Origin of the sequence: Pseudomonas violetae (assembly GCF_023072615.1) — a bacterium.
Taxonomy (GTDB): Bacteria; Pseudomonadota; Gammaproteobacteria; order Pseudomonadales; family Pseudomonadaceae; genus Aquipseudomonas; species Aquipseudomonas violetae.
The window spans coordinates 1-114,703 of sequence record NZ_JAKNRW010000001.1 but is presented as its reverse complement, the minus strand read 5'-3'; the positions used below and the strand labels follow the sequence as shown (position 1 = coordinate 114,703).

115 protein-coding genes (1 of these 115 cut by a window edge) are annotated in these 114,703 nt (G+C 54.4%); 22 read left to right on the top strand and 93 right to left on the bottom strand.

Annotated elements, in window-relative coordinates; translation table 11 throughout:
• From L9059_RS00570 to L9059_RS00540, 7 genes are all read right to left on the bottom strand, one after another.
• A protein-coding gene (locus tag L9059_RS00570) for a prepilin-type N-terminal cleavage/methylation domain-containing protein (protein ID WP_247285701.1) crosses the window boundary here: on the bottom strand, positions 1-258 show its 5' portion. It extends 210 nt beyond the left edge of the window; only the first 258 of its 468 coding nucleotides appear in the window; the start codon lies at positions 256-258; its stop codon lies off the left edge, out of view.
• A gap of 20 nt (positions 259-278) precedes the next feature.
• Entirely contained in the window at positions 279-2,060 is a 1,782-nt protein-coding gene (locus tag L9059_RS00565) for a GspE/PulE family protein (protein WP_247285699.1), read from the bottom strand.
• Positions 2,061-2,080: 20 nt separating this feature from the next.
• A complete protein-coding gene (locus L9059_RS00560; RefSeq protein WP_247285697.1) occupies positions 2,081-2,749 on the bottom strand; it encodes a hypothetical protein in 669 nt (222 codons plus the stop codon).
• Between the two features lies 1 nt (position 2,750).
• The gene (locus L9059_RS00555; RefSeq protein ID WP_247285695.1) at positions 2,751-3,173 is read right to left on the bottom strand and encodes a hypothetical protein; all 423 of its coding nucleotides are present in this window, start codon (positions 3,171-3,173) and stop codon (positions 2,751-2,753) included.
• Between the two features lie 73 nt (positions 3,174-3,246).
• Positions 3,247-4,176, bottom strand: a complete 930-nt coding sequence (locus tag L9059_RS00550; protein ID WP_247285693.1) for a hypothetical protein — start codon at positions 4,174-4,176, stop codon at positions 3,247-3,249.
• Positions 4,176-5,798 carry a type II secretion system protein GspD gene (locus L9059_RS00545; RefSeq protein WP_247285691.1) on the bottom strand — a complete coding sequence of 541 codons (1,623 nt, stop codon included), beginning with the start codon at positions 5,796-5,798 and terminating at the stop codon, positions 4,176-4,178. Before L9059_RS00545 ends, L9059_RS00550 begins: the two co-directional genes overlap by 1 nt.
• Positions 5,799-5,812: 14 nt before the next feature.
• A complete protein-coding gene (locus L9059_RS00540; protein ID WP_247285689.1) occupies positions 5,813-6,694 on the bottom strand; it encodes a hypothetical protein in 882 nt (293 codons plus the stop codon).
• Between the two features lie 17 nt (positions 6,695-6,711).
• Between L9059_RS00540 and L9059_RS00535 the strand changes: the two genes are divergently transcribed.
• On the top strand, positions 6,712-8,346 hold the full coding sequence (locus L9059_RS00535; protein WP_247286808.1) for an HD domain-containing protein: 1,635 nt from the start codon (positions 6,712-6,714) through the stop codon (positions 8,344-8,346).
• 53 nt (positions 8,347-8,399) lie between these two features.
• Here the strand turns inward: L9059_RS00535 and L9059_RS00530 are convergent, their stop codons facing one another.
• The 25 genes from L9059_RS00530 to L9059_RS00410 all read right to left on the bottom strand — a co-directional run bounded on the left by L9059_RS00530 (position 8,400) and on the right by L9059_RS00410 (position 33,991).
• On the bottom strand, positions 8,400-8,861 hold the full coding sequence (locus tag L9059_RS00530; RefSeq protein ID WP_247285687.1) for a hypothetical protein: 462 nt from the start codon (positions 8,859-8,861) through the stop codon (positions 8,400-8,402).
• A gap of 5 nt (positions 8,862-8,866) precedes the next feature.
• On the bottom strand, positions 8,867-10,270 hold the full coding sequence (locus tag L9059_RS00525) for a type IV secretion system DNA-binding domain-containing protein (protein ID WP_247285686.1): 1,404 nt from the start codon (positions 10,268-10,270) through the stop codon (positions 8,867-8,869).
• Complete coding sequence (locus L9059_RS00520) at positions 10,234-10,929, bottom strand: M48 family metallopeptidase (protein WP_247285684.1); 696 nt, start codon at positions 10,927-10,929, stop codon at positions 10,234-10,236. The genes L9059_RS00525 and L9059_RS00520 overlap by 37 nt, the downstream gene beginning before the upstream one ends.
• A 40-nt stretch (positions 10,930-10,969) precedes the next feature.
• Positions 10,970-11,881, bottom strand: a complete 912-nt coding sequence (locus tag L9059_RS00515; RefSeq protein ID WP_247285682.1) for a hypothetical protein — start codon at positions 11,879-11,881, stop codon at positions 10,970-10,972.
• 629 nt (positions 11,882-12,510) lie between these two features.
• Positions 12,511-12,891: a hypothetical protein gene (locus L9059_RS00510; protein ID WP_247285680.1), complete on the bottom strand. Its 381-nt coding sequence runs from the start codon at positions 12,889-12,891 to the stop codon at positions 12,511-12,513.
• A 114-nt stretch (positions 12,892-13,005) separates the two neighbouring features.
• Positions 13,006-13,617: a hypothetical protein gene (locus L9059_RS00505; RefSeq protein WP_247285678.1), complete on the bottom strand. Its 612-nt coding sequence runs from the start codon at positions 13,615-13,617 to the stop codon at positions 13,006-13,008.
• Positions 13,618-13,713: 96 nt separating this feature from the next.
• The gene (locus tag L9059_RS00500; protein ID WP_247285676.1) at positions 13,714-14,628 is read right to left on the bottom strand and encodes a hypothetical protein; all 915 of its coding nucleotides are present in this window, start codon (positions 14,626-14,628) and stop codon (positions 13,714-13,716) included.
• A 72-nt stretch (positions 14,629-14,700) separates the two neighbouring features.
• Entirely contained in the window at positions 14,701-15,945 is a 1,245-nt protein-coding gene (locus L9059_RS00495; RefSeq protein ID WP_247285666.1) for a DUF3150 domain-containing protein, read from the bottom strand.
• Between the two features lie 935 nt (positions 15,946-16,880).
• A complete protein-coding gene (locus L9059_RS00490; protein WP_247285649.1) occupies positions 16,881-19,001 on the bottom strand; it encodes a VWA domain-containing protein in 2,121 nt (706 codons plus the stop codon).
• Positions 19,002-19,003: 2 nt separating this feature from the next.
• Entirely contained in the window at positions 19,004-19,219 is a 216-nt protein-coding gene (locus L9059_RS00485; protein ID WP_247285647.1) for a hypothetical protein, read from the bottom strand.
• Between the two features lie 204 nt (positions 19,220-19,423).
• Positions 19,424-19,972, bottom strand: a complete 549-nt coding sequence (locus L9059_RS00480) for a hypothetical protein (protein WP_247285645.1) — start codon at positions 19,970-19,972, stop codon at positions 19,424-19,426.
• A gap of 164 nt (positions 19,973-20,136) precedes the next feature.
• Positions 20,137-20,358, bottom strand: a complete 222-nt coding sequence (locus tag L9059_RS00475) for a hypothetical protein (protein WP_247285643.1) — start codon at positions 20,356-20,358, stop codon at positions 20,137-20,139.
• Positions 20,359-20,516: 158 nt separating this feature from the next.
• Positions 20,517-21,335, bottom strand: coding sequence for a hypothetical protein (locus L9059_RS00470; RefSeq protein WP_247285641.1), 819 nt, complete (start codon positions 21,333-21,335; stop codon positions 20,517-20,519).
• A gap of 16 nt (positions 21,336-21,351) precedes the next feature.
• Positions 21,352-22,527, bottom strand: a complete 1,176-nt coding sequence (locus L9059_RS00465) for an AAA family ATPase (RefSeq protein WP_247285639.1) — start codon at positions 22,525-22,527, stop codon at positions 21,352-21,354.
• A gap of 176 nt (positions 22,528-22,703) precedes the next feature.
• Positions 22,704-23,141 (bottom strand): hypothetical protein, encoded by a 438-nt coding sequence (locus tag L9059_RS00460; protein WP_247285629.1) that lies wholly within the window; start codon positions 23,139-23,141, stop codon positions 22,704-22,706.
• Positions 23,142-23,267: 126 nt separating this feature from the next.
• Positions 23,268-23,639, bottom strand: coding sequence for a hypothetical protein (locus L9059_RS00455; protein WP_247285627.1), 372 nt, complete (start codon positions 23,637-23,639; stop codon positions 23,268-23,270).
• A gap of 261 nt (positions 23,640-23,900) precedes the next feature.
• A complete protein-coding gene (locus L9059_RS00450) occupies positions 23,901-24,359 on the bottom strand; it encodes a hypothetical protein (protein ID WP_247285624.1) in 459 nt (152 codons plus the stop codon).
• A 61-nt stretch (positions 24,360-24,420) separates the two neighbouring features.
• A complete protein-coding gene (locus L9059_RS00445; protein WP_247285622.1) occupies positions 24,421-25,365 on the bottom strand; it encodes a PD-(D/E)XK nuclease family protein in 945 nt (314 codons plus the stop codon).
• 71 nt (positions 25,366-25,436) lie between these two features.
• Positions 25,437-25,601, bottom strand: coding sequence for a hypothetical protein (locus tag L9059_RS00440; protein ID WP_247285620.1), 165 nt, complete (start codon positions 25,599-25,601; stop codon positions 25,437-25,439).
• Between the two features lie 440 nt (positions 25,602-26,041).
• Positions 26,042-27,301 (bottom strand): DUF7146 domain-containing protein, encoded by a 1,260-nt coding sequence (locus L9059_RS00435; RefSeq protein ID WP_247285618.1) that lies wholly within the window; start codon positions 27,299-27,301, stop codon positions 26,042-26,044.
• A 1,070-nt stretch (positions 27,302-28,371) separates the two neighbouring features.
• The gene (locus L9059_RS00430) at positions 28,372-29,595 is read right to left on the bottom strand and encodes a ParB/RepB/Spo0J family partition protein (protein ID WP_247285617.1); all 1,224 of its coding nucleotides are present in this window, start codon (positions 29,593-29,595) and stop codon (positions 28,372-28,374) included.
• Complete coding sequence (locus L9059_RS00425) at positions 29,592-30,458, bottom strand: ParA family protein (protein ID WP_247285615.1); 867 nt, start codon at positions 30,456-30,458, stop codon at positions 29,592-29,594. Before L9059_RS00425 ends, L9059_RS00430 begins: the two co-directional genes overlap by 4 nt.
• Before the next feature lie 149 nt (positions 30,459-30,607).
• Entirely contained in the window at positions 30,608-32,218 is a 1,611-nt protein-coding gene (locus tag L9059_RS00420) for a hypothetical protein (RefSeq protein ID WP_247285606.1), read from the bottom strand.
• A 164-nt stretch (positions 32,219-32,382) separates the two neighbouring features.
• The gene (locus L9059_RS00415) at positions 32,383-33,240 is read right to left on the bottom strand and encodes a ParB/RepB/Spo0J family partition protein (protein ID WP_247285596.1); all 858 of its coding nucleotides are present in this window, start codon (positions 33,238-33,240) and stop codon (positions 32,383-32,385) included.
• A gap of 52 nt (positions 33,241-33,292) precedes the next feature.
• Positions 33,293-33,991, bottom strand: coding sequence for a hypothetical protein (locus L9059_RS00410; protein ID WP_247285594.1), 699 nt, complete (start codon positions 33,989-33,991; stop codon positions 33,293-33,295).
• Positions 33,992-34,110: 119 nt separating this feature from the next.
• On the opposite strand from L9059_RS00410, the gene L9059_RS00405 reads away from it, so the two are divergent.
• Genes L9059_RS00405 through L9059_RS00380 form a run of 6 tightly spaced genes read left to right on the top strand, consistent with a single transcriptional unit; the run spans position 34,111 to position 44,516 of the window.
• Positions 34,111-34,491 (top strand): response regulator, encoded by a 381-nt coding sequence (locus L9059_RS00405; protein WP_247285592.1) that lies wholly within the window; start codon positions 34,111-34,113, stop codon positions 34,489-34,491.
• Positions 34,484-34,969: a chemotaxis protein CheW gene (locus tag L9059_RS00400; RefSeq protein ID WP_247285590.1), complete on the top strand. Its 486-nt coding sequence runs from the start codon at positions 34,484-34,486 to the stop codon at positions 34,967-34,969. Before L9059_RS00405 ends, L9059_RS00400 begins: the two co-directional genes overlap by 8 nt.
• 20 nt (positions 34,970-34,989) lie before the next feature.
• On the top strand, positions 34,990-36,981 hold the full coding sequence (locus L9059_RS00395) for a methyl-accepting chemotaxis protein (protein ID WP_247285588.1): 1,992 nt from the start codon (positions 34,990-34,992) through the stop codon (positions 36,979-36,981).
• 2 nt (positions 36,982-36,983) lie between these two features.
• Positions 36,984-37,775 (top strand): CheR family methyltransferase, encoded by a 792-nt coding sequence (locus L9059_RS00390; protein WP_247285586.1) that lies wholly within the window; start codon positions 36,984-36,986, stop codon positions 37,773-37,775.
• Positions 37,768-43,584: a hybrid sensor histidine kinase/response regulator gene (locus tag L9059_RS00385; protein WP_247285584.1), complete on the top strand. Its 5,817-nt coding sequence runs from the start codon at positions 37,768-37,770 to the stop codon at positions 43,582-43,584. The genes L9059_RS00390 and L9059_RS00385 overlap by 8 nt, the downstream gene beginning before the upstream one ends.
• Positions 43,581-44,516: a chemotaxis protein CheB gene (locus L9059_RS00380; RefSeq protein ID WP_247285582.1), complete on the top strand. Its 936-nt coding sequence runs from the start codon at positions 43,581-43,583 to the stop codon at positions 44,514-44,516. Before L9059_RS00385 ends, L9059_RS00380 begins: the two co-directional genes overlap by 4 nt.
• A 40-nt stretch (positions 44,517-44,556) precedes the next feature.
• Here L9059_RS00380 and recA read toward each other — a convergent pair whose 3' ends face one another.
• The 4 genes from recA to L9059_RS00360 form a co-directional block, all read right to left on the bottom strand.
• Complete coding sequence (gene recA / locus L9059_RS00375) at positions 44,557-45,609, bottom strand: recombinase RecA (RefSeq protein ID WP_247286806.1); 1,053 nt, start codon at positions 45,607-45,609, stop codon at positions 44,557-44,559.
• Positions 45,610-45,670: 61 nt separating this feature from the next.
• Entirely contained in the window at positions 45,671-45,964 is a 294-nt protein-coding gene (locus tag L9059_RS00370) for a hypothetical protein (protein ID WP_247285580.1), read from the bottom strand.
• A gap of 62 nt (positions 45,965-46,026) precedes the next feature.
• A complete protein-coding gene (locus L9059_RS00365; protein ID WP_247285569.1) occupies positions 46,027-47,025 on the bottom strand; it encodes a hypothetical protein in 999 nt (332 codons plus the stop codon).
• A 56-nt stretch (positions 47,026-47,081) separates the two neighbouring features.
• On the bottom strand, positions 47,082-47,630 hold the full coding sequence (locus tag L9059_RS00360; RefSeq protein ID WP_247285560.1) for a hypothetical protein: 549 nt from the start codon (positions 47,628-47,630) through the stop codon (positions 47,082-47,084).
• 120 nt (positions 47,631-47,750) lie between these two features.
• Here L9059_RS00360 and L9059_RS00355 point away from each other — a divergent pair, with 120 nt between their 5' ends.
• Positions 47,751-48,218: a hypothetical protein gene (locus tag L9059_RS00355; protein WP_247285558.1), complete on the top strand. Its 468-nt coding sequence runs from the start codon at positions 47,751-47,753 to the stop codon at positions 48,216-48,218.
• A 313-nt stretch (positions 48,219-48,531) separates the two neighbouring features.
• On the opposite strand, the gene L9059_RS00350 is transcribed toward L9059_RS00355, so the two are convergent.
• From L9059_RS00350 to L9059_RS00330, 5 genes are all read right to left on the bottom strand, one after another.
• Positions 48,532-50,130 carry a sigma-70 family RNA polymerase sigma factor gene (locus L9059_RS00350; RefSeq protein ID WP_247285556.1) on the bottom strand — a complete coding sequence of 533 codons (1,599 nt, stop codon included), beginning with the start codon at positions 50,128-50,130 and terminating at the stop codon, positions 48,532-48,534.
• A gap of 21 nt (positions 50,131-50,151) precedes the next feature.
• The gene (gene dnaN, locus L9059_RS00345) at positions 50,152-51,261 is read right to left on the bottom strand and encodes a DNA polymerase III subunit beta (protein ID WP_247285554.1); all 1,110 of its coding nucleotides are present in this window, start codon (positions 51,259-51,261) and stop codon (positions 50,152-50,154) included.
• Positions 51,262-51,417: 156 nt separating this feature from the next.
• Positions 51,418-52,398 carry a hypothetical protein gene (locus tag L9059_RS00340; protein ID WP_247285552.1) on the bottom strand — a complete coding sequence of 327 codons (981 nt, stop codon included), beginning with the start codon at positions 52,396-52,398 and terminating at the stop codon, positions 51,418-51,420.
• Complete coding sequence (locus tag L9059_RS00335) at positions 52,399-53,157, bottom strand: NADAR family protein (RefSeq protein ID WP_247285550.1); 759 nt, start codon at positions 53,155-53,157, stop codon at positions 52,399-52,401.
• A gap of 3 nt (positions 53,158-53,160) precedes the next feature.
• Positions 53,161-54,558, bottom strand: coding sequence for a hypothetical protein (locus L9059_RS00330; protein WP_247285548.1), 1,398 nt, complete (start codon positions 54,556-54,558; stop codon positions 53,161-53,163).
• A gap of 153 nt (positions 54,559-54,711) precedes the next feature.
• Here L9059_RS00330 and L9059_RS00325 point away from each other — a divergent pair, with 153 nt between their 5' ends.
• Entirely contained in the window at positions 54,712-55,062 is a 351-nt protein-coding gene (locus L9059_RS00325) for a hypothetical protein (protein WP_247285538.1), read from the top strand.
• Here the strand turns inward: L9059_RS00325 and L9059_RS00320 are convergent.
• From L9059_RS00320 to L9059_RS00270, 11 genes are all read right to left on the bottom strand, one after another.
• Positions 55,044-55,820, bottom strand: a complete 777-nt coding sequence (locus L9059_RS00320; RefSeq protein ID WP_247285536.1) for a PRTRC system ThiF family protein — start codon at positions 55,818-55,820, stop codon at positions 55,044-55,046. The genes L9059_RS00325 and L9059_RS00320 overlap by 19 nt on opposite strands.
• Positions 55,817-56,518, bottom strand: a complete 702-nt coding sequence (locus tag L9059_RS00315) for a PRTRC system protein B (protein WP_247285528.1) — start codon at positions 56,516-56,518, stop codon at positions 55,817-55,819. The genes L9059_RS00320 and L9059_RS00315 overlap by 4 nt, the downstream gene beginning before the upstream one ends.
• A 1-nt stretch (position 56,519) precedes the next feature.
• Positions 56,520-57,854: a hypothetical protein gene (locus L9059_RS00310; RefSeq protein WP_247285526.1), complete on the bottom strand. Its 1,335-nt coding sequence runs from the start codon at positions 57,852-57,854 to the stop codon at positions 56,520-56,522.
• Between the two features lie 219 nt (positions 57,855-58,073).
• Positions 58,074-58,286, bottom strand: a complete 213-nt coding sequence (locus tag L9059_RS00305) for a PRTRC system protein C (RefSeq protein ID WP_247285524.1) — start codon at positions 58,284-58,286, stop codon at positions 58,074-58,076.
• Between the two features lie 9 nt (positions 58,287-58,295).
• Positions 58,296-58,748, bottom strand: coding sequence for a PRTRC system protein E (locus tag L9059_RS00300; protein WP_247285522.1), 453 nt, complete (start codon positions 58,746-58,748; stop codon positions 58,296-58,298).
• A 42-nt stretch (positions 58,749-58,790) separates the two neighbouring features.
• Positions 58,791-60,602, bottom strand: a complete 1,812-nt coding sequence (locus tag L9059_RS00295; protein ID WP_247285512.1) for a PRTRC system ParB family protein — start codon at positions 60,600-60,602, stop codon at positions 58,791-58,793.
• Positions 60,603-60,717: 115 nt separating this feature from the next.
• Positions 60,718-61,503: a hypothetical protein gene (locus tag L9059_RS00290; protein WP_247285510.1), complete on the bottom strand. Its 786-nt coding sequence runs from the start codon at positions 61,501-61,503 to the stop codon at positions 60,718-60,720.
• A gap of 33 nt (positions 61,504-61,536) precedes the next feature.
• On the bottom strand, positions 61,537-62,010 hold the full coding sequence (locus L9059_RS00285; RefSeq protein WP_247285499.1) for a hypothetical protein: 474 nt from the start codon (positions 62,008-62,010) through the stop codon (positions 61,537-61,539).
• A 10-nt stretch (positions 62,011-62,020) separates the two neighbouring features.
• Complete coding sequence (locus tag L9059_RS00280) at positions 62,021-62,368, bottom strand: hypothetical protein (protein ID WP_247285482.1); 348 nt, start codon at positions 62,366-62,368, stop codon at positions 62,021-62,023.
• A complete protein-coding gene (locus L9059_RS00275) occupies positions 62,365-62,997 on the bottom strand; it encodes a hypothetical protein (protein WP_247285481.1) in 633 nt (210 codons plus the stop codon). The genes L9059_RS00280 and L9059_RS00275 overlap by 4 nt, the downstream gene beginning before the upstream one ends.
• Before the next feature lie 8 nt (positions 62,998-63,005).
• Positions 63,006-63,404, bottom strand: a complete 399-nt coding sequence (locus L9059_RS00270; protein WP_247285480.1) for a hypothetical protein — start codon at positions 63,402-63,404, stop codon at positions 63,006-63,008.
• Between the two features lie 157 nt (positions 63,405-63,561).
• Here L9059_RS00270 and L9059_RS00265 point away from each other — a divergent pair, with 157 nt between their 5' ends.
• Entirely contained in the window at positions 63,562-63,840 is a 279-nt protein-coding gene (locus tag L9059_RS00265) for a hypothetical protein (protein ID WP_247285470.1), read from the top strand.
• Here L9059_RS00265 and L9059_RS00260 read toward each other — a convergent pair.
• The 6 genes from L9059_RS00260 to L9059_RS00235 all read right to left on the bottom strand — a co-directional run bounded on the left by L9059_RS00260 (position 63,837) and on the right by L9059_RS00235 (position 69,250).
• The gene (locus L9059_RS00260) at positions 63,837-64,175 is read right to left on the bottom strand and encodes a hypothetical protein (protein ID WP_247285468.1); all 339 of its coding nucleotides are present in this window, start codon (positions 64,173-64,175) and stop codon (positions 63,837-63,839) included. The two genes, L9059_RS00265 and L9059_RS00260, sit on opposite strands and share 4 nt — an antisense overlap.
• Complete coding sequence (locus tag L9059_RS00255) at positions 64,175-64,585, bottom strand: hypothetical protein (protein ID WP_247285465.1); 411 nt, start codon at positions 64,583-64,585, stop codon at positions 64,175-64,177. The genes L9059_RS00260 and L9059_RS00255 overlap by 1 nt, the downstream gene beginning before the upstream one ends.
• Positions 64,582-65,028, bottom strand: a complete 447-nt coding sequence (locus L9059_RS00250; protein ID WP_247285456.1) for a hypothetical protein — start codon at positions 65,026-65,028, stop codon at positions 64,582-64,584. Before L9059_RS00250 ends, L9059_RS00255 begins: the two co-directional genes overlap by 4 nt.
• Positions 65,029-65,718: 690 nt before the next feature.
• Positions 65,719-66,672, bottom strand: a complete 954-nt coding sequence (locus L9059_RS00245) for a hypothetical protein (RefSeq protein WP_247285453.1) — start codon at positions 66,670-66,672, stop codon at positions 65,719-65,721.
• Positions 66,673-67,467: 795 nt separating this feature from the next.
• The gene (locus tag L9059_RS00240) at positions 67,468-68,646 is read right to left on the bottom strand and encodes a replication protein (RefSeq protein WP_247285452.1); all 1,179 of its coding nucleotides are present in this window, start codon (positions 68,644-68,646) and stop codon (positions 67,468-67,470) included.
• Positions 68,647-68,818: 172 nt separating this feature from the next.
• Positions 68,819-69,250, bottom strand: coding sequence for a hypothetical protein (locus L9059_RS00235; RefSeq protein ID WP_247285450.1), 432 nt, complete (start codon positions 69,248-69,250; stop codon positions 68,819-68,821).
• A gap of 175 nt (positions 69,251-69,425) precedes the next feature.
• Between L9059_RS00235 and csrA the strand changes: the two genes are divergently transcribed.
• Positions 69,426-69,617, top strand: coding sequence for a carbon storage regulator CsrA (csrA, locus tag L9059_RS00230; protein ID WP_247285449.1), 192 nt, complete (start codon positions 69,426-69,428; stop codon positions 69,615-69,617).
• Between the two features lie 624 nt (positions 69,618-70,241).
• Here csrA and L9059_RS00225 read toward each other — a convergent pair.
• From L9059_RS00225 to L9059_RS00180, 10 genes are all read right to left on the bottom strand, one after another.
• A complete protein-coding gene (locus tag L9059_RS00225; RefSeq protein WP_247285446.1) occupies positions 70,242-70,937 on the bottom strand; it encodes a hypothetical protein in 696 nt (231 codons plus the stop codon).
• Positions 70,927-71,172, bottom strand: a complete 246-nt coding sequence (locus L9059_RS00220) for a hypothetical protein (protein ID WP_247285444.1) — start codon at positions 71,170-71,172, stop codon at positions 70,927-70,929. The genes L9059_RS00225 and L9059_RS00220 overlap by 11 nt, the downstream gene beginning before the upstream one ends.
• Before the next feature lie 46 nt (positions 71,173-71,218).
• Positions 71,219-72,139: a recombination-associated protein RdgC gene (gene rdgC / locus L9059_RS00215; protein ID WP_247285442.1), complete on the bottom strand. Its 921-nt coding sequence runs from the start codon at positions 72,137-72,139 to the stop codon at positions 71,219-71,221.
• Between the two features lie 104 nt (positions 72,140-72,243).
• Positions 72,244-72,627 carry a helix-turn-helix domain-containing protein gene (locus L9059_RS00210; protein ID WP_247285424.1) on the bottom strand — a complete coding sequence of 128 codons (384 nt, stop codon included), beginning with the start codon at positions 72,625-72,627 and terminating at the stop codon, positions 72,244-72,246.
• A 35-nt stretch (positions 72,628-72,662) separates the two neighbouring features.
• Positions 72,663-73,115, bottom strand: a complete 453-nt coding sequence (locus L9059_RS00205; protein ID WP_247285422.1) for a hypothetical protein — start codon at positions 73,113-73,115, stop codon at positions 72,663-72,665.
• Positions 73,112-73,804, bottom strand: a complete 693-nt coding sequence (locus L9059_RS00200) for a hypothetical protein (RefSeq protein WP_247285420.1) — start codon at positions 73,802-73,804, stop codon at positions 73,112-73,114. Before L9059_RS00200 ends, L9059_RS00205 begins: the two co-directional genes overlap by 4 nt.
• Before the next feature lie 96 nt (positions 73,805-73,900).
• Positions 73,901-74,329 (bottom strand): hypothetical protein, encoded by a 429-nt coding sequence (locus L9059_RS00195; RefSeq protein WP_247285410.1) that lies wholly within the window; start codon positions 74,327-74,329, stop codon positions 73,901-73,903.
• A gap of 89 nt (positions 74,330-74,418) precedes the next feature.
• Positions 74,419-74,952: a hypothetical protein gene (locus L9059_RS00190; protein WP_247285408.1), complete on the bottom strand. Its 534-nt coding sequence runs from the start codon at positions 74,950-74,952 to the stop codon at positions 74,419-74,421.
• A gap of 95 nt (positions 74,953-75,047) precedes the next feature.
• Complete coding sequence (locus tag L9059_RS00185) at positions 75,048-75,494, bottom strand: hypothetical protein (protein WP_247285406.1); 447 nt, start codon at positions 75,492-75,494, stop codon at positions 75,048-75,050.
• Between the two features lie 230 nt (positions 75,495-75,724).
• Positions 75,725-76,114, bottom strand: coding sequence for a response regulator (locus L9059_RS00180; RefSeq protein ID WP_247285404.1), 390 nt, complete (start codon positions 76,112-76,114; stop codon positions 75,725-75,727).
• A 201-nt stretch (positions 76,115-76,315) separates the two neighbouring features.
• Here L9059_RS00180 and L9059_RS00175 point away from each other — a divergent pair, with 201 nt between their 5' ends.
• Entirely contained in the window at positions 76,316-76,621 is a 306-nt protein-coding gene (locus tag L9059_RS00175; RefSeq protein WP_247285402.1) for a hypothetical protein, read from the top strand.
• Here the strand turns inward: L9059_RS00175 and L9059_RS00170 are convergent.
• The 9 genes from L9059_RS00170 to L9059_RS00135 form a co-directional block, all read right to left on the bottom strand.
• Positions 76,618-77,784 carry a tetratricopeptide repeat protein gene (locus tag L9059_RS00170; protein ID WP_247285392.1) on the bottom strand — a complete coding sequence of 389 codons (1,167 nt, stop codon included), beginning with the start codon at positions 77,782-77,784 and terminating at the stop codon, positions 76,618-76,620. The genes L9059_RS00175 and L9059_RS00170 overlap by 4 nt on opposite strands.
• Before the next feature lie 100 nt (positions 77,785-77,884).
• Positions 77,885-78,163, bottom strand: coding sequence for a hypothetical protein (locus tag L9059_RS00165; RefSeq protein WP_247285390.1), 279 nt, complete (start codon positions 78,161-78,163; stop codon positions 77,885-77,887).
• A 1,171-nt stretch (positions 78,164-79,334) separates the two neighbouring features.
• Positions 79,335-79,580, bottom strand: a complete 246-nt coding sequence (locus tag L9059_RS00160) for a YheU family protein (RefSeq protein WP_247285388.1) — start codon at positions 79,578-79,580, stop codon at positions 79,335-79,337.
• A 287-nt stretch (positions 79,581-79,867) separates the two neighbouring features.
• Positions 79,868-80,902 carry a COG3904 family protein gene (locus tag L9059_RS00155; protein ID WP_247285379.1) on the bottom strand — a complete coding sequence of 345 codons (1,035 nt, stop codon included), beginning with the start codon at positions 80,900-80,902 and terminating at the stop codon, positions 79,868-79,870.
• A gap of 100 nt (positions 80,903-81,002) precedes the next feature.
• Positions 81,003-81,317 carry a hypothetical protein gene (locus L9059_RS00150; RefSeq protein ID WP_247285377.1) on the bottom strand — a complete coding sequence of 105 codons (315 nt, stop codon included), beginning with the start codon at positions 81,315-81,317 and terminating at the stop codon, positions 81,003-81,005.
• Between the two features lie 1,158 nt (positions 81,318-82,475).
• Complete coding sequence (locus tag L9059_RS30580; RefSeq protein WP_282615277.1) at positions 82,476-82,604, bottom strand: hypothetical protein; 129 nt, start codon at positions 82,602-82,604, stop codon at positions 82,476-82,478.
• Between the two features lie 350 nt (positions 82,605-82,954).
• On the bottom strand, positions 82,955-83,482 hold the full coding sequence (locus L9059_RS00145) for an HD domain-containing protein (RefSeq protein ID WP_247285375.1): 528 nt from the start codon (positions 83,480-83,482) through the stop codon (positions 82,955-82,957).
• Between the two features lie 11 nt (positions 83,483-83,493).
• The gene (locus L9059_RS00140) at positions 83,494-83,775 is read right to left on the bottom strand and encodes a hypothetical protein (RefSeq protein WP_247285364.1); all 282 of its coding nucleotides are present in this window, start codon (positions 83,773-83,775) and stop codon (positions 83,494-83,496) included.
• Positions 83,776-84,651: 876 nt separating this feature from the next.
• Complete coding sequence (locus tag L9059_RS00135; protein WP_247285362.1) at positions 84,652-85,185, bottom strand: hypothetical protein; 534 nt, start codon at positions 85,183-85,185, stop codon at positions 84,652-84,654.
• 1,360 nt (positions 85,186-86,545) lie between these two features.
• Here L9059_RS00135 and L9059_RS00130 point away from each other — a divergent pair.
• Positions 86,546-87,238: a YcbK family protein gene (locus L9059_RS00130; RefSeq protein ID WP_247285360.1), complete on the top strand. Its 693-nt coding sequence runs from the start codon at positions 86,546-86,548 to the stop codon at positions 87,236-87,238.
• Positions 87,239-88,431: 1,193 nt separating this feature from the next.
• Here the strand turns inward: L9059_RS00130 and L9059_RS00125 are convergent.
• A complete protein-coding gene (locus tag L9059_RS00125) occupies positions 88,432-88,815 on the bottom strand; it encodes a hypothetical protein (protein WP_247285359.1) in 384 nt (127 codons plus the stop codon).
• Positions 88,816-89,378: 563 nt separating this feature from the next.
• On the opposite strand from L9059_RS00125, the gene L9059_RS00120 reads away from it, so the two are divergent.
• Positions 89,379-89,597: a hypothetical protein gene (locus tag L9059_RS00120; protein ID WP_247285357.1), complete on the top strand. Its 219-nt coding sequence runs from the start codon at positions 89,379-89,381 to the stop codon at positions 89,595-89,597.
• Between the two features lie 833 nt (positions 89,598-90,430).
• Here L9059_RS00120 and L9059_RS00115 read toward each other — a convergent pair.
• The 10 genes from L9059_RS00115 to L9059_RS00070 form a co-directional block, all read right to left on the bottom strand.
• Positions 90,431-91,348: an Abi family protein gene (locus tag L9059_RS00115; RefSeq protein WP_247285355.1), complete on the bottom strand. Its 918-nt coding sequence runs from the start codon at positions 91,346-91,348 to the stop codon at positions 90,431-90,433.
• 626 nt (positions 91,349-91,974) lie between these two features.
• On the bottom strand, positions 91,975-92,271 hold the full coding sequence (locus L9059_RS00110; protein ID WP_247285353.1) for a hypothetical protein: 297 nt from the start codon (positions 92,269-92,271) through the stop codon (positions 91,975-91,977).
• Between the two features lie 823 nt (positions 92,272-93,094).
• The gene (locus L9059_RS00105) at positions 93,095-93,391 is read right to left on the bottom strand and encodes a hypothetical protein (RefSeq protein ID WP_247285348.1); all 297 of its coding nucleotides are present in this window, start codon (positions 93,389-93,391) and stop codon (positions 93,095-93,097) included.
• A 296-nt stretch (positions 93,392-93,687) separates the two neighbouring features.
• Entirely contained in the window at positions 93,688-94,512 is an 825-nt protein-coding gene (locus L9059_RS00100; protein ID WP_247285347.1) for a hypothetical protein, read from the bottom strand.
• A gap of 9 nt (positions 94,513-94,521) precedes the next feature.
• Positions 94,522-95,133 (bottom strand): hypothetical protein, encoded by a 612-nt coding sequence (locus L9059_RS00095; RefSeq protein WP_247285346.1) that lies wholly within the window; start codon positions 95,131-95,133, stop codon positions 94,522-94,524.
• 78 nt (positions 95,134-95,211) lie between these two features.
• Positions 95,212-95,544 carry a hypothetical protein gene (locus tag L9059_RS00090; RefSeq protein WP_247285345.1) on the bottom strand — a complete coding sequence of 111 codons (333 nt, stop codon included), beginning with the start codon at positions 95,542-95,544 and terminating at the stop codon, positions 95,212-95,214.
• Positions 95,545-96,651: 1,107 nt separating this feature from the next.
• Positions 96,652-97,740: a COG3904 family protein gene (locus tag L9059_RS00085; RefSeq protein ID WP_247285344.1), complete on the bottom strand. Its 1,089-nt coding sequence runs from the start codon at positions 97,738-97,740 to the stop codon at positions 96,652-96,654.
• The gene (locus L9059_RS00080) at positions 97,737-98,051 is read right to left on the bottom strand and encodes a hypothetical protein (protein WP_247285343.1); all 315 of its coding nucleotides are present in this window, start codon (positions 98,049-98,051) and stop codon (positions 97,737-97,739) included. The genes L9059_RS00085 and L9059_RS00080 overlap by 4 nt, the downstream gene beginning before the upstream one ends.
• A 257-nt stretch (positions 98,052-98,308) precedes the next feature.
• Positions 98,309-98,680: a hypothetical protein gene (locus tag L9059_RS00075; RefSeq protein WP_247285342.1), complete on the bottom strand. Its 372-nt coding sequence runs from the start codon at positions 98,678-98,680 to the stop codon at positions 98,309-98,311.
• A gap of 190 nt (positions 98,681-98,870) precedes the next feature.
• Complete coding sequence (locus tag L9059_RS00070; RefSeq protein ID WP_247285341.1) at positions 98,871-100,112, bottom strand: multifunctional CCA addition/repair protein; 1,242 nt, start codon at positions 100,110-100,112, stop codon at positions 98,871-98,873.
• 524 nt (positions 100,113-100,636) lie between these two features.
• On the opposite strand from L9059_RS00070, the gene L9059_RS00065 reads away from it, so the two are divergent.
• On the top strand, positions 100,637-101,794 hold the full coding sequence (locus tag L9059_RS00065) for a replication protein (protein WP_247285340.1): 1,158 nt from the start codon (positions 100,637-100,639) through the stop codon (positions 101,792-101,794).
• 1,392 nt (positions 101,795-103,186) lie between these two features.
• On the opposite strand, the gene L9059_RS00060 is transcribed toward L9059_RS00065, so the two are convergent.
• Positions 103,187-103,579 carry a hypothetical protein gene (locus tag L9059_RS00060; protein ID WP_247285339.1) on the bottom strand — a complete coding sequence of 131 codons (393 nt, stop codon included), beginning with the start codon at positions 103,577-103,579 and terminating at the stop codon, positions 103,187-103,189.
• A gap of 103 nt (positions 103,580-103,682) precedes the next feature.
• Positions 103,683-103,892 carry a hypothetical protein gene (locus L9059_RS00055; RefSeq protein WP_247285338.1) on the bottom strand — a complete coding sequence of 70 codons (210 nt, stop codon included), beginning with the start codon at positions 103,890-103,892 and terminating at the stop codon, positions 103,683-103,685.
• Between the two features lie 209 nt (positions 103,893-104,101).
• Between L9059_RS00055 and L9059_RS00050 the strand changes: the two genes are divergently transcribed.
• Positions 104,102-104,362, top strand: coding sequence for a sulfurtransferase TusA family protein (locus tag L9059_RS00050; RefSeq protein WP_247285336.1), 261 nt, complete (start codon positions 104,102-104,104; stop codon positions 104,360-104,362).
• A 44-nt stretch (positions 104,363-104,406) separates the two neighbouring features.
• Here L9059_RS00050 and L9059_RS00045 read toward each other — a convergent pair whose 3' ends face one another.
• The 3 genes from L9059_RS00045 to L9059_RS00035 all read right to left on the bottom strand — a co-directional run bounded on the left by L9059_RS00045 (position 104,407) and on the right by L9059_RS00035 (position 106,629).
• The gene (locus L9059_RS00045; protein WP_247285329.1) at positions 104,407-104,670 is read right to left on the bottom strand and encodes a YebG family protein; all 264 of its coding nucleotides are present in this window, start codon (positions 104,668-104,670) and stop codon (positions 104,407-104,409) included.
• A 74-nt stretch (positions 104,671-104,744) separates the two neighbouring features.
• Entirely contained in the window at positions 104,745-105,458 is a 714-nt protein-coding gene (locus L9059_RS00040; protein WP_247285327.1) for an N-6 DNA methylase, read from the bottom strand.
• A 20-nt stretch (positions 105,459-105,478) separates the two neighbouring features.
• Positions 105,479-106,629 (bottom strand): IS3 family transposase gene (locus tag L9059_RS00035; protein WP_247285323.1). Its coding sequence is split into 2 segments (ribosomal slippage): positions 105,479-106,395 and positions 106,395-106,629, totalling 1,152 coding nucleotides; the frame shifts between segments, so codons are not numbered across the junction.
• Positions 106,630-106,765: 136 nt separating this feature from the next.
• Between L9059_RS00035 and L9059_RS00030 the strand changes: the two genes are divergently transcribed.
• The 6 genes from L9059_RS00030 to L9059_RS00005 all read left to right on the top strand — a co-directional run bounded on the left by L9059_RS00030 (position 106,766) and on the right by L9059_RS00005 (position 114,499).
• Positions 106,766-107,665 (top strand): DMT family transporter, encoded by a 900-nt coding sequence (locus L9059_RS00030; RefSeq protein WP_247285322.1) that lies wholly within the window; start codon positions 106,766-106,768, stop codon positions 107,663-107,665.
• A 369-nt stretch (positions 107,666-108,034) separates the two neighbouring features.
• A complete protein-coding gene (locus tag L9059_RS00025; protein ID WP_247285321.1) occupies positions 108,035-108,784 on the top strand; it encodes an aspartate/glutamate racemase family protein in 750 nt (249 codons plus the stop codon).
• Between the two features lie 25 nt (positions 108,785-108,809).
• Positions 108,810-109,199, top strand: a complete 390-nt coding sequence (locus L9059_RS00020; RefSeq protein ID WP_247285320.1) for a nuclear transport factor 2 family protein — start codon at positions 108,810-108,812, stop codon at positions 109,197-109,199.
• A gap of 159 nt (positions 109,200-109,358) precedes the next feature.
• A complete protein-coding gene (locus L9059_RS00015; protein WP_247285318.1) occupies positions 109,359-111,464 on the top strand; it encodes an FAD-dependent oxidoreductase in 2,106 nt (701 codons plus the stop codon).
• A 90-nt stretch (positions 111,465-111,554) separates the two neighbouring features.
• Positions 111,555-112,292: an EamA family transporter gene (locus L9059_RS00010; protein ID WP_247285312.1), complete on the top strand. Its 738-nt coding sequence runs from the start codon at positions 111,555-111,557 to the stop codon at positions 112,290-112,292.
• Between the two features lie 128 nt (positions 112,293-112,420).
• Complete coding sequence (locus L9059_RS00005; RefSeq protein WP_247285311.1) at positions 112,421-114,499, top strand: oxidoreductase; 2,079 nt, start codon at positions 112,421-112,423, stop codon at positions 114,497-114,499.
• Positions 114,500-114,703: the final 204 nt, after the last annotated feature.

The following is a 114,703-nucleotide window of genomic DNA, read 5'->3' as shown; positions in this document are numbered from 1 at the left end:
TTCGAGCAGGCTCTTCGTCACGACTGCGGTGCTGCATTGGTTGGTACGAGACACCTGGCGGGTAATGGCGGACGGGAAGTCCTTTTGAAGCTGAGTCAAAGCCGCACTGAACTTGGCGTCTTCTTTGTTCTGCAGCAGACCAGGGAGAATGAAAGCGGCCAACATTGCAACGATCGCAATTGCAATCACGATCTCAAGGAGCGTAAACCCCTTTTGTTTGTTGCGTGGAGCGGCTGTCACTTGATCTTGATGGGTCATGATTATTTCTGCCTTGATGTTTACAACTGGGGTTGGGTTTTCAATGAAGCTGCGTTCTGGGCTGCGGGGAGCTGTGGTCTATTGCCTTGCATTTGCGCCCCGGGCGATCCGCGCCCGCCAATGCGATCAGTCATGTATGGCCGTAGAGTGAGTTCCAACTCCGCCAAACTCGTCATCCCTGATTTCACTAGTCGCAATCCGTCATCCCATAGATCTAGGAATGAACCGTTTGCAATTGAGGATCGTCTCAGAAGACTCGGACTCACGCCATCCAAAATGGCCTCTTGAATTTCAGGCGTGAACTCAAGGATCTCTAGAACACCACAGCGACCCTTCATGCCACCTGAATCCACACCGCAAAAGCTGCATCCAGCCGGATTCCCGCGATAGACCAGGGCGTCCGGGTCTTCGCTGAACACTGGGTTTGAGCCGTAACGCACGTGCTCCTCAGGCACGCTCCTGAGTCGGTACTGGATTTTGCACTTCCCGCACAGACTGCGGACCAAACGCTGAGCAGCGAACGCGGCTGTGTTGGTTGCGATGATGTCCGACTGAACGTTCATCCGCTCCAAACGGCCGATCGATTCGTGGGCGTTGTTCGTGTGCAAGGTTGTCAGCACGAGGTGACCGGTCATTGCAGCCTTGTACCCAAGGTCTGCGGTTTCGTTGTCACGCATTTCGCCAACGCCAATCACGTCGGGATCCTGACGCAGGAGCGAACGGAGCGCGTCAGCGAACGAAAGGTGCGGGCCGCACTCGGTATGAGTCATCCCCTCATGGTGGATCTCAACCGGTTCCTCAATCGTGTGGTAATTCTTGTCGGGGTTGTTTCGGAAAGCGTCGAGAAGAATTGCTGCCAGCGTCGTCGTTTTTCCGGAGCCTGTAGGTCCCGTCAGCGCAATCAGTCCATTCGGTTGATTGCCTAAACGCTTTAGGATGGCGATGTTGCGAGGCGATAGACCTAACCTGTCCAAGTTCGCAAGCTGTGTATTGTTACCAAGTAACCGCAATACGATTTTGAGCGTCTTATCAGTCCCGCGCTGGACTGGAATAGAGCTCATCCGCAGGTTGATCTTTTTGTTGCCGGTGATCTCAAAGTCGAACTTACCGTCCTGCGGCGTCATAGTCTCTAACGTCAAGCTGCACAGGTTTTCGATCAAAACCCGGCACAAAGAATCGTGATGGGTATGTGGGTAAGTTCTGATTGTGCGTAGCTTTCCGTCGATCCTGTAACGAACCAGGATTTTGTCACCTTGTGTAGGCTGCAGGTGGATGTCAGTAGCATCACGGGAAGCTGCCTCACGGATGAGGTCATCAATCCGCTTCTGGGCGCGCTGCTTCGCCTGCTCAGTGTCTACAACACTGACATCTTCGTCATCAATATCGAGATTACGCAGACCATCGAGCTTCGAGGGACCGATAACGCCGATTTTTAAGTCCCCATCGTACTTTAGCTGGCCGTCATGCTTCTTCTGCCGGGCCCAAGCAAGCGCGGAATTAATTGAACGTTGGTCTAGCGGATTGGTTAGAAAGACCGTCCCATCGTAAACACAAAAATTCTGGGTCCCGTCCGGCATAAGAGCCTTTCGGCCAGCCTCAACTTCGATGAACGCTTGTTTATTTAGGGCAGCCGATACGGCAGCAACCAATGCCTCCTCGTTGCTGGCCATGCGGCTGAGATCGGGGATGATTGATTCCACGCTTTCAGAGACAGCGTGAGCGTGCGCTTGAGAGGGCGTGATTTTTTTCTCAGCGACCAGGAACCCTAAGATCTTCTTCTGCTGTCGCTCTATAGGATTCATTCTCGGCTCCAAGCTCATGTTCAATCTTCCGCGTAGCGCTTAGGGTTGGTCCAGTCGATGGCCACTACTTGGGTGCCTTTGGGACCTTTCAGCCAGGCGCGATCCACGTCGAAACGGGTCAGAGTCAGGTCGTATACTTTCTCGCCGACACGCAATACTCGGTCACCCTCGTTCGTCCGAAACGTCACCGAGTCACCACGTATCTGTTTAAGGGACAGAACCTTCTTAATCTCCTCAACTGGGGCCAGGTCCTTCTGCGCAGTTCCCGTCGCAGCCCCAGGCATTGGTGGCCTCTGTTGTTGGGAAAATGGTGACCCCGGTGAAGGGGGCATTGAGCCAGCAGTAGGCGGTTGATCTAGCATGAATGGCATCGCATTGGGCGCAAGGGGAGTGCCAGCCTGGAACGGGTTACCGTCCCCTGGGCGTCCTTGTTTTCGGACTTGGATACCTAACTCCTGAATGTTTTCGATACCCAGAGGATTTCCGTCGGTATCAACAATAAAGTTCGAATCCGACATCTCTTTCCAGAACTTCGCCATTTCAGCCTGAAACTTCAGCTGGTCGCGTTTGAACTCCATCGCGTTAAGTGTTTTTTGGCGATCCAAGACCTGATCGGCTTCGTCGGCGATGGCGGCAGAAGCTGTGCAGATCGCGAGAGCGCAAAGTGCAATATTGGAAAAAGACTTCATCTCAGGTCCCTACGACGGTGATGGTTAACTTCATGATTCCGCCTGTGATCGAGTAGTCGTACAGGAACGCCGGAACCTCGGATTGGATGTTTCTCGCTATCCGCATAACTACTCGGGGATCGCCGGTTAGCGTGGCTGCCCAATTGCGCAATGGGCCCGTGTAACCGGTTGTCTGCTCACCTTTAGATTCATCATCAAGTGGCTTGAACTGGACCCCGCTAACAAGGGAGATCGCGTTGGCGGTTCGCCAGGACGCTTCAAGTTTGGGCAGGACCGGCAGTTTGTTGATCGAGTCAATATCGCCCTGCAGATCATTTAGAACCTTGTCGATCTGCGAGTAATCCGTAGGGAGAACGCGTCCCTCACTCAAGTACATTGTCACTTTCAGGCTGACGACCAACACCGCGAGGATTGCGATGTACATCGCACCAGTAAAAATCGGCTCGGACCGCGCATACTTGTGCTTCTGTCTAAATCCGCGGCTTAAGAAGGAGAGCTTAATTTGACACCCCCGGAGCATCTGCTGAAACGGTAAGCAGGTAACGCATCTGCGGAGTCAACTCGACTTGCACGCCGGGAATCTTTCCTGACAGATTTGCGGGGAAGTTTGGGCGCGTCAGGAAAACGTGCGTTGCAGGAAAGGCATTGACATGGCCGCCGACTGTGGGAGTTGAAATCCTCGAGTCATACGCCAGGACAGAATCAATACGATCCATCACTTCCGAGTTGTCCGGCCTTACCGGCAGTCGCTCCTTCAGTAGAGCTTCGGAACGAGCCTCCAAGGCCTGGCTTTGTTGCTTCTTCGAGGTGTATTCAGCCATGTTCATCCGGTACACCGTGAACATGCTGTAGTTGTAAACAGCGGCAGAGGCGACCAAGACTACGCAAACCGAAATTGCCAGGTACCAACGTTTAGTGCGCTCACCCTGCTTCTTCGCAAATAACTCGACACGGGTAAATGCAGGGTTCGCGGGTAGCTTAAGGGCAGATACGTCCACGCGAATCCGCGTGGCCTCCGGCAGGTCAAAGTCATGCAGGTCTGCAGCGTAATTATCAATGTACTCCGCAGACATCCGGATATTGGCAGGGTTGTCATAATCCGACTCCTGCTTCATCTGCAGGTATAGACCACCACTTTCACTGGTTGGAAAGATTACAACCTGCTTACCAAGTGGCACCTGGTCATTCGCGAACAACAGTTGCCAGAGACCGTATACGTTGGTCCCTGGGAAGTTTTCCCGCAGAGTCCGTAACTCGTTCTCATCGATATAGATAGCAGGACGACCGTCCGCAGCCATCGTTTCGACAACCGTAAGCACCTCAGCATCGCGCCCGGACGCGAGGACATCAGAACCTATCGCATCACGGAAGATGATGACCTCTTGGCCTTCAATCGTGATCGGTATCCCAAGCTGAAGATCGGTCATTACAACGCCCCTTCAACCAGCGTTGGGGTTACTACCAGGACCAGTTCACGGCGCTCAAGGGAATTATTAATACCCTGAGTCAACGGGTTCAGGATTGCCTTGGCCACTAGATTTTGCCAAGGCAACTGGCGCAGGGCCTCATTCATGCGCTTGGTAATCAGACCGCCCAAGTGCACAGACTGACCCGAAGACGTGATGAGTTGCGTGCTAAATTCCTTCAAGTTCACTCGTGGAGTCTCGAAGGAATAGTCACCGATCGTGATTGTGTCCGGATCATTGAGGTTCGAGATGACTGGCCACACATCAACCAGGAGGCGATCATTCTCAAGTACTCGAACCGTAACACTGAGGGTCACGCCGATCTTCAAACGGCCTAGTTTAGGGGTCACAGTGACGTTGCCACTTTCATCCTGGGACTGCTCGACGTCCACGATATAAGTCAGCTCTTCACCTGCGTAGATTTGGGCAGGGACACCATTACGGACAGTGATGTTCGGCTGGTCCTTCAACTCAACGCGGCCGTACTGCTCGAGGAATTTGACCAGCGCCGACGCGTTGACCTTTGAAGACTCGTAGGTGCCCTGGACGTTCCAAAACGGGTCGTCACTAGCGGGGGAGGTGTTGAAGAAGTTCAGGCCCAATGGGTTGCCATTGACCGTTGAGTTGATCAACACGTTCCAGTCGATTCCCTTCTGCTTACCATCAGTCAGCAATACATCGTAGGCTTCAACTTGAACGTTCACGACCTTCGTCGACTCGGCGATCGCCCGCTGAAAGTAGCGATCCAAAACCTTCATTTTCGAAGGCCGCCCGCCCGCCGTCACTATGCCTACTGAACGAATGCCTTCTATATACGCAGGTGCTTGTTCAGAATCGCCCGAACCACCTACGAGAAGCATCGGTTCTTGTACATCAAAGTCGAGCCCGGAATTGGAGCGCCCTCCTCCAACGGAGGCACTCGCCGCGCCGGCGGAGGCTCTTGGCCCCCCGGCCTCAGCTTTATCGCCAGACGCGCCAATAATCTTCCTGGCGCCTTCCATGATTTTCGTCCACTCATCTTCCGAGAGACTAAAGCCGATTACGTTCCCGGTTGAGTTCCCAGTCTGTTTGTCGTCCTCAGTATCGCCGGCTTTCGCACCGCGGGTCTGGGTCGAAGCGATGACGTTGTTCACGTTGCGGGTTGAAGCAAAAGCGGCAAGGTTCCACTCTCGCGTTTCGAAGTTGCTGATCAGGACTCGGTTACCCTCGATCTTGATGTCCAGATCGCGTGTACCTTCGATGTACTCAATGAAGTCCTGAAGCTGCATGCCGTTGGCTGCAACATCGATGGGTGAATTGAGGTCGACCTTCCCACGAGGAATGATCGAATAACCGGGGAGCGTCTCCTGCAAAACGCTTCGCAGACTGATGCCCTTCTGTGTAAAGAAAATTGGCTTACGCTTTGCCGCGTCCTCTGTCCGGATTTCGCGGACATAGGTATTTCCACGCAATGCCTGCATCTTTTCCTGAGCTTCAGGCCGTAGCGCGCCGTGCTGCGACTCTTGGGAAAAATCAAAGCTGCTCTGGCAACCCAGTAGCCCTGTAGCCAGTGATAGTGCAAGTACGATCTGCTTGAGCTTCATATGCTGGCCTTAGGTTACTGGCGATCAGTGATCAGGATCATCGGGGATGGGTTGCCTTGCGGATCCTTCAGATCCCAGAAGTACTGGTAGCGGACTTTCGTGTCGCGGATGGACGATGTCAGGTGGCGCAGCGCCAAATCACGAGCATCGGTGGAAACAAACTGGAATTGACGCAGCTCGAGTTCAGGTTTTCGGTTGAAATCGGTCTGTACGCGCCAACCATTCGGCATGATGCCGCCGACAATTTGTTTAATCGTGGCGCCTTGATATTCGGCGGTTACTGGTTCGTTCATCACGACGGTAGGGTCGATGCGCTCGAGGATCACGCGTTTGTGCGCCGCAGACTCGATCACTTCCGCGTTGTTCTCTGCCAGCATCAGCAGTTGGTCGCTGTGAGCTTTAATGCTCGCGATGTCAGCGACTTGCTCAACCTTTACTCGCTCCGCCTGCAGTTGGGCCTGGCGGTTCAAATCAAGAGCGCGCTGGATTTCGGTCTGCTGCGCCAGTAGATCCGAGCGTCGCTTCGCAGCTGCAGACTCGGCAGTCACCTTGGCCTGCTCAAGTTGACGCTCGGTCTCCTTGCGGGCCGACATCAAAGACTTTTGATTTGCTTCTAGGTCTGCCAGCGTCTGGCGGTACTGCCGCTCCGTCTCAGTTTCTTGAACTGAGATGACGGGGTCATCTACCGATAGATCCAGTTGTAAGCCGAGTGCCGGCTTGGTCTGCTGGTAGTCGACTGGTTGGTTGATATTTTGCGCGCGACCGGCCTCGTAGGACCGATCGAACGGCGACAGAGCTTGATTGCGGGCGAGGGCACTGTCGCTGAAAGCGCCGTTCGCCGCATAAGCTGCTTGGCAGCCGATCATCAGTGCCAGAATGGACAGGGCATGCTTCACAACGAATTCCTTTGGAGGTGACTGTTACTTGTAATAGTGGAAAGCCACTGCTCCAAAAACACGGTTTTGGTTGGAGTTTTCTGAAAAAAACCGGCACCCTTTTTAAGTCCTCCCTTTTTGGTACCACCAAAATGAGCTCCTCCAGTTCCGCAAGCACCAAATCGGCGATGTTTCCACTGCTCGTCATGCTCTCGCTGGTCATAGGAGGGTACGTCGCGTATCTGATCGAGTTAGGGGAAGAGCTTAACTACCAAGCGGCTGCCCTCGCTCCTGCGTGGTACATGTTCAAACCCCGATTCCTCACCCAAATCATTTCCGACGGTGGGTTCTGGGGAACGCTTGTTGCCGTTGCCCTAAACATTATCCATACGGTGTTTTTTGTAGCGATCGCCTACTCGGTAGCCACGATTGGATTCGCCCGCTTATTCAGGGCCCGCAACACCCAGAGCAAATCCGAACCCCGGCCCGTAAACGCTCCCGCTGATTCAGGTCGTTTCGCCTGCGCTATTCCTGGTTCGACAATGACTGTGCTCATTCCCGACAGCAAAGACCCAGCAACGGGCGCGACTATCCCCGGCGTGTACGACACCGACCCATTCGACCAACATTTCATGCGATGCGACCGTAAGCCAGTCGCTACAGCAAGGCCACCGGAAACGGCCATTGAAAAGCTTCAAGTGGCAGTGCTCGAAATGTTGAATTCACACGCTAACGTGCCTGCAAGCGTCGGGCACCACCATGCCGACGCGGCCCTGATGAGCCACTCTGTGGCTATCTCCCAGGCGGTGGTGGAATACATGCACATCAAGGGAATTAGCGATCCACTAGCGCGGGTAGCTGGTTTGGCACACGATCTAGACAAGCTTCTGGCCTATCAGGAGAAGGCTCCTGGCGAGTGGGTCAAACGCAAGGACGCAACTCATCACAACACCTACAGTGCTTACCTAGTACGGCAGCAGCCCGAGTTCGCCGCGCTTGAGCCTGAAGATCAGTTCGCTCTGACCATGGCGCTGCGGTACTACCACCATCCGACACTGCTACCGACAAATGCTGGCGATCGTGTAGAACGATTGATCACTGCAATCCGCCACGCTGACGGCAAGGTGATCCAGTACGAGAAAGCCGCCGGCGTGGCTGACGCGCAAGCCGGCTCCAAGACCCTTGAGATGGTCTCTGCCGCCCTTGAGAAGTTTCTTGATGCAGCTGACATCAATGGTCACCGTGGCGGCCATAACGCCACAGGCTGGACAAAGGATGCGTTCGAGTATGTGATTATCCCAATGTCCACGCTGATCGAATCACTCGGGGAGCACTTGCCCAACGAACTCGCACGCCAGTTACAACTGAACGTAGAGACGCGAAACTTCAATCACCCGTCCATCCCGGTTATCTGTAACGCCCTTAAGCACCTTGGCCTGCTCATGGAAGCAGTGAAGGACAAGCAGACGTCCACGGGGATGTTTGACTGTAAGGTTGGAGTAAAGCTTTGGAGGGCATGCGTGCTCCTTGATAAGGACCGAATTTCTGAACTGATGCCTACGATCGTGCCTAAATGGGGGGCGACTAAACATGGGCAGATCCGGGTTATCAAAGGGTCCACATCGAAGAATGACACCGACGAGGAAGCACCGGCTGCGTCAGCGGCCAGCTAAAAGATTCTGCATGCGAAAACTTTTCCCCGGCGCAATGCCGGGGAATTTGGCACTTAAGGCGATCCCAAAATCTGAAGAGCAGCTTCGGTCGCTATTACCCTCTCCGCGCGTGTCGCTTCTCCCATATCGTTCCAGCAATGGTAGGCCTCCTCAAACCGGGCCTGCCGCTCGGATATTCGGCACATCGTGGTTTGGTACTCGCGCCCGGTAAGATATTCGCCCGCAAACTGCTGCAAGGACTCGTCGCGGCCAGTCTCCCAAAGAAGCTGTACGACGGTATCGATCGCGTGTTTACGGTTGTCAGCACTGATGCCAACCGACCTCACCTTCAACCTTCCAGACCGGTCCCTGTAAACGTACTGGCCAAGCAGCTTCTCCGCGTTTTGGTAATTGGCCATCAGGACAGCATTGTTCGCCCCCGAAAGCTGACTCTGGTCCTGCAGATCCTTAACAGAGGGTGCGCACCCGCATAACAAGAGTGTTGCGAGCAGTGCCGGGCGATAGAGTTTGCGCATGTCTGTCACCCGAAGTGGTTCAGGAGCGTGTAGCCACTGCCAGTCCCAAAGAGAATATTCTCCCTTGGCTTGAGTGCCTTGAGTTGGGTAGGTTTGGTGCCGAACAGCTTGCTGACTTCCAGGTAGGACGCGTCTGGCGTCTTGAGCAAGAAGTAGGTCGCAAAGTTTTTTAGCAGATCCTTTGTCACCTGATCTGCTTGCTGAACACCACACCATACCCCTACCCCATAACCACGGCCCTCTGTGCCGATACGGTTGAACGGACTGATGGCAGAAGCAGAGATCTCCTTGATGTGCTTACCTTCATCCGCGATCAGTACGTGCGCTGGGTACTTGGGGTTGAACGAGTTATTTCTTTTCGTCTCCATGATTCCCATCGCGAACACCTGGCTCGCGATGATCCGCATGATTACTTGCTGGTGATTTGCACTTAAGGCGCTGAGGTCATAGCGGTTGATCTTGCCCGGGCGGGGTTTTGAAGGGTTGCCGGTAAACAGGCAGCTGTCCACCATTCCGATGATGATTGACTTCAAAGTAAACAACGTTTCTTTGGACCAATGCTCCCAGTCGGACCGCGTTGATGAACGATTGTTTATGGCCTCAAAGTTAAGAAGCTTCGTGGCATGACCCAGCAAGGTCGCTTCGAGCTTTGCTCGGATCTCTAGAAGATGTTGCTCGATAGCCGATGCTGGCTCCTCTTCCATCTTCATGCGGCGAATGTCTTTCTCCGCCTGGTTCTTGGCCTGTCCGTAGGCCCTAAAGATATCGGCTGCCGTAACCGTGTCCATTCCCCCGGTCAGGGCGTTGAAAACTAAATCGATCTCGGCCAATACATCGTTAAAAGTCGGCGACGGCAGTGACCACGTGTTCATGTCGTCGTGGTCAATACCAGCTTTCGCGTAGACGGTTTTAAGAATATCCACCAAGTAATTAAGCTGCTTCTGGCCAGCTTGCGGGTTGAAAATCTTCACGAGTTCTTTGACGTACTCGATCGTTCGTACCACCCCTCCTCCCTCCTCTGTCCTGGGAACCTGCAAAGGATTTAGGGAACAGCCGTCGGTGTAGTAGTTGAACTTGATGTCGTTAAAGTCCCCAGGATTGAGCATCGCCCCCAACCCGGTCTCCTCGAAGTTCGAGTGCGAAAAGTCGCCTTTGATGTCGATGACATGAAGCGTCGTCCCACGCACAAACACGTTCGCGGCCATGTGGTGGATCGTGTGGGTTTTACCCGCGCCCGAGCCGCCCAGGAAAATGATGTTGAAGTTGGAAACAGTCGGATAGGACCAAATTTTCTCTTCGCCTGTCTTCGCGTCCACTCCTATATTGATAGGGTCAAAGTGCGATAGCCCAGAGCCTGTCGCGACGCTACGCGCTAGCGTTGAAGGTGCGTGTGCTGAAGCTTGATGCATTTGATTTTCTCTAGAAAAGTTTGGTCATCTGCGATGCGTTTCGGGAGCGAGTCGCGGGAAACACGGACGTAGGGGAATTTGCACGTGGAGCACTTGAGCTCTTCGTTTGAGAGCTTGGCCGAGTTGCCGGTAGTATCTGCAACCACCTCGTATGACTCTGCGTCGCCGCACTCGCATTGCACGAGAATGGCACTGCGACTCAGACGAATGGCACGATCGTCGAAGTCGCCCCTCACCTTCGCGCTGGCTTCAATATCATGGTCGTTTCCAGTCAGCTGGTCGAAGAAACCAACCCAGGTTTCATCATGCGGCTTCTGGATTTCGACACCGCTTACCTTCGCCCCGACGCCATGCAACACATGCGCTAACTCGTGGGGAATGACCTGCGTGATCATCACCTCGAAGTCCTGCATGAGGAAAAGCCCCTGCAGACTGATTTTCACGATTCCGTGGGGAGCGCCCCGAATCAGCATCACGTCGATACTGGAGGTGGAGTGGTCAGACAGCGCATAGTCAAAGCGCAGGTCGATCCAGACGTCGTCCCCAGGGAAGTTCGCCTTCTGTAGCAGCCGGCTGATTTCCTTGGCGGCGTGGATCTCCCTCGGATACTCGGCGTTGTGCTGGGTTATCAATGGGAATTTCAGATTTTCAGTGTTCATACCACCAATAGTGGTGAACCACTGCACCAAAATCGAAGAATCAGCAGGCGTCGGGGTGCAGAAAATTGTAAATCCGTTCCCATTCGGTGAAGTCCCCTGCGTTGCCGGCCTTTACAAATCGATCCATAGCCTCAACAGACCCGCCCTGAATGTATTCGATGGTTTCGATGTCCTTACGCGGCCACTTACTCTTACCCACGCCGTACACAGCCCTCTTGCACTGATCGATTGTCAGGCCAGGCTTCGCAACAGCCTGAGACTTTCGTTCGGCGACCGTGGCCTGTGTTGTTAGCGCTGGAGAGGGTTCGACGTAGATCCCGGCATCGGTTCGCTCAGAGGGGATGGAGTTCTCCTGGGCCCTCACACGCGGCTTCATGTGAGCAATGAGGGCTGCGTCCGAAATGCATGGATAGAGCAGCTTCGCGAGCGCCAGACAGTGCAGCTGGATGTGGAAAATATCCGAGTCGGATAAACCAACACTGATCATCCTGCTGCCCCCGTTAAGGTCCGACTCGCTAGCTCGTAATGTAAGAGGGAATGTCTGATCGGTTTCGAAACCTGTCATCAGCTTCTTTGGCGCGCCCGGCCGGGCTATTTCATACTCGAAGCGCGAGTTATCTCCAGCAAGCCAAGCGTAGAGTGCACGCACACCACCAACATCCAGCGTCATCGTAATGCGCTGGTCATCATTGAATAGCAAATAGCTTTGTTCTTGCTTGCGGCTGAATACGAGCTTTAACCCGACGTGGACTTTGATGGCGACATTCGCGTCGTCGACGCTGTTTCTAAGGTAGACGGCCACGCCAAGGCCGGCGTTGCTAAACACCTGAAAAGTGCTCAGGTTCATCCCTACCTTCGGATTTGCGGCATTCACTGGTGAAAAGGCCCACGTGCCCGCGGCCATTGAGCCTTTGAGGTATGTGGCGTGTACAGACTCAAAGTCGATCAGCAACAGCCTTGCTCCTAGCGAATCGGTGCGCGGTGAACCAAGTGAGGCTCAGCGGGCCGAGAATTCAGAAAGTCTGCGCATCCGCAAACAGAACGTATTGCGCTCTTAGGATAACGGTTAGAACGTCGACACCCTACCCTAACGCTCTTGGATCAATCCCGTGATCAGATACCGGGTATCTGCCGCCTCTGTAGTGAATTCCGCCTAGAGCTCTTCAGCGCTACCTTTCTGGTGGGTGGAATCGAAATCTAGAAATGCCGAGAGGAAATCTGGACGAACTGATGCCCACCGAGTCCGCTTTTGGCAGCCAGTGTTGGGGATATCGTTAGATGAATGGATAACTCAGAGAAACGAGAAAACGTAAGGTTGAGTAAGGTGAATATGGTTTAGGTGGCGCGCGATGGGCTCCGTTTCGGATCACATCGTCTTGAACAATCCGCGACTGGATCTTGGATATTGGCTAGCCGACCAGCTGTAGTCCAGGCACTGCGGTGCCGAACCCGGGCGAGGGTCTAGTCAATTTGGGAAGGGAAAGTGGATGGTTGGCAAAAGGGCCGAGTGTTCGGCCCCTCAGTGCGTGTCCAGGTACACGCGCGCCGGTTGAGGACGCAGCAGACGTAGTGTTCAAGGAATTAGCCTCTCGCACCGAAGTACTGCTTCATCGAACCGCCAATCTTCGGCGGTAGTGTCTCACTCGCGACGCTGCCTAAAAATGAGTTGCAGAAGCTATCGTCCGCAAAGAGCACCAACACGTGCCCAGAGCTTGGGTTGGCCATCTCGTACTCCTGATCGAATGCGTAGTATCCCGTGCCTGGATAGAACCCCTTCAGCTCCACATTCCACGCCTCTATGGTATCGCGAACGAATTCAAGCGGCATGGAGTCGGGAAAGTGTGCTTTAGGAGCCTCAGGGCGAGCGAGTATGCACTCAGCACCGTTTCGGAAATGGCCTTCGAAAGAAAAGCCTTGGTCTGCAACATAGTGGGGCAACTGACTGCTAAAGAGACCGATCATTTTGACACCTTCTCATCTGATATCGGGGGCGGGCGCCACCTCCAAACATCCTTGCGAAGATGCTTGGAGGTAACGCCCGCCCCCTCCATAAGGAGGGGCGCCGTTACCGGTTACTTAGAACAGATGAAGGGAAGCCTCTATAAAACTCATAGAAACCTGTAATAACCCATACACTGTACCGCCAATTGCTAGATACCAACCAAGTGCGCGAGCAGTACGGCTACTTGCATCAGGGTCGATATAACAATGATAGAACTCCTCATCATTTATATTGGCTTTGCCGATAAACAATTGAAGCCCATCCTCTTGATTTTTAACGATTCCAAGAGCTTTCTTCGCGTCGTAATTCAACGCAATTCCGTCCCGAGGAATCTGTTTTTCACCGGCTCTGGTTTGACAACCTTGGGCGCGGATCATCAGGAACTTTCCGTTCTCAGCGTTATAGATTTTGATCAGCCCTTTACGACTAACTAAACCCGAACGCCCCCGCCCAGTGCTACTGCCAATATGGCAGTTCGCCAAGCGAGCGATGTTTTGTTCCGCATCTTCAGCACGAAGTGAAAAACACTTGGTGATCTCAACGTTAACAACTGGTTTACGTGCTGCGTAGTGGGCTTGGATGGGCCGAGGGTCAAAAACCTTCATCACCTTCCAGAGTAACTTCGCGGCATTTATTACAGTGACATCAACGTATTCAACCATCTTGGTTTTGATATAGGTTTTCATTTTTTTATCTCCTACTGAGGGCCGGACCTCAGCTCGCACACCTTTGGTGGCTATAGAAATTTGGAGAGGGCGCCGGCTGCGCCTCTCGAACATCAGTTAGTAAGATTCGTCGTCAAAGTCATCCGATTCAAAGGCCTCAATGAGATCCCTTGAAATCGGTCTTTCCTTGCTGCCTGCCTTAACTACGAACTCCTCATCTTCATCAAGCTCAACGAGAGGTTCAGGACAATCACTTTCTGGCGCGAGGATTTCCTCAGCAAGATCGTCAATATCCAAGTTTTCAGCTGCAGCGATCGAGACTGCTTTCCCTGCGGCTGGAGCCTTGTTGCCAAGGCTTTCAACTTTGCTGGGTTTTACCGCTACCTCGAGGGGTGGAAGTCCTTTGGCTGCCCGAGCAGCTGCACGCCTATCCCGACTCTGATCCCGCCTTGTGAGCGACCGAATGGTCTCTCCCGTACGCGAGTTGTCGATGAAGTCATGCTGTGCCAGGACGCCTAGAAATGCTTTGAGACACGATTGGTGGTCCTCGTCGGCCGCCATCATCCTCAGTCGAACGTCTAAGACGATGATTGAGTTGATAACTAACCAGGAACATGGATCGGTGAACAGCGGCTCGATCGCGTCCCTCGCAGAGGTCAACGTGAGTTGCTTGTTCAAATCCCGGAGAAGACTTCCCTTCTCCCCGAATCGTTTTGCACCTGTGAAGGGTTTGCCCTTACGCCGGTAGTGATACCCCAACGCGTCGCTTACCCACTGCCCATTTTTCGTGAGTGGTTCAAGCCCAAGGGCCTGCTCCAATCGCTCAAGGGTGGCGTTATCTGAACGGGTATCTGAGGTCGACGTGGCTTCCGCCAAGTTTTCCTTTTCAACCTGAACAGCACCAGGCAGGTATCCAGAGGTGGACCACAGCGCTTTGCGATCAAAAACCAGCTTAGTGCTGGTGACCTTACGCTGAGCCTGAGTTCTAACGGATGGTGTGGCGATTGCTTCGCCGAAAAGATCAGTTTGCATAGTGCGCTCCAAAAAGGCGCACCACTCCCCTGACGGGGCGTGGTGGCCCGTCAGGGTTGGGAGAGGAGTAACTTAGAAGTAGAAGCTCATGGACTGGCCAGTGGCGAGTTGTGAGGCAGGTACGCTTGATTCAACGGCCGGGACCGCTTCCTCTTGCTTCACATCAATAGCGTCCGCGACAACAACCGGAGTCGATGCCTCTAAAGCGGTTTCAGCCACCGAGGTGACTTCTGCCGAGGTCGAAACAACCGCGGGGGCGGTTGTTGCGTTTTGCTGTTGAGCTACGTTGCCCTGGACAGGCGTGGTAACAGCTGCGTTCTGCGGCGCAGAAGCGCTGAGCAGAGACTGCTGTGGCGAAGCCACGATCGTGATGAGCGGTGTCCCTTTTTGCAGATGATCGATGACTTTCGTCTGATCACGCAGCGCAAGGAGGCACTGTTCAAAGTTCGAGAACTCTCCAGCAGTCATGTGACCCGAATCAGGCAGCTTCGCCATTTCAGCCTCAAGGGCGTCATGGAGCGGCTTGATCAGCTTGTGAATGAAAGCCAGCGGAGCCAGCTTTGCAGTCATTGCTCGTGCACGTTTAATCGTGCGCGGGTTCAGCTTAATCAGACCACTATCAGTGACCCGATCTTTGCTTGTTACCAGCTTGTATATTGCCAACGCTTCACCACAAACGTGCTGAACGCAGGCACCCATTACACCCTCACGCAGGGCTACAACGCTGTCGCGCTGCGCCACCCATAGGTCAGCATTAAAGTCCTTACCATCCAAGTTGATGATATGGACGCTGTACGCGAAGCTGAGGCTCTTCTTCACCTCGTCCCAAGACGGCTGACGCTTAACCAGGTGACTCGTCAATTTCGTAACGAGCAACTGATCAGCACCACCCGCTATTGCCTTACCCGCCAACATCAGCAAGTGCTCTTGGCACATTACGGTGTAGCGGACTTCGTCTTTTACCAACAACTGATTCCAAGCTGCTTTGAGTACTTCCAGCTCCTTGGTCTTCTCCACTGCCGAGGCAATAGTGTTGATGCCACCGAGATCGGTTTTGATGGAGCCTTCTTTATCAAGCACCTCTTCCGCTTGCTCACGGATGCGGTGATACGGACGCAGGAAGTCTTTAGGAAAGATCTTCTCGCAGAGCAGCTTCCGAGCTTCCTTCGGCAACTCCCCAACAACCACATCAATGTCTTTCATGTCGATCTGACGATCTTCGGAAATGCATTTGATTTGATGATTGAGTACCGCAACTTCAGTTTCAGCTGTTTGGGCGACGATTTGAACAGAGTTGTTTACGTTAGTGTCAGTCATGGTATAGCTCTCGCACCCGCCGGACCACGGGGCAAATTTATTAAACACCCGGGGCCGGAGCCGGGTGCGATTCGAGTAATAAACTCGAGCAAACACCCGGCGTGAGCCGGATGTTTGATCCAGCTCACTAGGAGGAGACGGGGTTCTATACGGAACCCCTGAGACTTATCGACCGAAGCCGAAACCGTCTGATGTATCAACATGACACGTGTGAACACGCGCTTTTAGCCCGATCGAAAACCACTCCCGAAGGAGAGGAAAGTCGTCGAATTGCGCTGGTATTGACGCGCCCGGAGGCGCGTTGAAGCCAGCATTGCACGCGGCATCGATAGCCTGCCTTTCAGCAGGGGAACCTGATGCTGGAACACTGTTCGAGAGTGCGCTTGTAGCTCGATCAACTAGGTCCATGGTCTAACTCGCTCCCGCCGTGTCGGGGCATTGAAATAACAACACCTGGTCACGGGGCCAGGTGAAATCGAGCACTACGTCTCGAAAAACACCCAGCAAGGTTTACCCTTTGGGGCTCACCTGGATGAGAAGGTAGGGCTACAAGTAACCCATCAGCAAATAACACCTTGGGTTTCCCCTCGGCCTTTCCGCTGCCAAAACTTTCTGATCGCGCTTAAGCGCTGCCTGCCACCCCTGGTTCCAACCTTTCAGCAGGGCAGGAGTGGCTTTGATCACAGCTGGGGCAGCCCATGGATAACCATAAAAGCCAGCCGAAAACGCATGCCCCTCGACTGTTTCCAGTGAGATGGCATCCGGTTCTATGCAGTGATCGTTTAACGCCGAAATGGCTACTTCGACGTAGTCATAGTTTATAAGGCCTGACATAACAACCTCGCACCCGAGCAGGGGCATTAATGAAAACGCCCAGTGCTACCTGGGCGTTCAGAGGTCGAGACCTCTGAGAACCCAGGTGGGTAGTTGGTTTGTTACAACAGAAGCTTTTTGGCTTCAGCAAGCAATGTAGGAGCTACTTCGTCACTCGTTAATGCAACCGCAAATGGGAACCCGGCCTTGGTAAGCCAGTCCGTTCGGACCTTGTCACCAATCACCAAATACACCACCCGTATACCGCTGCTTTCGCAGAAGCGTGTCATCTCAGTTGCCTTCGCTACATCGCCAGGAGCGCCATCGGTCAGTACAAACATCACTTTCCGATTTGCCTCGTGGGTCAATAGACGACGCCCCGCATGGAATACAGCTTCGCCAATTGGAGTGTGACCACCACCGGCTACATGCCGAAGGCCGCCAATGCGCTTGAGAGCGGTTTGATTACTGTCGCCGAATGAACGAACCATAGTCATCAGTTCGCCACCCTTAGGGGCAAATCCAAGAACCTCACGTGGGCAACCGATCTTGTTAAAGACGTCCTCGAGAAGCACCACAGATTCAAGGATCGACCTCAGTGTGCTCGGAGCCACAGCGGCTTCGAACTGAGGTTTTTCCCCCTTAGCAAACAGTTTGTCGTTCTTATCCTGCGTTGAGCTGGAAAGATCGACAACGATTGACACCGCCGTAGTAGGACGCTCGGTCTCCTCACTTTGTGTGAAAAGACGCACATCGCCCAAGCTAAGACGGTAGAGGTGGTTCTGCCCCAGTTGTCCGCGGTGAGTCGAATACGACTCCGCTTCTTCCTGTTGCATAAGCAAGCCTTGCAGCTTGCTTGCAAGCACCTGAGCCTTGCGGCCTAGGCGTCGCTCCATCGCACGCACCTCGTCGGCGTCTTGGGGACATACAGACATCCCGTCGACAACTTCCTTATTGCCCGCGCCTCCTCCAAAGCCTTTACCAGCCTTGCCAGGCGCCGCATCCAATTTGCCGTCGATGACGCATTTTGGAGCAAGCGTTTGACCCTTGTAGTTGGGGTTAGTACCAGCTTGGACAGACTTGGAGACAGTGGTAACGGCCTCACGGTCGTCAAACACCTCTTTATCACCAAGCCCCTTGGCATTAAGAATCTCGTCAACAATTTCCTTCAGAGACCGACCATTGGCCGATCCTGAACCGTCGTTGTGATCTTGGGTGCCATCTTTGCCGCACTCCCCCGCCCCGCTCTGACCATCGTCAGCACCGGACTCGTTTCCACTATCAGGCTTCGACTCACCTTTGCCCTTTCCGTCGCCAGGCTGGTCGCCGCCCTGAGGCTGAGCGTCACCCTGACCACCGTCGTTGCTAGACTCGTTTCCGCTCTGAGGCTTCGACTCGCCCTCGGCGCCGCCTTTGCCATCTTTTTGCGCGTTGCCTGGCTGTTGCTCGTCAGTACTACCCGACTGAGCTTTGTCACCTTGGCCGCTTTGACCTTGGTCGTCTGATGAGCCGCTATTGGACGATGGTTGCCCACCCTCCTGCGAGTCTTGACCCTGGTCCTCCTCCTCCTTCTTCTTCTCCTCATCGTCACTCAGAGCTTTCAGCATCGAGATGATTCGCAGCGAGAGGCTGCCAGCATCTTGAGTCGAATCAACACTGGGGAACTCGTTGATCAGAATGTCATTGAGGTTGCCACGTACGTTTTCAGCGTGAACACCGAAGTGCTTGTTGAAGTTAGCCTCAATCACCGCAAGCGGGTCACGGTACTCACTCCAACGATCAGCACGTAGATAGCAAAGCGCGTAACAGGCCACGGCCTCAGCAACAGAGTTGCTGCCGTCGCGGAACTGTTTGCGTTCGAACAAAATGCCCGCTTTACGCCGAAAATAAATCTCAGCTTCGCGGGTTGCGCGGGTTTGTTTGTATTCCATGTAGACGTCGTCAAGGGCGTTGAGCAGGAAGCGGGCAAAATCGCCGTGCTTCGCGGCAAAGGCCTGGAAGAACACCACATCGGAAAATTGGCAGTGACCAACCTCGTGAAAGCCAAAGGCTTTCGTGAGTGTCAGGTCGTCTTCGGTTAGGTTCACCGGCAAGGCTGGCAGATATACGGTTTTTCCGTCTGTACGCGCTTGCTCGTTTTCACCAAACACAAATTTAATGCCGGTGTTTGAGGCCAGAGTGCGAAAAAACGCAATCCATCCTTGAGTAATAGCATTTCTGCTGAAGTTCATCAGTGCAGTCATTGTCATTCTCCGATTCGAAGCGCTTTAGCTTTCTGATCGTGCTGTTTCGCGATCCCGCGCAGCTTCGCAAGCGAAGCGTTTGGGACAACGTTGAGCGTGTGAATAACAAGGTCTGCGTGATGCACAGCCGCTTTCCGATACCACGAAGCCATACGGCGGTGGTACCGAACCATCACGATTTGTTGTACTGCTTTTACAGCCTGTTTTAAGGATTTCATGGGATTTTTCTCGCACCCGCCGGACCACGGGGCAAATTAGATTTAAACCCGGGGCCGGAGCCGGGCGGAGTAGAGTTCAACGAACTCGACAAACACCCAGCGAGAGCTGGGTATTTATTCCAGTTCTCGGAGCGAGAGGCCGCCGTTTGGGGCAACCAATTCCTGCAGACATCGAAGCTGTGCATATACCCATACGGCGCCGTTCTATAGTTCTGGACCGAACATCCCACCCATAGCTACACAGGCAAGAAACGTTCTGGCCAATCCCACAGTCGGCTCCTCTCCAAGCGAGCCTAAAACACCGTACGGGTTATCAACCCAAACGACTCTGTCGTCTTCGTCGTAGCTCAGATAGTGCCCTTCGATACTCACGTCGGTACCCGACTGAAGGTCACTCGCTAGCTCTTCCGGAGTTGGTAACAAAATCTCATGCCATGCGTTTGCTTTTATGCAAGCGATCGCCTTCTGCTGACGTGCCAGCTTAAGCCTTTCAGACTCGACCTTTCGCGCGGTGCTTTGAAAGACCCGTGAATAAAGTGCAGCCAATTCAGGGATCTCGGCAAAGAGGGGCGGTACAGTCGCGCCGTAGCGACCAAAGTGGTTTGCCTCATATTCAGCCAAGTCGCTAACAACACAACTGGCTGCTTCTTCGGACTCCTGTGCCAGCGCATCAAAGCCAGTGATGCCTTTAAAAGACACAACCGACATCCAATGGAGGCGGGCGTCCAGAGCAGCTTCAAACGAAGGGTTCATGGTGTTTCCTCGCACCCACCGGACCACGGGGCAAACTAGGTTTAAAACCCGGGGCCGGAGCCGGGCGTAGCAGAGGTCAGAGCCCCCACAAACACCCAGCGAGAGCTGGATGGTTGATCCAGGTCTCAATGCGAAGGGTTGTCCACAAGGGACAACCGCAATCCTTACAACTTGCCTTGCAGCAGATCAGCTTCCAGACGGTGACGGCGAGCCTGGTGGCTCACGTAGTCAATGCGAGGGTGCTTCACAGCCACTTGGACCAAGCGCGCGGTCATGCGACTAAAGCGCTTAGCTTGTGCCTCGTGATAGCGACGCAGCACTACCCCTTTCCAGAACAAGTCGAGAGCAGAGTCAATGCGTGCGAATACGGTTTTCAGCGTTTTCATAGATATAGCCTCTTACCTGCCGTGCTCAGGAAATAACGAAGATCAAACCCGGGCACGGTGCCGGGTTTGTGAGCTCAGTGAACTCGAACAAAAACCCGGCGTGAGCTGGATTTTTGGTCCAACTCACTAAAGAGGGGCGGCCCTTTCGGACCGCGTTATTAGCAATAGAAATCCAGGGCATTCGCGGCTTGCGCCGTAGATACCGGAATCATCTGGTCTAGCTTGAGAGCCCGGCCATGAAGCGCCGGGGTATCTTGGTACCACTGAAGATCTCTAACATCAGCGGTTAAGAAGGGATTGCCAGCGACGAATTTCCACGAGTGATCGGACGTTAGCTCAATCACAGCCCCGGCCTTTACGGATCCGTCCAGAAAGGCACGAACGTATAGGTCCAAGATCGTTTCACGGTGCAACAGGTGCAACATCCCTCGCCCATCAGGCAGTAGGAAGTTGTCACCCATCATCCCGCGCTCTTCGCACAACTCTTTGCCCTTAGTGGCCATGGTTCCCCATAACCCGTCAGGGACAAATCCAAAGCGGATGTGAGCTCCGCGTACGCTTAGCTCAACCGACTTGCCTTCCGTCCCAATTTTCACATCAACACCGGCGTCAGAAACTGCGTCATGAACAGCCAACAGCCGGGCTAGCCCGGCAGCAAACTGGTCGTAGGAGCAACTCTTTACCCGCGCATACACGCCCCGCAACGCCAGAGGAAACTCATCCTGGTGAAGATCGGGTGGTACTTGCAAGTGACTGGTGTCTACGTGCTTATCGAGATAGCCATCGGCTCGCGCCTCCATGACTGTCTCACATAAAAACTCCCAAGCGTCGTCAGTGCTGCGAGCAGCCTTCTCCAGACGCTTCGTGATCTTGGGAATGCCCTGGATCACTTGACCTTCGAACATGAGAACCGTCCTCTCTCCCGCCGGCACGTAGCCAACCAGAAAGCTTCCCTTGGTGTTCACGAGATAGAACATTTGTGAACTCCTTAGGTTAGGCGGCTTTATTCGTGGCGATGTTAGCTTTGATGAATTTGTCGGCTACATCACCGACCGAAAAAGCGTGCTCTTCCGGCAGGATCAACTTGCGCGCAAATACCGATTCAAAGTGCTCCAGCGCCAGAACCCGATCCGTCTCTTCCAAGTTGTTGTAGACAGCGTCCACAAACGACTCATCCAGATCGCCATACATCATCCACTTGTGGGCCCAACGCTGAATCTCGCGGAACGAGATGTTGTCGCAGGCCTCTTCCATCGAGAACGACTTCCGAAAACGGAATGCGAACTCAACGAGTTGACGGGTATGCATCGTGTCCATTGCGGTCAGTTTTTTTGCGTTGGCGTATGCATTTGCAGACCCTTGCAGAGCCGCCATTTCCTGCTCCGGAGCCATAAATGGCACCGTGAAGCTGGTCATGCGACTGCGCACAGCAGAGTTTTGAGCATTAGTCCCGGAGAACCGAGCGTCGCGCTGCTGTTTGCCACCCGTGTTGTCAGTTGCGAACAGCCGGAACATCGGGTGCTTAACGATTGTCATCCCGCCGTTCACATCGAGCAGTGCCCGAGGATCGAGGGAAGGATCAATACCGTGGTGTTTCAGGTTGATGACCCCGTCACCCTGAAGGATGTCGTTGATACCAACCAAAACCCCAGGCCGCAAGGTACATAGTTCGTCGATTAAGCAGGTCAAGCCCTTGCGATACGCATAGCTCAATACGCCATCGACTTCCTTGACGTCGCCGCCTTTGATGGTTTTGCAACCAAGCAGGTGGGTGTCGTCAATGCCATTACTACCTGTGATGCCGATCATCGGCTTCGTCAGGCGCGCGTGCATCTGTGTAACCAGGGAGGATTTACCCGTGCCCTTGTCACCTACAAGCAAGATGCTGCTATCGCCACCCTTCATGCTCAAGAGAATCCGGCGAACCAGACTCTCACTGAATACGTGGTCGTTATTGATTTTAGGTACCAATGGATGCGAGTCGGTGAATACAGGCAATAGGCCCACACCCTTCAACTCCGTGGAGAAACCGAACAGTTCATGCGCAGCAACCATCTCGACCGGTTGGGACGAGATGGCTTCCATGTTCATGGCCTGGATATCAGCAACAGTAAGGAAAGCAGCAGTTTTAGCTTCAGTGTTGGTTACAGCGTTGTTTGCGTTAGTCATGATGTAGCCTCTCTCCCGCCGGACCACGGGGAATTTTAAGTAATCACCCGGGGCCGGAGCCGGGTGCGATTCGAGCAGTGAACTCGAGCAAACACCCAGCGTGAGCCGGATGCTTGATCCAACTCACTAGGAGGGAGGACGCTCGACATGAGCGTCCGAACTACAGACGTTTAAATTTATCCCGCTTCGCGAACCCCTACAGGGATCGCGTCCGCATCGTAGAAACGATGCAGGATCATTGCCTCATTCAACTGGTCCAGTCGCACTCCTAAGCGAGCAGCGAGCTGCTCATTCGAAAGGCTGTGGCAGAGTTGAAGACGGTTTGCTTCTGCCCAGAACGAGCGTTCCGGAAAGCTTTGGACTTGAATGTTCGAAGCCGGTGCTACCACCAAAGCGTCGACATTCGTTCCTACGCGAGAAACGACCGCGTCGCGCAACCCATTCGCAAAGCCACGCGACCACTCTTCATGGTCATACGTGCTCGGCAGATATGGATTGTCACTGAAGCTACCCTGCGAGATTGCAGCCTGACGGCCGGCCTCCCACGAAGTAATAAGATCATTTGCAAGGGCAAGGAACAAAACCAAGTTCCCGCGGTAGTTTAGATTTTTCATTGCAAAGCGCTCCTACCCGCTGCAGACGGGAGATTAAAAAAAACGCCCGTCTGCAGACCGGGCGTGGAATATCCGACGCCCGGCAACAGCAATGCTGTGCCGGTCGTTTTATACGACCAGACAGCGTTAGCTGCTTAGGTAACCGTAATGCTTCATTTCCATCTCAGCCGCAGCGACAGCAATCGCGAGAGTTTCCCCTGCGAATACGCTTAGCACCTTGATCCACAAAGGGAGGTGAATGCCGTGGCAAAAAAGGATGTAAAGCGTAAATCCCGTAATAACCCACCTGAAGATTCGGGCCAGGTGTATCGCCATAAATGACGGTATTACCAAGCACTTCAACATTGGTCGCTCGGTACTGATGGTACGTGCAAAAAACACGAACACCAGAACAAGGCGGATGTGGATGTAACGGTCTTTGATCTGCAGCGTCAGGCGTTTGCCATTTGCGTAAACAGACTTCACGGTTTGGAACAGATTGCTAGTTTCGTACATCATTATGATTCACCATATTATTATTAGATTTTATTTTTATAGAGTGCTGCGCCCTCCTAAAACCTAACTACCCTTGCGGGGCATGTTAAGGCCCCAGGGGGTGAATCCTTGCAGCTCCCCTCTAACGAGGGGGTGTATCTGATCGGGATCAACAAATCCCAATCGTTTACCAGTGATCGCAACGTAACTAGACCAAAACGTCAAGTTCAAAGACCGCAATGATCACTGTGATTTGAGCTAGTCCATCACTTGATGGAACTATAATTAGCTGGCTTTCGCTTCAGGGAAGCTTAGAGTTAGCTGATTTTTTTGGTGCAGACGCTGAGCAACCCGCTGCTCCAATCGGTCATTTAAGAAGCCGCGGAGAGCATTATGATCATTAGGGTGTACCCTGCGCATCCAAGTACTCAGATAATGCCTCCCCTCAAATTCCTTCCTCATTTCAACAGAAAGTAACCGGTGGGTAATCACTTGCGAGTTGGGGCACCAAACCACGTTCATGCCTTCAGCACCGTCTGAGCTTACGAGAAGCTCGGTGTGTTGGGCTATATAGATTTGCCGCTCCATCGGGCTCATCTTCTTAAGCGCATCGCACAGGTGTTCACCTTGCGCCAAATATTGGATCATCAAAAACTCACCAATTCTTCGGTTTGGATCTTCAGCTTTGCGACGGACCTCAATGGCTCGTTGAGCGTAGCGCTCCATTCGAACAGACTCACGCATTTGTCATCTCCGAAGGGCAGCGCTCCCAAGGGGGCGTGTGTGCCCCACTAGGTAGGTATTGTCAGACCAGGTCAGCAAGTGTGAACCCGGATGGTATTTTGTAGCCCCGCTTTGAACCCTCCAAACACAGCCCGGCGTAGTCGCAACGAGTTTGACTATCACAAGGCGAGTTGTAGGCAGCACCAGAGGTACGGTGAAACTCACCACGCCTGATGCGACTTGCCACCACTCTTGCGTAGTCGAAAGCCTCTTCAACATCGCTAGCGGTGCGCTTGGTCCATTGCACTGGCATCCAGATGGCTTTCGAAAGCGAGTCGGATTCAGCTTTTGAAACGTTCGGCTTTAACCCGGAGGCAAAACCACACGCTGCTGGTTCCTTAATACCCAACTGCTGACACGCCAACCTTACTGCTTCCCAGTAGAACGTAAGTTGCAGAGCAATGCCTGCAAACAAAGCGCCCTCCTTAGCAGCAGCCGTTTTCCAATCAAGGATCACGGTGTCACCCTTGGCTGCGATAACGACACCATTGAAAACGATGTCCCTTTCAGCAATACCGACAAAGTCGATTACCAAGTTGATATAGGTGTTAGGCGCGATCCTCAGTTTAAACGCCCCTTCGATGATCACAGGCCGGAGGCCAAGATTATCGAAAAACTCTGGGAACTGTTTAGCTAAACGCTTACCAATGACCTCGTTAATATCCCGCGTCTTAGACTTCGCCATGCTTATTAAGCCTGACATTGAGAGTCTGAAGAACTCATTTGAAAACTGTTTCTCCATTTGATCGCGATCAATAAATCCCTTGATATACCCCTCGACTACCCAATGTAAGGCAGAGCCAAACACAAGATTTAAAGGAGTCGCCAATGGTTTTACGCGGGCACGGTAATAGCCAAGTGAACGCTGGCAGACTTGAGACTTCAATATCTGCGTGGGGGACAACTCAACAACGACTTCGTCAGACAAAGAGTTGAAGATAGATGTCGGATTATAGAATACTGTCATGCTCTCACCTGTTACGGGGCGCACGACTAACCCGAAGGCAGTGTGAGTGCCCTCGAGGGAATATTTTTTAATTAAAATGGAGCTTCGTTAGAATCATCCATTTCTGCCTTCAAATCTACCGCGTTTAGATCCTCGACTTCGTGGGTCAGAAAATTAGCTTTCGCTTTTTCGTGCTGATCCCCTAAAGGTTGCGTCCAAGTAGGCGGGCAACATACAAGTTCAATTTGATAAGACATGAAGATCCTCCTATATCCCTGACTGCACCAGGAATAAGCTCAGTTGAGATTACCCGTGCAGGGGATTGGCTAAAAGCCGGAGATGCTTTTGTCAGAAACTGCGAGCAGTACTGATACAGCGGAGATACGCGATCCTGGAACGATTCTACTGAAGCGCAAGCGCGACAGGAAAAGCCTGGTATCTCAGATAGGGAAACGCCAAAAAGACGTATCCGAAATGGTTCCAACAATGTCTGTGCTCAACAAACCAGAATTAGCTGGATTTGCATCACACCCTGAAAAACTCCGAAGAATTAGCAACGACGTAGTTCAGGTTAGCGCTCAGAGAGGGCTAGTAGGACAAGGCAATGCTGCCCCAACACCTACACGCCGTCAAGCCAAAACGGGGTCATAAAAAAACCCCCTGCCAGCAATCGCTGGCGAGGGGGTCTTGGTAGCTTTCACGCCGCCTGAGACTGTACCTCGACGCCCCCTGTTGGGAGCTTCTTGGCATGGCCTGTAGGTGTAAACACACCGCCCGAGAGGGAACGGGTACGCAGGTAATCGAAACGTTCCGCCTGTGGCATTTCCAACACCTTCTCATTGACCACGATGTCCTCCCAGTCCGGACCTTTCGCTTCCGTAGTGGGATTTGTGTCGGGGACCATCAAGCAGACTCGGAAACCGGCACGCATAAGCTCAACAAAGAGCTTAAACATGTAGGTTTGCCCGTCGCCGTGCTTCTCACGCACTACGTTGTAGGGGTCATGATCGGCCCACAAAACAACGTCGTCGTAATCAGCGCGATCGACAAACTGGCCAGGGAGCGATGTGCAGCTGTTAGCAGCCTTCACCGTCTCATTCATTGCAAGGTGAATAGCCCATCCTTTCTCGACACCTTCACAGATATGCAGAGTCCTGCATCCAGCTACGGTGGCGACAGGGATCGACGCCTTCGACCAATTGTCCAGTCCAGAACATACCTTTTTGGGTTTGGTCACTTCAGGGTGATCGAGCTTGCGTCCGTCCTGGGAAAGGAAAATGCGATGAAGATTCATCACCCTACCCTGCCCATTACGAAAAGCAGAAACGATCGCCGGGAACAGCCCCAAAAGCTCCTTGACCTTCACCCCCTTAACGGTACGAGTAACGTAGTAGGGAAGTGCCGGGTGGAACTTAACATCGCCAATGGCTTTGTTGAGGGGGATGCCGCGACGACGAAAGTACAACCGTCCGATGCGCGCGTCTGGATGTCCGAGCGGCAACAGATCCTTGACTATCTGTTTTTGCGCGGCAACTTTTCGTGCGTTGTCATCCGCTGTTGAGCGGGGACGTTGGCGTTGGGGAGCCGGAGCAACTTTGGCCTGGTACTCGCCGTTCTTATCAAAAGCCCGCTTAATTTCTTTGCAAACGTCGACGTAGCTTGATCCGACGCCAGCTTCGATAAGCAGATCAATTGGTGCCCATCCGTCCTGGTTACAGGAACAGATGGCCCTACCTTCATGTGACGCTTGTTTAGTCGACGCTGAGAATCTGAAATCATCCTGACCGCCGCCATTTCGGTGCCGTTCGGGAAAAGGACAGTCCACGCTGTGACCGAGGTTGCGAATTGCAGGACCAAGCATCGGGCAGACACGTTCAATAACGTTCAACCATCCACCTGCTTCCTTAACAATACGCTCTACCTCATCCTTCAAAGGAGGAAGTTTTTTTGCTGCCATGACTGTTTCTCCTAGAAAAAGAGGCAGCCATGTCCCTAGGGGCATTTGGCGTGCCCTAAGGGGTGTGTGTTACGTGAATGCGGATTTTTAAAGAGCCCGAGCGCAGAATTAGCTACGCAAGGAATCTTCGACAGAATCCGATGCGAAATAGCGCATGCGGAAGACTGGCAAATAGATCGCCTATGACGCTACTGATCGCTGCACCCAGATTCAAGGACATGATGTACCAGAAATAAAAAAGGCCCGGACGATGAACGCCGGGCCTCTGGTAGTGCTGAGCCTGGATACCGCTCCTGTAGCCTCTTACGAAGCTACACGAGGGGTATCCAGACATAAGTCATGTGGTGGTGAAGACGACTCTCATAACCTGCAGCGATATGTGCGTGCAAGAAGAAGCAACCTAGCGGCGAACTGCGCATCAAGAACTGGAATCCAGTAAAGAGCAGCGGCGAACACAGAAAGGGGCAGCGAAAGTGGTCAACATCGAGCCTAATCAAAGGGACGATATACACCTCTCAAATGGCTTTTGTTAAGCCACGTGAGATCTCAGGGTCTCAATCGAGATGGCAAGCTGCGACGGGTAGTGACGAATGATGAGTGCGAAAGGACTCACACAAACGCCAAAAACCACGCAGAACAGCCATATGCAACCAGAAGCAGTAGCAAAGATGGACAATTGCGCGAGGTGGCGAATGATGTGAAAACATCAAACGGCAAGTCGCAGGGAGCAATCCAGATGGAAGACAACCTAAGACGATGACTTGTTAAAGAGCGGTTAAACAGACACCAAAAACACTAGGTGCAGTTTTAAAGCGAAAGCGAGAGGTCAAAACCAGTGGAGAATTAGCAACGCTGGATAGACCACCTAAGCAAGCCAGGCGAATTAGCGCAGGCCGGAAAAGGCTGTGATCAGTGCCAGAGAATTATCTCAAGGACACGGGAAGATCACTAAAAACGTCTTCAGGCTACGATTCCGGTCTCTGGGAATCAAGAACACGGTGTACCAGAAAAAACAAAAAAGGGGCCCTTTCGAGGCCCCTTCCTATATTTCGCATGCGGAATCTTTTCCACTAATCGTCCTGGGCAAGCTGTGTAAGCGTGATTATCTCGATAAGCTCAAGATCAAACACCGCCTCATGCTGCTTGCCACCGTCAAGGTAGGTCACGAAGCCTTTGCTCGGTTTGCCACGTACGGCCTGGTCAAGCCTTAGCTCACCGGTGATTACCTTCTTCTCGGTATTGATGCGAACCTGCATAACCGCGTGCGAAGCGTCAATCTGGATGATTTCGTATTTTCCTACCTTGCGCGAAGTAGAGTTTTCCGCTCGCGAAGCAGGAATCTTCGAATCTGCGAGGCCAGGGGTCGCGCCAGAAGATTTCGCATGCGAAATGTTTTCTTCCGATGATGGTGGATTAGCGCCCTGCCCTACCTGATGCTCAGTTGGGATGACACGGACGGTAGCAGCAGAATCGTTCGCCGGTAATCTTTTCGCATCGCCGCCTGCGGGTTGCTGAGGAGTCGCGGTTCCCGGAGAGGCATGGCCACCTTTGGTGGTTGGCTGCACTCCTAAGCCGTCTTGGTCTGCAGGCGTAGGCGAACCACCGCGTAGACGTTTTAGATGGGCACGCGCTTCCTGGCGGCTAACCCCCTCCTCTGTTCTAGCTTGAACCATGAGTTCTAGATACAGATCAGGGCTCAATTCTGAGATTCTAAGTAGCGACTGGATCAATTCCGCATCCAGCATTTGTTTATCAGCAACGAGCTGCGCTAACTCGTCCGGAAGTTCCGCTAAAGCCAGGTGCTTGGATATCCAGGACTCTTTCTTTTTCATACGGTGCGCGAGTTCTTTGCCCGTACCTTTCAATCCCTCTTCCTTCATAAGGGTTCGTAATGCCACGAGCCCCTTGGCTATCTCGATCGGTTTGAAATCGTCACGGTGTACGTTTTCCATCATCTGCGATACGACCGCCTCTGCATCCGTGCGTACAGTGGAATCTACAATAGCTTTAATCTTAAAACCGCCACCTATGAGAATCGCAGCCCTTAAGCGGCGCTCCCCTTTCTGAAGGAGGTACGTGTTCGTATTTTTATCCAGTGGGGATACGATGATTGGATTTTGCTGCTCAATCCTCATTGCGTCAGCAAGCTCCTCAATTCCTTCGAAGACTGTACGCACTTGCGCTTCCACGCGCACTTGGCTCGGGTCGAGATGGAGAATAGTCCCCTCTTGGGCATTCGCCGACATGTCAGTCAAGGCGGCCATTTGCCCGAATCTTGCAAAGTCTTGTTTCATGCCGTAGTAACTCCTTGCTGCTTAACCTTCTTCACTGGTTTGCCGGGCTTGGATTTAGCCTTAGCGCCAATTAAGGAGCCAATCTCTTTCATGAGAGTCAGCATAATCTTGGCGCTTTCTCGCTGCGCACCAGATGTTTTCTTCTTCCAAACTGGAATGCCATCACGCAGTGCAGTATCAATCGCAGTATTGGCATAGAGCTTCGATTTTAAGACATGAAGGTTCCCGGCTGCCGCCTGCATTTCAGCCAGCGCAGTTCGGTGAGCTTCAATGTTACGAATTCGATTGCAGATAAGCCCGGTGATCTTCACAGGCCGTCCGACTAGATGCCCGATCTCGGCGAGGGTCTCCATGACGCTCTCAACACCCGTCACAGCGAATGCGGCCAGCTCGACAGGGACGAACATATGAGTGCTCGCCAAGCTTGCAGCGGTCATTTTGTTTCCGTGTGCAGGTGGCGTGTCGATCACAAGGTAATCGTAATCATCCATCAGTGGCTCGAGATTAGTACCGAAACTCATCATCGCGGCGCCGAGGTCAATACGCTCGACATTTCCCAACTCCACGTCACGGTCCAGCGCGTAGACAATATCCACTTCCACGGATGTAGAAAGCGGCGCGAAAACTGGGCGATCAGCCATGAACATATGAACCGAGCGATAACCGTTTATGCGCTCAGCCCGGCTTAAAAACCGGCTCGACAAGTTACCCTGCGGATCGAGATCGATCGCTAGTACCCGGTAACCCAACTCAGCTAAAAAGCATGCTACATGGTAGGCAATAGTGGTTTTACCTACGCCGCCTTTCTGGTTTTCGATTACAACAACCTTCGCCTGCTCTTTGGTGCGCTTCTGCAGTGACATGACTGGCTCCTTTTCAGATGCAGTTCAATGTAACCGCATGGCGCGCATTTTCAAGTATAAAACCACGCATGCGCAAATATAATTTCAAAATTTCCGCATTTGCTGAATAACGGCGGCGAAAAACATTTCGCATGCAGAATCTTTTTTGGTCAAAGCGGCACTTGGGTCTCGCGAACTTTCACGTTCACTGTCGACGTAGTTTTGTTAAGAAAGGCGACCCGCGCCGCGGCTTGGTCATGATCGTAGTATCGCCCGCAGTAGATGAAGAACTCCCCTGCCCTGTTGTCATGCGTCGGCTCAAAATCAGTAATCCCATAGGCCTTGAGGAACTGCTGGAACTTGTTCCAGGTGCCCTCGTCCTTGTAGACGTAAAACACGTCATAGACGCTGCGCGACTTGGGCGCGACCAACAGGGGCGCCGCGGAGGATGGTGGGCCGGGGGGAGAGATGCGGTTGCCTCCGGCAAGCACCGAACCTCCAATCTCATCATTCCCGATAACAAGTGGTGTGGCGTCGACTTTGGGTTCAAACCGATTTATCGTCAGAACGGGCGCAGGCTTCATTAGCGTCGGAGGCGTGCGACCTACCGGAGCGGGTGCTGGAGTAGGTTTCGGCGGGGCAGCATTTCCACTGTAGACCGAGCGACCAGTTACAACAGGCGCAACGATATTCGCTTTGGCCATCTCTGTATTGACCGACAACGAGGCCAACTCAGTTCTCGCCCGCGAAACGATGTCATTTTTTTCACGTGCCGCTTGCGAATTAACATCGGCAATACGCTGCGCCTTGCGAACATCCGCATCGGCATTTGCGCGGCTCAATTCTGCGTTCTTAGCTTGAACGTAGTCGGTTGCTTGAGGGGTGTACCCGGCTTCCACTGCTACCGTCGAGGACTTCAAGTCTTGGGAAATCTTACCCAGCCGGTTCACCTCGCCCTGAGCGAAGCTGACTTTGGATTCTTGATTTCGGATAGCAGAATCGTCCGCCAGCCGCGTTTTTAGCATCTGCCCCTCAATCTCGGCTATTTGACGCTTGAGCTCTGCGATCCTTGCATCCTGCTGATTAACTCGCCCGTTGGCTTCCGCCTGTATCCGCCCCAAAGCTAGGGTTTCGTCATCAAGTCGGGTCTTCGCCATGCGCTCAGCTTCCGCGTTGGCCAGCGCCAAAGTAAATCGCTGCTCATCGAACCGCTTCGAGTCAGCAAGTCGGGCGGCATTATCAATGCTACGACGCCCTTCGATGTCCTGGTTGATCCTGTCCTCAACCCCAGATCTGTCCTTGGCAGAGGCTATTTCAATATCCGCAATCTTCTTAGCTGCCCTACTGTCTGCCTCAAGCAGATCTTTATCACGTCGGTTCTCGATTAGTGACTGCTGGATGGTTAACTTAGACGCTACCTCAGCCACACGTGCCTGAGACGCCCTGGAGGCGTCCTGGTACTCGTTGATTCGGCCGGCCTCAGATGCAGAGGCGGGGGCCTCACTCATACCACCTTCGTAAGCTCGGGCGTTCATGGCCGCATCGAGTTGGCTGCGCCTTTTCTCTAGTTCGTCAATCTGGCTCTGGTAGTCGTTGAAGCGACGTTGGTAGAGCATCTGGGCCTCTACAAATTTTTGCGAACCGAGAGCATCTTGAATCTGATCGTCATACTGGCTCTGAGGATCAATCGTGGTTAGCTCAGTTGGCTTTACTGCCAGTGACCCGCACCCGGAAAGCGCCAGCGCTGCTGCAAGCAGGGTGAGGTTGAAAAGATTCCGCATGCAGAAAGGTCCTGTTGCATTGATGCCCGAAGGTAGGAAACCTCGGAGCAGGCGGGTAACGCTGACCGAAGGCTGGAGGAGGGGGGAGGGCATCAAGCGCAAATCCAAATGTGTTTGCTTAAATAGTGGACGGCGAGTGGCCCAAAACCCGCCTAATCGACTCACTAGTCAAAATCGATATCAGTACGAACGCCTAGGCGTTCCAGCAATCCGGAGAAGCTCTCGCTTTCCGGCGCGTTAAAGCCCAACTGCCATTGCCCTTTTGGGGATCGCCTAACCACGCATTCAAGCCCCACCCTCTCGGAAATCGCACGTTCAAGACGCCGCAGGTCGGCATCGCTATCAGACAGTTTAACAGTTACCTCTGGTTTCTTAAGAATCTTGTTGACGGCGTTTGTTATTTCTAGTACAGACCATTCCAGATTCAACGCCTTCTCAGCGATCTTCCGCTGATCTGACAACAAACGAAGCGAGCAGAGGGGCCGTGCCTGCGCAAACGTTAGCCGCTTCGAGATCAATGCGTCTCGAACCCTGAAGTCCAGCTTCAAAAGCCGCACATAGTTTGATACGTGTGCTCGGCTTTTACCCACCCGGTACGCAATCACGTCATGCGACAAGCCGAACTCGTCAGCGAGTACCTGAAACGAAGTGGCCTCCTCAATCGGATTGAGGTCGTCTCGCTGAATATTTTCTACAGCTGATATGTATAGGGCCTGCCGATAGGAGTACTTGCCCACCTCACACTTCAGCTTAGCCATCTGAATACGCTGGGCAGCGCGCCACCGCCGTTCGCCGGCAATGATGCTGTAACCGCCTTCTTCTCTAGGCACCACAATCAAAGGGACGACGTTAGTACCGGCTGTCTTCATTGAGTCAGCGAGATCGTCAAGTGCTGCTTCGGCGAAGGACTTTCGCTGCTGCCAAATGCCTGGAAAAAGCTGCTCAACCCCAATGTCCATAAGGGTTGTAAGGACCGACTCGATGCCGAGCGTATCCAGTTCTTCGGGATCTAATTGATACACGTGTATCCATCCTCAATTTCGTGTATCGGATACACGAGCCTACCTGAGCCGTTCATTTTTTCAAGTCCATCTGCATGCGCGCTTGTTCAATTGATCCATCGTCGATGAAGCCCCAAGGCCTCGGCGTAGGCTTGAAGCGTATGAAAACACCGCAAACGTCTCCACGTTCGGTATACGCCAAGGGTTGAGCGACGAACCGTCCATTATCGTCCGGCAAGAAGCCAGCGACCACGAAAGCGTCAATTACCGGTTTACAGGCGGCGGCTACAGACTCGTGATCCAGAAGCGTTGATTCACCGGAAATGTAAATCTCCTCAACTAGCACTGGGTACTGCGCGTTCGCCAACCAGTTTTGGAAAGCGGCACTCGACTCCCACCTTAAGGCCTCAACACGCTTTAACCAGGTAGCCTTTAGCGATGTGCTCTTGGCGTTGTGCACCCGTAGCATCACATTTAGGCCCAGCAGCATGGCGCCAGGGAAGAAGGCTGTCAGTGAGTTAGTTACTGCGTCGTAAGAGAGCCGATCACGCCGGCCATCCATGTTTGCTTCCCTGACTTTGCGCATGCGGGATGTAGCTCGGCTTTCCTTTCGTACCGAAGTGGCTGCCTCCAGAACAGTAGTGCCAGAAGGGAAGGGGGCTTCCACGTTTGCCGGAGCATCCCCGCCGACAGATATTCCCTGCTTTGCCAAGCGCGCGAGAAATTTAGCGTCTGAGCCGAACGCGGTACGGTGATTTGATTTGCTGACCATGGATATCTCCTTTGTCAGCAACATAACGTCCTCGAAAAAAAAACCTCCAACTCGAGGCTGGCCACGGTTAAAGGTGCACCTCCCATACACTATTAGGGGCATACGAGAGGATTTCTTATATGCCCAAAATTCGTTCCATATGCATCGTCGACGACAGTGCAGGCGTACGCAAACTTGGTGTCACGCTTCTAGAAAACGCGGGTTACGAGGTTCATACGGCCGTCAACGGTTACGCAGCGCTTACAGTCATCCGAGAGATGGCTCCTGACGCGTGCTTCATCGACCGTGAGATGCCAGAGCTGGACGGGCTAAGGCTAATTGAACTTCTAAGGGGATGGGGTGATTGGGGTGAAAAGCCAATCGCGATGCTTTCCAGCGCAAGCAGTGTCTTCGATAAACAGACAGGACTACTGAGTGGCGCAGATCTGTACCTGACCAAGCCGTTTACACGGGACACGGTACTCGACGCGATAACTGCACTGGATACGCTCCTTGAATAGCGCTAAGCCAAGCGGCCGCATTCACTTTGCCGGATACCGAATCGGTGAGACCTACTGCCTGAGCCCGTCGACCGCGATCATCGCCGTGGACCAGGTGCCCAACGAGCTGAACCAGATTCCGGGCACAAAGCCATGGCTTATGGGGGCCGGACGTCTTGGCCGGCAGCTAATGCCGTTCATCAACATCGCTCGTTTCCTGCACATTCCCCGGTGTGAAAATTCGAAGGCCGCTGCAAGTTCTGCGATTTTCGTTAAGGGGGACGAAGCCATTGGGAACGTCGCTGTTGTCGTGGATGAGTTGATTGAATTTATCCCCGCAGCGGAGTTGACCGATTGTGACCAGGCCGATTTCAAGATTCCTCCGGGTCTTGGCAAAAGCATGCGCCGGACAGTGACAGCCCGAGGGCGGACCTGGGCGCTGATCGATCTGAAGGCTCTCATCTCTGACGACAAAATTCAAAACGTCGACCTCAGTTGACCTTCCCGAGATAGGACAGAATGAGCAATAACTCTTCTTTGGTTTCACTTACGACCCTGTTGCTACTGGTTTCGGGTGTCGGGGCCGGCTACACCGGTTATCAATATTACAAAAACTCCATGCAGGAAGGTTTCCTTCTGAAGGCCGGCTACGATGCCCAAACGAATGCAATGCAAGCGATTTACCTCGCGGATCGCGCTGCGACCAACAGCATCTACACATCCGAAATGGACGGTCTTGAAAGTGCCGTAGAGAAGGCATTCGCCGCAATCCGTAATGGTGACCCCGTACGCGGAATTGAACCAGCTCCTGCCTCCGTACTTGCAAACCTTGATGCGATTCAAAAGGTGTGGGACGAATTGTCTCCGTCCGTTTCTCAGATCATCAGCCGGCGATCTACTACCGACCAATACACGCGAAACCTTGCAGACACGCAGAGAACGGCGCGAGAGGCCCTAGTTAGTGCCAAGGATGCCAGAACAAAGCTTGATGCCCTTGCCCCACCTGGTCAGCTCCGTGCCCAACTAGCTGAAGCCCTGGCGAGCTTGGAGGAGGGCCAACTCGCCTTGTCGTCCGATTCAAGCGTTACCAGTGACACTCTGCGCGCATCCTCAAGCGCTTTCGCTAAGTACGTAGCGACGCTTGGCCGCTTAGGTCAGTCCTTTCCCCAGGACCAAACCTTCATGTCGCCTCTCATAAAGAGTTATCACGACGCTGAGTCGGTCGTTCGTCTCATCCAAAAGACGGTCGACAGTTCAGCTGGCGTCAGCGAAAACATTCCGCATGCGAAATCTATTTGGGCTGCAAGGGATCGGGTCGCGTCATCGTCCGCTAGCCTGATTGGCTCCATCCAGGCCCTTCCTGACAGCCGGCCTGTGGGCCTAACAATTTTTGCGGCACTCGGTGGACTAACGCTGCTGCTGTCGATTGCTTCAGTGCTCCTGATGCGTTCAATTACATCCAGCCGAACCGAGTTGGTGGAATCCCAGGGGCGCAGCCAAGACGTCACAATCGCGACGAAGTCGAAGCACCTCAAAGTGCTGCTCGATGAGATTGAGCAGGTAGGGCAGGGCAGGCTCAATACCCACATCACTGAAGACAACGAGTCGACTAAAGAGATTGCGAAGGTACTGAACCAGACGTTCCGCGGTGTCGCCCAGATCTTTGACGAAGTGAGAGGGACGATCATCGGCCTATCAGCAGCCACTGAGCAAACACTGGTAACTGAGCAAAACGTGGCTCAGAACCGCGCTGAGCAAGACAAAGCGATTGAAACGATCGACCGGCTTTTCACTGACCTTACTCAGTTCATTAACGGAATTGAGGACATGACGTTCCAGACTCAACAGATCTCGGATGACATGGGTCGAAAAGTAAGTTCCGGCGAAATTGCCGTAACTCAGGTTCACGACAACATCCTAGAGTTGCAGCAGCAAACCCTATCGATTCAACACCGCTCAAAGCACATGATCGAGAGTTTCCAAGTACTGGAAAACATCGCAAGCGTGGTCGCTCTGGTTGCTGCCCGAGCGCAGAACCTGTCGTTCAACGCCAACCTACTCGCGGATGAACTGCAGGACAAAGGGCAGTCAAACCGAATCGCTGCGGCTTCAAAAGCGATGGCGCGATTGGCCGAAGAAACGAAGGATGCCGTGGTCCAGATCAATGTGCAGCTTAAGACAATGAACGATGCCGCACGTGAAACCCAATCCGCAGTTGACCGGGCCGGCCGGGAAACCGAAAAACTGCGCGACCGCTCAAACGCAGCTCAAGACGCACTCAAGGCAATTCTCGAACTAACTAACAGTCTCACTAAAGGGTGCCTGAGCGCGATTGAAGAAACCAAGTTGCTGAAAAGTAAATCGAGCGACGTTGGCGAGATTGTCGACAGCGTCAACCAGTACAGCGCGGACAACAGCGCAGCAAGTGAGCAGACCGCTATTGCCATTAAAGGCGTCAATCGTCAGGCACAAGATCTGCAGACCACCATTGCCCACTTCAGTAAGGAGTGACGATGATTAGCCTCGATGCCCCGGAAGACCTGGACGTATTTGGACGGTGGTTGGATACCATCGAGGCTCGGTTTTCTATCCAGATTGATGACAGCCGCCAGCAAGCTTTTAAATCTGCTCTAGAACGCTTTGCCGGCTCTCTTGGCCTGACGCTGGAAGGACTCGAATCACGGTCGAAGCTGGGTCTCATGGAGGCCGAGCAATGGGCTATGGTCCTTCACTTGGCAACTAATCATGAAACCCGATTTTTCAGATCTCCCGCTGCAACGAAAACAATCGTCGCACTGTGCAAGGGGGTTTTGGCGCCGAAGGTACTTTCAGTGGGGTGTTCCTCGGGAGAGGAGCCTTACAGCATCGCCTCTGCGTTATTGGACGCCGGCCATCCTACCTTTCGTATCCATGGCACTGACGTCTCCTCCGTTTGCATCGCCACTGCAAGAGAGGGGCTCTATCCGCAACATCCAAACGTCGGAAACCTAGCTGCTGCGGCAACCCGCGACGGGAAAATGCGCTTCCACCGTTTCGTCCGGGATATGGTCACCTTTGAGCAGCACAACATCCTGCAGGACCGCCCGGTTGAGCTCGCCGTGCCTGACATCGTTATCACTCAGAACATGCTGATCTATTACCGGGCCCAGACTCGGTACCAAATTTTGAACCGTCTCTCTTCGATGCTCGCGCCCGGTGGCCACCTGATCACCGCCCCAGGCGAAACCCTCAATTGGGAATGCCAGGGCATGACTCGCATCCCGAATAGCAACCCGAACGTATTCCAAAGGTCTGTCGATGTCTAACAAACTGCGTATTGCCCACCTGACCTGGCTACGAGCCCCGATTGAAAAGAGCGTTGATACAACCAAGATCAATCTGGACACCTACCACAAGAAAACTAGCGCGCTCGCATCGCCGCCTGCAGATGCGGAGCCAATCTGGTACGAGAATCAGCGGACGCATCGCGACGCAGCCTTTGCCAACGTGAAACGCGAAGTGGAAATGATCCACTCAGCTTTGGCAGTCGCTGTCTGCGAAGGCGGCAGCAGTCTGGCGCTCGAAGTGAAGATTCTCGTCAACAATGTTGCTCAGCAATCGCTTTCACCTCAGAAAATTGAGCAGGCACTCATATCTGTTATGGGCAGCCTGCTAACCATCCCGAAGTACATTGGGATGATCATCGACGGTGCGCCTGACAGCGCGGGCATCCTCGCTAAGCAGATAAACGAACTTCGCGAAATACGGGGTGTGCCCCTGCTCGAAGAGGACAACCTGTTACCGCCAGACACCGAGTTCGTATACGTCGAGCCGCCGCTGCGCGACAGGGAGTGCACCGAGGATCATCGCCGCGATGTCTTCGGGCGTTCACCTAAGCGGTTTCAGACGGCTTTCAGCCTTTACATGACCAACCAAAGCAAGGCCGCCCTGGCCGATTTGCGGGACACTCTCCGCGAACTCCAGCAGGTAACCCGGGACCTTGAGGTCGGTTGTTTCTGGTGGCTCGGCGAAGCCTTGACTGACGCTCTGGCGTGCGGCGCAATCCGAAGCGCCGGCAACACCCTCTCGCAAGTTCGTATGCTTTCAGTCGCCATTCAGAAGGCCGAGATGGAAGGTGAGGAGGGAGCCAAGGCGACCCTCGGAATCGCACGATTCAAGACGCTGCTGTCCGTTCTGAGCATGTCGACTAAGCTCCCGCCCGAGATAGAGGAGGTCCTGGCCGTTTTCAACGTCCGCAAGTCAGTTGATGCGGCATCGTTAGCTGAGTTGCAATCGCGCATTGAAACGGCACAAGCCGATTCAATTAAAGATGTTATCTCAGAACTGAAACCCCTGCTGGAAACCTCAATGGTGTCTCTGGGACGCGCTATCACTAGCAAAACCCAGCAGCCGTTCGAAGCTCAAATCGCCGCGTTCCGTACTTCCATTCGCCAGGTCGCAAGCGTGTTCTATATGGTGAACGAGAACGAACTTGCGGCGGTTGCAGCCAAATCACTCACCCGCGTTGAAAAAGTTGTCTCTGTGGACGGGTTCACAGACCCTCTCGTCGAAGCGCTGAAGACCGACTTCATGTTTATGGATGAACACATCCGCAATCTCGGTTCTAAAGAATCGGTCCGGTCGTTGCGAATCCCCGGCGTGCAAGCTGACGTGGTGGCGGAAATGGTCGACCAGGCCATTAAGGAGCTTGCTAGGACGCGAAGATCTATTACCGACCATCTAGATAGTGGATCAGGCCGAGACGACCTAATTTCAGGCCTAGAGGGACTTGTAAAAACGGCCGCGGCATTGTGCTTTACGGGACTGACCCGCGTAGGGCAGGTCCTGAACGGCTCATGCCAAGGATTCGTTGGGGAGATGACGGAATATGGGATCAAACCATCGAAAGCGATTGACCTCTCCGCTCGCGCGTTAGTCGCAGTAGAGAGTTACCTCGTAGCCATCAGTAACAACGTTGAACCGTCCCCGAGCCTGATGACAAAAGCAGAGGAGGCTCTGAGTACACTAGGCATCCATATCGATCAGTTCGAAGCTGCCTCTACCTCTGAGTTGCTCGACAAGTTTGAAGCGGCCAAGACTCTGGGCGAAGATCTAGACTCGAACGAAAACCATTTCCTCTCAGAGATTATCGAACTCAGAAAAGTATTCGAGGTGCTACTCCAGAATTCAGATTGCCGCGATCGGAATTCGATGGATGATTTGTATAAGGCGGCAGAGCGCCTAGGAATGGCTGCAAAGTTAAATGGATTTGATTCGTTCCACAGACTTGCGAGGGCCTTGGCTGCATTCAGTCAGTCCGTTCAGAATCGTTCCAGGGATGAAGATTTCGACCGGGTAGCAGCAGACTCTCTCATTAAGAAGGGCCTGCAAATGATCTTTCGCTGCATGGATGAATACTCCGCCCGCAGTAAGGTTTCAATCTTCACTCGAGATCTAGAGCAGGCGCTGTTGTCAGCCTCGGATCCGGCGACCGTATTGACGGAGAGCACGGAGGAGTCCGTAGCAGAGCCAATCCCGCCAGAGCAACTGCCATCCGCATTGGTTGGTGAGTTGGTGACTGAGCGTCCGTTGGATCAGCAACTGGAATATCCAGAGGGTATCGATGCTGGCCTGATCGCTGAGTACCGCGAGGAATTCGTCACCTATTACAACATCCTGATTACGTTCTGTGCGCTGGACGAGCCACTCTTGACCAAGAATGTTTGCCGGGCCGCACACACGCTACACGGCATATCAGGGTCTGCCGACTGCAAGGTGCTCCATGAAGTATTTGGGGTCCTGGAAGCCCGGTTAGAGACCCTCCACATCGCCGAACGCAGGCTCAGACCTTGTGACCTGTTGCAGCTGGAGAACCTCCTCGGTGAAACCAAAGAGTTCATGGAGAAATTCCCGTGGACCGTACAGACGCCTCTGGCGGGCATCTGGATGGAAACAGCAGCATCGATTGGGGATGACATCGCAGAAGCAGAGTTTGTCGATATGCCCCCTCCTGCAAAACCATCCACCCAAGCACAGGACATGGCGAGCGTCGCTGTCCACAGCGAAGACGAAACGCAGGTAGCAGAGACCGAAAAGTTTTCGCATGCGAAATCATCTGGGAGCCAAGGCTCACTTGTACGCGAATACAACGACGACTCTAGCTTCTATCTAGAGGAAGCCGACGATGTCTTACCGGACTTGCAGACAAACGTAGATGCATGGCTTAGCGACATGACCAACAGGGAGTTGGTAGCTACGATCAAGAGAAACATGCACACGTTGAAGGGCGCGGCGATGATGGCCGGGGCAGATTCCATTGCAGCCATCACTCACAACATGGAAAGCCTATTCGAGAGCATCTCGATCAAGCTGATCACCCCAAGTGGGGATTGTGCTCAGCTGGTGTCGTACGTTCTGGATTCCATTACGACGATGACAACGTTGATGCGACAAGGCGATGCATACGAGCCTCCACAGGCTCTTATCGAATGCCTTGAACTATGCGTCGACATGAACGAGATCGACCTATCCAGCTTGCACGTTCAAAAATCAGGACCTTCAAGTGTTGCACCTCAACCTTCGGTTCCCGCCGTTGAGCGTCCAATCGATCCGGTGCCTTCAGTTCCTGAAAGTCAAAACAGCGAATCTGTCCAAAATCTATCGGTCGCTCCAGAAGGCGAAGGGCAGAAGCAATCGCGTAAAAAACGAGGCGGTCGTGGCAAAGGCAATAGAAACAGAGTCGACCTGCCTAAAAATGTCGTCGCTCAATCCGATGAGGACGGTGGCGCGTGTGTTGGTCCTCTAAGCGAATTGGTCTGCGAAAAGGAAGAGGAGACCCGGAAACCTCTCGAAGAAAATGCGGGCAGGGCTCTGGAGGACGGTCTTAGCCTCGTGGCAATCGACGCTACAAAGTTAGCGACTGACGTCCAGGAAATAACCGTTGGGGTGACACTACAAACTGAGCCCGAATCGGCAGAGGATAATGCTCAAGCAGATCCACCAGCTGAATCGATCACACAAAAGATTTCGCATGCAGAATCTTTTGTAAAACCCGGGGCCCAAATCCAAGAGTCGCTCTCGGAAAAGATTTCGCATGCAGAAACTCTGTCGGACGCTAATACACGGGAAGACTACGCTGTACAGGCAGAGAAAGATTTCGACCGGCTCTACAGTATGGAGACAATCGATGAAATCGGTGATGAACAGCCCATCGCTAGTTCAGCGGTCATGGACATGCTTCAGCGAGAGCAATCAGCCGCAGCGGCCTACGCAAGTAAAAAGGGTAATGCAGGAACCAGCGAGAAGATACGCGTCGATCTGAAGCATCTAGATTCAGCTTCTCAACAGGCAAGCGAACTGATCGCCGTGAGGTATCGTCTGAATTCGTTGAACGAAGAGGCGCATCTTCGTCTCACGGGAGTTCGGGAGTTGTTGGACTCCAACAGCCTGCAGCATGGTCAACTGACTACTGCCCTACGAAGCTTCTTCAACAACCAGCCACAAGCAAGGAAAGCAGAGGACGTAGAGGGCGCCGATCTCGAGCGTTTCAACGACCTATCGGCAATGCACGTCGCGATGGGTGCTCAAGTGGACGAAGTACGCGAACAGGTCCAAGAGATCTTCGCCTACATGCGTCAAATGCGGTCAGCTCTCTGGGAGCTAGAGCCACTGCTGACGAGCCTGCAACGGGACCTCCTGCACTCGCGCCTGGTGCCTTTCCAGAACGTGCGCCAGAAATTACTGAGTGCTGTCACCTCCGCTGCAGCTGCAACGAAGAAGGATGTTGCTCCAGAGTTCACCGGTGCTGATGTGATCATGGACAAGATGATGCAGGACGCTATCGCGGAGCCCTTGACACACATCCTCCGCAACGCAATCGATCACGGCATAGAAAGCCCTGCTGAGCGAGCTAAGCTGGGCAAGCCGGCGAAAGGTAAGGTGGAAGTGAACGCTTACCGTAGAGCAAAGCACATCATCATCGAAATCAAGGACGACGGTCGAGGGATCGATACTGAGGTAGTCCTTCGCAAGGCAATTGAAAAGGGGATCGTCTCGGAAAGTGATCAGCTGTCACGGCCAGAAATTATTGGGTTGATCACTCGTAGCGGCTTCTCCACCGCTGAAGTGATTACCGCGGTATCCGGTCGCGGTGTGGGTATGGATATCGTTGCGTCGGCTGTCGAAAATTTAGGCGGCCGGCTGTACATCGAGAGCGTCAAGGGGCAGGGCACTGCGTTCCAGATAGAGTTGCCATTCACCATCGGTTCTAACAAAGCCATGATGGTGAATACCGGTAGCCAGTGGTTTGCAATCCAGAGCTACTCAATGAGCCAGGTTATCCTCGTGTCCCGTGAATCACTAGACTCACAGCGTCAGTCCTCTGGTAACGCGACCATTCTCTACGACGAGCGCAATTTCGAGGTCGTGCACTTGGCCGACCTCGTCGCTATGCCCGATTCGCGTGGTCCGCTGGAGAAGAATGGCGAGGTTACCCTCATCCTTTGCGAGCAAGGCGACACCAGAATCGCCATCGAAGTAGCCAAAGTCGACTCAATGCCGGAAATCCACATCCGGAAGTTGGAAGGCATTCTCTCCAATGTGCGCGGTATCGTTGGCGAAACCGAAATGCAAGACGGCAGCCCTGTTTTTGTGCTCGACGTAATGGAATTGGCCCGACTGAATCTTAAGCGCGGAGGGAACGGCTACCAGGTCAGACAGAACCGCGTTCGCTCGATGAAACGAGACAACAGGCCGACCGTGTTCGTGGTAGACGACTCACGTAGTTATCGCACACAGCTTGAACGAATCTTCACTGGTTTTGGGTACGACGTCGTTACGGCGGTAGACGGGCAAAATGCCCTGCACAAACTCCCACTAGACCGAAAGCCCGATCTAATGATGGTCGACGTAGAAATGCCGAACATGAACGGTTTTGAGTTCACGGAAGCTATACGCAAAATGCCTGAGTACGACGACACCCCGATCATCATGATTACTACTCGAACAGGCCTGGAAGAAAAGGCTTTGAGGGCAGGGGTAACAAAGTACCTTCAGAAGCCTTGCGACGCAGCGACTTTGCAGCAGGCCGTGAACCAATTGAAGGGTCAAGCGGCCCATACCGAGACCACCTTATGAGAGTAGGAATTGTCAGCACGAACGAGGTACAGAAAGCCTTGTTCTCAGAGCTCCTCACTCCCTTAGTGGGGGAGATCATTTTCTACGATATTTCGCATGCGAAAAGAGGCGATCTTGAAATCAGCAACGCGCACATCCTGATCTTGGACATGAGCGATCCCAGCGTCGTTGACTGCGAAGAGGTTATGGATGCGCTCGTGAGGGAAGAGCCAATCTGTCTCCTGCACGAGAAGGATCTCTACTCGATGCAGCCCAGGGAACGGACCGCCTGGCGTAACCGGACCATTGAGGAACTGAAGAAAGCGGTCCCTGATCTCGCCAGCGAATTAGATGAAAAAAAGGATGATGCGGACAATAAGAACGTACCTGATATCTGGGTGATCGGCTCCAGCTCGGGAGGGCCACAGGCTCTGAAAGAGTTTTTCGGCGAGCTGCCCCGGATACCGATTTCCATCGTCCTCGCTCAACACATGTCCGCGGAAGGTTTCGATCACTTACTCGCGAGGGTAAACAGCCTCGCTAGTGGCTGGAACGTGCACTTGGCTGAAGATGGAATGAAGGTGACGCCAAATTCTGTCTACCTGGTCCCCAGGGACAAGACCGTCGCAATGAGTGGCGGGGTAATCTCGCTTCATCAGTACCCCGCTCAAGAAGTGTCGTTCAACCCGTGTATCGATGCGGTCATTCGGACGGTGTTCGAGTGCCACCCTAAGGTCGGAGTCATCATTCTGTCGGGTATGGGCATGGACGGCTCTGGAGGAATTCGTTCGATCAAGGGCAAAGCCAGAATGATCATGGCCCAAGACCACGAATCCTCTGGCGCGAAAAGTATGCCCGACTCGGCTAGGAACACAGGTGCGGTTCAGTTCTCCGCTCCGCCAGGTGAGTTGGCTAAAAAACTTGCAGGGCTCTACAACCAGAGCACTCAATAAGCAAATGGCCACCTGATCGGTGGCCATTTTTTTTGGGCTGCTATGAGGCTTCCGGTTCTGGTTCCAGTTCGGCTGCTGGACTCTTATCCCCTGGAGCGACAGGCACCGTTGCGAGGGTATTGTCACGTAGTAGACTTTCAAGTTCAGCTGCCATCTCGGTATTCTCTTCGAGAAACTTCGCAGAGTTACTTTTGCCCTGGCCGATTTTGGTGCCTTTAAAGCTGTACCAGGCCCCGGCTTTCTCGACAAATCCTGCCGCAACACCTAGATCCACCAACTCCCCGCTTTTGAAGATGCCCTTTCCGTACAGGATCTGAAACTCAGCCTGACGGAAGGGGGACGCCACCTTGTTCTTCACCACCTTCACCCGCGTTTCGCTACCAATCACCACGTCGTCAACCTTCACCGCACCAGTGCGCCGGATATCAAGGCGCACCGACGCGTAAAACTTCAGCGCGTTGCCGCCGGTGGTGGTTTCCGGGCTGCCGAACATAACTCCGATTTTCATTCGGATCTGGTTGATGAATATGACCAGGCAGTTTGCATTCTTGATATTGCCGGTGATTTTTCGGAGGGCTTGCGACATCAGGCGAGCTTGGAGACCAACGTGCATATCCCCCATGTCACCTTCGATTTCGGCTTTGGGCACCAAGGCTGCGACAGAATCGACAATGATTACGTCAACAGCATTGGAGCGAACCAGCATGTCGGTAATCTCAAGCGCCTGCTCGCCGGTATCAGGTTGAGATACCAGAAGGTCGTCAACATTCACGCCCAGCTTGCCTGCGTACTCAGGATCGAGCGCGTGCTCAGCATCGACGAACGCACAGGTAGCGCCTGCTTTCTGGGCTTGGGCGATGACAGACAGGGTGAGAGTAGTTTTACCCGAACTCTCCGGTCCATAGATCTCAACGATACGGCCTTTAGGCAAGCCGCCGATTCCCAGGGCAATGTCCAGACCCATTGACCCTGTGGATATCGAGGGGATCGCTGCTCGCTCGTGATCGCCCATCCGCATTACGGCACCCTTGCCAAATTGCTTTTCTATCTGACCCAATGCGGCCGCCAATGCTTTCTTTTTTCCTTCTTCCATCATCGCCACCTTCTCACTCGATCTCAGGCGCTGAATTGCGCTGATACAAGGATCAGGTGGATCAGTGCGTGCCAGAACCATTGCCGATCAGACTTCCAATAGCCCGTTGTTGATCGTGAATGCAGCGACTCGCCACATCCTTTAGAAGGTCAAGTGCGCCTGGGTTGGTGCGAGAAATCAACTCCATTAGAAATTGAAGCTGCTGCTCTGAGGTGGGTGGGTAATTCGCTGCGGTGAACTCAGCACGCACAAGGGTCTGGGTGCCAAGCTTCGTGCTGACTTGGATGCTGGTGGGCGTGATCAAAGTGGCGAAGTTGCGGAGTAGGGGAGAAGTGTTGATCTGAATGCTTTGCATAGTTTGGTCCTCTTAGTGAGGACCACTTTATGCAGGTAACCGCGTGCCGGAAGCGCTTGAACCTAACAAACTTGAGGCCGACAGAACCCCATAATTTCCTTATAGGATTTGCAGCAAACTACCGGCACCCACCAGACAAAAGTATAAATTTCCTCCAGCGAGACGGGGTAGAGACGCATCTGGGTATCGAGCAGCAAGCTGCCAGCCTCGAAGCCCACGGTGACGCCGGGGGAGGTCTGCTGCAATTTACCTACCGAAAGGGATGCATTGAATGGAAAGGAGCCAACAGCGAAACCGCTCACGTGGATAGCGCGATACGCGGCAATTCCTGCAGCTATCGACGCGTTGTCGTTATGACTTGCCATCTGGCGCGGGTACAGCGGGCCCCAGTTAGTTCCGATGCATACTTCCGCCCCGAAGATCGAGGATACTTCCGCTGTGACCGGGTTGTTGCAAGCCACCATTCCAAGCGCCGATGCTATCCCGACGTCGCGGCAGCCGGTGTTCCAGGTGGGATCAAACTCGGTGTCATAAAGAAGCTTTGGAAAACAGGCAGGCAGAGCCGAGTTAAACGCGCTCAACGCTTTGCTTTGCAGTATGTTGGACGCGGCACCGCAAACGTCGAGCATACCCGTGAGGGTCGAATTGGTGGTTTTGGCTTTATCAACACCACACAGTTTGCAGCTTTGGTAAGCCATTGCTGTATCGATCGCCCAGGCCGGTAGCTCCCACAGGCGAACGTGCATTGAGGTGTAGTCGTTGTTGTCGGTACCAACTGAAAGGGGCCCACCGATCGGCTGCCCCATGGCTGAGTCTCCCCCTCCCTTAATCACCTCACAGAGCGCGACAGGCTGGTAGTGAGAGACGATAAGCTTATCGTGGCACCACCAACAGCAAGGCCCGTAGATCATATAACTGAGGGTCAACGGGTCAATCACCAGCAAGGAGGCCAAAGAGGCATTAAGCGCCTGGGCATCTTCTGGCTTTAGGCTAAGCCCCGTAGCCGCTGCCAAGCCGGTCACAGCCGACAACTTGTTGAACTCACGCCGGGTAAACGCCATGCCCATCTCCAAAGGATAAACTTTCCTTAATAGTGGATGCGACGTGCCCCTAAACCTCAGTTCAGCGCAAATGAAAGCCCGCGGAAAGGAACGCTCACCATTGGCGCTTGGCCATCCAGCTCAAACGAGTCTTCGAAATTCGGGTTCATCACATGGACTGTCGGCTCTGCGTCATCCATACGTACCAGACACATCACCCGCTCTGCGTCCGTTTGTGGACATCGGCCAGTCACATAGACCTCGTGCTCAGCCACGTATGCGCAGATGCGGCTTCGGTACCGATCCGCTCCGAACTGCCCCTTGCGAGGTTTGAGCGCAACTAACGCGCCAGAGACGTTCATCGAAAGGTCGTGTTGAACCTCGAACATGAGGTCCCCTACCTGTGCTTGACCTTCTGTGCTCCAGACATCTCCGTCGAATGAAAACGTTGCTTCCCCTGACTCACCCATTTCCGTTTCTGATTCCAGCATCCGCTTGAACTGCTCCAACGCTCGAGCGCGGAATTCGTCGGGGTCGACATGGGTAGGCAGGCTGACGTTCAGCATTCCATTCAGATTGACGGGGATTGAAACGGTTTGGTTGGACTCTTTTAAATGCACGTTCATGAGGTACCCTCGAGATAGTTGCTTGAGTATCCGGTTTCTAGGGCGTGCCACTATCGCGAAGCATGGAAAAGGGGCAGTAGCGGTCCACTATTAGGGAATTAGTAACAGGAGTTTCTTGTCGTGATTGACGTCCCATCGAACGTAATCTGGATTGTCGGCCTGGTAATGCTGGTATGCGCACTGGCGTTCCTCTGGAACAACAGAATGAGCAATCATGTTGCGTCCGTAGTTCGCCTAGAGAATGAGCCTCACCAGCAGATCGTCGAGACTGTAATCGACCCTCATCGTTACAAGGCGGTGCCAGGTCTGACACCAGCCGCGCCGGCCGTTACGATTGAAAACGATGAGGAACCTGCAGGGATCTGCCAAGCAGAGGAATCGGTGCTCAATCAGGACCAAGCAGTGCAGGATGATTTTCCTGATAACGAGGACGCCCAGCGGATGCTGAATCTCGCCTGGCTGCTCGAGGTCCATGGGGACTTTGAAGGCAGAGATGAATTCTCTAGGATGGTAATTGAGTCCACCGAAGCGTCACCGCGTCAGCGCGATCGTGCCCAAGCCTTGTTGCGCAATGACAGCATCGCCTGAAACCCTAGCGCGTCCCGAAATGCCTGAAAGTCCCCAGCCGCGTGGCCCATCATCATCTGTTCGTCTTCGTCAAAGTGCCTCCCGGCCGTGCCACTTCGCCATAGGCAAGCACTCTCTACCACGGAAACCAGTGTCGCGTTGATCACGTGACAGCTTTTGAGAGTTGCTTGGCATCGAGCCTCGATGAGCTTCACATTCGAGGTGCAGGCTCGAATCGTGAAGTGAACCTCACCATCGCTCCGGACATCAGCGCCGATAAAGACGCCCAACACACCACGGACTTCTACTTCCGCGCCAACAACTGGTGGACGTATCACAGGTCACCCCACATTTCGAGAAGCACGCCGGCAAATTCTGAGTCCCGGATCTTACCGATGGCTTGGATTTCGAGCTGGCGAACACGCTCTTTTGACAACTTCATGAGCTCGGCCATCTCCGCCAACGTCTTTTCATGGACATCACCAATCCCATATCGATTGACGAGGACAAACAGCTCACGGTCGTCGAGCACGCTCCCCAGTGTTTCCTTCACGTAGTCTCGAGTGCTGTCCTCCTCGACATCGCTAACGAAATCGTTGTTTGTATCAGCAAGCATTTCATGGAGCCCGTCGACTTCGTTGCTGCCGCCTTCCTGAAACGAAGAGTCGATCGAGGTCGGTTTGCCCACCAAATGGATCAGGTTTCGAACCTCGTCGGTCTTCAGGTTCGTTGCCTCGACCAAGGCGTCAATCGACGCATTGGGAGTCTCACGCAACGCGTCCTTCAAATCGCGCATGTGCTTGTGCATCCCCTCAGGGAGACGAACCATCTCCTGGTCGGCTAGGTCTCGGTGAATCGACACCCGCAACCAGGTGATGGCCATGGTCGAAAAGCGGAAGCCTTTCTCTGGAGCGAAGCGATACACCGCGCGAGCCAGTCCCATGTTCGCCGCAGAGCGCACGACGTCCAGGTCCGAGAACCGGTAATGATTTACCTGCTGCTCCACCAACCGCACGTTAGCCCCAGCGAAGATCCCAGCACACTTCTCAATGTCACGATCAACGCGCATAAAGATTGACCAGGCCGCAAGAATTTCGGCGGCCGGCGCTTCACCAGTTGATGCCGCCTCCAAGATTGCTTTCTGACGCTGCGTGATGCCCAGACGGAGTTTTTTCATCGCCGCCGGCGGGAATAACTTCAGTTCATAGCCCCCGGAAAGCAGGAGGGCTGGAATGAGCTTAGGGGACGTCCAGTTGCCTGAGATGATCCCTTCGGCCTTTGCCCGAGGAATTCGGACCTCTTCGCAGATGAACTTGAGCAGGTCTCGGCACCGCATACTCAACTCTTTGCAGTTGACCCGGAATTGCTCTGCAGCGCGGTTGAGAATGAAGTCGTATGGCAGGACTTCGGACAGCTTCTGACGCAGCTCCTCGCGCACAACAGAGGAAAACAGCGTGTCGTCCATCCCGTTGGCGGAGTAGCTACGCAGTTCCGAGATCAGGGTTTGAATGGTGTTGAGTTTGCGACGCACTAGAGCGGCATATTGCTCGTGAGATTTTTCACGGGCAGCCTTCTCAGCTTTTTTGGACGGGTAGTGCGCCTCTGGCAACGATCCCACTCGCAGCCACGCACCCTCGTGAAAAATAACTGCCACAGCTTTGTCGACTTTGTCCTTTGCACCCATAGCATCCCAAATGGCATCGACCATCGATGCCACGATGCTGGTGTCGACGGCCAATGCGCGCACGAGGTCAAGCTGACCCATCATGATCCGGAAACCCAGATCCTGTTCATTCTGAGCTGTCAGCAGCCCCTTGGGCCCGTCAAGGGTCGGTAGGGGTGGTGTCACGGTAGGCATAAAGAAGCTTTTGCTGTGGCGCGCTGCTGGCGCGCCCTCAGGTGGTGTCGTGATTTGGATCGCTACATTGCTCATCGTTGTTCCCCTACCCTGGCCTTAAAGGCGCGCTGGCATCAATACAAAACTTGTTGATGCAGAGTTTCGTCCTCTCAAGAGCGTGCCACTACCACTTGAGTTGAAAAACAGGTCGCATTCCTTATCGCCCAATGACCGAATGATTTCATTGGTAAACACCCCGTTAAACCCGATCTCAAGCGGTTCAGCGTGGTAGTCGCAAGGCAGCACATCGTTCGCGACATCCTCAACCCCGCCACCCACCGATTGAACTGAGATGGCATCGGAAGTAATCGTCATGCGAACAAGGGGCATGGTGCCTTCGGACAGCAAAGTCACTCGGGCAATGGCGCCTGCGAGATCGTCGCGGGTTACCCGGGCGACATCGCCCTTTGCCGCCGAATCGACCAAACGACGGTAGTCAGGATATTTCCCGTCGATGAGTTTGGTATGCAGCACACCACCATCCCGAGTGAAACGAGCCATGCTGCCGGAAGTCGAGATAAGCACCGGACCAGAGCCGACAAACTGACAGACGTCTTCAATGCAAGTGCTCGGAAGAATGAAGTGCTGCATTGGGGCACCTTCAACAGGAACATCGATCACGCCCATGCGGTAGCCATCGGATGCTGCAAGAGTCATTGTTCCGTCACGGAACTCGAAAAAAATGCCGTTTAGAAACGAGCGACAGTCACTGCGCGCTGCGCAGAATCCAATTTGGCGGATTGAGGCGCTGAGTGTTTCGCCCGGGATCAACAGATCACCTTTGCTCTGATCGGCGGTAAACTCCATAACGGGAAACTGCTCAGCTGGGAGCGTGGCCAGCGTGAAACGCGAGCGCCCGGACGCGATGACAACTTTCGTCTCAGCCAACTGAATGCTGACGGCAGCATCCTTGGGCAGTGCGCCGATAACTGAGTCGAACTTCTGCGCCGGAACACAGATACGGAAAGCTTCTCCAACTAAGGAATACAAATCCGGTGCGATCGCCAACGTCATTTGCTTGTGCCCGTTGTGGGCAGAAAACCTAAGCTGGGAGGAGTCAACCTCCAACAGCAAGTGACCGAAAACGTCAGTTGATTTGCGATCCGGCACCCGGCAGACAGTCTTTAGGTAGTGGGCAAGGTCGGAAGACTTGATTGAGATTTTCATGGGGGCTCACTCAGTAAGGAATACGCCATGATCCCTGAAGCCCCGCGTGCCGGAAGCCGGTCACCTGATCAAATAATGATCAAACCGCTAGAAGTGCTTACCGACCTGTCGTCGTGCGACTTACCCACCGAGTTATAAACAATTTATGTGTATAACTTACATAGCCTCAATCAGGATTTTGCTAAACGCCCGTGTTGCATCCCCACTCTCGACCCTGAACGAAGACTTCTGTGCAAAACGCGCCATGTCGCTCGTCACCCGGCTGGAGTAATCAGCCTGCCCGGAGCGGTCATAAAGAATGGCCAGCTGTACGTAAGCTTCCAGGCGCATGGAGTCACTGGAGAAAGCGAAGAAATCCTGGGGGGGAGGGTATTCACCTTTCGAGGCCTTGATCACTAACTCGAACAAGACGCCCATGTCCTTCGCGTTCAATCCTGGCACTTTTTGAGATGCGCGTTGCAGGAAGGCATTGGCATCTTGGACGTGGCCCGTCGTCGCGTAGCTAATTGCAATTTGGGCAACGCGCATTGTGTTGTTCTTGCGGCCAGCATAGAACTCAAGCAACCCATCCTGAAGAGCCTTAGCGCGCTCCAAGTCGCCAACCGACAAAAGCGTGAGAAGCCTCTGTTGAAGTGCGTCCATGTAGGCGGGCTTGTCTTCATCGTTCAATGAGTTCAGCGAGCGGCCAATTGCTTTCTCATCGTCAGAGCGGGCAGCAAGGGCGGCGATGTGCTGCAAGGCAAATAGGCGCGCCGAACGATCCTGAACCTTCGCCGCGTCGTCCAATGCTGCGGTAAACCGTTTCTCCCGGGCTGCACCAATTGCGTTGCCGGCGGCGACGTAGGAAGTGTCTGGGATACGGCACATCACTTTGTCGATCTCGTCCCGAAGCCGCACAAGCGTAACCGGGTCAGTGATGCCAGCGCCTGCGACCAAAGCTGTAGTAATGCGCATCGATTCATCGCGCCCCGTGCCAGGCTTTTCGACCTCGACGCTCTTGGCAATTAGTTCGCCAATACAGGACTTGTCCGCGTGGGTAAAACAAATAGCCTTAGGCGGGGCCGATACCCATTCCGGATCCGACGCACAACCTCCAAGGCATAGCGTGGCAATGAGCAAAACCTGAGTGGAGTTCATTTAGGCATCCAAGGCAAAACGATGCGCTACCTTGCCCTGAGCAGCGGCCATAACGAGCAGATCATTTGCGAGAGCGGAATCGGACGTCTCGTTCTTGCTGACCGTGAAGACATGGGTACCTTTGTCCAGCAGCGCCGTAGCACAAGCTTGGACGCCAGCGGCGATGTCAAATGTCCTCACAGGGATGTACCTGCTTTGGGCGTAGCGGTGAACGAGCTCCGCAACCCCAGCTTCGTTAGAAACACAAACTTCGTCCGGCTGGCGAATCTGGAACAGGTGGTCGAATGTGTCAAATATGGCTTCATTATCAATGGTCAGATCACCGGCGATGACTACTCGCCGAAGTTCACCACCGGTCTCCAGGGAAGTAGTGAGCCGCTGGTAAATGTCTGCCGCCACCTCATCAAGCAACGCAATGCCAGTGCTGCAGCCGGGCTGCAGGAGGGCGTCTCGAAGTTCGACCTGGTGTTGAACCAACTGCATCCACATCCCAGCACGAATCAGAGCGAACCGGACGTCCGCCCAGTCACCGCGAACGAGGGATGGATGGATCACACCGGTCTCAAGCAGAAAGTCATCCGGATCGGACTGGCCCAGCAAGAACAGCCGGGAGGACTCGTCCACACCCCTGAACTTCTCAGATTCGATGAAATGCATGAGGGAGTAGCAACATTCGCCTTCAGGGCATTCCGCCGATCGGTACGCACTGAATGGCAAGATTGCGTATGGGTCGAAGTTAGGTGTCGTCGATGATTCCATGGTTCATCCGATATTGCGGGTCAAGCGTTCGTGCAGCTGAACAAGTCCCACTGCCGCAGTAGTATCTAAAGCACTATCTTGGGCCTGTTTTATCTGCTCTGCCAGCCAAAACGGTCCGTTAGAATCCACTGGGAATCTTGACCTGGAATACGACGCACAGTCTTCCCTCTGATCAGACGTCAAGTACTGCGGTGCTACGCGTCCGACTAAACGAATGACCAAATCCTTGAATCGTCCGTCCGACGCTTTGCTAGCTACGACAAGCCAATCGCTCTCGGGAGAACGGTGAAGCTCCTCCATAAGCACCAAATCCTGCTTCGAAAAATCGCCCGCCCACATCCTGTGGTAGATATCCGAGGGCTGGGACGCCAGCTCAAGTACAGGGTTCTCCTTCAGTCTTGCAGGTAGGTAAGTCGCCTGACGCAATCGAGAAATGTTCGCCTTAACCGCTCGAATATCCACCAGGAGCCTTGATGCGTCCTGCCCGCGGAGCACCCCCAGTGGGGCACAAAACGGAAATTTGTTGAGCGAAATCCTAACCAATGGTTTGGTCACTTCCCTTGGGTGCGTGCGAACCAGGTCTTGGTAAGACTCGGTCGCGGGATCGCACAGCTGCGTAAGGTCGCACTCCAGGTCGGCCACGAAAAGAATATCCGGGTAGGTAATATCCACCCCTACTGGGAGACCCAGAATAAACCCTCTTTGCCCGAGGATCGTCTGGTGACAGAGGAGGCTGGGCGTAGCGCTCTCAAGGTCGCTCACTTCACCCCGATCCAATCCAAGCGCACTCTTGATAGTTTCGATGGAGGACAGCTTGGCTGCGTACTCCACCAACTTGGGGCAAGCCGTGTGCAATTCCATCAGCACCTCACGTATCCGCGAGGCCCGGTTCCCGCCCACAATTTTCGTATCCCACATGAGGAAGTGATGGAGCGCCGAGCCCGTAGTTGGGGCTGGAGCGTCTTTCCACGGGAAGTCCTCTGGGCGCAGTAAGTATACCGCGCGCATGATCGTATCCACGTCGAGGGAACGGGCGTTCGCTGGCAGTCCCACACACGGGTAGGGGAGAAGGTTGCGGTAGAGTGAGTATCGTATGAAGGGATCGGCGTGCGCTGTGTTACCCAAGCCGACGTGCAAGCACTGAGGAATTGAAAAGTGACTGTGAGCGTGGCGCGCCCAGTCGAGTTCAGGCACCCCCTCCATTAGATCAAGGGCGGCCAGATCGGACTCGGCGGCTGTCTCTAGGTCGACGTGGACGTCATCACGCAACTGGATGGCCATCTTCAATACCTGGGGCGCGCCGACTTCTTCGCAAAGCACAGAGTCGTAGCGTACGACTTGTCCCTCGGCTGGGTTCTTACCAGCGGTGACGGCAGTGTAGAAATGTATCGCGGCAGACATATACGCTCCTCTATTCCATTAATAGTGGATGGCTCGTGCCCCAATTCGAGCGCTCTGCTCTGGGAGAATGGAGAAAATGCGGGAGTGTTTTGGGGTGCCGCACAATTTTCCGGCGGTATACTCGGGACAGCACCCACCTGAAGTGAACGATCCGTGGCCCAAACTCTAACGGCACAAAAAGCAGTCCTTGAAGGGGACAAGCTGGTGATGCTTGTGAAACGCCAGAAGGTCCACTTGGCTATGGCCCGCCCAATGCCGAAGCTAAAGGCGCGCCTGATTCTTTGTGGATTGCCGGTCGACGATGGTGAGGTGACTGGGGAAGTGGATCACGACGATTTTGCCGTGCTTCAGGATTTTACGATTTGCCCTGTGTGTTCAGGCACTTTCGCCGCCGAACTTCGTGACGGATTGCTGTCTCGGGTTCGCGCCACGCAACTCGCCAGCGAGCCGCCACCCTGCCAAGAGCGGCGTACATTCGAGGCGAATCAGCTCTCGCTGTTCTGACAGGGGAATGGCTGTGTCATCTGCTCCCCGGACTCCAAACTCACCGTGATCCAATTACGCTCGGTGGATCCTTTTCGGATTAACTCCCACAGAATGTTCATAGCCGCCGTGGCTACCGTGCGGTTGATTAGGCAATCCTGCGCGGCAATCGATTCAGCAGCAGAGCATGACTTCGTTGTGTTGTCTGCCATCCCAGCGATTTCTGGGTAAAGATCGAGTACGTTCGGGTACCGGCTCCGCGTGGCTTTGCCCAGCCCGCCAAAAACCACTTGGCCGTGCCGATGCCCGTTCCCCATGTCCAGCCACATTGCAGTGGGTTTCAGCTTGCCCTTGTAGTCGGCCACTGCCATCCGGGCAGAATTCACATCGACGCACGATATGATGAGGTCAGCGTCGGCCAACGCAAACGTGGTTTCCTCGCAGGGGAAGCGGTGCGGCAATCCAATCCATTGCAGTCCCAGGTTCAGGTTGTAACGGTTGGCTAGCACGATGCTTTTAAATCCGCCCATATCGCACGGCCAGAAACGCTGACGGACCAGATTCGATTCCCGAACAACTGCATCATCAATGATTGTGACTGCCAGCCCATGTGGGTGGCCGAGGCTTCGGATCGCACAATGCAACATCGACAAGCAGTCGACCACTTCGCTACCGTTGCCTCCGGCTCCTAAAACAACAATTCGAATCGCACTGGCGGTCCAATGAGTCGGGACAACATAGCGCGTTGGCACCTGCAGATTCGTCACTGAGGCGCTCATTTTTCACCGCCTTGTTCAAGCGCCGCTTTAAGGTCCATCTGCTTTGCCTTGGAAGGCGCGGGCATCAACTCAGTGACTGGAAATGCCTTGGCACCGGTTTCCTCAAGATGCTTATAAAATTCGATCACCTGCTCATATCCGACCGGCGTCTTCAGCACCTTGGCGGCTCCTGTATGCGTGTTTGTGCAGCGAAGTACAAATTGCTCCCACCCTTGGATGCTGGAAAGGGAGTTGTCCTTGGGAACCACGCAGTTGCCAGTGCAGAACGAACCACTTTCGTACATGTTCCCCAGCGGAGCAAAGAACAGTTTGGTGTCTGGAGTAGGGCGCGCTTTGCCCTTGTAGGCATAGCAGCGCAGTTTTCCGTGGGTCGCGATAAAGATCAGCCCCGGAATCGGCGCGGTATGCGTCACCCCTTTGAACAGCACGTCGATTACTTGAGGCGGGTTGTACCAGACCAGTACTCGTCGAGATTTGACGAGAATCCGGGTGTCGATGAATTCGATGTCTGCGTCGACATTGAGCAACAGATCGATCAGTGACTCTTTGTCCTCCTCGGAGAATGCACGCCCGGCACCCAGTGTGAATTGACCTTCAACGGGGGACTTGATGACCTCGTGGGTCGTGAAATCCAAGCGCTGGGTCTTCGTGTGGTGAAACGCTAGTAGAGCTCGTGCAGTGACATCGGAATTGAGCATTTCACGCTACCTCTAGTGAGAGTTGGATTAGCCGTAGCAGCGCTAGGCATTGATTAGTCCGCTCTAGTATCGGCTGTGTAACGCGTGCCACCAGCGCACTGTTGGCCAGTGGCAACACGGCGCTCGGTTGCCCGCACTCATCCATATCGGCATTGAAGCCTTCAAGCGCGCTGTCGTGCAGCACCTCGTGGCGCTCGTCAGCTAACACCCAAATACAGTCGAAAAATCTGTCCGGGCTATTTTCAAATCCAAATTGTTCGGCATCCTCGGGGTTGCACGATGCAATTAACCCGCTGACCCCAACGTGGTTAGGTGCCCGGTCAATACAAGCCTTCAGTGCTTCGCACAGGGCCTCGGCCAAGCGGGAGTGCTCTGAACCGGCGCGAATTAATTCCTGTGCCTGGGAAAGCAATTCAGTCATTTCGAGGAGGCGCATGGCATCAGAGATCTCCTCGCCGTAAGTCAGTCGGTAGCTGAAGTTCCGCTCAACGTCGGCCATCTCAAACAGCAGTGCAGCTGAGCGCTCCAAGACGTCTTCATCACCTTCACTTTCAGCCAACTCCATGCCCAGCCAGCCAAGTTCATCTGGGTTTTCTTGTGCCAGCAAGAATTCGGCAATCTCCTCGCGGCTCATCCCTTCGATATCGTCCTGAACAGACTCGTAGGTTTCCGAAACGCCATGGGCGTATTGGCCCCAGCACCCTAATGCGCTGGCCGGGGTGTGGAACGGGACGAGATAGTGCGACATGGCGTCAAGCGTTTTCGTGAGCAAAATGTGCATCTCAAGGAACCCATCTGTAACCTCAGGCCAGTCCAAGTAGAAGCAATTACGCTCGTTGGCGAGCATGTAGATGTTGGTCCCGTTAATCTCCGTCTCAAAGGGCGTGTGGCAATGCACTACGCCATGATCGGTATTGCGGCTTTGGCGTTGTGCGTCAGGCCAAAGCGCATCTACCGCGTTTGTGACTGCCGTAAGCAGGTCATAGCCGCAGTCACTTCCGAGTGCGATAAGCGGCGCAAGATCAGAATCACGCAGTAATCCTGCCTCTGTAACCGCGACCGCCAGACCGGCAGCGTAGGACACCTCGGTGAACTGGCGCTCCAGATTACGAACAAGCCGAGGCGCATCTGCTAAGGCGTCTGCGGTCGTAAACACCACGCGGGACTGAACTTTGCGAACCACCTCACCCGTCACCAGATGCAGGCCGTAGCCATTCGGGTAGTTAGTTAGGTGGCGCAAGTCAGAATCGTGCGCCAAACCTCCCTTAATCGCTTCCAAGCAAAACACGCTATGCCCTTGGTGATCGACCAAATAGCCAAAATCACGCATGAACATTTCAGCAATACCGCTCTGCACGGCAGCGCTAACACGTGGGATAGTCTGCGCTGTTAGCGCGGGACGACCGTACTGGAGAGGACTCCAGGTTTGCTTGAACTGCTCAAGAGGCTCCACAGACGCACCTGCTGGCTGCGCTCAAGGCAGCATTCGTTTAGTTGGGTGGGTGTAGCAGGGGCGGCTGAACCAGCCGCCCATGCCTTCAGTTGGTCTAATGGGTTATCCCCGGTCGCCGAAGCTGGCTTGTCGGAACTCATAGATTTGCGAATCTCCCTCGTTGATTGGGTCAACCACCTTCCCGCCGTTCAGGCGTGGGAACTGGCGGGCGTAGTGCTTGAGCACGTCTTGTGGTTGCATGCTCGGATCAGGGTCTGGAAGGTCACGACCCGAAAAGCGGAACAAACGTGTCAGAGTCAAAATTGCTACGGCCATAGATCCCCCTTAAAACGCTGTGCGTGAATTGACTGGCGGGATTGCGGGCGTTGCCGCTGGTTCATCATCTGACGGCTCGTCCTCGTCTTCATCGACAGGGTTCACGGTTGTGCTGGCCGCAGCGCCGACTGGTTTTGCCTTGGCTTCTGCAATAGCAGCACCCGCTAAACGCTCGATCTCATCCAGCGCGCTCAGGCCACGGCCCACCACCTGCGCTTTCTGTGCGATCAGCTTCCCGAACGCTTCTTCGATCTCAGCAGGGGCACCGGCAATAATCATCGGCTTGGAGATAGCTGCGCGAAGCTGAACGATTGCATCGGAAGCGTTATCAGGGGTGGTACCGATGTTCGGGGTGTAGATCAGTTTGATTTCCCCGTTAGGCAGACCTTGGACTTCAACTGTCGCACTCATGCCCGGGATCAGGACCGCGCTGATGGCTTGCAGAAATGTTTGATGGCTCATGATTCGTGTTCCTCGTTAAGATGGGAGTAAGTTTGATACGGACTAAACCGTGCCAGAACCGTCATACGCTGAGATTTTCATCGTCTCAGGCAGGTAGCCCTTCCAACTGAACTCCTCAAATCCGAGGATCGCCTTGATGAGATCGTCAACCTTCCCCCCCACGAGCTTGGCGAACTCTTTGTCACCCTTGACCTCGTCATATTTCATGTCAAAGCCACTGGCCTTGCAGTCCCCAACGATGCCCGCTTTAGTCAGCGCTTTGAGATATCCCTCAGACATTCTGAAGTGGTCAACCGGGTCCATACCTGCTGCCTTGATGAAACCAATGGACTGAGCACCAGGAGTCGATTTCTGGAACGTTTCGGTGCTGTCGCGGCGAAACACAGTGCAGGCCGCGAGTTGACTCAGAAACTTTTCCAACTCCTCGACAGGTTTCGCTGCCAGTACCAACTCAAACGGCGCACGGTCGAAACTGCCCAGCGTCTTGGGGAAACCGATTGATTTGTGCAGCCGTTCAGTCAGCTCCGCAGGCAGATCAGACCGCATGTCGAGGTAGAGGGAAACGATGCTGATTGCCAAGGCGTAGGCGCGATTTGCACTGATTGCCTGCGCACCCATTTGGGAGAACAGCGCAAATGCCTCCTTCTTAATCGCCTTCTTTACCTCTTGAGGCTTCGCAGTTGCGGTTTTACCCGCGCTCGCACTAGCTGCACTTGCCTTGGTGCTGGCCGTGCCTTGCTGAACAGCCCCAGAGCCTTGGGATTGGGCTACCGTAGGAGTCGCAGTCGCCTGAGCGATTAACTGCTTGTACGCGCCGTTGTGTTCGCTGTGGCAGGTCTTGTTGAAGCAGTGACCTCCGACAATAGTGCCTTCGTTCCCCTGCTTGGTGCTTACAACCGCTCCATAGTTTGCACAGGCCGTACAGGCTGAAAACTGAGTTGCCCCCACACCATTGGGGCCTCGTTCTTCAAGCAGCACATAGCCGTCTGTTGGCAGCGTCATGTCTGTATGCACCACGCCGTAGTCCTGCTGTGCTTCGATAAGCTTCACCTCGATCAGGTTGGCAGTCTTCTGCTCCCAGCAGGCGTGGTTCTGGCACTTAGCGTCACCCAGCGAAGCGCGGAACAAATCTCCATATTGGGCGCTGTTGTGCTGGCAAGTGCCGCACTCCGTGACGTCAAATCGTGCCGACGCAATTGAAGCCGTCATTTCGAGCAGGCGGTCACGAGTTGCAGTAACCGTCATCTTCCGTTCGATGATCGCTGCGCAGACGGACGCCTGAAGCTCCTCGGTCATAGGAGCCAGCAATTCAGCGTGGCCGAGTTTGATGTCGCCTTGCACTAACGCTTCGGCAACTGAGGAGCAGCATTTGGACAGCAGAACCCGAGCATCGAGTTTGCTGCGACCCCAACCCAAGGCCCGACATACTTCGTCGTGGTCGTTGTTAGCATCCTCCAAGAGTTGGACAGCGTTGTAAGCCTCCTCGATAGGCGTGAGGTCCGATCGTTGAACGTTCTCAATGGCTGCGGCCTGACGGGCCTGCTTATCGGTCATCTCGCGGATGATGACCGGGATGTCGATCTTGTTTTCCTCAACCGATGCGTCGTAGCGGGTGTTACCGGCAACCACCTCGTATGGAACTGCAGCGCCCTCGATAGGCCGGATCAGGATGGGTTGCATGACCCCTTCCTCGCGGATGCTTGCCCGGATCGCCGCGTACTTGGCCTTGTTGCGGCCTTTACGCGGGTCAATGTTTTGGTTACGGCGGATCTGCGTTAAGAGCACACGCAACTCAGCCGGTTGCCCGCCAGCCTGTTGTGATTGGTTGTCCGACGCGAGAGATAGGTTGGTCACGGGGGTTGCCTCGTTCTAGGTATGGAATGAGCAAATTTTCGCGCTCACGCCTGCGTGCCAGAACCGGCAGCGATCATATTTTTAAGGTAATTCAGTCCCAAGAACGGGAGTGCAACTAGCGGGTGTTCTGCCCATTTGATGCGGAGGACATGAAGTCAGGGACATGGACGCCGTCAAAGATGTGGGCGTCCAGATGCGGAAATGTGTGCAGCCGCTTTCGCAAACCGATCCCCCAGCTGTTTATGCCATTCAGTTGCCCGGGGGTGAGAGTCCAGCGTCGGTGCAGCTTGGCAACCATGGCCTCTAAAAAATCCCTCCGCTCGGGTTGGGTCTGTTGCACTGCTTCATGCAGCCAGTGGTTCAGGCCAATGCAGTGCTTAATGTTCGCCTCGCTAAACACCGTTTTCTGCTCTCCAGCGTTGCGGATCATCCCCGCCACTCTCTTGCGTGTCGCCTCGTCTAATTGCCCGGTCCTTCGGTAAGCCTCATACGCTTCAGTCAGCAGCGTGGACTTGTGGAGGTGAAATTCCTGCATGAACTCATATCGGAGCCGAAGATATTGAATAACCCGGTCAAGTGCTGGAAGAGAGGGGCGCTCAACGGCGGTGGTGGATGCGAGTGAAGATCGTCGAGAACCTGACTGAGGATCTGAATGCAAGTCTTCGCGGGTGCCAGGCTCGACGTCTGGGTCTTCCTCAGACACTACCAACAGGGCGAGTCGCGCCACGTCCAGGAGGCGCTCCTCGGGGGCGCCGAGCATCCTCTTAGCGCAGTTGGGCCCAGCATATGCCTCCTGAGCCCCGTCAGAGATGACGATGCCCTTGAGAGCTCGAAGTGGGCGGTTGCAGAAGAAGCACACCGCCTGTGGGGTCAAATGATCAACACGAGAGTATTCCCACATTTTCAGAGCCCACCATGCTGGTTGGATAAGGTGTTACGGGAGTTGGAGCGAGAGCATTACGGTGTACTTTCCATCAATGACGACAGCTTTAGTGCGGTTGGGCTCAACACGGACAGTATCTGAGAAAGCCTTGTTGCTCATGTTCACCACTTGATTGGTTCCGCATTTGAGCCGATCACCTTCTGAGATTCCGTCGAGCGCCGAAACCTGACCTATGACTTCAACTGGCTGCGAACCGTCCGCCTCTTTTGGCAAGGCGCGCAACTTCAAAAGTAAACCGGTTTTGTATTCCGCCTCACGGCACACCTCCTGCTTCGTGGCTGTGTCTTTAAAAGCTGCTTGATAGCGGTGGCTGACGCGAAGGTCCAGATCGTATTTCGAGCCATCCGTTGGGTATTTATAAGCCACCGGCTCATTAACGCCCGACGCGACGGAAACCTTTAGGTCTTCGGAGGAGGCCTGAACCAATAATGGGGCGAGGCACAACATGAAACCAATCCAACGCATTAGCAAAACCTCAAGGAATACTGGCGAATTTTTTCATCATCAACTGAGTCGCAAACCTGTCGCCGAACGTGGCGTGGTCCAACTTTGCTTTCGGCGTTGGTAGATGGTTTTCGTAATCGAACTCAACAACCTGGTCAACACCAAGCCACTTTGTAACGCGCTCGCACTCGGTGTATCCGTTGCATAGCACATCCGCGAGGAATTCTGGCTTGCCCTCCGGATAAACCGGTTCCAGTGGCTGGAACAGACTCTCGTAGTAACCCATTGCGTACTGGGCAAGCTCGGTAGCAGTGAACCCATCAATCGTGCTCGCAATTCCGAGTCCAGGTCCGAGGACCAGCACTGACTTGTAGTTCAAAGCGGCACCGCCCGAACAGCGACACGGACAGGCTGCATCGAACCGAATTCGTAGGTTTGTTCCTCACCGGGTTTAGCGTTGACCCGCACGTTGAGACGATCCATGTGAATCAGAGGGTTTGCCGTCTTCAGCTGAGCTTCGGTCAGGTAAGTGCGATCCACGCCCAGGCAGAAGCTGATGTCCTCTTCACTAAACTGCGGCTGCGACGCGCGGACGAAGTAGCCTTCAGGGAAGTAGAACACGTTGCCCTGTTTGACCATCCCGTTGCTATCCGGCTCCAGCATTAGCGTTTTGGACTTCTGGAAGTCGCGCACCAGGACGTCGCGGCCGTGGTTAGATGGCAGTTCGACCTTGATGAGGTTGCCGTAGGTATCCGGACTCTGGTCGTGAATCTGGATTTCTAGCCGAAACCCGGTGATCTGTTGAACACCGTTGGGTTGATAGGTGCGCTCATCCCGCCATTGCTCCCCACACTGACCAGATGGCACGTTGGAGGTCTCGGTAACCGCAACAGAGCCAGAGTGCTCCTTGGACTCATACTGGTACATGGTCTGCGTGTAGTCAGGTTTGCTGGAGCAGCCGGTGACAGCGAGACAGAGCACGGTGAAACAGAATAGAGGCTTGAGCATGGTTGTCCTTATTTTCCTGGGCGGCGAAGGTGCAGAGGTAGTGAGGATTGCTTCACGATGTCGACCAGTCCGAGGTCTTGAAGCGCCATCAAGGTGCTGGTGATGGTCAATGGTGGATGAACGCGAACTGCTTGACTTGGCTCCTGACTCCCGACGGCCTGAAGACCGCTGCACATAAGCATCGCTGGGGTTGATCCAATACCCACCTCAGTAGCGGCTTGAACTGGTTGCTGGCTGAACCCCTCGAGTCCGAACACGATAACCAGGTCGGGCGGACACGCGGCCAGTTCCGCAAGCGCCCCTGCGACTGTGTTGCATGCGCGAACCCTGTCGAAGAGGTCGCCAAGGATCTGCTGAGCTTGGAATGCTTCCGAAGCGTCGTTCGTAAGTATGAGTGCGGTGGCCATGACGGTAGTCAGTTCTGTCCCATGATTGCGTCGATTCTAACCGCCTGCTCCGAGTTTACGAGCCAAAGTACCCCATCCGAATTCGGGACCCGTGTTTTGGATTGATGCAAACAGCAAACACGGCACAGTTGCAGTAGAAACTCACTGCAGGTGCCTCATGTCCGAAGAGAACCCCAGCCCCTGGCTGCAAACCTATTCAATGCCCGTAATCCCGAAGGGCGAGCGCTTCGTGATGCTCAGTGGCTTGTCCGAGCGACACAAGCGCGAAGCATGGTCCGCGATATCACGCACCAATCCTGCCTTGGCTCAATTGCTGAAAGACCCGGCTGTGAAAGAGATGATGCAACACTTTGACGCCGACCTGTTCGTCGACGCCGCGGCAGTGCCAACCCTCCCGGCGGAGCCTCTGAAGGGCCGTAAGCGCGCAGAGAACTAGAAGGGCGCCAACATAGCGGCGATGTCAACTTTGAGCTTCAGAAAACGTTCACGACGCTCAGCGGAGGTAAGAAGGGACGCCTCACTGTTGGCCGGTTCACCCAACGGGCTCAGATCCAATTCGGCCTTTGCCGGCTTATCTGGCAGAACCAGATCTGCAGGATCCTTCCCGATAGCAAACATCAGGTGCGCAATCGCTAAGTGGAGCTCGGTTTCGCTGATCCCCGCAGGCGGCCTAGCTAGCTGGTGACAGAGATTATCGACAGACTGCTGGATCTCCTCCTGATTAGGCTTCTCCGATTCAATCCATGCCTTCGCGAGTTGTAAGGGTGTCATTAGAAGCCTCCTGGACGGGTGATTTGCGCCCGGAGCGCCTGTAGACGGGTTCGTTTCTCTTCCTTGCTGAGAGGTGCTGCTGCGGGGGAGTCAGGGTAGAGCGCTCCATAGTCCGGGGCCGCCGTCGCAATCGAGCCGGTCGTTTGCCCTGCAAATGCTTGGGGGATGCCAGGTTCCGGAAGCATTGAGAGGTCAGAAAGGTCCCCTCCACGATCAACGTAATGCTCTGTCAGTGCGTCGCAGGTGTCGCGGCAGTCTGCATCGTCAGCCAGTTCCCCCCTGACGGCGCGAGCGACGATGGCGTTCAGCGCGCCCCTCACAGCAGGCAGTGTGGGCTGCTTACCCAGCCAAGCGGTGGACCGTTGCAGCAGCGAGAGGTCACTGTTTACGTTTTGATGATTACCGGTCATGGCTGCACGGCTCCAGATGCTTTGGCGTTCGGCTGGGTGATCGACACGCGAATTACGTTGTTGACCCTGACGGTACTGAAACGGCCTTCCAACAGAATTGCCAGAGCGACCAAGGAAAGCGCCATAAGCACAGCGATCGCAAACTGCAGAGTACGCTCGTCAGCAACCCCTAAAAGACACGCGAAAGCGAAGTCCAGAGGTATGGCTACACCCCCGAGGAAAAGCACTGGAGCGAGAAGCCAGCGAAATCCTGGGACCAGCACTGAAAGGACCAATCCCCCAAGGCATGCGGGGGAGATAGCCATCGACAACGCGATCACCTGTGCGCCTAGCGGAACTGGGGACTGGCTCAGCGTAAGGTATCCGATCGCAATACTGCCCAACAGGACACCACCGGCAAAACAGCAGATGGAAAACCAGGAATAGGACGTGAGTCGAAACATAGGAAAATCCTCGATGTGAGTTCGATGGTATTTCCGCCTGGTTCTGTCCGTGCCGGAAGCAGTCTCCGCAAAGGAATTAATAGGAAAAGGAAGAATAAAGGAGGAGTGTGGGAAACCCAATGACGACGGGGGTTTGCGGGCAGAATCGTGAACAAATCCTGCCTTCAATCACGCACCAATCCTGACTGCCGACGGCTTTGACCAGCCGAATCGTGAGCCAATCCTTACTGTATAGACAGCCATCGTGGACCAAACCTGACTAGGGGAAGAACAATCGTGAGCCAATCCTCACTTTAGATACCCACCCTTCATGCCAAAATTCTGTGGGTAAGTAGGTCAAAAAACGGTGCGTGGACGAATCCTGACTACAATCACGCACCAATCCTGACCGCTGTATATCGAGGGTTTGGTGGCGGTGGAATAATTTTTGTACATCTGGAATAGAGTTTGTACGTGGTCTAACTCGCGGATTTTGAGAATTAAATCTGTCGCAGCCTCTGCGCAAAATCGTGGCTTCCAAGTCAGCGTCAAAACCACGCAAAATTGTCGCAACCCAGCAAACCGCCACTGAGGAGTCATACGTTTGAGAATTAAAACTGTCGCCGGGTACCGCTTTTGGCTGAGGTCCGGCCAAGTGGCCAAACCCAGCGACAGATGTACGCCCTATTTTGGGAGGCTACCGTCGAAGCTCTAACGAAACTCTCCAGGTCCCTGATACTCAGCTGGTAGTGGATCAGATGTTGCCCAATCGAGCAGACAATACGGTAAATAAGGCGTGTTAAAGCATTTGGCTAAAGCTTTCTGCAGACGGTCTGTCAGATAGCCCTGCTGGTCATCGCCACTTTGTTTATGGGATGGATTGAACAGAAACTCTGGATTTGCTGCCCTGACGTTCAGTCTCATCCTTGCTTGCTGTGACCACAGAATTCCATTCTCCGCGTCTGAAGACTCGACGACGATTGGCAAAAGCACGGGGGGAGGAGCATGTCTCCGCTCTTTGAGCTGATGAAGCGGCTTCCATCCACTTCTAACGTCAATAATGGAGGTTGACTGACTCCGTGCTTCGCCGAGAAGCAATTCTGCGAAGTCATGGCACTTCATCAGGTCTAAATCGCGGGTTGCTTCACGGACGTGTGCCGTAACTTGGTCGATGGTGTCATTTGCCAGACGAATCTCGACAGGTGAACCAAAACGAAATTCGTCCGCAATCACCGAGCGCAGATATTCAAAATCAACGTGATCATGATTCACATATGGGCGCTGGGCTTTGCCGGCGAGGACTCGTTCAAAATTCGGCGCAAGCCAGAAGTTGTAAACCATACGGAACGCGCTGCCGTGCGTGAATCGCACTCCTGGCTCCTCGTCGCTCATGACCGCAGTGGAGGTAAATTTATCAAATCCACGCCAGTCTTGTATCGGGGAGCCAAGCGTGCGCAGTCGCTCTTCGAATAATGAATCAAACAGGGGCAGCGACACGAATTGACCTGTTAGCCCCTTTAAATGCGCATTCAAAGCTGCGTGGCTTCCAAAGCCAAGTGCCGCTGCGATTGCCTCGGAGAGGTGAGAGGACGGGATTTTATATGCGTCTCGCACCTGGTCTTTAAGTAGTTTGAGATTCGGTGCCGTGAGGGTGAGGTAGGCCATGACAAATCCTTAAGATCGCGTCCACCGATTACTCGCCGATCACAGGATTGTGTGCGGAGGGTTTGAGAATCCAAACTTATGCATAGCACCCGATTTAACCCGGTGGCAGGTTGGGTTGGGCGGACACAAGCAATAATTTATGGCTTCCACTCTGGTTCGTCAACTTGGTGCCTGAACCATGTGTACAAGCCTGACTGGTCACTACTGCAATTTCGTTTTGGTAGCGGATTTCCTCCCCGAGGCGGGATATTTTGGGGAAGCTACGCCAAGGTTCGTGACAGCATTAATTCCCTTGTGACAGTTTTAATTCTCTACATCCATACGTTTAAGGCCGCGCCTGAAATCGACGATTGCACGAATCAACAACCAATCCTGACTAATGAACGGCGCCGTTCCGAGTCCAGCGGAGAACCAATGGATGTCGGTTTGGAATAATGTTTGTACATCTGGAATAGAGTTTGTAAGTGGTCTGACGTTCTGCGCGGAGGGTGGAAATCGACCATTGCGGGAATCAACAACCAATCCTGACTAATGAACAGCGAAGTTAAGGGTCGATCCCAGTACAGAATATCCAACTGCGGTGCACCCCCGAGCGACGGCCTGCAGTCGACCGTGAAGCGAATCAACAAACAATCCTGACTACCAAAGGCGTTGGGCCTGGGGCGTTGGAGAAGCTGCCCTGGCTCTGAGCGTTATGACAACACACCCGAAAAACACAGCAATACTCACCGCAAGCCACGCAAAAAAAAGCCCGCGTTTAGGCGGGCAAGGGTCACGATGAATTAAGGCAATATCTCAGGCACTAACGGCGAGTTCGCGTCTCTTTTCCCGGCGGTGCCCATCGATGATCATTCCGACAAACTTGTTGGTTGGGAAGACCTCATATTTGTAATCCATAGCCCCTTTACCCTTTGGTTTTTTTACTGGGGTGGATTTAAATTCGGTCAGAACGCCTTCGTCCACAAGCTGCTGGAGCGCGATGTTCACGGCACGGAAGTCGTCTGGAATTCGACTGGATAGCCCCCGGGCGGTGTTGCTTAAGAACTCGACAAGCTGGAATCGGTAGGGATGTACGGGGGAAGCATTTCTCCAACGCATGGAGAACTCGCGGTTAAGCGTTTTGGCGAGGCTGTTCGTCAGCTTCATAGACGTAGCGTAGTGGTAGAGGCGATAGTCGCCGCGTTCAATACCCCGGGAAATCAGAGGATGGAGCACCGCGACGCAAAGTGTCGCGTTTCCTTTTTCCTCGTCAGGCATATCTTTAACCTCGATGTAGTGCTTGCTGCTCTTATTCTTGCTGCGTAGTGCTAAGAGAGGGAGGTAAGTCGAGGTGATATCAATGGTCTCACCATCGGCGCTTCTGGTCTGAATCGTCAGCGAGGACTTCGATAAAATTTCAAGCGCTTGGCGCAGCTCGTCGTAAGAGTGGGTATGGCCGACAGACTTTAATTCCTTTCTCAAATCGTAGAGGCTGAATCGAACACTGCATTCCGCCTCGTTGAACCGCCCAGGCTGTGTACTGAATTTGCGTAGGGCCTCCTCAACACATTCTTCTCGACTCCCAGGATAGACACCCACCCACTCAGTTTTACCAGTCGCCTTGCCCTTGATCTTTATCGGGAGTTCCAAGCTGACGGCCTTCATCACCACACGGAAGTGTTCGCCGTTCAAGCGGCCGTCAAGCTGCGTTGTCATGTGCGAAAGCTCGCGGACCGTTTTTGACGCCCATGAAAATCTAGGCAGTGCGTCATAGATCGATACGAGATTGCTGTAATCATCAGCGTCGAGCTGGATTTCGTAGGCGCTGAACAGGGGCAGCGTCTGTCCAGGGGCCTGGCCACCATGTCGGCGATGGGTGTTGCGCAATTCCATACTTCGCACCCGTGCGGCAACACCCGTCTCAGAACGACTGAGTTGGGGATTGGCGCACTCAAGGCCAGGAAGCTGTTGAGTGCGAAGACTGCTCTGTTCCATGTAGGCTTATCCGTTAGCCCCACAATGCGACAAAGGCATCGTAGCGGCGATAGCAACTAAAGCGAGCGAACTCGGCTGCGAAAGCTGGTTGATACAAACCGCCACAACACCGTACATGGGGGAACCCCAGCTGCTCGATTGAGAGGCATGCGTGATAGCTATTGCTGAACGATCAGCCACTGGTCGCGGCCTTAGCGATCGCATTGATGACGCGAAAATCGCAGTCACTCATACCAGTGTTAGAACCCATGACCGCGTCGACAACACGCTGGAAATCGCCAACGTGCTTACTTACTTTATCGAGCAGTTCTGCAACCTCGATGTACTGGGCAGCAGTCGCTTCAGTCGATGGAGTGCATACGGCATAACCTTCAAGGCGAGACCGAGACAGACGAACGGATGCTGCCGGGAGGTTGAACGTGTTTGGCGCAGTCGCAAACATCGCAGTGATCGCGGATCTTGCTGAGTCCGCATCTTCAACTTGGACTGCCACAGCAACGGAAGCCTGAGCATCCGGGATTGGAGCCCTTAACAGGTACACCATTCCAGAAAGAGATAACAGTAAAGCGCAGACTGCAAACGTGCTTTTGACGGGGATTTTCACAACAAACCATCTCGAAAACATGACGTCTTCGGAGCATAACGCCTGAAAAAATAGATGCGAGTCAAAAACGGCCCTCCAAATTCACACCCGATCCTCAGTGAATTTGGAGACCCCATTTTCGCGTGCACTGGAAGAAATCCCCAGATAGTGTGCTGGCATGAAAACAGGAGTTCACATGCTGCTACTAACCCGAAGCGTCGGAGAGACCATCAATATTGGTGATGACATCACGGTCACCATTCTGAAAACCCAGGGAGGACAGGTTAGGTTGGGCATTAACGCGCCCAAAAACATCTCCGTGCACCGCGAAGAAATTTTCTGCCGCATCAAGGAAGAGGAAATCCTGAGGGCAGTCTGTGCGTCTTAAACCCACAGCACTGGTCCTTGCCTTGGCCGCCGTCCTTGCGGGATGCTCCGCAAGATGGATCGGCGAGCCAAGTCCAACGACCGCCAATCTGATCAACGATTTGAAGCTCGAGGGCTTCAAATGCAAAGGCGGGTTTTCAAAAATTGAGTGTAGGCAGATAGAGGCGTATGTCGAAAAGGCTCCGAAGATCTGCACATCCGAGGGCGGTTGCACGAAACAACCTTGCCATGACGTCAGGCTCGTTTACGTTATTGATCAAGCGCCAAATGGGATCCCGGGAATTACCCAGACAACTGAGCGAGCCATCACGCGAAGCATTCCGGACACCAAGCTTTACCCGCCGGCCAGGCAAGCCGAGCTGAAGGAATACTGCGCTGTCCGATAGGTGTGCCTACCGCGGCAGGACTAAACCGCCCGCCGCCTGAGCATCCCACTTGACCACCTGGGCATTATTCAGAACCTACCTGGCCAATTCTTGGGCGAATTCACCGCTTGCAAGTCCCCTCAAAAAATTCCGAACGCAGAGCAAAAGCGATCCAACGGCACCACGTCAGAGAGATTGAGCCGGTGTTTACGGAACCGGTGTTGAATTCGAAAACCGCCATCCAGCTTGCGAATGGTTTCTCACAGAAACATCCCTACCTCTGTAGCTTTGAATGCCACAAAGACCCCGGACTGGCAGCGATAGACCGTGGGGTTGAATCCAAGCTCTTGCGCTTCGACGGCGGCTTCATGAGGGTTGCTGGTACGCTTGAGTCGGACAATATCGATCTTCCCCCGCGACTGAGTCCAGAGTTCGAACCGCTTGTCACCTGCCGTATGTAGGCTGAGGCGTGCACTGATCATCAGCAGAATGGCGGTTGGAAACCGACTTCGAGGTGCTGACATAGCGTGCCTCACCGAAAAGTTCAGCAACTCGGTGAACTGAGCTGGGGAGGAGGAGCCTCGACCCAAAGCAATTAACTCGTCGATGGAGAAATCGGTCGGCAGATAGAAGAAGACGTCCGGTTTCGAACGCAAAGGCTCGCCACTCGGAACATTAAAGGCCAACTCGACGCCAATACGTAAGGGGAGCCCACCAGGTGACAACCCTGATACTTCTGGCCCCATGAGTCCAAAATCCAAAAGCCCATCGTCGGTACCTACGGTTAGCTTTACCCAATCGTCGAAGATGTCGACGTGGCAGGGCAATCCGGAGTCGGCCAGACCAGCTGCGAAGCGGCCCGCCAGATCCTTGAGTTGGGTAGTCGCGCCAGCGACAAGTTCGCCAAGCGTTCGAGTTGGGGGTATTGAGTCAGGTTGCAACATATCAATCGTCATCGGTAATCCTTGCACGTCTAGCCGCTATTGCAGCGACGGTGTCGGAGGTCGTCTGCTCAATCTGCAGCAGAGCAGTGCGCAAATTCCTTATCCGTTCCTCGTCGAGGTCCGACTGTCTATCGACAGAATGCTCCAGCGCCTGCCCGACCAGCTGACGGACTTGTTCGAGCGTGAAGCTGTCAGGGAGTGCGTCGGTACGCATTGAGGTGGTAATGAATCGATCAACGTTCGTCATGGGTCTCACCAAGGGTCCGCATCAATGATGCGGACCCCCCTTCAGGTCAAATGCCTTGAGGAGTCTCCTCGCCACCGAGTGCAGACAGTAAGCTCGGAAGCATCTCACCAAGAGTAGAGGTGAGCAAAAGTAGGGAGGCGTCAAATTGCCCACTTGCGTCTTCACCGCCGTCCTGGACCGCCTGTTCCTGAAGCAAATCTTCAAACCGGATCCGCTGTAGGCCAAGCTTTTCAGTGATAGAAAAGCTCATTTTATCCTTGTAGGCCAAGCTGAGTTGAGTGACGACCTTGCCGGATGCGACCAAATTCTTGATATCGTCGCCGGTGAGGTCCTGCTTCTTCACCATTATCTCGCCACCGTCTTCGTGGGTGTCGCTCAGCTTGCAGTTGTCCAGGACGTAGAAGTCGTCTGCAGCTTTAGCGGTTCTAACCCAGTCGGTAAAGGTTGCGGTGGGTGCGATTTTCACCGTGACCGGCCGGACAGGTAGGGTGCCGAGCACTTCGCGCAAGGTCGACAGCAGGTTTTCAGCGGCGCCGGCGCTAGAAGTGTTCACGTAGATGACATTGTTCGCGAAATCTAGTGCGGCGAAGGTTGTAGCCTTCTTGATAAACGCCCGGGGGAGAAAGCTCTGGATGATTTCATCTTTGATCTGGTCGCGCTCCTTCTTGTAAACCTTGCGCAGTTGCTCCGCCTCTATCTCGTCGACTTTCTCAGTCACTGCGTCCTTTACCACACTGCCAGGCAAGATGCGCTCATAGGTACGGAGGGCAACCAGGAAGATGTTCTGAACTTGATGCACCAAAGGTGCGTCCGGGGCTTTGCTGGTCGGGGACATGAAGCCAACAGTCGACAGGACCTGGCTTTCCGGGAGTCTCGCGGGTTTCGATTGCAACGCTGTTTCGAGCGCTTCCTGAGTCAGCTCGAGGGGTTGGGTCAGTCGGTAAACAAGGAGATTTTTGAACCACATCGCGGATAGGCCTTAGGCATTGATTGGAAGACGTAACGATAACGCACCCCCAAAAAATGCCCAGCCGAAAGGGCACATCCAAACATCGGGCCGCCGTTGGCGGTCTATCCGACCACACTGAGCACCGATAGCCCGATCAAGGCAGGGTGGGCCCAGGCCGGCGGCGCAGTCCGCTCCCATGTGAGAATAGTGCTTGCCGCAAAGCCTAGCTGCTTCCCAAGAGCATCATGCGAAAGCCCAAGCTGCTCGCGAAGTGCCTTGAATCTGGCTCCATCAATAGCCTTAACACAGGCATCCATGTATCTGAGGTTTCCAAGGCCAAGGCACGCGATAGCCATCCATGGTCGAGGGGTGTCTCGTTCAGCGGAGATTATGGTCGTCCGAGCGATATCGAACTCCCCCGCAAGCTCCTGTTGAGAGATACCAAGCTTGGTTCTCGCATCCTTGAGGGCATTGCCTGTGAAGTCCACGCGCTTCTTTTTTTTCATTACGGCATTCCAATGTGACGACCCACGTTTCAAAGCTAGGCCGCAGCCCGCCACTCAAAGGGGGCATGCGTTTTCTGGTTCGCAGATAAGGCGAAGAGGTCACTGGCAGTGGCACCATTCTTCATTGGCAAATACCAGCTCCTGGACGAGCGGACTGGTTCCGAAAAGCCCTCGGGCGAGCCGGGCGATGCACCGTCAGTGCGCACCAGGACACTCAGGTTTGCTCCGCTATTCCCATCGTCAATGAGCTCCAACGTAAACCCAATGTCGTCGATAGCCTCGCCTGTTCGCGGGTTGATGTAGGAGTGCACGACATCGCGGCCGTCGAGGAAACTGCGCTCAAGGCGATAACCGTGATCGAGCAGGATGTCCGCGATCGCGTCGCCGGCGGCCTGGATTAGGCGAGTCGTAACTGCGCCGGCGCTGAGATCCCGGTGCTGAATATCCAGTAGATGCTCAATGACAGCCCGGTTGAATGCCCTGTTCATCGTGGACCATCCAGAACTTTCGTTACTTGAGCAAATGCAGCGTTAGCAGCTTCAGCCAGCCGACCTGGTTCAACAGTTGGATATACCGCCGCCAGGCGCATCGCAAAGAATTCTGTCTGAGCATTAACGTCACTCGCAGGACTACCGGTGGTGAAGGGCAGATCGGCGAAGGCAAGCTCGAGCGATGCTGCAGCCTTGCGTCCCTCATAAACCACAATCAGGATGCCCGATGCTCGAGCAACGAGATCGAGCTTGATGGTCTCCCAAACCGTGATGCGGACCGACTTCAACGCAACGCCGGCCGACAAGGCCTTCTGCAATTTGAGTGCTAATACAGCCCGTTTTACGTACTCGTGGCCTTGCTCAGGCATCCGGGTGATAGGGCCAAAGCGGAAGCCAGGCTTTCGCAAGCCCTGGCGCCCATCCTCTGACGGGTACAATTCCGTATGGCCAGATGTAATTGCTCGATCAAGCAGCGCGCGCCAGTTGGTCATGCCCAGGAACAGGACGCGGTCATCAACGATCATCCGTGACAACGCTTCACCGGCGGCGATCCCTGTTGGGTTGCTTAGGTCGAATTCGTACACTGAGGTTGAGCCGCATTTGTTCACGGCAGCGGACGGCGGGCTGTGCAGGTTGAAGTCAAAACCCAGCTGTGGGGTGGAAGGCAAAGCAGTGGTTGCGTTCATGAATACACTCCTAGAAATTACTTTCTATTGGACGTGCAACCAAAGCGTGCCGGAAGCCTACGGACCGGTTAGGGCTAGATGTTTTTGTGAACCTGCTTAAATGCTGGTAGGCGCTGGGGGTGAACTGATGCAACGTAAGGCGGATTTATTGGGCGCCATCCGCTGCTGCAGCTGCCCAACAGCGCTGTCACTTTGTTCAGGATCCGCGTACGCCTTCAGAAAGGTGGTGATAAGCGCTTGCAGAACCTCACCACCGGGTTCACCGCGATGAACTGTCATGATGCAGAACTGCTCAAGTAGCACGGGGTCCGTCTTGCTCAGAAAATCCCCACCCACCACACCGGCCACGTCTTCAAGCAACAGCCGCAGATAATGATCAGAAGATTCGCTACCGGCCGCAGGGTTATCACCTGCCTCGCCGATGTTTAAAGGACGGCCATTCTCCGCGCCGTGGGGTAAAGCCCGAAGGACTTCAAGCGCGCGGTTAACGTGCGGGCTGCAATCGGTGCACACTGTTGGTCCCATGACTCGCCTCTTACTATGAATACCGGCAAGGCTATCAGCGAAACGGTCGGTGGCGTAGCGAAAAGAAGGGTACGAAACCTTACAGCGTCTCAGCGAGCCCAGCTGCAAATTGCAGCGATATGTTCAGGGTCAAGTAGCGCCCATCCAGTCGCAGCCGAGGTTTTTCCAAGCAGGTGTGAGTCACAAAGTGCTAACGCAACCATCACACGCTGTTTGTCATCGGCGTAGTCAACCTGGGAGCCTGTTTGCGCGCGGTGAATAACGCCGACATGCTCGGTAACGCATTTATGCATTCCACCATCCGCGACATGTTCAATCCGCTCCCAGGTTGGTTCAAAGCAATACCCGTAAGTGGCCGCTTCAGAACAGATGTCTACGACAACCCCATTGAAGAACTTGATAGCGGAATAAACCACGCCGCCATCGACGACTCGCGTTAGGCGGAAGGCGCCGGAGGCGTCACGGGACTGGTAGGTAAAGGGATCGCCATACGGTTTACGGAACAAGCGCATTTCGGAGTCAACGATGAAGGTGTCGTTTCTCCCTTCGCCGGATGCGATGGTGTAATCAGTAGAGGCGGCGTCTGGGCTGGGGGCGTTAATAGTTAGCGTGTCGTAGGTCAAAGGGCACCTGGCTGATCGGTATTCGTCTGGATGGAATTTCTGTCATCCAGACTTAGGTAGAGGGTCAGAACTATCAACAGTTCGTCGTGTGGGGCTTATGCGCTAGGTGCGGGTCCTGCATCAAGAGCACCGGTACCGTTCGTTGCGCGGGCTTTACTGGCCATTGCCATCACTCCACAAAATGTGAGGAACGCAAACCACAGGCCGCCGACGCAAAACCACTCTTGCATAGCCGATTGGGGGGCGGTGAGTGCCATTGTACTGGCCACAGCGCAGGTACCGAAGAATAGGCCCATCGTCAGAAAAGATACCCGCAACAAGGATTCGGCAAGCTTTTGCCCAGGCCGTGCGGCTGCGACTTTAGAAGCCCAAGTCACTATCAGCACAAAGGCCACGAACGACACCCAAATGCTCCCGACGCTGAGGAGTTCAACCGCAGAGGGATCTTGCGATCGGCCGAGAATGGTGCAAGTGAGGAGTGCGCTTGCGAAGGTGTAGATGCCAATCGCGAAGTAGGCGATGCGAAGCAGTGGTTCAGTCATGGAATTCTCCCGAAACGATCATCAATGAGGAGTCGCTATCGGCTCCAGTGGCGCAGGCAATGTTGCCTGCTAGAACCGTGATAACGAGAGAATTGGCAATTTCAAGGCCGCGGGCCCCACACGCAGAGAAAATCTTTTTTGGAGCGGGTATAGGAGGGGGTGGAGGGGGTAACAAAAGCCTTGGGGGCCAGGCCGGTACCCCAACGCGGCTCTGCCACACACCCACAGCCCTATAGCGGTGAAAAGCCCGGCACATGCTTGACGATGGCGTTGATCAGGTCTTCACGGTTAAACGGCTTTGTCAGGTAGTCAGTTGCACCTGCGGCCATCCCCTTTGCCTTGTCGAACAGCCCGTCCTTCGAGGAAAGCATCACGACGGGGGTTGATTTCATCTCGTTATGACGGCGGATCAGCTGCGTGACTTGGTAGCCATCCAGTCGCGGCATCAGAACGTCGATGAACAGAAGTTGTGGGTCGAAGTCTTTGATCTTCGACGCACAATCGAAGCCGTCTTCTGCGAGCATGACAAGGCATCCTGCAGCAACGAGGATTTTCTCGCCCGCCTTGCGAATCGAAGGAGAGTCGTCAACGATCATGACGCGAAGTGGTGAATCAGCCATTTACGAATGCCTCTTGAAGAAGAAATTGCTCCATGCAGGCTATATGGTTGCCGATAATCAAAGTCATAGCTAGCCAAAACAGCATCTGGTTTTTTACTTCCACCAACATAACGGCAATGGGAAAATTCCGAAGGGGCAGAATGACTTGTCTCTTTTTAGGCAATGTATAAAGCTGCACAGACACGTCGAGCAGAAGCAGTTATGAAACATTCGAAAACCCCATTGCTGGAACACCATAGCTTCTCTCGAGGCCCAGCAAATATCGTGATTTCGGACAGGGATATCGTGGCTCTCAAGGCCCTTGCGCACATGGGTGGCCGTGTAGCCGCCCCCGCCGACCTAGGAGGTGCCCTTGATCAGTCCCTCGACGGGACGCGCAAATCGTTGCTTGGGGGGCGGCACCTGCGCCGGCTGGAAAGTGTCGGCTTTGTCCGCGTCCTGGCGGCGCCGGGGGTCGGCTTTGAGATCACCGTGACCGGTCTCGCCGCTGCTGCCACCGATGATTAGCCATCGATCGATGCATTCAACTCAGCAATGCACGCAGACATTCGCCCCGGGGACTGCTTCTCTGCGAGTGTTTTGACACCTGCAAGTGACTTTACTTCTTCTAGAGCTGGGCCATATCCTCGTGCAGCCGCAACCGAATACCAGCAATAGGCCGTGAACTGTGGGTCACCACCGGTGCGGATGCGGCCTAGCGATACGTTGAGCGCATACTGATAGACCGCCTCCAGATCACCACTTCTACCACGCTCCTCGAGACTCAGCCCACCATTTTGAACGGTCTCCCTTTGCAGCGTGGCGTCTCCACGCGGGCTAGGAGCGCTTGGTACATCGATGGCAATCGCGGCTCCCGGCGGTACAGATCGTGGGCTAAAAGCCGTTGTATAAGCCCTCGAAGCATCGGCATCACCAGCAGCAGAGGCAGTCCGCAGATAATCGAGTCCCCGCTCCATGTCATTAAGATGGGGTAATCGTTGGTTAGTCAGTGCCATTCCAAATTCCCGCTGAGCCCGGACACTGGTTTCCGCAGCTTTCGCGAGCAGCATTGAGCCATATGAAACGTCCTTTCCGACGCCGGTCCCCATCACATACAGCCAACCGAGGACCCGGGTCGCCTCAGAATTCCCAAGCCCCATGGCGGCGTTCAAATAGCCTACCGCGGCATCAGGATCCTTCTTAACACCAGCACCAGTCAGGTAGATTTTGGCAAGGTCATAGAAGGCCTCGGTGTTCCCTCGGGAGCCCGCCTGCTCAAGCAGAGAAATCTGCCCATCTACGTCGCCAGTGGCTCCTACACGGCGGGCCTCCTGCAGTATATCCACAGCTTCACCTCCACCACCCGCATCACCGATCTGGCCATGGGAGCTCACGTCATCATCCGACGGCTCAGGAACCGAGACGATTGAGGTAGGAGCTTCCCCAAGCGCGAAGATCTGCACATCCTGCTCTACCGGGGCATCGAAGGTTTCAATGCGCGCCGGTGCATCCAGAACACGCGGATGATCAGCGGCAACGGGCTCAGGGCTGTAGCGGGCTGGCTGGGGTGCAGGATCGGATCGGACTGCCAGCGGCTCGTCGAACGGATTTCCAGTGTACTCAGGTGGAGAAGCACAGCCCCCGGTCACGGCTATAGCGAGTAAGCAGAGGGGGAGGCGAGGGAAGGACATGAATGTTTACACCGGCTTCTGAGATCTGGGAATGATTGCAGAATGCCGGGCGCAGGCACAGCCAAAACGAGGTAGCCGAATTCTTTGGGGGGCAAGGCTTTCAGCTACTAAGACCAGGGTAATCGTCGAGCATCAGGTGGGCGTTGCTTTTGCTGACTACTGGATCAGTTGGAGCCGGCGTCTCAAGCTCCTCGCGCATTTTCTCTATCTCACGCCGGAACACTTGCTCACTGTTGGTGGTTTTCTTGACGTAGGGCTTTGGGTCGGGAGCGCGCTCAGCAGCATACAAGGTCACTGCATCAGGGTTCTCAACGAGCTTCTCTGCGACTTTGGATGCCAGAAAGGCGCGCATAGCATCTTTGGGAGAGGTCGAAATCATCTGGTGAATCTCCTTGCGAAACTTTGGCCACAAAGGCCTGTTGCGGCCGGCGGGTAGTGGGCCGGCAGAATGGAATTGCGACAGTGGCTTGTTCTACCAGGGTGCAAAAAAGCGATGAAGTTGCAACCACCGGAACTGCCAGATCGAACATCAAAAAGGATAAGGAGCGCGCGTCAGGCCCGGGGCAATGACATCGAAGTACGCTTCCACGACCGTCGGATAGATAAACCAGTTCGAGGAACGAACAAACGTAATACCGATGGTTACTGCGTAACCTGAGGCCAGCGTCTTGGGTTACGAAAGTTGGGTCAGTTTATCTACCAACCAAGGAAATCCTGGTGACGCGTAGTGTCACAACGAGCGAGTAGAGAATAGCTGAAATGTGCACTATCCCGTCAAGACGCCGCGGGTAGTCGACGATTGGGGAAGGACCAGACAGACGGGGATTGCATCCATTCCTCCAGCTGACGCGCCAACTCGTCCAGGACAACGGCGTCAAAAGCCGATATTCCGTCCCATCGCCCGCCGGTGCTCATGATTGGGTTTGGCCTGGCGCCGAGGTTGCGCGCGATGTGGAGATCACTCAGACCGTGACGCCCAACGGCCCAGATAATCCAGTCGGTGAGCAACACACAGGCCCCAGGCCCATCGTCCGAGAGCCACCGTTCGACTTCTAGGAGCATCCCAAAGATCAGATCGACCGTTTGGGGAGAAGAAGACGCTTGGGCTACTTGGGCAGTCCACTCTGAAAGGAAGGCCCGCTCGAGCTCATTTGACTGCGAACAGAATTGGCCGGGCTGCTCGACGAAGCGCCGAACGCTCTCTGTGATACTCATTGCCTCCAGGTCCGCGCTGTTTTGAACAGGCCGAACCGATGTAACAGCCGATGAGTTGAGGGTGATCGACGCGCAGTGCATGGCTGGTGAGTGGGCAGTGCGGAAGAACGCGTGACCGTCAATGATTGCGGCCCAGTCAATACCTCGGGAACGCAGTAGGGCTGTTAGCGCGCCTACGAGTGGGGAGGACGCGCTATCAGCTGGATTATGGCAGTGCGACATAGCAGTACTAGCCTTGGACGATAGGTCCGATGTTTTGGCGGGGAACAAATTAACCCGCAATGTTGAAAGCGCAAACCGAAAACAGGCCTGCGAACATCGCAGGCACCACGACATCAGCCATCATGCCGCCAGGCGTCCAACATCTCCTTAGGCACCTGGTCACGGGACGTCAGAATGCACTGGCTTAGCTCTGCGTTGAAGAAAACGACTGCGCTGCCAGATCCTAGCGCGGTCCGTACACGCAGAACCTTCTGCTCCTCTGTTGAATCGTCGCCGTTGTCCGTTCCCTCCCTGCACACGAAGTCTTCTATCAGGTTTTGCAGAGTCTGAGGTTCGAGTTGATCGTGGGGAATAATCATCAGCGGCCACCGTCGATTTGGTAAGCGCCAGTGACATGGGTCTTCATGCCTTTAGTGCACGGATAGGTGAGCTTGCCATCCTGCCAGCGGACAGCGAGAGCAAGCCCTATGCAGCCCTCACACTTACACTGGCGGCTGCCACCCGTGCGGAATCCGAACGTGGTGCCATCACTGCTATAAACCCGGGAGGTCGGAGGTAAATCGCGGAAAAACTGCATCGAGCGCATCAAGATAGTCCTCATGAATAGTGGACCAATCCTCACCTGGCACAGGTCGAGCCAGAAGCCCTAGCGCTCGGAACAGTGTTTAATCCAGCTGCGTATAAGGTCCTGCTTTCCAGTTGCATCGAGCAGAAACCCAAAGAATGTATTTGCTTCCCCTGTATGGAACCCAAATCCGATCTGTTCGGCGCCGGATAGGGACCAGAGCATGTTGTCGTCTGCTATGAAGCTGGCCAAGACATAATCACCGGAGATCGATGGTTTGGCCTGGAGTTGTCCGATCGGGAGGAACTGCTGATTGATCCGCAACGAGTAGGCTTTCGAATTTCTAGTGATGAATGTTTTGTTGTCCCCCGCATCCCATAGCGCTGAAACTTTAACGCGCTGGTTTGGTGCGCAACTCATCAGGATCTTGCCATAGCCGTTCATGGTTTGCTGACGGCCCACAAGGAACACTGATCCCTGCTTGCCTTCAATCTCCCAGTCTGCCGGCAGAACACCGTTGTTGACCAAATTGAGTTGAACCGCGTCCGAATGTGAGAGCAGCTGCATTTGACCGCGGCCCACTTGAACCATCCGCTGGAACAAGGCCGGCGCGACTCCCATTTTTATGAGATAGGAGGTTATCGCCGCAGAGAAGATCTGCGCAACGTCAAGGTCCGTCGCTAACGCGGTACGGCGGTAAAACCGATGAATTCCGATCTGGGAGGCGGAATCAATGAACCGAAACTTCCCCCCGGCGTATGTCAGGACACATGCGCTCATGCACTTCCCTGCAGCTGGATGGCCAGAGCTCGCCCCGGGGCGCCCGACTGCGGTATTCATACTGGACCTTCTGATCAACTCGCCGAGGTCCATGCCCGCTTGCGGATCCCCACCTGCGGAGTCCAAGTAGACCACTGCCCCGTGCAGATTCTTGGCTGTGATGAGCGCGGAGAGCTGCGCGACAGTGGCATCGGTGATTTCGCCCGATAGGTAGACTTCAGGAGGTGACGCAGTGCCTGTGGTGGCCGCCGGAAGGATTTGCACTTCGTTTGCAAACGACAAGGCCGAGATCCCGCTCAAAAGCGAGCCAATTAAAATGCGATTCAACGCGCGCATTGCTGATTCCCTGAATTCGCCCTAGCAGGCGAAGACGGTAAAGAGGCAGGCCGGAACAACTCTCGGCGGCCCGTGACGGTATTGCAGCGGCTTGGCCGGGTTAGAGTTCGTACTTGTGGTAGACCACACGACTCATGGGCAACGTCTGCACCAAGTCTCCGTCTTCATTGCGCACCAACTGGGCGATTCGCTTGTTGTCGCTATCGACAGCGGTATAGGTGTCGCCGTCGCGCTTCCACTCAGCGACCATGACTGTGCGGCCATCGGCGACGAATCGGTCTTTCTGGATGACTGCCAGGCCTACGGGGCGGGGGAGCTCATCTGAATACTGAATGGCAGCCTGATAAGCCCCATGGATGCTGTCCCCGCAACCCGTCAGGAGCAGGGGGAGACATAGAATGGCGATGCGTTTCATTTTCAGCATGTCCTCGGTCACATGCCGTCACGCTACCGGATTTCAGATGAAGCACCAGTCAAAGTAGGGTGTCCGAAATCCGCTATGAGGATTTCTGGCGCGGTTTTTTGCTGCCAATCGGCTGTGGAATTTCGACCAACCCGGCTTTGGTCATACGGCGAGCTTGGTCGCGTCGTGGAGCAGGCGGCAAGGGTAACTCGCAAGGGAGGGGGATGCCGTCGCGCTCAGCAATGCGCCTTATGAGATCATGGTATGCATCGACATAGGATCGCTTCCCGATATAGGCGCGCAGTCGCTTCGTGCCTGGAACGCTATTGCTACCCCAGTAAGAACGACCGGTACCGGAGTACGAAACGATCAGTGAAACTCCCGACCACGGCCGTTCGGGGGGCCTTGGAGCGCAAGATGCCGGGTTTTATTCCGAGCTTGAGCTCAGTGGCATCGCGCCAGACTTTAGCGCGCCGTAGAGCCTCTGCGAGAGATCCGTCGAAATCAGAGGCTCGGAATGAGCAGTGGAACCGTTCGACCGTGGGGCCCCGCCCCTGTTGGATCATGGCGCGGTAACCCGTAACGGTGCCTACCTTATTTCGTAGTGGACTAATACGCCGCATCTCGAACGCGTCATCCGCGTGCCACCGCTTGGAGCGCTCATGTACCGGAGGTGCAGTACCCGTTACCTGTCCTGCAGTGCAATCTGCGTCGAGACTTTCAGCCAGAGGCAAGAAAGCCCGACGACGCATGTAAATGAGGTCAATTGGGCTCGCGGGTGGCAGCGCACCCGCGACGCGATCGAGTTGAAGAAATTTTCCAGAATCCATTCGTACTTCGCAGCTCATAACGATCAAGGCTGCCAGGTCGAGGACGCTTACCGCCCGCCACGATCCTGCCAGCTGTTAGTGCCCCATCGGAGGCACATGAATTAGCCAAATCTGCCCGCACCGAAATCGGTGTCGCCGGGCTACTGTAACGAGCCCTGTCACACCTTGCAGCTAATGTCAGTCAACAGGGGACATCTAACAACGCGCATTATTCTACGGCGCTTAAATCTGCGGTGAAAAGGCAAAACTCAAAATCCCCATTATTTAAGACCGAACATGGCCGCAATCCTGCACCAATTAGCGCCTCTCGGTATATGACAAGGACTGTTCGCCCATGCTCCTAAAACTCCACCGATTGCTCTTGTAACTGGCCCAGCAACACGCTCAGTTGGTTGGCCAGGTCACGCCGCCCATCAGTCGTAAGGTGGCTTCCATCGCCGTGCAGCTTGCGAGCAATAGATTTCAGCATATCAATCTGCCTGGACTCAACGACGAACCCGGGTACAGCATCTCGTGGTTCCTCGGCCGTAGGGTCGTCATAGCAAGGGCGCCAGTGGGTCACGCTTTCGGTCAGGTCCCAACCTTCAGAGCACGCGCTGATCCAACGACTCCGTGAGAAAGGATCTTCTCCATCGTCGCGCACGAGCCGCGCCATTTTCTGGTCACCCCAAGACATAAAGACAACGACTGTCTTTGAGCGCGGTTCGCAAAACTCACGATCGAAAGTGACAGGCAAGAACCGAGATACGCGCATCCAAGACATGAAGAGCCTCCTAAAATTAATGAGGCCATCATGAGCTCTGGTGATCCGTGCCGGAATCACTGGGTCAAGATTCGATTAATCATCCCTGTAAGCTGGGCGTGGAGAACAGTGGAACCCCGAAGGGTCAGTGGAAGGATGAGCACCTTCTCTTCGGCATAGGTCCTGGCAAAGGTGGGATTGAGTTGCTTTAGGTTGGAGAAGTTGTGCACGGCATCAGCGAGTCGGAGAGTCTGGCCGCCGGGCGAGGCTTTGGCGAGGTGCGCAAGGTCTATGGCTTTGCGCCGAGCACGGTTGCCATCAGAAGGTTTGCTAGGGTTGGTAACTTCAAGCACTAAGGCCAAGACGACTTCGCCCAGTCGATCACGAATCACGGTCTCTCGGCCCGCCCTCAAGTGTTCGTCACACTCTAGAACATCGTGGAGAAGAGCTGCCGCGATTTCCTCCCATTGATCGCTAACCGAGGCAACCAAATCAGCAACCGCGATTGGATGCTGAATATAGGGCTCGTCAGCGGTGAATTTACGAACCTCGCCTGCGTGCCAGTCAGTGGCGAGCGAGAGAGCCGTGGCCATAGCGTCATCCATCTTTCGATTCCTCACAACGGCGGTTGTTGGCGGCAAGAGGATTCAATCTGCCTCAGTAATAGCCTGACCTGAGCCTCTTCTTTAGGAACGATCTCCCACCGACGGCCGAGTTGCTGGCCAGCGAGAAAACTTGTGCCAGCATACCGGCCTTCGAGCCGCTCGATCGTGGTTAACCGACGGTTGAAAACATCAATCACGCGCAGCAGTGTCTCTTGGTTGGGTTCCATGATGAACTCACCTGGGCGAAGCTCATTGGTCAATTTGGTCTGGCGCTGCGAGACGTTCGAGGGCATCTGAACCCACCTTCAGGTCATCATTTTATCCGAGGATAACTGCCAACATCTGGAATGCGAGCCAAAGACTATCGTCGGAATTCAAAAGCCGACAACGCAGCAGAATTAAGCTGCTCCAATGCGACTTTTGCAGCCATATAGCGTTTCTCTCGGCCATGGGAGGAGCAAGTGTGAGGCCTGAATTGGCACCTCTGCCTAAGCCCACCTGGAGCCACGTCATTTCACCGCAGCTGCCGGCCGGGTCATTTCTTGGCTACGGACCTTCGCCTGCTCGCCTACCAATTTCGGATTCCGTAGGCGTGAGGTCTTCAGATCCAAAATTTCGAGACGGCCCAAATCACAACAGTGACCGGATAATAGAACAGCTCGCGCAAGGACACCCCGCGTTCCCAGTGGAGAAGAAGAAGGAAGGCGCCTCCGTTGGGGTATCGGGCTCTGCTGGGCCTTTCCCATCCGCAGTCCCAGCAGCCGCGGGCTGAGTAAGATCGTGTACCAACTGAGCCATCACTTGGTCAGACAGGTGTTCGAACAATCCCTTATACGGGGGGGTGAATGGGGCGACCTGATTTCTGACCTGCATTTGATTCCTCCATTTAGCATCTGACGATAACGACACCTCCGCAAACGCCCAGGCGAGTCGGCTAGGGCTATCCCGATGTCAGGCCTCGGCAACGAGCGCTTAACTGGAAATCGATTCATAACGCCGAGGGCTCCGTGCCATGGCGGGTGTAGGGGTTTCGAGCTCCAGCGACGCTCGCATGCGCCAGAAGCAAAAAACCCCCTCAGCCGCATTACCGGCTGAAGGGGTTCTCCACGTTGATCAATCAATCCCACGTTAGTGGCTGACCGCGAACGGACAGTCAATACGCACCTTGCTCAAGCTGCCAGCTGTTGCTGGTCGTACTTGGCTTCAATCTTTGCAAATTCAGCAAGCATCTCGGTGAACGTCAAAGCATCACGCTGGTGAGCTTCGATGTGCACAAGCCGCTCACATCCTTTTTTCCACTCAATTGTGGTCGACATCTTTTCGAGAGTGTCTCTTGGCGCAACTCTGGTAAAACCAGATTTGAACGCGTCGAGTACGGCCTCATCGAGGGTGTCTGTAGTGAAATGCGAGTAGAACCCGTTAAGCCGGAACACTGAATATCGAAAGCGTCCTGGCTCTGATGCGTCAGGCAAGACCAATGCCCACAGATCCCCCGATCCGTTTTGCATGATCATGCCTACACCGAACTCATCGAGCTCGGCATACACCGCTTGAAGCGCATCGTGGCGAACCTCAATTTCCCGGATCAAGGCTTCCTCAGCTGCGCAAGGGGGGTGTTTATTCTTTTGGGTCAGACTGTACAGCTCACGAACAGACTCGATTTGGTCATGGAAGTAGGTGCGAAAGTTACCGGTGCGAGCCATGGAAGAGTCTCCAAAAGGAGGGATTCCATGCCAGGGCATGAAATGCCCTGGTAGGGTGTTTACTCGTTGAGGTTTCGGTCAAAGGGCGCGCAGCTTGTTACGGCGCGCAGCGGCCAGATCGTTCAGCCTTGTGGAGGCAGTGGCAAGTCAAAACTCTTGACGTAACCAATACACTGCACCGGGGTTTTAAATCTTTCATATTGCCTCGCACACATCTCATCGAGCTTATGCCCCTGGGATGCGAACTCAGCTTTATGTCGCGCCGAATGGGTACTGCTAATCGAGAAAACGCAGCCAGCCGCGAGGCAGGACACCACGAACATCAGGACCAGCGGACCTACAGGGTTTGCTACTTTCATAATTGTCTCTCGCCAGTAGAGCACTGGGAAAATATAGAAACGCCTGGTGCTCTAAGGCCAGGCGGATGATGGAGGGAACCAACATCTTCCTGGCCACGGCCTGGAATTGTCAGGCCTTGCGGTGGATCCATGTGCGAGGCTCTTTTGGAGTCGCGCATATGAGTTTTGATAGATCGTTCCGAACAAACGCTTGAAGTTGCTCAATAAGCGACAGCAGGGGCGCGTAGGGATAGATCAAAATTGCGACGGGTCAAGGAGGTATCAAGTCAGCAAGCTAACCTGTCACCGCACGACAAGTGTCGTGTTCTGCGCAATTTAAATGTCCTCGAGGTCGAGGGTTTTACCCAAAAGCAATGCCGGAGCAAAGCTTCAAGCCAAGCGCTCATTCCATAGGAAACGAAAACACCAAGCCTGGACGGCAAGATGTGATCTTTACCGTCTGGGGGCACCTTTCAAGAAAGGGCAATGAGATCGACAACAACCTAGGTCGCTGCGATCAAGGGGTAGAGAGGTTGAACCTCGTCTACGGAGTTGATTGACCAACAGTATCTGCTAATCAAACGGTCAGAATTACCTAACCGTACGAAAAGCCCTTGAAAACCGCGAAGAATTAACAGCGCGATAGACAAGGTGCCTCAATCAGAAATTGGGCATAGAACGAAGACATTTTTAGCACTGGTCGGTAAAGGCTTCAAGTCAAAACCAGGCCTCGGAATCTAAGAGCTGGCAGGGCCCAGAATATGAATGCGCAATGGCGGTAGCCATAGCACCTTTCTGGCTAGGCCTAAACGATAAGCCGCTAGTCCGACCACGCCAGTCGATTTCCTGGCGCCCTCAAGCTCTTGTCGGCGGGTCGCGGTGCGATCGCTGTCGGCGATCGGTTCGTAGCCTAACGAATCAGCGAAACCAATCTGCCACGGAAAACGAGGCCCCATTTTGGGATGTGAACCACAAACTCAGCCCATACAATCGGGGCCTGCTTAGCAATTAGACGCCCTCAGATGAGCGAAGAAATATACCTACCTCGACGCAAGATACTGGCTGCCGCGGTCGCTGCACCTATCGCATTGATGTCGCCACCGGTGTTGGCCAGCGCTCCTCGGCAGCGCGACTGGCGCGCTGTCATCCTTGATAGAGATCGATACCTGGAGTTGGAACGCCCTCAATCAGGCGAGAAGGCTACCTTCTGTTACTACCGGAAGGGTCAAGGCTGGGACCGCCGCGGGTACAACATCGCCTGCACGCTGCTGCGGGATGTAGTCTCGAAGAAGACAGTGGCCATTGACCTTAAGCTAATTGACTTGATCTTCATCATCAGCGCCTATTTGAGGATAAAACAGCTACCTGGAAAAGTACTGATCAATAGCGGGTACCGCACTGCTGAGTTCAACTCGAAGCTCGAAGGCGCTGCTTTGAACTCCATGCACGTGCAGGCGAAAGCTGCTGATATTCGCATACCAGGTGTTCCTGCTGAGCAGATGGCCAAGCTGGCCAAGGCCATCGGCGTCGGTGGCGTTGGCGTCTACCAGCTCAAAAATTTTCTACACATTGACACCGGAGTAGTACGGACATGGCGAGGGGCCTACTTCGCTCCGCACCAGGACAGCTGGCTTGCAAGTCACTCATCCTTAGAGTTGGACATGATGCTGTCCTACAAAGAAGCGTCCGATCACGGGCGCATCATCTACGCCTGAGATGAACCCTTCTTGTTCTAAATCTCGAAACGCTCGTTCTGTGCACGGCCGCTTGGGTGCCAACTCTACTTCACTGCGACAGTTCTAATTCCCCAGAACAAGGGCGGCGGCGCAGAACGCGTCGCTGAGAAATCGTGAGCCAATCCTGACTACCTAATCTACCGCTCTACTCAGCCGGACCTGTGTGACCAGTAGTTGAACCAGCAGTCCAAAAGGTGAACTCAGCACTGTGCCGATCGATATCAGCCTTGACGGTAAAGATCAGCGGGCCATGCGCAGTCGTAGGGAGTGTCGCAAAACTCCTGGCCATTTGGTGACAAGAAGTCTCCTTGGTCCTCCCCATACTTCACTGCAGCGCTGAGTGGGGCTACAGTCTTGCTGTACATGCTCGCTGAGGTCCCATCGACTGAATGCGCGCCCGCCGCCGAGCAAAGAAGAATCCTCCTACTGCTATTCACTCTGCCCACATGCAGATGGCAGCGTCTGCGCCTGGCCAGCACGCCCCATGCGTGAACCGACTTCGTCTTCCAGATTGAGGACCCTCCCACGAAGAGGCCACAGCTTGGATTGAGGTACTGACGGACGTCATCAGGGACCATACCGTCCTGCACCGCTATGAGAAATTTTCCGCCGTAGCCTTTCAAGTTTTCCATCCACTTCAGTGTAAGTTCCAGGCTTCGCATGCCTCCGCATACGATATCGGGCAGGACCACCATTGACACCTTCTCTCCAAGCAGGTCGAAAGCCTTGCCAAACGCGAGCTCGTCAAAGTCTTCGCCTGCCTGAAAGGAGCTCCATGCCCCGTTGTCCAAGCGACGTTTTTAAAGCCTTCGGTGCGCAGCACGCCCTTCGCGGAAACGAGCAAACCCCACCCGTTTTCACGCATCGCTGCAAGGTTTCTCTTGGTGCCCGTCCTGCTAGCAAATGGGACCATCGGGGTGCGCTGGGCGCAAACTCGCTCCTCGATCTCCGGATCGCTATCGGCCGAGCCGTCGCAGCACAGGTACTCGGAATAGGCGAGCATGCCCTGGGCGTGGCCAATGCGCTGGCCATCGCGGTATGGAGCCAACCAACTCGGTGGCTCATAGATACTGGTCGGCGCAGCGGGGGGAGAGGTGAATGCTTGAGTGTTCATGGAAATGGCCTCTTAATTTGAAGCCATCATTGGCGGATCAGATCCGTGCCACCAGCTGCTAGCGGCACTGGTCACGGCGCCGCCAATCAACCTCAATCGGCTCAGGCATTTGACTGAATTGCTTCAGATCATCAATGGTGAGACGAGTTGTAAACCGCTTCAATCGAAAGCTCTCACTTGGATACGAAGCGGAGACTTGCGAGGGCTTAAGCCAGTTCATCGCCTGGGCGAGGTTATGAAAACGGCGGGAGCTTTGGTACCCCAGTTGAGGACCGACTACGACGCTGGTGATGCGGCCCCAGGAGGAGCGTGGGATGGACTCAATAAGGGTGATCAACGGGCCTGCAGGGACATTGATCGTCGGGAGCCGCCCGGTGGTCTTGAAGTCCAACAGGGCTTTAGGGCGGCGAAGCATTAGTTGAATCTGGCGATGCGTGGTCATGGTGCTCTCCTTGGAAAACACCATATTCGTTGGCGCGATCCAGTGCCGGAAGCCTACGCAGCCGTTTCAAATGCCTTTTGAACGACGGATTCCGGCAGCATCCGGGCATCCCAGTCAGCGCGGTCTAGTTTCAACCGCTTGGCCGGAGATGCATGGCGAGTGAAGGGATAACGAGCGTCTGGACGGAGCCGATACCGACACAGGTTGATCCTGTGCCCAGCCCATTCAACAGAGGTCACCCACCACACTTGCCGGCCTTCGTACCGAGGCATTAATGGGTCTGAGTCCTCTCCATCCAGAAGTACCACAAGCCGGACCCAATACGGATGCCTGCCCGGGAAATTACACCGCATCTGACCATCTAACTGGCGCAGGCCTGAATCGGCGGCTCCAGATTTTCGAAATACCTGCGACTGCTGATGGCAATTAACGCGACTGCCATAGGTTCTGTCGGTAATAGCTGCGACAGCCTGTGGATTTTCCGGGATATTTGGGCTGTAGCTCCTCGGGTGCACAGCTGGTGTCCTAAACTGAAATCACCCGGCCACAGCGGAGTACCGCTCATGATGAATCCTGACGAGTTCCTGCTTGCTTACGCGGCCCAACTGCAGCGTGAGCATGGCCCTTGTGTGCGCGGACAGACCGCGCTGCTGGAGTGGCTGGACCAGCGAATTGAGCGCTTGGCGCGCCTGCATGCGCCTGGTCATGCCGCAATGGAAATTATCAGTAGCGAATACCTGCTCTGGCAGGCAGAGGCGTTGGGAATTGACGTCAGGGGCTAAAGCGGCGACCTCGAATTTTCCGTGAACATGCCGAAGACATTGGTGTTAGGAATCGTGGGAGGCCCACCACCAACTCTCCCAAGATCGACCTCGATCCGCGTTCAATCCTGACAGAAAGTCCTATGACCGTTATTCGCCGAGCAACATCCCGTCGCCCTAGTCAATTCAAACACCTCATTCCCGTTGCATCAGTTACCGGGCGAAATCCTGAGCGTGATGTGATGCTGCTATGGGTTATGCGTACGACTGGTATTCGTGTCACCGAGCTGGCACAGATCGAAATCGCTGACGTGCTTTATCCAAGCGAAGCGGTGCGACCAGAGGTCTATCTGTCGTCGTGCATCACGAAGGGCTGTCGTGCCCGCAACATATACCTCACGCACACCAAAGCATTGACGCCCTTGAGCGCTGGTTTGAGGTGCGTATGGCACGCGGTTAGGTTATACCGGCGCCGATGAGTATCGAGGCATGCGCCCGGGTTCGAAGTTGGTTCTGAGCCATAAGGGGCAAGCCTTCGAACTTGCATTCAAACACCGCCAGTTAGATAGCGGGCCAGAGATATATAGGGCTTGTAATCCGCTACAGCAGACAATCAGCAGGCTCTACCGGCATGCCGGTATCGGTCGGCACACAGTGGCAGGCGCTCACTTGCAGCCAAGGTTCTGGCCGCAACTAGCAACGTTGAAACTGTACAAATTCCAAGCTCGACCACAGCAAACCATACCTGAGCGTATGCCAAGATACGATTCGACGGGCGTTAAAGGTCGCTTTATAAGGGGCAGACGCGAGAAAACTGAATGTTAGGAAGACCTGGGAGCAACGGAGCAGAGAACTTAGTTCCAAAATGCGCGCTGTTCCCAGCCAGGTGAAAACCCCATTATCGACTCATTTAGCCCCGCCCTTGCTAAGACCCCCGCTGGGCAACTCATAACAACAGACTTAAATCGACGCTTCCAGTCAGAGGTTGGGTCAATAACTTCCAGCAATGCGGCAAGAGTCACGGCGCGTGCGGCTACTCGTCCCCGGTCAGCCGGGGCTGGAAATTCAGCCTTAAGCGCCTTCGCTTGTAGGGGAGCGTTGACCAGGTTGTTCTTGTTCCAGAGCCGCGAGTGATGCGCACACACATTACGTAGCAAGTTAATGCTCTTAAACCAAGTGACCAAGATCTTCTCGTCGAAGCCAAAAGCCTGGCCTATTGTCTTCCTATGCGCAATCTGGAGATTTGCATACAGATGCGAAAGGGGGCCGAAGGTCACCGCTTCAAGGATCGCCCAGATCGGTGCATGTGCCGGCGTATGGTAGGTCTTGAGGTAGTGGTCAACTGGCTGATGTTTTTGTGTATTCGGATCACACACCGCCTTCATGAACGAAGCATGGCCGTTCGCGCTTATAAAGTGGTTCGCATCGAGATAAAAATGCGGGCCCGCATTAGGATCCGGAGCAAGCACGTTGGTGATTGCAGCCCGCAATGCCACCTCGACCCGCTCAACCGCATCAAGACAGATCAGTCGGAGTCGGCGATCGAAGTCGTACAGTGCCATGACGTCGTCGAACTCGGCGTTTGGATAGAAAATGTTGGTTTGGCTGTCCTGAAGTGGACGCATGTAGATCAGCAAGCGGTAGTAGCCGATGAGATCTAGTGAATGCAGCGCGCTCGCTTGGTCTCGAACTGCTAGTCCTTTGCCAATCAGGTGAGCAAGCAGGTCAGGCGTGGATTTCGCCTGCTTTGTGTAGGCTATGCGTGGGGCCATCAGAGCGTCCTGCTCATTTTCTGCAGGCAAAAATAAACCCCCTGGTGCGCAGTACGGGCCGAAGCCCACCCGAGGCGTGGAGGTTGTGGTTGAGATCAATCCTAAGCAAAGGTGGCACGCGTGTCAACCTAATACGTCGCGTCGTACTATTGGCGGGCTTTGCGACACGCGCACTGCAAAGCGCGTAGCAGCCGAACTGGATAGCCCAGTGGCCCGCGTGCAGGCACTGGCGTACGTGGCTATCCAGCTTTCTACAGAGCCAGGGCAGTGCCAGACGTGTTCACCATTGCCCAGCTTGATGCATTCCAAGCAAAGCTTGCCGGAGCACTGGGAAAACCAACAACACAACATCTAGTGTGTCGGACCAATTGGTCGGGCACTACACCTAGCAAATGGAGGCAACACGATAAAACGTGGGACGTGCAGCGGAGTTCGCCAAGACGCGGCTTCGCTCAATAGGCCGGTAGTTCAAGGAAAACACGATGAAATAGTCACTGGTTTTTAAGGCGGTACTGATCTGGGTAGGAGTTACGACATTCTGTGTAGCCTACGCAAGTGATACCACGCAGTCTCTTTCGCAAGAATTCCTGATGCACTCGAAAGATAGCACTGATGTCCGATGTTTTTTAATTTAATTTTGAACGGTCGCGTTTTATTACAGGCTCACCAGCTGCGGCAGCACGCTTCACTTCGGTGTACTGTTTCTCAAGAAAAAGCATGCGCTCAACTGCCCCTTCACTCATCCCGCTCTCTTCAACGTGGCAAAGCTCGATGAGAGCCTCTAGGACTGTCGTAGCCTCAAAGTATTCTTCTGCAAGCACATCTGTAGTCCCAGCATCCAGGATGCCTATGACGGTGCACAGATGGTTGCGCGCAAGATTTAGCACGGTCATCTCAAATGCGGTCACCGATAGGTCTTTCATCTCTGCTCCGACTGCTCGCCTAATCTTGCTGTGAAAAAGGGATTGCCACCGCACGAACGGGACCAAGGCTCGTCCGCCCGCGAGTTTGTAATCTCTAAATGAGGTGTGAAACTCGCAGCGTTTTTCCGAGCGAACGCACTGACAATCTCGTCCTCAGAAAGACCATGTTTGGCCACTAAACACCTGAGCACGTCTTCTACTCTGCTCTCAGGAAGATCGCTGCAGGGAATCTCTTTCGACCAGATTGAGGCTTGACCTTGCCAACCCTCAATGATCCATACACGCTTGCTCATGAGCTTTATCCGTTAACTGTTTGAGTCGACCATTTGGCATTCAGCAACATTCAACTGCCCGACACTCCTTCATTCGCGACTTTAGCGAAGCACCGTGCACAGGCAAAGCCTTTATTTACGAGGAGAACCCTGGGATGGGTGCCGAAACCAAAATCACCTCAGAAGCTGCCCCTTGGCACTAGAGTCAGACTGTTCAAGAAACGACGCGCTAACGCCCCCGCCCAGCACATGCTGGTCTGGTCTTTTCCCACATCCGGGCAAAGGACCGCCGCTAACGCATGACTGGGCGTAGAACTTCTCATCGTTCGGTCGGAAGACTCCGACGGAGGTATGCATGCTAGAGGCCGAGAGACGGTGAGAGTCGTCGGGGCTGACGGCCATCTTCGTACGAACTGCCATCATCAAGAGTTCGTTGAGTGCCGCCGAGCGATCGCGATCGCCGACGGACTTACCTATTCCGCTTGCGGCAGCGCGCATGAACCTGAGACCTGCAGATTGGGTTTCATCGTCCAGTATACAAACCCCAACGGTTAGGCCACGGCTCGGGGCAGGTCAGGATTAAGTGTGCTGTGTACTTTGAACGAGCCCAGATTGGTGTAGACGTTCACCGACGGACCGTGGGGGAAGTCCTCGCCACTTTTAACCACTCGAACACGCCAGTTACCGCTGTGGGTGTCCAATGCCTGAAAGACAGTACCGGCGACCACAGGATTGAGATCGGACGGCTCATGAGGGGTGAACGTGACCCGGTCAAGTGGTTGAACTGGGCACGGCGCCAGCACCCGCGAAGAGGATGACGCTGCGTTGGTAATGTGTAAGTGGCTCATGTCGAAACATCCGTGGCTGAAGTTGTGGACGTATCCTCGGCCGCGATGGCGCGTGCCACGAGCCCACAGGCCATTTAGAGTTCGATACGCTGGACGCTTCCACAACTCAGCGATTCCCCAGCCCCAACAAATCCCTGACCAGGCTCATACCCAACTCAGAAGATCCGTCCCAAAGTCTCAACACCGAAACGGCCTTCAGGATGGAGATAAACAACGCACTCCCGGCTTGTAGGTTTGAAGGGCCGCAATCGCTTGAGCCGGGACAAGCTGAACCTATGGCATGTTCGTTAAGGGCGTCAGATTGGTTCCAGATAATGTTCAGGGCCCAGGCTCGGGGGTGATATACGCTGAATCCTCCAGCAGCGGTGGAGCAGCTCTCCGTCACGAACCAGCCAATCGTCCCCAAGCAACGACGTTATATCGGCAGCTACTTTGGCTTCAATCTCTTCCTGCGTCAGAATAAGCGACAGCCCCTCCGTGGTCCGTTCCTCTGCGAAGTGACGAAATTGGCTCACAGCCAAACTTGCGACTATATCTGTGACCTTCTCTCCAGGGTCGCCGGCCTCTCCTGACGCGATGTAGAGCGCTTGCAACTCTTCCTTGGTTTTCTCGCCAGCCAGGACAACCCAGCGCGTAAGCCTTTCCACCCGCCAACGGCACTCGGCCTCAACAAGCTCAGGTGTGGTGAGCCCCCTGACATCGTTCCTATGCCAACAGCAAAGTGTCGCGGATGTCGTTCCGGCCGGCTCGTCGGATTGCCAAACACGCCATACGAACCCCAAATCGGCCCACCCAGGGTAGGTCACGGTTAGATCACTGGTGAGGTCGCCGTCGACTTTAGTCCAGACGTCCTGACAGATCGCGATGCCATGACGCTTGTCCCAGTCCGGACACCAATCCGCCGGACCAAAAGGAAGCCCAACGGGGGCGTCGGATTCGACAGTTGAGTACCAGGGATAGCTGTGATTTAGCGGAGGAGGGAGCACCAGGGGCTGTTTGCCTTCTTTCAAGCGCTGGTACAGCGATGATTTGGCAAGAATGTGGTTTTCCAAGCCGCCGGCGAGAGCTACCACTTCACGATAACGTTTGAGCACCTGCGCCTCTTTAGCAATGTCCGTCATTGCGTTCCCTTAGTTGCAGTGAATACAGTAGCTGGCGCGGGCCTGGCTGGCACTGACAAACCTGCCGCAGGCTTCGCATTTCGGCCGTCGCACACGCCGGCGTGGAGGTTCCGCGAGGGTGATGCCGGTATCGAGCAGTGCCTGCATTACGGTCATGTCGGCCGAAGAAGCGATCGGGCGTGCCTTCGCGTCAATGTAGGTTTTTGGCCAAATCTCTCTACTGCAGCGAGCGCCTTCGCTGCCGAAGAGCTCAGCTGCCTGGGCCCGGGTAAAAACGGCAGCCCTGACCAAATCAGCCGTTTGCCCCGTCGAGCTCACCCAGACAAGGTCATTCCCATCGTGCGTACATTTGACCGAAACGTAGCAGGGGTCCTCCCACGTGCGCACCACCAGACGAACAGGGCGGATGTACTGATGATCGACGGCAATTTGAGTGCGAGAGAGCACAAACTCTAGCGGCCAGGGAAGGTCTGTTTCGCGGGACTCATGCTGAGCCAACGCGGCTGACCGGCTGAAGACTTCAGCCTTGCTGACGTCGGTGGTGTATCCACCTCCGTTTTCCCACCAACTGATCCTGGTACCAGTCAGCGAACGACTATCTTGCAGAATGAACTGGTCCAACACTCACCTCCCTCAACCCCATTCTTCGGTATGCGGGGGCACTATCCCAAATCCAAGAAGGCCACCGCCGCAACACCATTAAAACGGCTCAATTAATTGACCAGCAGCGTTGTAAAAGGCCTGCTTGTTAACCAGGTTGTGTTGCGAGTCGAGATAGGCCGCGCGCCAGATCTCCTCCGGAATTGGTAAGCCAAGCTGTTTTGCCACTTCACGGTAGTAGCCCTGATCAGGCGGGTGACCGACACAAAACAGGTTGCTGTACAGAATCCCTTCGTCATCGTCTGGGAGGGCGGTCTGATCGTCCTTCTGCACGACCAGGTAAAAGCCCTGCAGCGGGCGATCCCAGCCATGCTGAACACGAACTACGCAGCCGGTTGGCGCGTGAAAAAACTTTAAGAAATGTTGGCTCATTAAACCTCCCCTTACTGTGAGCACAGGCTACAACGGCAATCATCAAGACCAAACCCAAACCGGGGTCTCGATTCTGTCCTTGCGGAGCGCACGGTCATAGCGCCACCCAATGAAGGCGAAAACGACGGAGATCCAGCCGTCGGTGTAGCGGGCAGACTCTTAAATTGCGGAGCATTGACACAGTGGGAGGAATTGCAGGTCGATAGCCATCAGAAGGATGTCGGTGGCCGGGGGGTGGTGAGGAATCTGCGCATTTTTGGACTAACGAAGGAGACCTGTCGTCTTGCCGTTGTCCCTGTCAAAAGCCTATCCGCTGACAAGGATGGCAAACACCTCGACTGGCCGAGCGTCGAAGTGCTCGTGCTCCATCGTCTGCTGCTCATGCCCGCGTCATGGTCGATAGACGATCACCCTTGCTAGCGTCGCCCCACCAGTCACGCACGATGTCGTATGGCCGGCCTTTATTTGATGGAAATATTCGCCTTCAGGGAAGGTCAGAACACGCTTTGCGGTGGGGGTGGGTGTAAAAAAATGGGATGTGTCGAAGATATCTGCATTGCCGGAGTCGGCCTAGGTGTCAGATAGACCGGAGCGTCAAGAGACATGCGCCGCGTTGCGTGGTCGCCCAACCCATTACCCACAGTACCGATTAGATCTTGAGCCAACATCGGCCAATCTACCCAAAATTTATCCTGCGCTTTAGGGCGGCAAATCCGAGTCATCACCCCATCGCATCCAGGCTAACTGGCGTAAGGCAGCTATCCCTATTCCCACTAATAGCGCTACAAAGTTAGAAGTGTTTCCTAGCCATGAAGCGATACCGAGCGTCGGCATTATCGCCAGAGCAACGATGAGAAAAAGCCCCCTAGGGCTGCGCAGCCAGAAATACCTGTCACCCATGGAACGATCCTCTAGTCGCAAGAGCCGGTGGTTCGCCGACCTTTATCTACGACCTTTATATTAGAGGATCGTGCTCAAGACGCTTCTCAAGCAGGAAGATGGCCACTCCAGATTTGTTGCACTTTATGCGGCGGGGGGCTCCATGAAACCCTGAGCTACCGGACCAAGGATGAGCTAACGCGCACACTGCTGACCGATCTGCAGACTCTAGATTTTGTCAGCAAAGGAGGGGCGCGCACCTCCGCAAAACCTCACAAAGCTGTCGATCATCCCCATGGAGTCGTTTACGTCTACCGTGAAACTGGCTTTTAGATCCGTTCCAAGTTTTTCATATGAAAACCCCACCGTACGGCCTTTATGGAACGCCGCCAATTGTTCTGGGGTGGGGTCGAAGGTGACGTATGAAAACCCATTCTTCAGGCTGGGACCGGCTATCCCATCGACGGGGAAGCGCTTGTTGTCAACCGTCAGCGCCAGGCTATCCATTTGGTTGAGCAGGTTCGTGTCATACCAGGCCTTGTAGAAAGCGGCCATCGACACGCCGTTGTGAGCATTGCAGCTAAGGCCTAGCCTACCGGTCCCCGAAATTTTGGTCTGTTCTCCAAGCGCATACACGAGCCCCTGTTCGCTCCGAATCGTCCATGTGGCGGGCAGTGAACCAGCGTTCACTAGGTCCAACTCATATGCCTCGAGCGGGGAGAGGTAGTTCATGTCGGCCGGGCCAGCCTTCGCAGCGACTTCCAACAATCGAAGGCTCACCCCTAGGTTGCTCAGATGGTTGGCCAGCAGGATTGAGGTGATCTGTCCTGTGGCAATGTCGTTGTCCCCAGCCACCCCGTTCGCCTTAAAAAACTGGTGAACTCCCATCTTGGATTTGCCATCCATCAGGCGGAACACGCCTCCAGCCAACGCAAAGGGGCACGCGCTTTCACAAGCCCCTGGGGCAGGGGTGGTGTTCGGGCCCGTCCACCTGCCGATTTGAGTGCTAAAGCCACGCTCTCGGATGAGTTGTCCTAATTCCATGGCAGCGACGAGGTCTCCGCCGTGAGAGTTGAAGAAAACAAAGCCAACTTGGCGGCCATTTAGGAATGCGTTCTTGCGAAAAGACTCAACCGTAGGCTGGTGAATAAAGCCGTCGACGTAGAATTCCGGCACGCCCTGAGGGGTTTGGGGGGCGACGAATTTGACTTGAGCGGGGATTAACCGCTCATCAATCGTCGCGACTGTTCCTCCCGATGCGGCGCTCGCCGCGCCAATTGTAAAGCTGAGTACAGCCGCAATGGCGGATCGAATCACGCATCATCCTCGACAAACTGCAGGAAGCTGAGACCGGGCATGTTCTGCAGGAACTCACCCAACGCACCTCCAGCAGCCATAACGCTCTCGAGTGAGTTTCCGATAAGACGGATGCCATCTACGCAGGTTGCGCCCGCCGGATCCCAGGACAATGCGTACAACGCACAGAGTCGCTCGCCTTCTGCCTCGATGCGCTCCCAGGTTTCGAACTTAAATCCTTCATCGCCGATGCAACTCTCGGCCCAGGTGAATGGGATCTCAATGACGTGCTGAACATGCAGCACCGGTGCAGCAACAGTATTCACGGACATACAAGCGACCTCGATCAATGGCTAATGATGACATGATGAAGTCGCGTTACGTGTGCCAAAAGCACCTTTCAAATTTCATTCGTTGACTATCGGGATTCCGGAGGATCCATCCCGATGTTCTAGAGATATGTGGTTCGGTTTCGCTCCCTGACACAGGTTTTCGCGCGGGACTAGCCGCGGCATGCCAGATGCTGACCAGAGGAAACAGAATCTCGAACGTTGAAAAGCGTTGATCCTGTAAGTCACGAGTTCACGGCCTATGCGTTGTAGTGGACTCGTTGGGACAAGGACAGGCTTAGGAGGGCTGATAAACGCGAGCTCCCAAGCTCAGCAATTAGATCGTCCACTGTGGTGAGCGCTCTTAAGCGGATGGAGCCGATCTCGAGCTCGTCACCCCGGCCGTGTAGCACCATTGCATCATCGCCAGCCGGTAGACTCGCAAGTTTGCAACCAGTCTCATAAAGGCTTACGGCCAAAGACCGTTTCTCAGCTGAACCTAATTTCTCTGGTTCGATATGGACCGCCAAGTTGAATTCCATTTCGCCTATCAGGTGCTTGAACAGATCGACCTGTTCGACCTCCAGCATTTCGCCGTTGATTCCAGCAACCAAAAAAGGGGGGTACGGCATACGATACATCCTTCTACTGGGTCATCACTGACCCCCATCCATGGGTGTGCGCCCTTTGAGGGCGCAACATTTGGCCTTAACTGGCTCTGCTCCCGTTTTCGGCAGACAGGCCGATCAGTTAAGACCGTTCGTCGGTTATGTGAACTCTTTCACAGAAGAATGAGTGCGATGGAAGCCCGGTTTAGACGCTTCAACCCCCGTTTGTACTCACTTTCGACCTAAGGTAATTCGACAGGAGTTGGCTCCGTTCATGGTTCATCGCGATACCTATGGCAGGGCCACACAGACCCTTGTCGATGAATTTCTGGGCCTGAACCGTCCTTGCGACCGCATATGCACCAAGCAGCAGCGCGCGCTGAGGGTACTCCCGCTCCTCAAAACCCAAACGACCGCGTGCGTCAGCCTCACATGCCATCAAGAAGTGTTCCAGGACTGCGGGCCGGCGGAAAGCGTCGGTACGCTGTAAGACCTTCAAAACAGTTCCTGGACGCAACTCGGAGGCCTTGTGGGCGTGCGTGTGCATCTCTCCAACGAGCACAGCGAGATGCGCACAGTCCGAGGGAACCTTGAACCGGCGATTAACGGCACGGATCAATGGTGTCCCTGCGCTCTCATGGCCGTGATGAGCTGGCAGCGTTTCGGTAGGAGATAGTCCTTTACCAAGGTCATGCATCAGAGCAGCCCAGCGAACGGGCAGCGGGGCGTTCATCTTGCAAGTCTGGGTCAACACCATCAGCACATGCACGCCGGTATCGATTTCAGGGTGATGGGCAGCGGGCTGCGGGACGCCGAACAAGGCATTCAATTCTGGCATTAGGGCCTGAAGTGCTCCGCACTCCCGAAGTACTTCTATAAAAACATGAGCGCACGGCTCCATGAGGGCACGAGAAAATTCCTTCCAGATACGTTCCGGTGGCAATTCGCTCAAGGCGCCACCCTCCGCCAAGCCAGCCATCAGGGCGATGGTCTCTGGCGCGACAGTGAAGCCCAATGGGGCATATCGGGCAGCGAATCGAGCCACGCGCAGCACACGCACTGGATCCTCAGCAAAGGCCGGCGATACATGGCGAAGGATTTTTGCTTCCAGGTCGGCCTTGCCGCCGTGCGGATCGATAACCTCCCCGTCCGCAGTCTCGGCCATCGCATTGATAGTGATGTCACGGCGAGCCAGGTCATCTACTAGTGATACGTCCGGACTTGTGAAGAAATTGAACCGGCCGCGCCGGACGCTACTTGAGCGGTCCAGTCGTGCCAGGGCGTACTCATCACCGGTGGTTGGATGCAGAAAAACTGCGAAGTCGGCGCCGACCGCCTGATACCCAAGTCCTGTCATCTGATCGACCGTCGCACCCACGACGACCCAGTCGATATCTTGTACCGGGCGCCCCAGCAGGCGATCTCGAACCGCTCCCCCAACTTTGAATACTTCCATGACTCTCCTCCTTCAATTCAATGGGCGGCAAAGCACTTCGCTACACGACCTTGAGGCGTACCCTTTTGAGCTTAAGCAGGTTCGCGAACTAGCCCGTGACCTGTACGCTCGAGCGCGGCTCCATGCGGCTTTGAAACATGGACCAATCCTGCTTATGCGGAATGGCTAAATATTGGGCCTGACTCGGTCGTGCCGGAACCAAACCAGAGAAATGGGCGAGTAAGCGCTTCGTTCCCGCAAACGGAGATAGGCCGTCAGTCGATCGGATCAAGTCATGCGATCGCCCAGCACGCTTGCTCTAACCCCCATCATCGGTATTTATTTTCCAGGGTTCCCGACCTTGCACGGCTGGGATTCGCGCCCCAAACAATGGGCTCACCATGGATAGCAAGGCCGCCGTTGGGGCGGGCTTGTGTGCGGCAAGCGGCTGCAACGGTTAGAATGCTTTCATTCATCTCGTAAACCGAGGTTCAACGTAACGAATCTGGGCAAACCGTGATTTGCACATTGCAGAGGGGTAACTAATGGCTAGTACCGAAAAAAAGGCTGTAGCAACGACAGGTAAGAATGCTACGGACAAGAGCCCCCAACTCGCCCTTTTTGAGCTTCTAGACTCCTCTGAATCTGACTACAGCAACACGATTGAGTTGTATGACGCCTTGCCGAAGTACGTCTGGGCAAACACTGAGCTGAACCTCCTGGAGAACAGTGTCATCACCAGGCAGTTGAAGTCACGGGGGGCGGTCTACACCATTAAGATCAAGCCTGCCGTGGTTGAACGGCAAAACGAGAAAGGGGAAACAATAAGCGTAATGCTTTACCCGGGCTCGCGAGAAGAGATCGTGGAGGAGGCCTTACGGAAAATAGCGGTCAATGGCAACTCCTTTGAATCCCCCGACGATAAGGAGGTTGGGGTCTTCTTCACCATCAGTCAGCTTCGTAAAGAGTTGGCCAAAACGAAGCACACCTACAGCGCACAGGAAGTCCACGAAGCCCTCGACGTGATGAGCTCGTCCCTCTTGGAGTGCTCGACGGGCTCCGGCAAGGGACGAAATAGCTACCGCGGCAACCTTTTACCCAAGCTTGCAATCACTACTCGTGAAGATTACCTGGCAGATGGCTCAGCTCGGTGCTACGCCACCTTTCACCCACTGGTGACCCTCGGGGTTAAGACGCAGGCGTTCCGGATGTACGATTACAGCATCTCGATGGGGCTGAGATCTGACCTAGCGCGATATATCTTTAAGCGACTGTCCCATTATTGGATACAGGCCTCCCTAGAGAACCCTTACCAGCCAAAGCTCGTAAGTTTTCTAGAGCAAAGCCCTCGTGGGCTTTCAGTGCGGATGAAGGACAATCTGCGCGCGATGCGTACAGCCCTAAAAAGCCTGGCAGAGCAGAAGGTAATCCTTTTCGATTGGACCGAGTTCATGATCAAGGATGAGAAGGATAAGCGAGTGCTCAAGGACGTTCAGTTTGATCTCTACCCTCACGACAACTTCATCAAACATATGATGAAGGCCAATAAAAAGTCGAGTGACATCAAAGCAAAAACGGGCATTACTGACGCGCGTGAAGCCGTTAGGGGGCAAAAACAGATACCAAGGTCTGTTCAGACCGTGGAGCAGGGTGGTGAAGACGAGTTCGTTGCGGATGATGGGTCCGATCACGTCTTCGAGTAACTCGGGCGCACCAAACCTACAAGGTCTCCACCTGGGGCGGACAGCAGTTCCATCTCCCAAAAAGCGCCTGCGACCCCAAAGTCAGGCGCACTAAACCTACAACCCCTTCGTAATATCCGGCAATCTCCGGCGCATCAAACCTACATCCCTCGTTCGCCATAAGCCTGTGACGGCCTTTTCGTCTTAGGTCAGATACCCGCCACAAAATCGGTAATCCACCCGACAGAAACCTCCCTCCGCGAGGAGATTGGGCACACGAAACCTACAACCAGTGGCCCAAGGCCGGGGATCCAGTGTGGCAGGGTCTGGATCATTCTCATTGAAATAGGGCTCACTAAACCTCCAACGTTTGGTCGCACCGATAATAGGGCGCATCAAACCTACATCCCAGTGACTACTACTAAGGAGGATCAGTTACTTAGCGCTGGAATGACGAATCATTATGAGCTTACCGCCATAACAGCTTGAAATTAAACAATTTAAGCCCAATCGCAGGCCGCCACGCCTCTGAAGATAGGGCGCAACAAACCTCCAACCTACCAAGCGCATCGATCAAAGTAGGGCCCATGAAACCTACCACTCCAAACGCGCGGTTCCCACATGAGCTTTATCACCTAACTGACTGATAAATAACTTCATTCCTTGCGCAGGTGCATTATCCACCGATCAAACCCTTGCTTAGAGATAGGGCGCACCAAACCTACAAGGCGCGTGTGCTATGGACGCTAAAATGGGCCCACACAACCTACAACGGCTACCCGAACCTAGTCAGAGATACGGCCCATCAAACCTACGACCTTCGAAGAAATGGACCCAAAGCCCTTCCTGTTTGGCAGGCCTGTGGGCAACCCTGTGGGTAAGCGCTCAAGAGTTGGAGGTTTGGAGGGCCCTATTTCATGAAAGTCGTAGGTTTGGTGCGCCCAACACACTGTGAAAGGTGAGTGGCAGCAGTAAGTTAGCTAGAAACGTCGATGTAAGTAGTAGGTTTACTGCGCCCTACCGTCTGAAGGAACTCAGTGAGTCAGAAATACCGATCGCGGGGTTGTAGGTCCAGTGCGCTGCACCCTGCAATTACTGGCAAAAAGGGACGAAATTGTGGATAACCCTGTGCATAAAAGAGGCGTGCGAAATAGCGTTGTAGGTATGCGGGGACGATAGTTGTAGGTCTGGACCGCCCTATGATGTAGGAATGCAGGGCCCATTTTATTGGCTACAGCCACGAACGCCGCGGCCCCCAGAGAGAAAGACCTCGACCTAATCGCTCTTAGTCTTGTTCTTAACCTTCTTAAACAAAAAGAAACACCACGCTACGCAATCGGTGACGCGGATAACTTTGAAAACCTTCAAAAAATAGACGAAAACTAAGCCCGTGTACGAGGTCCCGTAGCCTTGTCAGCTTCCCACAGGATCGCCTGCATTCTCCTCTCGGATTGCCTTCATAACATTCAAGAGAGCTTCTCGCACTTTTGGTGATCGCCCACCGCCACTAAAGCTCGTACAAAATTCCAATGCGAGGGAGTGGCCTTCCTTGTCGATGATCTCGATGATCACATCAGAGTCACCGTCCATGATCATTCTCAAACGACCCAAGCCCATGTCATCATGCCTTTCGAAGAACTCAAGCAAGCCAACGGAAGGTGCCTCCTCCCTCTCCTGGAGACTGAAAAATTCCTCAGCTGCACTGATCACTTGATTGCCAAAATAGTCCTGCTCTAACCGGCAGCCGTTGTCATCGACGATGTAATCACGGACTGCTTTGAGAGCTTCCCTACTAACTGAGCTCATACCAGCCCCTCCGCGGGCGTCGCTACCCACTCGCCTGGTGAAAATCCTGCAACCCGCGATCCTGTTTCGAGGAAGGCTGCTGGCGCTGTCTGACTGACTGAGATCATTTAATTGAGAACCCAGTGACTGCCAGGTAGGTGGTGTTCAGGCATTGGAGTTGTTCACGCATCTGATCTCTCTCCCCTCGTGTGAAATGATCTGTGTGCGCCGAGCGCTGGAGGCGCTCTTCAAGTTCGCCGTACTGGCGACGGAGAATCAGCGGATCACGGGTCGGCACGATGGCCATGTCCAGTCGGACGGTTTTAAGCTTCATTGTCGCTTTCCTAAATCTATAGCCCTAGTACGGATTCGTACCAGAGCCGCTTGAAGGCCATGGCCCATGGCTAATGCTGCGTAAAAAACTAAAGGCGGCGAGCCGGGCTCAGAACCTTAAGCATGATTTGCAAGGACTCGTGCCGGAAGCGCCTGACCTAGAAGCCGTTACACTGAGCAACTGCAAACCCAATCCAGGATGAAGTACCGATGTCAGATCTAATCACTTTCCCCCAAGATGACGTCGATGCCATCGTAGATGCACGTGGAATGCCTTGCCCTATCCCGGTCCTAAAGACTCGCCTAGAAGCAAACCGCATTAGCCATGGCCAGGTGCTGCAGGTTCTGTCGACAGATGCGGGTACGCGCCGTGACTTCAGGACATTCGCTGAGCAGACAGGACATGAATTGATAGGCGAAGCTGAAGAGGAAGGGGTGTTCTGTTTTTGGTTGAGAATTCAGAATTGCTGAGTGAACGCGGAACGGGCATGGCGCCCGCCCCATCAGTTCAAGTGCTACTCGGTGGCTTCGGCCTTCTTGAGTTCATCAAGTGCCGATGGATTGTTCTTGAACGCACTTGCAAACGCCGTGCGGTTTTTAGACATGAAAATCCCCACATCTTCGGCCTGTTTTTCAGACAGACAAGGAATTTGGTTCATAAGCATGCTCATGACTGACTCTGCCAGCTCAAGCATCGCGTCGTGCGCATCACAAAGTTTCCGGTCCACGAATGTAGTCTCCACGTCGCCGGTGCTGCGATAAAGGGTTTCAACAGCCATTGTTGGCCTCTCTCAGTTTTGATGTATTACCAGCTGCACTGGTGGATACCGCCTGAGCGGCACCCACCTATGCGTCACAATGCAGTCGCATGTTGATGCGCAGTGTTCGGCTGATTGGCCCGTGCCACCAGCCGCATACCTGCGGTGTCTGAACTCTCCGCACTACCTTCGCCGCAGTAAACTGCCCCCATTTCGCTGTCGATCGCGAAGCCTCGCTTAAGCTTCCTGGAAAACATGCCAATGTGATGGGCTGCCGTCACCCAGTCGCTGTACTCCTCCACGGTGAGAGTATTGCCGTGTACGACGATCGCCGGCACGTGCAACAGGCTGAGTTGAACGTAAGCCATGTGCACGGCACGGATGTCCAAATCAACCAGAGTCACGTGCAGGTGCTGCTGGTAGTTAATCTGCAGGTCCAACATCTTGTTCGTAAAACCAATGATCATGGCGCCGGAACCGCTAGCCGGTTCGGAAAGGGTGATGAATCCTCGGCGAGCGATCTGGTGGTGAATTTGATCGGTATCGATGGTTAACCCGGCAAGAAGATTTGAGATGGCGGGAGGCGTGAAGTACTGACCACGCTCAGCGCTTGAAGCGCCCAACTCCATGTACAGCTGCCCGAGGATGTCCGCACGCTCATCAGTTAACGCTTGTACCAACATGCCATGAAGCTTGCCGAACAGCCCCTGGTCCGCGGGTTTGTACTTCTGGATTAAATTTTGGTAACGGCTCTCGCGGTCCGCCTTACCCGTCTGATCAAACGCATTGCGATGTGCGATCGCCGCCATCTTGAATCGCCCCGGATTCTCTAGACACCTTGCAAGCTCATTGCGTAACGCTTTTCAAACTCTACCGGTGACAGTTGATTGTTGAAACCATGCCGGCGTTTTGCGTTGTAGAACATCTCGATGTAATCGAACACATCACTACGAGCATCTTCGCGCGAGGAATAGATTTTCCGCTTGATCCGTTCCCGCTTTAGAAGCTGGAAAAAGCTCTCGGCCACGGCGTTGTCATGACAGTTGCCTCGCCGACTCATGCTGGCAACCAAATTGTTCGCTTTCAAACAACTGCGCCAATCGGAGCTGCTGTACTGGCTGCCCTGGTCGGAGTGAACCATCACCTCCTGTTTCGGTTTTCGCCTCCAAACCGCCCTCAATAACGCATCAATGGCCAAATCACTGGTCATCTGCGATTTCATTGACCAGCCGACGACCTGACGAGAAAACAGATCCAGCACAACCGCCAAATACAGCCAGCCTTCATACGAGCGAATGTAGGTGATGTCGGTGACCCAAGCTTTGTTGGGTTCTACGACATCGAACTGGCGCTTCAGCAAATTGGGTGAGGCGACCGCTGGCTTACCGCCGTACTTGCCAGGGCGGCGTCGATACCCTGTCTGAGAGCGCAGACCTTCAAGACGCATCAGCCTCGCCACACGATGCCGACCACAATCCTCACCGACCTCGCGCAGATCGTCATGAATTTTGCGATAGCCATAAACACCGCCGCTCTCCAGCCATGAATGCTTGATCAAACCCAGCAATCGTTGGTCGTCTTTAGCGCGTGCAGATTGCGGCTCAGACAACAAAGCGTAATAACCACTGGGATGGACTTTCAGCGTCAGGCAAAGCCGCCGAATGGAATAGTCGCCCGCTCGCTGCTTGATAAAGGCGTACTTCAACCGCACTCCCTGGCAAAGTACGCGGCGGCCTTTTTTAAGATGTCTCGCTCTTCGGTGACCCGCTTGAGTTCGGCTCGCAAACGCCGCAGTTCCGCGTGCTGATCATCGTCTTGCTGCCGTTCTGCCTGAGGTTTGCTGTAGCGCTTTATCCAGGCATAGAGGCTATGCGTCGACACGCCAAGACGCGCCGCCACATCAGCGACAGGCAGCTTCTTTTCGGTCACTTGATTGACCGCTTGGATTTTGAATTCTTCGGGATAACGTGGGTTGCTCAAGGCACCTCCTGATTGGCCTCAGTTTAAGGCATGGAGGTGTCTACGAAACCCGGGGCGATTCAATACCTCAAAGCCTAATAATACTAGTCAGGACTAGGATGTCGTTTGTTTTGGATCATTGTTTATGAGGTTTGCTATGGAACAATGGACTTGGGTCATCTTTACCCTGCTAGCGGCTGTGATGCAGTCGGTGCGCACTGCTGCGCAGAAATACCTTTCTTCCAGTATGACGCCCATGGCTGTGACCTATGTAAGGTATCTCTTTGGCTTACCGTGGGTTGTGCTCTATATGCTCTGGTGGGGCGGTGATCTGACGCATATTCGCGGGCTACCGTCGGCCGCTTGGTTGTGGATACTGTTTGGCGGCCTTACTCAGATTCTAGGTACATGGGCGTTGGTCAAGGTGTCCACTCAGCGTAACTTTGCTGTTGGTTCGACTTTCAGTAAAACCGAAGCATTACAGACGGCGATTATCGGAGCCTTGTTTCTGTCTATTCCGCTAACTGTACGCGGCTGGATATCGGTGATGGTCGGTGTAAGCGGAATCATCATGTTAATTCTGCCCTGCAACGCCCTGAACTGGACTTCATGGATGAGTCCGGTAACTGGCTTGGGCCTGCTCTGTGGGTTTAGTTTTGCGATCTCATCGTTGGCGGTTTATCAATCCAGTAACCTCACCGGCTTAACTCCATTGTTATCGGCTGCGTTAGTACTGGTAATGATGGTCAGTATCCAACTTGTGGTGGTCACCTTGTGGCTGTCATTGTTTGAGCGCGGCTCTTTTTCCGCTGTATTCAGGAATTTGCCTTGGAGTCTATTTGTCGGACTGTGCAGTGCGGTTGGATCGATTGGTTGGTTTACTGCGATGAGTCTGCAGAACCCTGCACTAGTCAGGACATTGGGACAGATCGAGTTTCTTTTTTCCTTATTGCTAACTTGGTTTATTTTTGGCGAACGAATCCGGCGTAATGAGTGGATTGGCTGCGGCTTGATTATATTAAGTGTGTTGGTTCTGCTGCTGGGTCGAGTCGTCTGAGTGCCGCTGCTTAATTGCTTCTCTTATCCTAGTTATATTAGTTGCGCTGATATCGCTGAAGGTTGCGCAACTTCAAGTGATAGTGCCTAAACGTTAAGAAGTAATGTGTCAGTTCCACTGAACGATTTTCGCCTCTCTGGTAGCGATGTTGCTGCTGTTGTTCTATGTCAAATCTAACTTTCCAAGTTGAAATTATTCATTTCGATGTGAATAGTCATCAGTGCATGGTGCTGTATAATTAAATTTAAATTCTATATAAATCAATAGGTTGTGTTGGTTGTTTTTTCTGGCACTGGTTTTGCTTTGTTTTGGTTAAATAAAAGCCGCCGTAAAAATTTTACATAACGGCTATTTCTCCAGGAGACCAGCATGGCTCAGCGCATTAAGATCATCATCCCTATTCCTATGGATCAAGCAGGTGCCGATAACCGAGCTTCGCAACTGCCAGCCAATTTTATCCTGCCGGGTTTTCACCCTGAGTTCGTACCTGTTGCCAAGGGTGCTTCGTTAGGCGACAGCGCTTATGACGCGCTTCTTATGGACTTCTCAGTGGTTCAGGCGGGCATTCGCGCGCAGGAAGAAGGTTACAGCGCCGTTTGTATCGATACCGTGAGCGACTCCGGTCTGGCTGCGCTGCGTTCTCGCTTGGATATTCCGGTAATTGCGCCGGGTATGGCGGCGTTCCACATGGCATGCATGCTTGGTAAGAAGTTCAGCGTGATCACAATGTGGGATGAGTGGTTTCCATTGTATGAAAAAACCTTAACGGAATATCACTTATGGCCGCGCGTGGCTTCGCTGCGCTCGATCAAAACTCGTCCCGATCTCAAAGAGCTACTGGAAGGAAAAGAAGAGGTGGTGTTCGCCAAGCTCGAAGCCGAAGCGCGCCGGGCGATGGACGAAGACGGTGCCGATGTGATCGTGCTCGGCTCAACCACCATGCACCAGTCGCATGCCTACCTGAGCGAGCGGTTGCCGATTCCCGTGATCAACCCAGGCCTAGTGTCTTACAAGTTCTGTGAAATGTTCCTGAGCCTAGGGCTCAAGCAAAGCCGCAAGGCTTATCCCGCTCCGCAGAACCTGAACGACGCCGCTTATCACGGCTTTGCTGGTCAATAACCCCAATAAAATAAGGACACGTACCATGAGTCATCTTTCCCGTGAGCAGTTGTTGGAGTTGGCTACCCAGAAATACTTCGCCAACGTAGACAAGAAAAACATGCAGGGCGTGCTGGACTGCTGTCACGAAGACGTCGCGTTCACCATCCAAACCGACAACCTCACCCACGACGGCCACACCGGCGTGCGCAAGATGTTCGACAACCTGTTCAGTAATTTTGAAGAGATCTGGCACGGTGATTTTGAGCTGGCTGCCGACGTTGAAACGCAAACCGTATGCGCGCGTTTCAACGTGTACCTCAAGGATGCACAGGGCAACGAAACCCGCCTGCGTAACTGCAACTTCTGGTATGTCGAAGATGGCAAGTTCCGCCGTGTGTTTGTGTTTATGAGCGGTGAAAACGTACTGCGTTGAGTGTTGTTGTGGGTGTTAGGTATGCGTTGTCTTGGCGCATACCTAAACGCCTTAAGTTCAAGTTTTTAACGTCCGCCTTAGGGCGGTACGTTAATCCGCTTGAGGCCCGTCCGACGATGACGGGCAACTCACAAAAAATAAGAATAAAGGATAAAAGTCATGAGCCAGCCTACGATGCCGGGTGAGATTCGTTACCCGCACCTGTTTAGCCCACTGCGCGTGGGCAACATCACTATTCGCAACCGCCTGATGCAAACGGCTCACGCCAAGGGTTTTCATGCGGCGGACGGGTTGACCAATAACCGTGATATTTACTACCAAGCCGAGCGCGCCAAAGGCGGTGCAGGGTTGTTAGTGACCGGTGCGCGGCATGTGCATCCGCAATCGACGGGGCCCAGCCGTACCTTGGCCCGAGGCAATCGCCCGGAAATAATCGACCGTGACGCAGAGATGACAGCTGCCGTGCATGCCTTTGGCGGCCGCATCATCGCGCAGCTTATTCACTTTGGCCCACAAGGGCGCAGTGGCTCTCAAGACGATTACCGCTTGCTATGGGGGCCATCGACCATGAAGTCGCCGGCCTATAACGAGTGGGCGCGAGAAATGACCAAAGCCGAGATGGATGAGGTGTCAGAGGCTTTTGCGCAAACCGCGCTGTATTCCAAGGCCTCTGGATTTGATGGGGTTGAGCTGCACTATTCTCACGGCTATCTGCATCAGCAGTTTCTGTCTTTCGTTTACAACAAGCGCACGGATGAGTACGGCGGCAGCCTGGAAAACATCGTGCGCTTCCCCATCGAAACCTTGGCGCGGGTGCGTGCGGCAGTTGGGCCTGACTTCGTCATTGGCATCCGCGTGTCGATGGATGAGTGCAGCGTTGATGGCATGCATGCGGACACCGCGATTGAGATGACCAAACTGATGGTCGCCACCGGCTTGGTGGATTACGTCAGCGCTACCGCCGGTACTTACGCCGCCCACGCCGACCAGATTCCGCCGGGTGATTACGCGGAGAACTGGCTGGTCGCGGATGGTGCACGCATGCGTAAAGCCATTCGTGAAATCAAAGACATTCCGCTATTTATTGTTGGTCATATTGTTGATGCCGACATGGCCGAGCAGTTGGTGGCCACTGGCGCGACCGATATGGTGGCGATGACTCGTACGCAGATCGCCGACCCGCAGTACGCCAACAAGTTGCGCGACGGCCGTGAAGACGAGATCAACCACTGCATCCGCTGCAACCAAGCCTGTATTGCGCGGCTGATGGTCGGTAATGCGATCTCCTGTGTAGTCAACCCAGCAGCAGGCCGTGAGCAGCGGTTTGGTTTGCACACTCTGGCGCCGGCTGCGAGGTCGGCCAAATGGCTGGTGGTGGGCGGTGGTCCCGCGGGTATGCAGGCGGCGTTGGTGCTGCGCCAACGTGGCCATCAAGTGACGCTGTTGGAAGCCAGTGACCAGCTTGGCGGTCAGCTTAACTACGCCGCGCAACTGCCACGGCGGCACAAGTTTGGCTTTATTGCCCGCGACATGAACCTGCAACTGCGTAAAGCCGGCGTGGATATACGCTTGCAGACGCGCTGGGATGCCCAGCAGATCATTGATTTCGCCGCGGATGGCGTGATTATTGCCACCGGCTCGACGCCAATCAAAACCGGCTTCACCTCCACTCGGCCTGCCGTAGACGTGGTGCCCGGTAGCACACAGAGCAACGTGCTAAGTGTGATCGAGGTACTAAAACAGCCAGAGAACGTCGGTAAGCGCGTGGTGTTGTTTGATGAAGACGGCGGTCGCTACGCTTTGGGTACTGCGGAGTTTTTGCTGGACCGTGGGCACCAGGTGCACCTGGTTAGTCGTTTTATCTCGTTGGCGCCGAACCTAGCGCTGACCCTAGACCTGCCGGTCAATTATCAGCACGTATTCCGTAAGGGACTTGAGTACACCCTCAACTCGTGGGTGCGGCATATCGACGGCAATCAGGCGCAGTTGCTCAACCTGTTTACTGATGCCGACAGCGCTGTGTTGAGCGCCGACACCTTCATCATGGCCTGCGGTCACACCCCACAAAACGGCTTGTACCAAGCCCTGCAAGGGCGCGTGCAAAACCTGCAGTGCATTGGTGATGCGCAATTGCCAAGGCCGCTGCAAGACATCATCTACGAAGGCATGCTCGCCGGTCGCGAAGTTCTCAACTCACCGCAGCGCTTTATCGAAGCGGGTGAGCTAGAGGGCTTTGATCAGAGCTGGCGCCAAGCCTTGGTCTGATCTGTGGGGCGGAGCCTGGCCGTTACGGTCGAGGCTCCGCGTGCTTGCGCTTAGTGGAGAAGGTCGTTGAATCGAGCGTGGATCTTACTGATGGCGGCATTACCGCCGGCAATCTGGGGCAGCACCTACTTGGTGACCTCTGAGTTTTTGCCGGCGGATAAACCGTTAACCGCAGCGGTGTTGCGAACTCTGCCGGTAGGCCTGCTGCTGGTGTTATTCAATCGGCATTGGCCGCGTCCTGAACAATGGTTGAAATTACTGGTGCTCAGCTTGCTGTGCATGTCGCTGCTGCATTGGCCATTGTTTGTCAGCGCCTATCGGCTGCCCGGCGGGCTGGCGGCGTTGTTGATTTGTGCGCAGCCGCTGATCGTCCTGGTGCTGGGTATCTGCTGTTTCAGCAACGAACCAGTGGGCGTTTTGCTTGCGTCCTTAATTGGCTTTGCCGGCGTGGCGTTAGTGTTGGTACCGCCCAGCCGCCTGGCCTGGGACACCTTGGGTATTTTGGCCGCAGTGTTGGCGGCGTGCAGCATGGCTTTGGGCACGCTGTTGCTCCGTCGTTGGCGATTAGACATGCCGGTGTTGGCATTTACCGGCTGGCAGTTGCTGCTCGGCGGCCTATTGTTGCTGCCGTTTATGTTGTGGTTCGAGCTGCCGCTGCCAACCCTGCAAGCCAAGCACGGGGGCGGTTATCTGTACCTAGCAGTACTGGGCACGCTGATCCCTTACCTGCTGTGGTTTCGCGCCATGCGCTCGCTGGAGCCGGTGCTGATTTCACTGTTTCTGCTGCTGAGTCCGCTGTCGGCACTCACGCTCGGTTACGTCTCTTAGATCAAACGCTGACCCTGTGGCAGTTGGCAGGTGCCTTAACGGTATTAGCCGGCATTGTGCTGGGCCAATACCAAGCTCGGCCGCGCGCCGCAATAACAACAACAAAGTCCTGATCAGAGGTAAACCCCATGGAACACTCACGTTATCCGTTGCTATTTTCGCCACTTAAATTGCGCAACATTACCTTGCGCAATCGCATCATGCAGTCGGCCCATGCGATGGCCTTTAACTCGCCTGATGGGCTGACTAATAACCGCGATATCTATTATCACGTCGCCCGCGCCAAGGGCGGTATCGGTCTGATGGTCACCGGCAATCGCCTGATTCATCCGACGTCCAACACCTTCTGTCGCGGCTACCCGTATGGTTATCGTGAGGAAATGGTCGAGCGCGATACGGCCTTAACCGAGGCCGTACATAGTTTTGGTGCGCACATTTTTGCCCAGCTCAACCACTTCGGCGTGATGGGTGAAACCCATGCCATGGACGATTACCGGGTGCTCTGGTCGTCATCCAACATTAAGTCGCCGGTGTTCGGGGAAATGGCCAAGGCCATGGAACGTTCGGACATGGACGAGATTGTTGAAGGCTGGGTGCGTTCGGCGGAGTATTCACGTCTGGCGGGCTTTGATGGCGTTGAAATACACCTGGCACATAGCTACTTGCTGCATCAGTTCATCTCGCCGCTGTACAACAAGCGCGACGATGAATACGGCGGCAGCTACGAAAATCGCATGCGCTTCCCGCTGGAGGTGATCAAGGCGGTGCGCGACAAAGTGGGGCCGGATCTTGTGGTAGGTATTCGTCTGTCGATGGATGAGATGGTTCCTGGCGGCATGGAAATCGCCGACTGGATCAAGGTAGCACAAACGGTGGAGGCCACCGGTCATATCGACTACATCATGGCCACGGCTGGGGTGTATCAGTCGGCGACGTACATCATGCCGCCGTTTGACGTACCCAATGGCTGGTTGGTCGACCCCATTGCTCGACTTAAGCGTGCGGTGAAACTGCCGGTGTTCGCTGTTTCAGGGATTGGCAGTGGCGGTGAGGCGGAGGCGATTTTAGCCCGTGGTGACGCCGACATGGTGGCCATGACCCGCGCGCAAATTGCCGACCCAGAGTTTGCCAATAAAACCGCCGAAGGTCGCGAAGACGAAATCTACCACTGCTTGCGCTGCAACCAGGGCTGCGTTTCGCGGTTGTTTCATGGCACCTCAATGACCTGTCAGATCAACCCAGCCACCGGTCGCGAAGAGGTTTTTGGTCCGCAAACGCTGGAGCTGGCCCCTACGGCTAAACACTGGGTGGTGATAGGCGGCGGCCCCGGCGGCATGAAGGCGGCTGAAGGGCTGGCTAAGCGCGGCCATCGCGTGACCTTGCTGGAGAAGGGCGCCGAGCTGGGTGGTCAGGTTAATCATATCGTGCGATTGCCGCGCCGTGACTCCTTCGCTTGGATCACCGAAGACCTCAAGGTGCATATGGCCAAAGCTGGGGTGCAGGTGCGCCTGAACACTATGGCCACGGTCGAGATGATTAAGAGCTTGCAGCCCGATGGAGTGATTGTCGCCACCGGTTCGCTGCCGGACCGCAGTGGGTATTCCGACATTAACCCGCTGGTTGCGCAGGTGCCGGGCTTGGACAGCGAGCATGTGTTAACCGCGCTCGATGTGCTGGCGCACCCAGAGCGTGTGGGGAAGCGCGTGTTGGTGCTGGACGAGGAGGGTAATCGCTACTCGGCTGGTATCACTGAGCTTCTGGTGGAAAACGGCCATGAGGTGCATGTGCTGACGCGCTGGAATGCCTTGTTCCACCGTCTCGGCACCACCCTTGATCAGCCGGTGGTGTATGCCAACTTGTTCAGCAGTGGTTTGACCTACACGTTGAATGCTTGGATCAGCCAGGTACGCGGCACCTCGGTGGATGTGTACAACCTCTACAGCGCTGAGGAAGAAACCCTGGAAGGTTTCGACAGCATTGTGTTGGCCGTGCGCCACTTGCCGGTGGACGCGCTCTACCGCGCGTTGAAGGCTGAACTGGCCAATGTGCACCGGGTGGGCGACTGCGTGGTACCGCGTAAAACCGACCATGCCATCTTTGAAGGCTTTCTCGCTGGGCGCGAGATATTCGACAACTGGAAGCGTTACATCGAGCCTGGCTCTATTGAGCAATTCGATGGCCCGATTGCCCAGGAAAGTTTTCTCTAACACTGCTCCAAGTGTGAAATTTACCGGCACCTCGTGTGCCGGTTTTTTTTGGTGCGCCAGGCATGGCGCGTTGCGCGAAGCGCAACCAGCTTGGCTGTGGTGGCCACGCTGGTGACTTGGAGGTGAAAGTCCTCTACACACCCGGCAAGGGGAAGTGTTAGCCAGAGGCAAGGGTGTCGCGGGTGACCGCGAATCTGAAGGAAG

Coding starts and splice junctions, on each gene's coding strand:
- L9059_RS00025 (WP_247285321.1), top strand. CDS start 108,035: ATGGCTCAGCGCATTAAGATCATCATCCCTATTCCTATGGATCAAGCA.
- L9059_RS00310 (WP_247285526.1), bottom strand. CDS start 57,854: ATGTTCATGCGTGATTTTGGCTATTTGGTCGATCACCAAGGGCATAGC.
- L9059_RS00055 (WP_247285338.1), bottom strand. CDS start 103,892: ATGAAGCTTAAAACCGTCCGACTGGACATGGCCATCGTGCCGACCCGT.
- L9059_RS00550 (WP_247285693.1), bottom strand. CDS start 4,176: ATGACCGATCTTCAGCTTGGGATACCGATCACGATTGAAGGCCAAGAG.
- L9059_RS00405 (WP_247285592.1), top strand. CDS start 34,111: ATGCCCAAAATTCGTTCCATATGCATCGTCGACGACAGTGCAGGCGTA.
- dnaN (WP_247285554.1), bottom strand. CDS start 51,261: ATGAAAATCTCAATCAAGTCTTCCGACCTTGCCCACTACCTAAAGACT.
- L9059_RS00430 (WP_247285617.1), bottom strand. CDS start 29,595: ATGAAACAAGACTTTGCAAGATTCGGGCAAATGGCCGCCTTGACTGAC.
- L9059_RS00305 (WP_247285524.1), bottom strand. CDS start 58,286: ATGGCCGTAGCAATTTTGACTCTGACACGTTTGTTCCGCTTTTCGGGT.
- L9059_RS00285 (WP_247285499.1), bottom strand. CDS start 62,010: ATGCGTTGGATTGGTTTCATGTTGTGCCTCGCCCCATTATTGGTTCAG.
- L9059_RS30580 (WP_282615277.1), bottom strand. CDS start 82,604: ATGCTGAAATCTATTGCTCGCAAGCTGCACGGCGATGGAAGCCACCTT.
- L9059_RS00020 (WP_247285320.1), top strand. CDS start 108,810: ATGAGTCATCTTTCCCGTGAGCAGTTGTTGGAGTTGGCTACCCAGAAA.
- L9059_RS00200 (WP_247285420.1), bottom strand. CDS start 73,804: ATGAACGCAACCACTGCTTTGCCTTCCACCCCACAGCTGGGTTTTGAC.
- L9059_RS00320 (WP_247285536.1), bottom strand. CDS start 55,820: ATGAGCGCCTCAGTGACGAATCTGCAGGTGCCAACGCGCTATGTTGTC.
- L9059_RS00410 (WP_247285594.1), bottom strand. CDS start 33,991: ATGGTCAGCAAATCAAATCACCGTACCGCGTTCGGCTCAGACGCTAAA.
- L9059_RS00290 (WP_247285510.1), bottom strand. CDS start 61,503: ATGTGGGAATACTCTCGTGTTGATCATTTGACCCCACAGGCGGTGTGC.
- L9059_RS00300 (WP_247285522.1), bottom strand. CDS start 58,748: ATGAGCCATCAAACATTTCTGCAAGCCATCAGCGCGGTCCTGATCCCG.
- L9059_RS00080 (WP_247285343.1), bottom strand. CDS start 98,051: ATGTCCGTGAATACTGTTGCTGCACCGGTGCTGCATGTTCAGCACGTC.
- L9059_RS00075 (WP_247285342.1), bottom strand. CDS start 98,680: ATGCCGTACCCCCCTTTTTTGGTTGCTGGAATCAACGGCGAAATGCTG.
- L9059_RS00135 (WP_247285362.1), bottom strand. CDS start 85,185: ATGGCTCGCACCGGTAACTTTCGCACCTACTTCCATGACCAAATCGAG.
- csrA (WP_247285449.1), top strand. CDS start 69,426: ATGCTGCTACTAACCCGAAGCGTCGGAGAGACCATCAATATTGGTGAT.
- L9059_RS00005 (WP_247285311.1), top strand. CDS start 112,421: ATGGAACACTCACGTTATCCGTTGCTATTTTCGCCACTTAAATTGCGC.
- L9059_RS00500 (WP_247285676.1), bottom strand. CDS start 14,628: ATGCAAACTGATCTTTTCGGCGAAGCAATCGCCACACCATCCGTTAGA.
- L9059_RS00210 (WP_247285424.1), bottom strand. CDS start 72,627: ATGAAAAAAAAGAAGCGCGTGGACTTCACAGGCAATGCCCTCAAGGAT.
- L9059_RS00390 (WP_247285586.1), top strand. CDS start 36,984: ATGATTAGCCTCGATGCCCCGGAAGACCTGGACGTATTTGGACGGTGG.
- L9059_RS00150 (WP_247285377.1), bottom strand. CDS start 81,317: ATGAAACGCATCGCCATTCTATGTCTCCCCCTGCTCCTGACGGGTTGC.
- L9059_RS00435 (WP_247285618.1), bottom strand. CDS start 27,301: ATGGCAGCAAAAAAACTTCCTCCTTTGAAGGATGAGGTAGAGCGTATT.
- L9059_RS00240 (WP_247285452.1), bottom strand. CDS start 68,646: ATGGAACAGAGCAGTCTTCGCACTCAACAGCTTCCTGGCCTTGAGTGC.
- L9059_RS00255 (WP_247285465.1), bottom strand. CDS start 64,585: ATGACCGGTAATCATCAAAACGTAAACAGTGACCTCTCGCTGCTGCAA.
- L9059_RS00460 (WP_247285629.1), bottom strand. CDS start 23,141: ATGAAAAATCTAAACTACCGCGGGAACTTGGTTTTGTTCCTTGCCCTT.
- L9059_RS00105 (WP_247285348.1), bottom strand. CDS start 93,391: ATGAGCCACTTACACATTACCAACGCAGCGTCATCCTCTTCGCGGGTG.
- L9059_RS00015 (WP_247285318.1), top strand. CDS start 109,359: ATGAGCCAGCCTACGATGCCGGGTGAGATTCGTTACCCGCACCTGTTT.
- L9059_RS00265 (WP_247285470.1), top strand. CDS start 63,562: ATGTCCGAAGAGAACCCCAGCCCCTGGCTGCAAACCTATTCAATGCCC.
- L9059_RS00350 (WP_247285556.1), bottom strand. CDS start 50,130: ATGAGCAATGTAGCGATCCAAATCACGACACCACCTGAGGGCGCGCCA.
- L9059_RS00490 (WP_247285649.1), bottom strand. CDS start 19,001: ATGACTGCACTGATGAACTTCAGCAGAAATGCTATTACTCAAGGATGG.
- L9059_RS00395 (WP_247285588.1), top strand. CDS start 34,990: ATGAGCAATAACTCTTCTTTGGTTTCACTTACGACCCTGTTGCTACTG.
- L9059_RS00495 (WP_247285666.1), bottom strand. CDS start 15,945: ATGACTGACACTAACGTAAACAACTCTGTTCAAATCGTCGCCCAAACA.
- L9059_RS00010 (WP_247285312.1), top strand. CDS start 111,555: ATGGCGGCATTACCGCCGGCAATCTGGGGCAGCACCTACTTGGTGACC.
- L9059_RS00170 (WP_247285392.1), bottom strand. CDS start 77,784: ATGTCCTTCCCTCGCCTCCCCCTCTGCTTACTCGCTATAGCCGTGACC.
- L9059_RS00045 (WP_247285329.1), bottom strand. CDS start 104,670: ATGGCTGTTGAAACCCTTTATCGCAGCACCGGCGACGTGGAGACTACA.
- L9059_RS00425 (WP_247285615.1), bottom strand. CDS start 30,458: ATGTCACTGCAGAAGCGCACCAAAGAGCAGGCGAAGGTTGTTGTAATC.
- L9059_RS00130 (WP_247285360.1), top strand. CDS start 86,546: ATGAGCGAAGAAATATACCTACCTCGACGCAAGATACTGGCTGCCGCG.
- L9059_RS00160 (WP_247285388.1), bottom strand. CDS start 79,580: ATGATTATTCCCCACGATCAACTCGAACCTCAGACTCTGCAAAACCTG.
- L9059_RS00050 (WP_247285336.1), top strand. CDS start 104,102: ATGTCAGATCTAATCACTTTCCCCCAAGATGACGTCGATGCCATCGTA.
- L9059_RS00330 (WP_247285548.1), bottom strand. CDS start 54,558: ATGTCTGCCGCGATACATTTCTACACTGCCGTCACCGCTGGTAAGAAC.
- L9059_RS00065 (WP_247285340.1), top strand. CDS start 100,637: ATGGCTAGTACCGAAAAAAAGGCTGTAGCAACGACAGGTAAGAATGCT.
- L9059_RS00260 (WP_247285468.1), bottom strand. CDS start 64,175: ATGACACCCTTACAACTCGCGAAGGCATGGATTGAATCGGAGAAGCCT.
- L9059_RS00060 (WP_247285339.1), bottom strand. CDS start 103,579: ATGAGCTCAGTTAGTAGGGAAGCTCTCAAAGCAGTCCGTGATTACATC.
- L9059_RS00180 (WP_247285404.1), bottom strand. CDS start 76,114: ATGGCTGATTCACCACTTCGCGTCATGATCGTTGACGACTCTCCTTCG.
- L9059_RS00450 (WP_247285624.1), bottom strand. CDS start 24,359: ATGCGTGAGTCTGTTCGAATGGAGCGCTACGCTCAACGAGCCATTGAG.
- L9059_RS00445 (WP_247285622.1), bottom strand. CDS start 25,365: ATGACAGTATTCTATAATCCGACATCTATCTTCAACTCTTTGTCTGAC.
- L9059_RS00475 (WP_247285643.1), bottom strand. CDS start 20,358: ATGAAAACGCTGAAAACCGTATTCGCACGCATTGACTCTGCTCTCGAC.
- L9059_RS00110 (WP_247285353.1), bottom strand. CDS start 92,271: ATGAAAGACCTATCGGTGACCGCATTTGAGATGACCGTGCTAAATCTT.
- L9059_RS00370 (WP_247285580.1), bottom strand. CDS start 45,964: ATGCAAAGCATTCAGATCAACACTTCTCCCCTACTCCGCAACTTCGCC.
- L9059_RS00030 (WP_247285322.1), top strand. CDS start 106,766: ATGGAACAATGGACTTGGGTCATCTTTACCCTGCTAGCGGCTGTGATG.
- L9059_RS00090 (WP_247285345.1), bottom strand. CDS start 95,544: ATGAGCCAACATTTCTTAAAGTTTTTTCACGCGCCAACCGGCTGCGTA.
- L9059_RS00545 (WP_247285691.1), bottom strand. CDS start 5,798: ATGAAGCTCAAGCAGATCGTACTTGCACTATCACTGGCTACAGGGCTA.
- L9059_RS00385 (WP_247285584.1), top strand. CDS start 37,768: ATGTCTAACAAACTGCGTATTGCCCACCTGACCTGGCTACGAGCCCCG.
- L9059_RS00485 (WP_247285647.1), bottom strand. CDS start 19,219: ATGAAATCCTTAAAACAGGCTGTAAAAGCAGTACAACAAATCGTGATG.
- L9059_RS00125 (WP_247285359.1), bottom strand. CDS start 88,815: ATGACCACGCATCGCCAGATTCAACTAATGCTTCGCCGCCCTAAAGCC.
- L9059_RS00335 (WP_247285550.1), bottom strand. CDS start 53,157: ATGGAATCATCGACGACACCTAACTTCGACCCATACGCAATCTTGCCA.
- L9059_RS00360 (WP_247285560.1), bottom strand. CDS start 47,630: ATGAACGTGCATTTAAAAGAGTCCAACCAAACCGTTTCAATCCCCGTC.
- L9059_RS00070 (WP_247285341.1), bottom strand. CDS start 100,112: ATGGAAGTATTCAAAGTTGGGGGAGCGGTTCGAGATCGCCTGCTGGGG.
- L9059_RS00315 (WP_247285528.1), bottom strand. CDS start 56,518: ATGCTCAATTCCGATGTCACTGCACGAGCTCTACTAGCGTTTCACCAC.
- L9059_RS00380 (WP_247285582.1), top strand. CDS start 43,581: ATGAGAGTAGGAATTGTCAGCACGAACGAGGTACAGAAAGCCTTGTTC.
- L9059_RS00340 (WP_247285552.1), bottom strand. CDS start 52,398: ATGAACTCCACTCAGGTTTTGCTCATTGCCACGCTATGCCTTGGAGGT.
- L9059_RS00275 (WP_247285481.1), bottom strand. CDS start 62,997: ATGCTCAAGCCTCTATTCTGTTTCACCGTGCTCTGTCTCGCTGTCACC.
- L9059_RS00245 (WP_247285453.1), bottom strand. CDS start 66,672: ATGGCCTACCTCACCCTCACGGCACCGAATCTCAAACTACTTAAAGAC.
- L9059_RS00100 (WP_247285347.1), bottom strand. CDS start 94,512: ATGACGGACATTGCTAAAGAGGCGCAGGTGCTCAAACGTTATCGTGAA.
- L9059_RS00040 (WP_247285327.1), bottom strand. CDS start 105,458: ATGGCGGCGATCGCACATCGCAATGCGTTTGATCAGACGGGTAAGGCG.
- L9059_RS00520 (WP_247285684.1), bottom strand. CDS start 10,929: ATGAACACTGAAAATCTGAAATTCCCATTGATAACCCAGCACAACGCC.
- L9059_RS00195 (WP_247285410.1), bottom strand. CDS start 74,329: ATGGGACCAACAGTGTGCACCGATTGCAGCCCGCACGTTAACCGCGCG.
- L9059_RS00250 (WP_247285456.1), bottom strand. CDS start 65,028: ATGTTTCGACTCACGTCCTATTCCTGGTTTTCCATCTGCTGTTTTGCC.
- L9059_RS00155 (WP_247285379.1), bottom strand. CDS start 80,902: ATGCGCGCGTTGAATCGCATTTTAATTGGCTCGCTTTTGAGCGGGATC.
- L9059_RS00470 (WP_247285641.1), bottom strand. CDS start 21,335: ATGTTCTATCTCGTGAACACCAAGGGAAGCTTTCTGGTTGGCTACGTG.
- L9059_RS00560 (WP_247285697.1), bottom strand. CDS start 2,749: ATGAAGTCTTTTTCCAATATTGCACTTTGCGCTCTCGCGATCTGCACA.
- L9059_RS00225 (WP_247285446.1), bottom strand. CDS start 70,937: ATGACGATTGATATGTTGCAACCTGACTCAATACCCCCAACTCGAACG.
- L9059_RS00145 (WP_247285375.1), bottom strand. CDS start 83,482: ATGGATGACGCTATGGCCACGGCTCTCTCGCTCGCCACTGACTGGCAC.
- L9059_RS00140 (WP_247285364.1), bottom strand. CDS start 83,775: ATGCCCTCGAACGTCTCGCAGCGCCAGACCAAATTGACCAATGAGCTT.
- L9059_RS00120 (WP_247285357.1), top strand. CDS start 89,379: ATGATGAATCCTGACGAGTTCCTGCTTGCTTACGCGGCCCAACTGCAG.
- L9059_RS00555 (WP_247285695.1), bottom strand. CDS start 3,173: ATGTACATCGCAATCCTCGCGGTGTTGGTCGTCAGCCTGAAAGTGACA.
- L9059_RS00165 (WP_247285390.1), bottom strand. CDS start 78,163: ATGATTTCGACCTCTCCCAAAGATGCTATGCGCGCCTTTCTGGCATCC.
- L9059_RS00420 (WP_247285606.1), bottom strand. CDS start 32,218: ATGCGGAATCTTTTCAACCTCACCCTGCTTGCAGCAGCGCTGGCGCTT.
- L9059_RS00115 (WP_247285355.1), bottom strand. CDS start 91,348: ATGGCCCCACGCATAGCCTACACAAAGCAGGCGAAATCCACGCCTGAC.
- L9059_RS00510 (WP_247285680.1), bottom strand. CDS start 12,891: ATGATCGGTCTCTTTAGCAGTCAGTTGCCCCACTATGTTGCAGACCAA.
- L9059_RS00455 (WP_247285627.1), bottom strand. CDS start 23,639: ATGATGTACGAAACTAGCAATCTGTTCCAAACCGTGAAGTCTGTTTAC.
- L9059_RS00205 (WP_247285422.1), bottom strand. CDS start 73,115: ATGAACAGGGCATTCAACCGGGCTGTCATTGAGCATCTACTGGATATT.
- L9059_RS00365 (WP_247285569.1), bottom strand. CDS start 47,025: ATGGCGTTTACCCGGCGTGAGTTCAACAAGTTGTCGGCTGTGACCGGC.
- rdgC (WP_247285442.1), bottom strand. CDS start 72,139: ATGTGGTTCAAAAATCTCCTTGTTTACCGACTGACCCAACCCCTCGAG.
- L9059_RS00480 (WP_247285645.1), bottom strand. CDS start 19,972: ATGAACCCTTCGTTTGAAGCTGCTCTGGACGCCCGCCTCCATTGGATG.
- L9059_RS00270 (WP_247285480.1), bottom strand. CDS start 63,404: ATGGCCACCGCACTCATACTTACGAACGACGCTTCGGAAGCATTCCAA.
- L9059_RS00185 (WP_247285406.1), bottom strand. CDS start 75,494: ATGACTGAACCACTGCTTCGCATCGCCTACTTCGCGATTGGCATCTAC.
- L9059_RS00220 (WP_247285444.1), bottom strand. CDS start 71,172: ATGACGAACGTTGATCGATTCATTACCACCTCAATGCGTACCGACGCA.
- L9059_RS00565 (WP_247285699.1), bottom strand. CDS start 2,060: ATGAATCCTATAGAGCGACAGCAGAAGAAGATCTTAGGGTTCCTGGTC.
- L9059_RS00530 (WP_247285687.1), bottom strand. CDS start 8,861: ATGCGCAAACTCTATCGCCCGGCACTGCTCGCAACACTCTTGTTATGC.
- L9059_RS00525 (WP_247285686.1), bottom strand. CDS start 10,270: ATGCATCAAGCTTCAGCACACGCACCTTCAACGCTAGCGCGTAGCGTC.
- L9059_RS00440 (WP_247285620.1), bottom strand. CDS start 25,601: ATGTCTTATCAAATTGAACTTGTATGTTGCCCGCCTACTTGGACGCAA.
- L9059_RS00175 (WP_247285402.1), top strand. CDS start 76,316: ATGAAACATTCGAAAACCCCATTGCTGGAACACCATAGCTTCTCTCGA.
- recA (WP_247286806.1), bottom strand. CDS start 45,609: ATGGAAGAAGGAAAAAAGAAAGCATTGGCGGCCGCATTGGGTCAGATA.
- L9059_RS00465 (WP_247285639.1), bottom strand. CDS start 22,527: ATGACTAACGCAAACAACGCTGTAACCAACACTGAAGCTAAAACTGCT.
- L9059_RS00505 (WP_247285678.1), bottom strand. CDS start 13,617: ATGAAAACCTATATCAAAACCAAGATGGTTGAATACGTTGATGTCACT.